Raw genomic sequence first — 112,217 nt, 5'->3', positions numbered from 1 at the left:
AGTCGGGGCCACCGATCAACACTCCAGACTGAAACCGGGGAGCACTTGCCCAGGCCCTGTTTCGGTCGCTTTTCAAGGAGCATTGATCATGCGCCTGCCGACTGAATGGATGCCCGCGCTGCTTGTTTCGCTGGGCGTGGCCGCGACGGCTGCCAACGCCCAGGACATGGTGCTTCGCGACCTGGAATCCAAGAACCCCAAAAAGCTGTCGAAGCAGGAGGCAACCGAGCTGCTCACCGGCGCCAAGATGAGCCGCGTGAGTGGCCGCGGCAACGTGCACTACTGGAGCAACGACGCGGACGGCAGCTTCGTCGTTTCTTCCGACAACCGGGGCGCAGGCGCCGTGGGCGCTGCGGGCCGACCATCGACGGCTCCCGGCAAATGGCACATCTCGGATGACGGGCGCTATTGCGTGCTGATCGATTGGAAGGGCGTGCCGACCGAGGAGTGGTGCCGCTTTATCCTGCAGACCACCGATGGCTACTACGGGGTGCGCTCGGATACGGTGGGCACCGAACGCGTCTACAAGCTCGAGATCAAGAAATAGCGCGCTGCGCCGCCCTCGCCTCTAGCCCGCGCCGTGGCACTTCTTGTATTTCTTGCCGCTGCCGCAAGGGCACGGGTCGTTGCGCCCGGGCGTGGCTTCCTTGCGGATGGTTTCGACGCGTGGGCCCATGCTTTTCCACAACTGCCGCAGGTCGTAGACGGCCCAGACGGCGCTGCCGAAGTCATCGAGCCGCTGCTGGCTCAGGCTGGGCGGGCCGTCCTCGCTGAACATCGACACCGTGGGCTTGCCCTTGTCGTCCTCGGTCAGGGTGACGATGGCGTCGAGCGCGTCGTCGAGCATGCCGGCGGCCTCCTTGTCGCGCGGCGCGGCCCAGTCGTCGGGCCAGTTCTCGACCGCGTACATGAAGCCGAGCGCCCACACCTGCGCAAACGACGGAATCGCCTCGCCTGCGGTTTCGGCCTGCTCTTCGGGCGGCAGCGAGGCGATGGCGCCGCGCACGTCGAGCACCTCGGGCTGGTAGCAGCGCTCGTCGTCGAGCGTTTCGACCGGCGCGTCGAGCCCCTGCTCGATCTCGGCCCAGCGGCGCTTCCAGTGCCAGACAAATTCCATGTATTTGGCCGGCTTGAACGCGTCCCCGAGCAGCACCGGCCAGTATTCGTCGGGCGGCACCGGGCGGCGCGAGCAGATCAGCGCGGCCATGAAGCCCTCGCAGAACTCCCACTGGGGGATTTCGTCGTCGCTCTCGCGCATAAGGTCGAGCTCGCGGTCGAGCACGTCGAAGTCGTCGGGGCCGAGCGGCGTGGCGCCGGGAGCAGCAGCGGGGGCGGAGGATTCAGGGCTTGTCGTCATGGCGGCGCAAAAATGGGGCCTCTATGATGCAGCACGCCCAGGGAGACTGATCATTTCCAACCCCACACCCCCCTTGTTTCCGACCCGCTACACCGCCTTTGCGCTCTGCGTCTTCGGCCTCCTGGCCAGCCTGGCGACGGTGCTGCTGTGGCCGTGGCTGTGGCGCGGCTGGATCGGCCTGGCGACTTTCGCCGTGCTCACCGGCACCGGCATCCACGATGTGCGGCAGACACGCCACGCGATCCTTCGCAACTACCCGGTCATCGGCCACCTGCGCTTCCTGCTGGAGTACGTGCGGCCCGAAATCCGCCAGTACTTCATCGAAAGCGACGCCGAGGCGGCGCCGTTCTCGCGCGCGCAACGCTCGCTGGTGTACCAGCGCAGCAAGGGCGAGCCCGACAATCGGCCGTTCGGCACGCAACTCAACGTCGGCCTGCACGGTTACGAATGGATCAACCATTCGATGCAACCGACCAAACTGGCGAGCCACGATTTCCGCATCGTCATCGGCGCGGATTGCGCGCAGCCCTACAGCGCCAGCGTGTTCAACATTTCGGCCATGAGCTTCGGCGCGCTCTCGGCCAACGCCATCCTGGCGTTGAACCAGGGCGCGAAGATGGGCGGCTTCGCGCACGACACCGGTGAAGGCTCGATCTCGCGCCATCACCGCATGCACGGTGGCGACCTGATCTGGGAAATCGGCTCGGGCTACTTCGGCTGCCGCAACGAAGACGGCAGCTTCAGCGAGGAGCGCTTTGCCAAGGCGGCCAGCGAGCCACAGGTGAAGATGATCGAGATCAAGCTCAGCCAGGGCGCCAAGCCGGGCCACGGCGGCGTGCTGCCGGGCCCCAAGGTCACGGCCGAGATCGCGGCGGCGCGCGGCGTGCCGATGGGGGTCGACTGCATCTCGCCGGCTTCGCACAGCGCGTTTTCGACGCCGCTTGAAATGATGGCCTTCATCGCACGGCTGCGCCAGCTGTCGGGCGGCAAGCCGGTCGGCTTCAAGTTCTGCCTCGGCCACCCGTGGGAATGGTTCGCCATCGTCAAGGCCATGCTCGAGAGCGGCGTGACGCCCGACTTCATCGTGGTCGACGGCGCCGAAGGCGGCACCGGCGCGGCGCCGGTGGAGTTCTCCGACCATGTCGGCTCGCCGCTGCAGGAAGGGCTTTCGCTGGTGCACAACACGCTGATCGGCGTGGGCCTGCGCGAGCGCATCAAGCTCGGCGCGGCCGGCAAGGTGATTTCAGCCTTCGACCTGGCGCGGCTGATGGCGCTGGGCGCCGATTGGTGCAACGCCGCACGCGGCTTCATGATGGCGCTGGGCTGCATCCAGGCCCAGGCGTGCCACACCGGCCATTGCCCGACCGGCGTGACCACGCAGGATCCGAAGCGCCAGCAGGCGCTGGTGGTCGTCACCAAGGCCGACCGCGTGCGCAACTTCCATCGCAGCACGCTGCATGCACTGCAGGAGCTGGTGCAGGCGGCGGGCCTGGCCCACCCGCAGCAGATCACCGCGCAGCACATCGTGCGCCGCATTTCCGACACCGACGTGCGCCTGCTCTCGCGCCTGATCATGCACATTCCGCCGCGCGCACTGCTGGGGCCGCTGGACACGCTGCCCAGCGTGTTCCGGCTGCACTGGCCGATTGCCACGGCGCGCAGCTTCCAGCCGGTGGCTTTTGACGATTGAACCCGACCCGATGAACCCCCTGCGCAACCGCGCGACCCGTATTCAGTCCCGCAAAGGCAGCGCCTCGGCGCCCGCGCCGCTCGATGCGCTGGCGGCACTGCCGCAGCCCGATGGCTACGCAGCCTTCCTTCAGACCACGCTGCCGCAGCAGCAACGCGCCGTGGCGCGCCATGCCTTCGGCGGCCGGCGCGTCTGGCTCAAGAAGGCCGGCCCGCGCCACGGCAAGCTGCGCTACCACCTGCTGGCCGCGATTGCGGGCACGCTGCGCCTCGACGTGCTCACGCCGGTGCCCAACCCGGGCGGCGAAGCGGCCGTCGCGATCGAGGCGCGCCGGCTGCGCGCGCTCGGTGCGCTGGGCCTGCGCGTGCCGACCGTGCTGGCGCAGCAGGCCGACGGACTGCTGATTTCCGATCTCGGCGAAGGCGGGCAGGCGCCGGTGGTGCTGAACGAGCGGCTCGACCATGCGGCCGCAGCCGGCCCCCAGGCACTGCTGACGGTGTGGCGCGAAGGGCTCGACGCGATCGCGCTGGTGCATGCGCACGGCACCTACCTGAGCCAGGCCTTTGCGCGCAACCTGATGCACTGCCCGGACGGCACCATCGGCTACATCGATTTCGAGGACGACCCCGGCGACACGCTGGCACTGCCCGAGTGCCAGGTGCGCGACTGGCTCAGCTACCTGCACTCGACGGCCGCGCTGGTGCACGCCGCCTCGCCGCATGCAGCCGGCGCCCACTGGCACGCTGTGCTGGCCGACGCCAGCGACGCCGTGCGCGAGCGCCTCGGGCATGCCGCGCGCCGCATGCGCTGGCTGCGCCACCTCCCGGCCAGCCGGCGCTGGGGCCGCGACACGCAACGCGTGCGGGCCGTGGCGCTGCTGCTGGCGCGCTGGTACGCAACGGGCTACGACCCGGCCACGCGACCCGCGCCCCTCACCAGGAAATAGCAGCGCTGCTAGGACACTTCGACGCCGAGCGCCGCCAGCCGTTTGCGCAGCACCAGCACCGCGCGATCCTTGCTGCGCAGCGGTGCGCGGTGCGCCACCGCCAGGTCGATGAAGATCTGGTCGTCGGGGTCTTTGCACACCACGCTGGCGCGTGGCGCCGGCTCGACCTGCTGCGACTGCCGGTCGAAGTCGGCCAACACGGCTTCGGGCGTGCGCCCGTAGTGCGCGAGCCGCGGCGCGATCTGCGGATAGCCCAGCACGCGTGCCAACTCGTCACGCATCGCCGCGGTGGCCAGCCAGCGCAGTTCGCCGGCATCGAGCGCGGCCTGCAGCGGCACGCAGGCCGGATCGCCAAACACCAGCAGGTCGAGCGCGATGTTGGTGTCGATGACGATGCAAGAGGTCATTCGGTTTTGCGGTTGGAGGACGGGATTCCTGGTGCGGACGTGTCTGTCAGGGGCGCGTGCCGTGGGCACGGCGCGATCACCGCTGCATTTTCAGCGGCGCGTTGGGGCGCGTGGGGCGAACGGCAGCTTGGGGCCCGAAGCAGACGGCTGGGCACCTTCAGTTCTGATCCGCGTTCGCCACTTTGTGAACTCGCTGGGAAAGCCTAGCTGGAGGATGAAACATGCAGACTTGGTCGTGAATTTCGTAGCGACAGATGAAATTGCCATCCGCTGCGACGGCACTGTAGATACTGAGCACGCCATCCAGTCCGTCTTGCAGCGTATTGCGCTGCTCCACCAAGTTCAGCGTGCTGCCGGGAGGCAAATCAACGAGTTCGTGGTGGGGCTTAAACATTGCTGCGTTGTGTAGTCGGGAACGTCTGGTTGTGGCCGAATTCTGTCCGATGCTCAAATCTCTCGTAGCTGTTCAGCAAACACAACAAAATTGCTGCAGCCCTCGGTGGACTCGACTCCCCAAGGTCGCGTGGTCGCCGCACGGACCACCAAGCGACTTTCCGAATCAAGCCACTCCGACTCAACTTCGCAAGCGATCACGCCAGGCGCGGGAAGCGACTCGACGTTGATCGCAGTCGCGCTCACGACGGGCTCCTTCTCCACAAAGCGGTGTCTCTGCCCCATTGCGTCGATCAAGAGGCATTCCACGAAGGTGGGATACCCGCCGTCGTCAACCACTCGGGAGATTTCAATGGCGATGGCTTTCATGGGGCGTCATTTATTCGTGCTGGAGGTGATAGTCGAAGGACCGGTTGTGGCCGATGACAGTCATATCAATGGTAGCTCTCGCTCACCTTCGGCATCCCCGGATCACGCCGATGGCGTGCTCTGCGCAGCGAAATCAAGGAGGAGCCGAAGGCGGGGGACATTCGCGGAGCAGAGTACGCCGTCGGCGTGATCCCGCCCCGGACTATCGAACCCGCAGGCCCCATCTCACGCCGGGGGTTTGGCCCGTGCCGACCCCGCCACCATGTCGAAGCGGAACAGCCGGCACTCGATCGGGCCGTTCCACATCGGCACGCGGCGCGACTCTTTCAGGCGCATGCGCTGCGGCAGCTTGAGGTCGGGGGTGAGCACCCAGGCCGTCCAGCCGGCGTAGTTTTTCTTCCAGTGGGTGGCGAGCTGCGAAAAGAACTCGCCGCCGTCTTCGGTGGCGGCCTGCTCGCGGGCGCCGATGCGGGCCACGCCGCCGACTTCGATGCGCTCGCCGTACGGTGGGTTCAGCACGATCACGCCGCCACCATCGGTGCCGTCCGGCGGCATGCGCTGCAGCGCGTCGCCGCCGCGGAATTCGATTGCTTCGGCGACGCCGGCGCGTTCGGCGTTGCGCTCGGCAAAGTCGACCATGCGGTGCGAGACATCGCTGCCAAAAACAGCCACGGCGCCCGTGCTGCCTGCGGAGCTTGCCTGGTTCTTGATGGCAGACCAGACATGCGGCTGAAACGGCAGCAGCTTCTCGAAGCCGAAGTGGCGCAGCGCACCGGCCGGAATGCCGCGCGCAATTTGCGCGGCTTCGATCGCGATGGTGCCGCTGCCGCAGCAGGGGTCGTAGAGCGGCTGCGCCGACACTTCGCCGGTCTCGGGGTTCCACCAGCCGCTGGCGGCCAGCATGGCGGCGGCCAGCGTTTCCTTCAGCGGCGCGTCGCCGGTGTCCTGGCGCCAGCCACGCTTGAAGAGCGGCTCGCCCGAGGTGTCGATGTAGAGCGTGCAGTGGTCGGTGGTGAGGTGGGCGAACACGCGCACATCGGGCCACTGGGTTTCGATGCTCGGGCGCACGCCGCCGGCCTTGGCCCGAAAGCGGTCGGCAATCGCGTCCTTCACGCGCAGCGTGGCGAAGTTCAGGCTCTGCAGCGGGCTGTGCTGCGCGGTGGTCTCGATCTTGAAGGTCTGCTTCGGCGTGAACCAGATCTCCCAGGCCACGCCGCTCGCGATGGCGTAGAGGTCGTTCTCGCTGCGGTAGGGCGCGTGGGCCAGCTCGATCAGCACGCGCTGTGCGAGGCGGCTGTGCAGGTTGAGCTGCAGCGCCTCGCGCCAGTCGGCCTGCACGCGCACGCCGCCGCGCATGGCGACCAGATCCTGGCCGACGCGGCCGGTGAGTGCGTGCACTTCCTGCGCCAGAAAGTCCTCGACGCCGGCGGCGCAAGGCAGAAATAGAGAGAGATCGTTCACCGGGCCATTGTCGCCGCCCTGCGGCGGTCGCCGGGCTCCTCTATAGTGGGCCTCGCTCATGAGCCTCAAGCCCGCGGCCGACACCGCCACCGCCCCTTCCGCCGCGCGCTTCGCTGTTCAGTGCGAGGTGTTGCGCCTGAGTGCGCAGCCCAGCGGGCCGGTGCTGCTGGTGCAGTTTCTGCTGGACTGCGGTGTGGCCGCGTTGTTTGCCTGGCAGTACTCGGTGCCGCACGCGCTCGCATGGATCGCGCTGATCGCCGCTTCGACCGCCTGGCGCGGTTTCTTTCCGCAGCAGCTGCCGGATCCGCTGACCGCGGACAACCTGCCCGCCGCGCTGCGGCTGCACACGCTGCGCATTGCGGTGCACGAGGGCGTGCACGGCCTGGCGGGCGTGCTGCTGTTCAACCCGGCCGAGCCGGTGGCGCAACTGCTGCTCGCGGCCGTGATCATGGCGATGACGCTCTCGTCGGCGTTCTCGGTGTCGTACCACACGCCCGCGATGCAGCTGGCCATTGCGCTGCTGCTGTTGCCGCTCATCGTGATGGGCGTGCTGTTCGGCGCGCCCGTGATGATGATGGCGGCGCTGCTCGGCGTCGGCCTGCTTGCGATGGTCTGGAAGCTGGTGTCCGAACGCTCGCGCCAGCTCGAAGAGAACATCGGCCTGCGCCACAACGAGAGCGCACTGCGCGAGCAGGCGCTGGCCGGCCTGCACGCATCGCAACAGGCGCAGGCCGAGCGGCTGCGCTTTTTTTCAGCCGCCAATCACGACCTGCGCCAGCCGGTGATGGCGATCGGACTGCAGGCCGAGGTGCTGCGCCAGCAACTCGATGGCGGCGCGCCGACCGTGCTGGTGCAGCAAACCGTGGCCGCGCTCTCGCAGGCGCAACAGGCGCTGGAGGGGCTGACCAACCAGTTGCTCGAAATCGGTCGCATCGAAGCGGCCGCCGATCCGCTGCATCCCACGCCCGTGGCGCTGGCGCCACTGCTGCAGAGCTTCGCGCGCCAGTCGAGCCGCGTGCGGGTGCGCTGCCCGGCCGATGCGCTGGCCTGGACGGATGCCGTGGCGCTGCGCCGCATCCTAGGCAACCTGGTCGACAACGCGCTCAAGTTCGCGCCGCAAGGCCGCGTGCTGCTGGCGGTGCGACGGCGCCGCGCTGGCGCGGCCTGGCGCGTGGAAGTGCGCGACGGCGGCATCGGCATCGCGCCCGAGGCGCAGCAACGCGTGTTCGGCGACTTCGAGCAGGTTGGCAATGTCGAGCGCAACCTGCGGCGCGGACATGGGCTGGGGCTCGCGATCGTGCGCCGGCTGGCCGATCGCCTGGGGTTCGTCATCACGCTGCGCTCGGTGCCGGGCCGCGGCGCCGTGTTCGGCTTCGAGCTCGAAGCCGCGCCGGCCGACCTGGTGCTGCCCGAGGCGATCCGCGAGGCCGTGCCCGTGCCGGCCGACCCGCAACCGCTGCGCCCCGGCATCGCGGTGCTGGTGGTGGAAGACAACACGGTGGTGGCCGACAGCATCGCCGCCCTGCTGCGCCACTGGCAGGCCGAGCCGCGCATCTACACGAGCGCAGCCGAGGCGCTGGCACTGGCCGACCTGCCCGCTATCGACGTGGCGCTCTGCGACATCCGCCTGCCCGGCGAACTCGACGGCGTGGCGCTGGCCGAACTGTTGCATGAACAGCGCCCCGACCTGACGATCGCACTGGTGTCCGCCGACATCGAGCCGGTCACCCAGCGGCTCGCGCAGCAGCGCGGCTGGCATGCGCTGCGCAAACCGGTGCGGGCAGCCGATCTGCGGGCCGTGCTCGCGGCGGCAGGTCAAGGTTTGCTGCGCCCCTGACCTTCGTCGGGGCCCTTGAGCGCCCTTCGTGGGGTGCCGCGGAACCGGCTTCGCCGGGCCGCTGGCGCCGCCCCCGGCAGGGGGTTGGCGAAGCGACACGAAGTGCGCGCAGCCTGGGGGCGAGCCTTTACAGCGCTTTGCGCAAGTTCGCCGGCGCGATGCGCAGCGCCTCGCGGTACTTGGCGACCGTGCGGCGGGCGCATTCGATCCCCTGCTCCTTGAGCATGTCGGAGATCTGGCTGTCGGACAGCGGCTTCTTGATGTTCTCGGAGGTCACGAACTGCTTGATCAGCGCGCGCACCGCGGTGCTCGAGGCGTTGCCGCCGGTCTCGGTGCCGAGCGCGGAGCCGAAGAAATACTTGAGTTCGACCGTGCCGTAGGGCGTGGCCATGTACTTCGCCGTGGTCACGCGGCTGATGGTGGACTCGTGCAGGCCCAGCTCGTCGGCGATCTCGCGCAGCACCAGCGGCCGCATGGCGAGTTCGCCGTGCACGAAGAAGTTCTTCTGCCGCTCGACGATGGCGTTGCTCACGCGCAGGATGGTGTCGAAGCGCTGCTGGATGTTCTTGATGAACCAGCGCGCCTCCTGCAGCCGCTGCGACAGCGCCTGGCTGCCCTCGCCCTTGTGCGCCTTGAGCGCACCGGCGTAGATGTCGTGCACGCGCAGGCGCGGCATCACGTCGGGGTTGAGCATGACGCGGAATTTGAGGCTGGCGCCGCGGCCGGTGCGCGTGACGATCACGTCGGGCACCACCACGTTGCGCTCGACATCGACGAAACGGCGGCCCGGCTTGGGCTCGAGCCGCGCGATCAGCTGCATCGCGCCGCGCACCAGCTCTTCGCTGCTGCGCGTGAGCGTGGCCAGGCGCTTGAAGTCGCGCCGTGCGAGCAGTTCCATCGGCAGCTTGCAGATCGCGATCGCGACCTTGCGCACCTGGCGTTCGTCCTCGCTCTCGTCGGGGCGCGCCAGCGCCTTTACCTGGATTGCGAGGCATTCGCCGAGATCGCGTGCGCCGACGCCGACCGGCTCCAGGCTCTGTAGCAGGCCCAGCGCCATCTGGAAGTGATGCACCAGGTCGTCGAACTGGTCGTTGTCGTCGCCGGCCAGGCCGGAGGCGAGCGCAGGCAGCGAATCTTCGAGGTAGCCGTCGTCGTTGAGCGATTCGATCAGGAAGCGCAGCGCCGCGCGGTCGGTGTCGTTCAGCCGCAGGCTCAGGGCCTGTCGGTGCAGGAACGACTGCAGCGATTCCTGGCTGCGCGCCAGTTCGGTCGCATCGGCGCGCTCGTCGTTGCCGAGGTTGTTGGCGCGGGCCGGCGCATCGCCGCCCCACTCGCTGTCGTCCGGCACCATGTCGACCGTGCCGTCGCCGCCCCAGTCGGGCTCGCTGTCGGCGAGGCTTTCGGTGGGTGCGTCGGCGGCTGCGGCTTCGGAGTCGCTGGAGGTCGACGTGCCCGTTCCGTCGGCGCTTCCGGCGATGGAACCAACGGCGAATTCATCGTCGCGCGGCGCCGGGGCATCGGCCGTATCGAGCCCGAATTCCTCCCGGGCGGCCTCTTCCGCCGTGCGTTCCAGAAATGGGTTGTCGTCGAGCATCTGCTCGACCTCCTGGCTCAGTTCGAGCGTGGAGAGCTGCAGCAGGCGGATCGACTGCTGCAGTTGGGGCGTCAGCGCCAGATGCTGCGAGACGCGCAGCGACAGGCCTTGCTTCATTGCCGGAGGCCCTACATCCGGAAGTGTTCGCCCAGGTACACGCGCCGTACCTCGGCGTTGTCGACGATCTCCGAGGGCGTGCCTTGTGCCAGCACTTGCCCGTCGCTGATGATGAAAGCGTGGTCGCAGATGCCCAGCGTTTCGCGCACGTTGTGGTCGGTGATCAGCACGCCGATGCCACGCTCTTTCAGGAAGCTGATGATCCGCTGGATCTCGATCACCGCGATCGGGTCGATCCCGGCGAAGGGTTCGTCCAGCAGGATGAAGCGGGGTTGCGTGGCCAGCGCCCGTGCAATTTCGACGCGGCGGCGCTCGCCGCCCGACAGCGAGAGTGCGGGCGAATCGCGCAGATGTTCGACGCGCAGGTCGGTCAGCAGCTCGGTCAGCCGCTCCTCGGTGCGGGCCTTGGTGAGGGGCGCCGGCTTGCCGCTGGCGTCGGGCTCGAACTGCAGCTCGAGCACTGCGCGCACGTTCTGCTCCACGGTGAGCTTGCGGAAGATCGAGGCCTCCTGCGGCAGGTAGCTCAGGCCCATGCGGGCGCGGCGGTGGATCGGCATGTGCGCGATCGGCTCGCCGTCGATGGTGATCTCGCCGGCGTCGGCGCGCACCAGGCCCACGATCATGTAGAACGAGGTGGTCTTGCCGGCGCCGTTGGGGCCCAGCAAGCCGACCACTTCGCCCTTCTGCACGTCGAGCGACACGTTCTTGACCACCGTGCGGCTGCCGTAAGTCTTCTGCAACCCGCGCGCTTCGAGCCGGCTGCCGGTCGTGGCCAGCGGCACGGCCGTGGCGCGGCTGTTGCCGCCTTCTAGCGAGGGCTCGCCGCTGCGGTCGATCGTCGCCGTAAGGTCGCTCACTTGCGCGGTTCCCCGTCGAGCGTGGTGGACGGACGCAGGCCGGTGCCCGGCGCCGGGGTCGGCGCGGGCGCCACCGCCTTGCCGCCCGGGGTGCCCGGAGGGGCGGTGCGCGGCGTCAGCACGGCGCGTACGCGGTTGCCCTGCTGGCCGGCTGCCACGGCGGTCTCCGGCGGCAGGGTCGAGCCGTTCACGGTGAAGGTGTCGTTGCTCTGGTCGTACACGATCAGCGGGCCGCTGCTCTCGTCGTTGACCTTGGCGCCGAGCAGCCGGCGCATCACGGCATGGCCGATGAACTTGACGTTGTCGGCGCGGCTGTCGTATTCGATGCGGTCGGATTCGCCCTCGATCCACTCGTCGCCACCCGGCACGTCGCGGCGCTGCTTGTAATAGGCGAGCTTGCCCGGCGCGGCCGTGACCACGCCGTACTGGTAGCCCTCGGGATCCTGGCGCACGTCGATGCGCGCGCCGCGAATGATGATGGTGCCCTTGGTCACCACCACCGCGCCGGTGAACACGCTGGTTTGTTTCAGGTCGTCGTAACGCATCGCGTCCGACTCGATGTTCATCGGTTTGGTGCGGTCTGCCTTTTCGGCGTAGGCGGCCGGGACGGCCGACAGCGCCAACAGGCACAGGGCCGCCAGACGGAAGAGATGAAGGGGGGAGTTGGATGTAGGGCGCGAGGTCATAAAGGCACGAAACTTGCTGCGCCATTGTATGCGGCCGGCTGACGCGGCCTTGACGAAAAAGCCCGCCGAAGCGGGCTTGTGTTCACTTTAGGTTGACTTTTAAGTCAGCCTTTTCGTGCTTCCGAAATCAGGTAGTCGGTGATCTGCAGGGCGCGGTCGAGGTTGCCGGCCAGTTCGCCGTCCACGTACCAGCGGCCGGCCACGCCCAGCGCGGGGACGCCGCCGACCTGGTAGTCGTTTTGCAGTTGCGTCGCACGCTTGACCTTGCCGGACACCGAGAACGACTTGAACAGTTCGGCAAACTTCTTGGCGTCCAGCCCCGGCTGCTTTTCGGACCAGGCCAGGATGGCGGCATCGCCGAACAGCGGCTGGCGCTGCGAATGGATGGCCTGGAACAGCTTGAGCTGGTGCTCGTCGACCTTGCCCATTGCCTCGAGCGTGTAGTACAGGCGCTGCTTGGTTTCGACGTCGTTGCCGACAAAAGCGACCGGAACGCGCTTGAAGACGACCTGCGCCGGCAGCGTCTTGATCCAGGTTTCGAGACGCGGCTCGAAGGCGGCGCAATGCGGGCAGTTGTACGAGAAGAACTCGACCACCTCGATCTTGCCGGCCGGCGAATCAACCGGCGCGGGCTTGCCGAGTTGGACGAAATCCTTGCCGGCCGTGAACATGCGCGCCTGGGCGTGCGAGGGGCTGGCGAGGGGCAGCAGCCCGAGCGAAGTGGCTGCCAGCGAAAAATCACGACGTTTCATTTAAAAGTTCTCCTGTGCGGCTGACAGAGCCCGTCGCGCGGCCCGAAGTTCCGCGCGCGCTCGGGCTGGGGTGTTTGGATCTCAGCGTTGAACCCGCACGAGCGCGGTTTCGAGACCGCCGCTGTCGAGCCGGTCTTTCAGCCGATCGGCATCGTCTTTCTTGTTGTACGGGCCGGCCCGCACCCGGTAGACCGTGCGACCGGCCTGCTCGCGCTCGGTGACCTTGGCCTCGACGCCCATCAGCGAGAGCTTGGCGCGCTGCGCCTCCGCGTCTTCGGTCGTGCGAAACGCGCCGGCCTGCACGAAGTACATGAACGGATCGGGCGTGCTGGGCGCATTGGGGGTGGCGGCAGCGGTCGTCGTCGGTGGCGGGTTGCTGCCGGCACGGGCGCGGGCCAGGTCGCCCAGCGGGTCAGCCGAGGGCGGTACGGCATTGGCCTCAGCCGGCACCGGCGCAGTGCGCGGGCGCGCAGGGCTGGTGATGGTGGTGGTGCCGGGCTTGGTGGTCGGCGCCACCACCACCGGCACCGGGCCGGTCGGTGGCGTCGGCGGGCTGACGGTGACAGGGGCCGGGGCTGGCGCCGGCTTGGGGGCGGCGGCCTTGCCGGCCAGCGGTGCGTTCGGGTCCCAGTCGCGGTTCTTGCGGGCTTCGGCTTCGTCCTGCTCGGCGCCGCCGCGCTGCGTCTTGGTCATGAATGGGATCGGCACCTTGGTCACGTAAACCGCGATGCCGAGCGCAACCCCGAGCCCGAGCACGAGGCCGACGATCAGGCCGATGACGATGTTGCCGCGTTGTCTTGTCTTCATAGGATCACATTTTCTGCGGCGCGCTGACGCCAAGTACCGCCAAGCCATTGTGCAGCACCTGCGCACAGGCGGCGACCAGCGCCAGACGCGCTTTTTTGACGATTTCGTCGTCGACCAACACCCGCTCGGCGTCGTAGTAGCTGTGCAGGTTGGCGGCCAGTTCGCGCAGGTAGAAGGTCACGTCGTGCGGCGCGAAGTCGCGCGCCGCGGCGGTCAGCGCCTCGGGGTATTTGGCAAGCTGCAGCATCAGCGTCTGCGCCTGCGGCACCTGCAGCGGCGAAAGGTCGGCACCCTGCAACGAGGCGATGTCGCCGCCCCAGTCGCGCAGCATCTTCTGGATGCGCGCGTGGGCGTACTGCACGTAGTAGACCGGGTTGTCGTTGTTCTGCGAGAGCGCGAGGTCGATGTCGAAGGTGTATTCGGTGTCGGGCTTGCGCGAGAGCAGGAAGAAGCGCACCGCGTCGGTGCTGGTCCACTCGATCAGGTCGCGCAGGGTGACATAGCTGCCGGCGCGCTTGGAGATCTTGACCTCTTCGCCGCCGCGCATCACGCGCACCATGGTGTGCAGCACGTAGGCGGGATAGTCGGCGGGGATGCCCTCGCCGACCGCCTGCAGCCCGGCGCGCACCCGCGCGATGGTGCCGTGGTGGTCGGTGCCCTGGATGTTGACCACCTTGTGGAAGCCGCGCTCCCACTTGGCGATGTGGTACGCCACGTCAGGCACGAAGTAGGTGTACGTGCCGTCGCCCTTTTTCATGACGCGGTCCTTGTCGTCGCCGTAGTCGGTCGACTTGAGCCACAACGCGCCGTCCTGCTCGTAGGTCTTGCCGGCCGCAACCAGCTTGCCGACCGCAGCCTCGACCTTGCCGCTGGTGTAGAGGCTGGACTCGAGGTAGTAGTGGTCGAAGCGGACGCGGAAGGCCTTCAGGTCCAGATCCTGCTCGCGCCGCAGGTAGGCCACGGCGAACTCGCGGATCGAGTCGATGTCGTCGATGTCGCCGCTGGCGGTGTATTCGCGGTCGTCCGATTTGACAGTTTTCTTCGCCAGGAAATCGGCCGCGATGTCGGCGATGTACTCGCCGTTGTAGAAAGCCTTGCTGGCCGGGTTGTCCGGGTCGGTCGGCCAGCAGGCGTCGCCGGGCTTGAAGCCCTTGGCGCGCAATTGGGTGCTGTTGGCCAGCGTCTGGATCTGCACGCCGGCATCGTTGTAATAGAACTCGCGCCAGACCTGGTCGCCCTGGGTGGCCAGCAGGTTGCAGATGGCGTCGCCGAGCGCGGCCTGGCGGCCATGGCCCACGTGCAGCGGGCCGGTCGGGTTGGCCGAGACGAACTCGACCAGCACGCGCTCCTGGTTCGCCGGCTGCTGGCCGAAGGCTGCGCCGCCGGCCAGCACCTCGCGCACCACCTGCTGCTTGGCGGCTGTCTTGAGCCGGATGTTCAGGAAGCCAGGCCCGGCGATCTCGACCGCCTCGACCCACTGGCCGAACGCCGGCGTGGCAAGCAGCGCGGCACTCAGTTGTTCGGCCAGTTCGCGCGGCTTGCGCTGCAGCGGCTTGGCGAACTGCATCGCCGCGGTGCTGGCGAAGTCGCCGTGCGCCGCCACCTTGGGCGACTCGAAGGCGGCTTTGGCGCCAGCGCCGGGCAGGAGGGATTCGAGCGTGCTCGCGAGGGCCGCGAGCAGCTCTTGTTTGACCAATAGCATTTGTGAATTTTACCGGGGGCCCGCAGCGACCGGCCGCAGGCCGTCATCCGGGCGCGCGTCTCGACCGTTAGCATCAGTGGCCCTCCGGGGCACGACTGTCACCATCCCGTCCAAACCAGAGGAAATACACCATGAAAAAGCTCCTGTCCCTGATCGCGCTCGGCGCCGCACTGTCCTTCAACGCCAGCGCGCAAACCACCGCACCGGCCGCCGCCGCCCCCGCCGCCGCCAAGCCCGCCGCCGCTGCACCGGCCGAGAAAGCACCGACCAAGCAGCAATCGAAGATGGGTACCTGCAACAAGGACGCCGGCGACAAGAAGGGCGACGACCGCAAGGCCTTCATGAAGGAATGCCTGTCCGCCCCCAAGGTGACGCAGCAGGACAAGATGAAGACCTGCAACGCCGATGCCAAGACCAAGGCGCTGAAGGGTGATCCGCGCAAGGCCTTCATGAAGGAATGCCTCAGCAACAAGCCGGCGTGAATAGGCTCGCCCCCAGGCTGCGCGCACTGCGTGTCGCTTCGCCCTCCCCCTGACCGGGGGCAACACCAGCGGACCGGCAAAGCCGGTTCCGCGGTGTTTCCGGAATAGAGAAGGCCCCGCCACGCGGGGCCTTCTCTATTTCAGGACGCCGAACAGGTTGTTGAAGTCGTCGGTCCAGGGTTGCAGCCCCTCGATCGGCGTCACCGCGACGCTGGCGCGCCGGATCGATTCGCGCGCCAGGCTCTGCGGATTACGCGCCACCAGCACCCAGTCGGTACGGCGCAGCGCGTCGTTGTGCGCGGCCTCGTCGTGCACCAGCACCGCATGCAGGCCCTGCGCCTGGGCAATCTTCTCGACCACGGGGGCCAGCGCCAGAAAACGGTTGGTCACATGGAACGCGATCACGCCGTCGGGCTTCATATGGCGCAGGTAGGCGGTCATCGCCTCGGCCGTGATCAGGTGGATCGGCACCGAATCGCCCGAAAACGCATCGACCGCGAGCACGTCGAAGGCCTGGGGCTCCTCCCGCTCCAGCGCCAGGCGGGCGTCGCCCAGCACGCGCTCGATCTTCGCGGCGCTGTCGTCCAGGAAGCTGAACTCGCTGTCGGCCAGCGCGAAAACCTGCGGGTTGATCTCGTAGACGCGGTAGAGGTCGCCGGCCCGGCCATAGACCGCCAGCGTGCCGGCACCGAGGCCGATCAGGCCGACGCGGCGCGGCCCTTGCGGCGCCTCGGCCAGCGCAAGGCCTATTCCCGAACTCGCGCCGTAGTAGCTGGTCGGCTCGCGCCGCCGCGCCGGCGCCAGGAACTGCTCGCCGTGCTTGACCGAGCCGTGGTACATCTGGCGCACGTTCTGGGCCGGATCGTCGTGCCGCGTATCGAGCGTGATCAGCGTGCCGTAGAAGTTGCGCGTCATCTCGCGTGCGTCGGTGGTGTCGCTGCGCACCTGTAGCGCCAGGAACACCGCGCAGCAGGCGGCCAGCGCCATGCCGCCGGCCAGGCCGAAGCGCCGCCCGCGCAACACCGCAGCACCGGCCAGCGCGCTCAGCACCAGCCCCACGCCGAGTTCGTAGTACGCCGGCAGCACATGCGGTGCGACCAGCCCGACCGTAACGCCGCCGATCGCGCCGCCGAGCGACAGCATCAGGTAGAAGCGCGTGAGATACCGGGGCGCCGGCCGCATGCGTGACATTTCGCCGTGAAAGAACATGCACAGCACGAACAGGCCGACCACATAGATCGGCAGTGCGGTCTTGACGTCGGAGCCGATGCTGTCCTGCAGCCCGAAGGCGCAAAGCACCAGCATGGCCGCCGTGGCCGGCAGGAAGAACGCGCGCCGGTACCAGCGGTCGCTTTCGAAGCAGAGCACGAAGGTCAGCAGGTAGACCGACAGCGGCAGCACCCAGAGAAAGGGGATCGCCGCCACGTTCTGCGTGATGTGGTTGGTGATGGCCAGCAGCAGCCAGGAGCCCAGCGCGGGCAGGCCCAGCCACAGCAGGTAGTCGGACGAGCCGGGCGGTTTCGCGGCGGCCGCCGCGTCGGGCTGCAGGGTGGCAACCGCCGGTGCCACCGCCCCCTGGCGCGCCGCATACAGCGTGGTGCCGATGCACAGCAGCACGAAGGCCGCATAGGCCCACGACCAGCCCTGCGCCTGGCGCAGCAGCGGGCTGTGCGGCTCGATCAGCACCGGATAGCTCAGCAGCGAGGCGAGCGACGCAAGGTTCGACAGCGAAAAGTATCGGTACACCTGCGCGCCGAACGGCGTGCGCGCGAGCCAGGACTGCACCAGCGGCCCGGTGGTCGACAGCAGGAAGTACGGCAGGCCGATGGTGCCGAGCAGCAGACCGAGGATCCACAGCGTGGGGTCTTCGGAGCCGGCCGGCTTCCAGCGCGCATGCGTCACGATCGGCAGGAAGGCCAGGCTCACCAGCAGCAGAGACACGTGCAGCCGCGCCTGCATCCTGACGCTGAGCCGTCGCGTGACCGCGTCGGAGTACGCATAGCCGGCCAGCAGCACGACCTGGAAGAACACCATGCAGATCGACCAGACCGCGGCCGAGCCGCCGAACCAGGGCAGGATCTGCTTGGCGATCAGCGGTTGAACCAGGAACAGCAGGAACGCGCTGGTGAAGATGGTGCCGGCAAACAGGAGCTTGACGTAGCCGGCTTTCATGCCGGTGCTACTTGCCGAAGCCGCGCGCGAGAAACACCGCGACCAGCGGGATCACCACGATCAGGTGCGCCTGAATCATCACCAGCTTGCGCGTCTTGCGGATGTCGGCCTCGGCCGGCAAGCTGCCATTGGCGCGCAGCGCCTTGCGCCAGCGGAAGTAGGTGAGGGTCGGAAAAATCGAGATCACCCCGATGATGATGAAGAGCGTGAGCTTGATGTGCAGCAGCGGATTCGTCCAGTACCAGGCCGTGCCCTTGACGCCCCACCAGGTGCGTGCCACGCCGGTGGCGAGCACCGTGACGGCGGCGATGCCGTAGATCATGTCGATGCGGGCAAGCCGCTCGACCACCGCGGCGTTGAGCCACTGCACGCGGCACAGCGCGGCTTCGCTGGAGATGAACACCACCATCGTCAGGATGGCGAGCAGATGCAGGTAGGCAAGGATGGCTTCGAGCGTCATGCCGCGATTGTGCCGCCCCAGAACTCCGGCAGCGCATATTGCTGCTTCAGAAAGTCGAGCCAGAGGCGAACACGCAACGGCAGGTGCTTGCGCTGAGGGAACACTGCGTACACACCGTTCGGCGGCGCCGCGAACGCGTCGAGCAGGGGCACCAGCAGGCCGGCGTCGATCTCGGCCTCGACCTCCCAGGTGCTGCGCCAGGCGATGCCGTGGCCTGCCAGGCACCAGTCATGCAGCACCTGGCCGTCTGTGCAGTCGAGGGGGCCGGTGGGCTTGAGATGGATGACCTGGCCGTCGCCCTCGGCACCGTCTTCAGCCGGAACGCGGAACGCCCAGCCGCGCGTTTGCGAGGCGTCGCTCGACAGCGTGAGGCAGCTGAAGCGCGCCAGGTCGGCCGGGTTGCGTGGCTCGCCGTGGCGGCGCACGAAATCCGGCGTGGCGACGCAGCGGCGCCGGTTGTCGGCCAGGCGCACGCTCACCAGCGACGAGTCGGGCAGGTCGCCGACGCGCACTGCGCAGTCGTAACCCTCGCCGGCCACGTCGATCACGCGATCGCTCAGGTTCAGCGAGATACGCACCTCCGGATGCAGTGCATGGAAGCGCGGCACCAGCGGCGCCACGTGGCGGCGGCCGAAGCCGGCCGGCGCCGTCACGCGCAGGTGCCCGCTGGCCTTGACGCCGCCGGCACTGACGCTGGCCTCGGCATTGGCGAACTCGACCAGCAGGCGCTGGCAGTCTTCGAGAAACGCGCTGCCCTCGTGCGTGAGCGTGATGCGGCGCGTGGTGCGCACCAGCAGCTTGACGCCGAGCCGCTCCTCCAGCGCGTCGATGCGCCGCCCCATGATGGCCGGCGCCACGCCTTCGGCCTTGGCCGCGGCCGTCAGGCTGCCGCGGGTTGCGACCGAGACGAAGGATTCGAGTTGGGTGAGGCGGTCCATCGCCCCGGATTATGCGAAGCCCGCAACTCAGCTGCCCACGGCGATGCGGTTCTGCTTCAGCGCAGCGATTTCCTGGTCTCCATAGCCCACCTCCTTCAGCAACGCATCGCTGTGCTCGCCCAGCAGCGGCGGCTGCAGCCGGACGCCGGGGCGCTCGCCGCCGAGCGTGAAGGGCATCAGCGGCACCTTCGAGGTGCTGCCGTCGTTCATGCGGATCGGCGCGAGGCCGCCGCTCGCGTTCAGGTGCGGGTCCTCGAACAAGTCCTGCGGCCGGGTGATGGGCGCGAACGGCAGCTCGTTCTTTTCGAACACGGCGCTGAGTTCGCTCGCGCTGCGGTCGGCCAGGTGCGAGCGCAGGATCGGCATCATCCAGTCGCGCGCCAGCACGCGGTCGTTGTTGGTTTTCAGGCGCGGGTCGGCCAGCATCTCCTCGAGACCGAGGGCATTGCAGAAGATGAGCCACTGCTTGTCGCTGACGGCCGCCAGAAAGATCTGCTCGCCGTCTTTCACCGTGAACACGTCGTAGATGCCCCAGGCCGAGATGCGGCTCGGCATCGGGTCGGCCGCGTGGCCCGTGGCGGCGAACTGCATCATGTGCTGCGCCACCAGGAAGATGTTGTTTTCGAACAGCGCCGATTGAACTTCGCAACCCGCGCCGGTCTGCTCGCGCTGGCGCAGCGCGGCCATCGCGCCGATGGCGCCGAACATGCCGCCCATGATGTCGTTGACGCTGGTGCCCGCGCGCAGCGGGTCGCCGGCGCGGCCGGTCATGTAGGCCAGGCCACCCATCATCTGCACCACTTCGTCGAGTGCGGTGCGGTGGTCGTAGGGGCCGGGCAGAAAGCCCTTGTGGCTCACGTAGACGAGGCGCGGGTTGAGCTTCTTGAGGCTGTCGTAGTCGAGGCCCAGCTTCTTCATGGTGCCGGGCTTGAAGTTCTCGCTCACGATGTCGGCGGTGGCGATCAGGCGCAGTGCCGCCTCGACGCCTTCGGGCTGCTTGAGGTCGAGCGCGATGCTTTTCTTGTTGCGGTTGAAGGTCGGAAAGAACCCTGCGCCCGAGCCGAGCAGGCGTCGCGTGCTGTCGCCGTCGATCGGCTCGACCTTGATGACTTCGGCGCCGAGGTCGCCCAGCAGCATGCCGCAGGTCGGGCCCATCACCATGTGGGTGAATTCGACGACGCGGATTCCCGCGTAGGGCAATGGCGCGGACGACTCAGACATGGGCAACTCCCTGTTGAACAAAACCTTTTGGCAAGCCCGCCTCGGGCGTCATGCCGTAGACCGGCTCGCCGGGGAGGCCAGCCATGAGCGGCGCACGAGCCGCGATGAGCCGGGCCAGATCGATGCCGGTGCGCACGCCCATGGCCTCGAACATGAAGACCAGGTCTTCGGTGACCACGTTGCCCGACGCGCCGGGCGCGTAGGGACAGCCGCCGAGGCCACCGAGCGACGCGTCGAAAGTGCGCACGCCTTCTTCATACGCGGCGAGGCAGTTGGCAAGGCCGAGCCCGCGCGTGTTGTGCATGTGGGCGGCGCCCGCATGGTTGCCCAGCTCGGCACGCAGCCGCTTGAAGAGGCGGCGCACCTGGGCCGGATTGGCATAGCCGACCGTGTCCGACAGGCCGGACTCGTCGGCGCCAGCTTCGATGCACTGCGCGGCGAGGCGGATGACTTCGTCCTCCGGCACATCGCCTTGCAAGGTGCAGCCGAAGGCGGTGGAGATGCCGGCTTCGAGCTTGACGTGCGGAGCGATCTGCCGGCGCAGATCGGAGATGGCGCGCACCTCTTCGACCATTTCTTCGCGCGTCTTGCGCACGTTGGCGAGCGAATGCGCCGCGCTGGCCGACACCGGCATCGTGAGCTTGTGGACGCCCGCGGCGAGCGCTGCCTCGGCGCCGCGCCGGTTGGGCACCAGCGCCATCACGGTGAGGCCCGGCAGCGTGATCGCATGGCGCACCACCTCGGCCGCGTCGGCCATCTGCGGCAGCAACCGCGCCGGCACGAACGAAGCAACCTCGATCTCGCGCAGGCCGGCCGCATACAGCGCGTCGATCCAGCGCAGTTTGTCGGCGGTGGGCATGGTGGCCTTGACCGACTGCAGGCCGTCGCGCGGGCCGACCTCGCTGATGAGCACATCGGGGGATGGCATGAATTTGTCTCCTGCCGGATTGGCTTGACACTGCTGACTTGACAGTTCTATTAGATAGAACTAGATTCTGTTTAATAGAATTAAACCGGCAAACCGCCGCACTGTCAAGGAGACGCCATGCCCCGCAAAGCCCAGACCGAATCCGTGTCGGATCTCAATGCCGCACCTGGCGGGGCCGCGGCGGTGGATCGCGCGCTGAGCCTGCTGGCGGCATTCCAGCCCGGCGACGAGGCGCTGTCGCTGGCCGACTTCGCGGCGCGCACCCAGCTCTACAAGAGCACCGTGCTGCGGCTGCTGGCGTCGCTGGAGCACGCCGCGCTGGTCCGCCGGCTCGACGACGGCCGCTACGGCCTGGGCCCGGAGATCGCCCGGCTGCACAGCCTCTACACCGCCGCGTTCTCGCTCGACCAGATCGTGCCACCGGTGCTGCGCGAACTGGTCGCCGCCACCGGCGAGAGCGCGGCGTACCACGTGAAGCAGGGCCACGGTACGGAGGCGGTGCGGGTGTGCCTGTACCGCGTCGACTCGCCGCATCCGATTCGCGACCACATCAAGGCCGGCGACGTGCTGCCGCTTGCGCGCGGCACCGGCGGGCGCGTGCTGACCGTGTTCGACCCCGACGCGCCGGCACCCGCCGGCAAGGACAAGGCGCTCTACGCCAAGATCCGCCGGGACGGCTACTACAGCGAGATCGGCGACCGCCTGGCCGACGTGGCCGGCATCTCGGCGCCGGTGCGCGACGCACGCGGTGCGCTCACTGCGGCAGTCACCCTCACCATGCCTGCCCACCGCTACAACAAGGCCTGCATCGCGCCGGTGCTGGCTGCCGCAAAGCAGCTCAGTGGCCGCGCCTGACGGCTTATTACATGCATTCATGTCACGAATAACGGCATTTTTGAGGGATTAATCTTTGTCCCGGTATCCAATAAAGTAAGGGCATGGGCTTTGCAGCCCCCATCTTTTTTCCATTCCAGAGGTTTCCAATGACCGACCGCACCACTGTCCACGGCCTCCAGGTCGCGACCGAACTCCACCAATTCATCGAACGGCAAGTGCTGCCCGCCACCGGCGTGGACAGCGCGACCTTCTGGAAAGGCTTCGACGCGATCGTGACCGAGCTCGCGCCGAAGAACATCGCGCTGCTGGCCGAGCGCGATCGCCTGCAAACCGAAATGGATGCCTGGCACAAGGCCAACCCCGGCCCGATCGCCGACATGCCGGCGTACCGCGCGTTCCTCGAAAAAATCGGCTATCTGCTGCCGCAACCCAAGGGCACCCAGGCCACGACCACCAACGTCGACGCAGAGCTTGCGCAGCAGGCCGGCCCGCAGCTGGTGGTGCCGATCCTGAACGCGCGCTACGCGCTCAACGCGGCCAACGCACGCTGGGGCTCGCTGTACGACGCGCTCTATGGCACCGATGCCATTGCCGAAACCGATGGCGCCGACAAGGGCAAGGGCTACAACCCGGTGCGCGGCGCCAAGGTCATCGCGTTCGCGCGCGACGTGCTGGACCAGGCCGCACCGCTGGCCAACGGCTCGCACAAGATGGCAACCGGCTACAGCGTGAAAGACGGCCAGTTGCACATCGCGCTGCAGAGCAGCAGCACGACACTGGCCAACCCTTCGCAGTTCGCCGGCCACCAGGGCGACGCGGCAGCGCCGTCGTCGGTGCTGCTCAGGCACAACGGCATCCACCTCGACATCCAGATCGATCGCAGCACCGCCATCGGCAAGACCGACGCGGCCGGCGTGAGCGACGTGGTAATGGAAGCTGCGCTGTCGACCATCCTCGACCTCGAAGACTCGGTGGCCGTGGTCGACGCGGCCGACAAGGTGGTGGCATACAGCAACTGGCTCGGCATCATGCAGGGCACGCTGACCGAAGAAGTCGCCAAGGGCGGCAAGACCTTCACGCGCGGCCTCAATGCCGACCGCGAATACACCGGCGCCGATGGCAAGCCGCTCAAGCTGCACGGCCGCTCGCTGATGTTCCTGCGCAATGTGGGGCACCTGATGACCAACCCGGCCATCCTGTATGGCGCGGCCAAGGAGATCCCGGAAGGCATCCTCGACGCCGTGGTCACGACCACCATCGCCACCATCGACCTGAAGCGCAAGGGCAACTCGCGCACCGGCAGCATCTACATCGTCAAGCCGAAGATGCACGGCCCGGCCGAAGTCGCGTTCGCCTCGGAGCTGTTCGGCCGCGTCGAGCAGTTGCTCGGCCTGCCGGCCAACACCGTGAAGCTCGGCATCATGGACGAAGAGCGCCGCACCAGCGTCAACCTCAAGGCCTGCATCGCCGAAGCGGCCGCGCGGGTGGCTTTCATCAACACCGGCTTCCTGGACCGCACCGGCGACGAGATGCACACCGCCATGCAGGGCGGCCCGATGATCCGCAAGGGCGACATGAAGACCAGCGCCTGGATCGCCGCCTACGAGAAGAACAACGTGCTCGTCGGCCTCGGCTGCGGCCTGCGCGGCAAGGCGCAGATCGGCAAGGGCATGTGGGCCATGCCCGACCTGATGGCCGACATGCTGAAGATCAAGATCGGGCACCCCAAGGCCGGCGCCAACACCGCCTGGGTGCCCTCGCCCACCGCCGCGACGCTGCACGCGTTGCACTACCACCAGGTCAGCGTGGCGGATGTGCAGAAGGAACTGGAAAAGACCGACGCCGACGGCGAACGCGACAACATCCTCAATGCGCTGCTGCAGGTGCCTGTGTCGCCGACCACCGACTGGACGGACGCCGAGAAGCAGCAGGAGCTGGACAACAACGTGCAGGGCATCCTCGGCTACGTGGTGCGCTGGATCGACCAGGGCGTGGGCTGCTCCAAGGTGCCGGACATCCACAACGTCGGCCTGATGGAAGACCGCGCGACGCTGCGCATCTCCAGCCAGCACATCACCAACTGGCTGCTGCACGGCGTGGTGACCAAGGCGCAGGTCGACGCGACCTTCGAGCGCATGGCCGCCGTGGTCGACGGCCAGAACGCGGGCGACCCGCTTTACCAGCCGATGGCCGGCCACTTCAAGACCTCGGCCGCCTACATGGCCGCGCAGGATCTGGTGTTCAAGGGCGTCGAGCAGCCCAGCGGCTACACCGAGCCGCTGCTGCACGCGTGGCGGTTGAAGGTGAAGGGCAGCGCCTGAGCGACGGCCGTTAGCCGGGCAGCACCGGATGCCTGCCGCCGAACGTCCCGGCTATGCCGGCATCCCGTTCGGAAAGCGCCGCCGAATCTCTGCGCGGCCTAGCGGACGCTTGCTGGCTGCGTAGACGTTGGCACGCCCGAACAGCGCCACGCCGCCAGGCGCGCCCTGCGGGGTCGCGCTGCCGCGCGTGAGCCAGCATTCGCGCATTGCATCCCATCGTTGCGGCGACCGGTCGCTGGCGGGCGGCAGCAGGTCCAGCCCGAGTTCGAACCAGCCCCCATCGATCTGGTGCCACTGCGTCCAGTCGTCGATCGCAATGCGACGCGGCGCGGGCGCCGGGTTGCGCCGCCCGCGCCATGCCTTGCGCGCCTCGGGCTGCCGCCGGTTGGGCAGCAGGATGCCGGTGAGCGGGTGCACGAACAGCTCCACGTACGAAGCCTCGTGCAGCGGCACACGCCGCGTGCCGCGCCACCATTCGCGCACCATGACCTGGCCATCCACCCACGTCGCCGTGCGGTCGACGAAGTCGTCGACGTGCTGGTAGATGTGCGCCTGCACCGTGTTGCGGCGGTCGATGCCGGCACAGAGTTCGGCGTACACCTTGTCCCATGGCCGATGCACCTGCTGGTGCAGCCAGCGCCTGAGCGGCGCGAGGTTTTCGTTGAGACCCTTGCCGAAGCGATAGCCCTGCGTCATGCCGAGGTGCGAACCGCGATCCCGGCTGTTGCGCCACTGGCGCCCGTCGCCCTGCACGCCGCCGCCGCGGCGCGGCCGCTCGACGATCACCTTGTACATGTCTTCACGCATCGCGGGCCTCCTGCACGAGCCGTTGCAGCGCGACCTTTTGCGCGCGGCGTTCGGCCCGGTGGCTGCGCAGGTGACGGCCCGCGCCCTGGCTGGAGGCGCGCTGCGCCATGGCCGCAACGACCGGGTTGCGCGGCTTGACCACCGGTAGCGAAAAATAGAAACGGGCGAGACGTTTGTCGTCGTCACGCGCCTTGCGTTGAGCACTCATGTGCACACTCCAAAAACAAAAACCCCGGCGAACGTGAATGCGCCGGGGCCTTGCCGGCCGCGGCTGGATGCAATGCACATCCAGCCGGGGCGGTGGTGTGCGGATCAGAGAGCGAACAAGCGATTCATGAAAGGAAAGTAGACCTTGCTGCGGCTGGGAGGTTTCTGGTCACCGGCTGCGGGGTTGCAGTTCTGAAAACGAGCGCGGATTGTGCAAATCCGGCGCGCTGCGCGCAAGCGGAGTGCATCGACGTGTCGCAGCAAGGCGACAGTGCAACGACGCTCAGCGCGGCGCGTTGTCGGCGGTCGCAGGCGGCACCAGCACCGCCACCACGGCATCCGGCAGTGCCGATGCATCGGCAACAAGCCGCGCAGTGAGCCGGAACGCCATGACCATCGCGAGCGTGCCGAAGATCGCCGTGCCCACGGCCGCGCCGGCCAGCACACCCACCGGCCCGTAGTGCGAGCCCCACCAGGCAAAAGGAATCGTGCCCAGCGTGGCGCGAGCCCAGTTGAAACCGGTCGACAGCAGCGGCCGGCCCAGGTTGTTGAAGGCGGCGTTGGCCACGAACAGCGCGCCGGTGAAAAAGAAACCTGCGGCCACCCAGGAGCAGAACGCGTGGATCAGCTCCGCCGCCAGCCCATCGGCCGAGAAGGCGCGCACGATCAGGCCCTGCCCGAGCGCCAGCAGCAGCCAGGCCGCACCGACTGCGATCACCATGAAGCGCAGGCTCTCGCGCAGCCCGTCGCGCACGCGGCCGTAGTGGCGCGCGCCGAGGTTCTGCGCCAGGATCGGCCCGACCGCACCGCTCAGCGCGTAGACCAGGCCGAAGGCCACCGGCGTCAGGCGGTCGATGGTCGCCTGGCCCGCCACGGCCGATGCGCCGAACTGCGCGACCGAATGCGTGACGAAGGCGACGCCGACCGGCGTGGCGAGGTTGCTCAGCACGGCCGGTGCGGCCACGCTCGCGAGCCGGCGCGCATCGGCGCCGAGCGCCGCGCGCTCGAAGCGCCCCAGCAGCTGGTGCCTGGCCATCACGGCGCGCAGGCCGACTGCGGCGAGCGTGCAGCGCGACAGCACCGAGGCGACGGCCGCACCGTCGAGTCCCATGCCGAAGCCGAAGATCAGGATCGGGTCGAGCACCGCCGTGACCACGGCGGCGCCCAGCGTCACAGTCATCGCACGGCCCGCATCGCCGACCGAGCGCAGCAGCGCCGAGCAAGCCATGCCGATGCCCAGCAGCGGCAATGCATGCACGGTGACCGCGAGATAGCGCGCCGCCAGCCGCTCGGTTTCGCCGGTGGCGCCGAGTGCGCGCAGCATGGGGTGCAGGAAGAGTGCGCTGCCGCTGCCGATCAGCGCGGTGATCGCCACCATCAGCACCAGGCTCGACGTGGCGAGCCGCTGTGCGTCGGCGCGGCGCCCGGCACCGATGGCGCGCGACACCGCGGCCGTGATGCCGATGGTCAGCCCGATCGAGATCGAGGTGTGGAAGAAGCCGACCACGCCGGCAAAACCGATCGCCGCAGCGATTTCCTTCTCGCCGAGCCGCGAGATGTAGAACAGGTTGATCAGATCGACCGCGAACACCGCAACCAGCCCGATGGCGGCAGTGCTCGCCATCACGAACACATGGCGCAACAGCGAACCCGTGACAAAACGCGGCACGGGGACCTCAGGGGCGGGGTGGGTCGAATGGCTCATGTGGCTGCGCGCAGCGCCGCATCGGCCTCGGCGCGCAGCCAGCGCACGAAGTCCTGCGCATCGGCGTTCTGCGTGGCCCGGCGCGCGGTCTCGATGTAGTAGCCGCGGCGCGTGCTGGCGCTCTGCCCGAAGGGCGCGACCAGTCGGCCCTGCTGCAGGAACTCCTGCAGCAACGGCAGCCGCCCGATCACCACGCCCTGGCCGGCCAGCGCGGCGTTCACGGCGTCGGTGTAGAGCGTGTAGCGCACCGCGTTCTTCATGCGCAGTTCCGGCATGCCCATGATGGTGAGCCACGGCTCCCAATCCAGATCGAGCGCCTGGCCCTGCGGCAGGTCGATGGTCAGCAGCGTGTGGTGCACCAGGTCGGCCGGCTCGCGCAGCGGGTGCGCACCGCCCTCGACCAGTTGCGGCGCGCACAGGGGCACCACCGACTCCTCGAACAGCGCGTCGCCGATGCCGCGGTTGGTGGGCACGAAGCGCACCGCCAGGTCGAGCCGGTTGCGCTCGAGGTCCAGCACGTCGAGGGTAGCGGACACGCGCACGTCAACTTCCGGATGCGCCGCGGTGAAGTGCGCCAGCCGCGGGATCAGCCAGAACGAGGCGAAGCCCGGCGTGCTGGTGATCGCGACCTGGCGCAGGGCGGGCGCGGCGCGCACGTGAGCGGTGGCGTCGCGCAGACGCTCGAGGCTGTCGACCACCGCGCGTTGCAGCACTGCGCCGGCTTCGGTGAGCGCCAGTGCCCGATGCCGGCGCTCGAACAGCGGCACGCCGATGGCCGCCTCGAGCTGCTGGATCTGGCGGCTGACGGCCGACTGCGTCAGGAACAGCTCGGCCGCCGCCTGGGTGAAGCTGAGCGTGCGCGCGGCCGCTTCAAAGCTGCGCAACAGCTCCAGCGGCGGCAACGCGGCCAAGGATTTCGCATTCTCAGGGTGCATGCAACGAGTTCCGAATCAACGTGTGCAAATGGAAGACTCCATCACTATATTCATTCTCATCACGAATGTGAAAGGTTCATCATGACTTCCTCCTCCTTCCTCAGCGCCACCGTCTCCTCGGCCTTCGAGATGGGCCTGACGGCGCGCAGCATCTACCGAGTGGACGATGCGGCCGACGTGCGCATCACCGTCAGGCGCGGCTCGGTGTGGATCACGCTCGACAACGACCCGGTCGACGTGGTTCTGGGCGTGGGCGAGCAGTTCAGCACATCGCAGCACCGGCGCGCATTGGTGTCGGCCCTTGAGCCGTCGTGCATTTCGGTGGCGCCGACCGTCGAGCACACGGTGCGCAAGGCCGCACCGCAGCGCTCGCCGAACTTGCGCCTGAGCCACTTCCAACCCGCGTGATTGCGGCCTGTCACCCGTGCGACGCGGGTTGATACCGGGTTGACCCTGCCCCGGCCGCGTCCAACCATCGATGCCTTCTTTCCCAAGGACACATCGACATGGCAGAGGCTTATATCGTCGCCACGGCCCGCACGGCCGGCGGACGGCGCGGCGGCAAGCTCGCGGGCTGGCACCCGGCCGATCTCGCGGCGCAGGTGATCGACGCGCTAATGGCGCGCAGCGGCATCGACCCGGCGGCGGTGGAGGACGTGATCCTCGGCTGCGTGAGCCAGGTCGGCGAACAGGCCACCAACATTGCGCGCAATGCGGTGCTGGCGTCGGGACTGCCCGAGTCGGTGCCCGGCACCTCGATCGACCGGCAATGCGGCTCGTCGCAGCAGGCCCTGCACTTTGCGGCCCAGGCCGTCATGAGCGGCGCCATGGACGCGGTGATCGCGGCCGGCGTCGAAAGCATGACGCGGGTGCCGATGTTCACGCCCAACGCACTGCCGGCCAAGGCCGGGCTCGGCACCTACATGAGCCCGGCGATGCAGCGGCGCTACCCCGGCGTGGAGTTCAGCCAGTTCACCGGCGCCGAGATGATCGCGAAGAACTACGGCCTCGAAAAAGACGCGCTCGACCGCTACGCCTTCGAGAGCCATCGCCGCGCGATTGCGGCCAGCCGTGCCGGCCTGTTCAACGACGAGATCGTGCCGATCGAGATCCGCCTGGCCGACGGCACCGCGAGCGGTGAGCTGCATACCGTCGACGAAGGCATCCGCTTCGAGGCCACGCTCGAAGGCATCGCGGGCGTCAAGCTCATCGCCGAAGGCGGGCGCTGCACCGCCGCCACGGCCAGCCAGATCTGCGACGGCGCCAGCGGCGTGCTGGTGGTCAACGAGCGGGGCCTGAAGGCGCTGGGCGTGAAGCCGCTGGCTCGCATCCATCACATGAGCGTGATGGGCCATGACCCTGTGATCATGCTGGAGGCGCCGCTGCCGGCCACGCAACGGGCCTTGAAGAAGGCAGGCATGTCGATCGACGACATCGACCTCTACGAAGTCAACGAGGCTTTTGCACCGGTGCCGCTGGCCTGGCTACAGGCACTCGGCGCCGACCCGGCGAAGCTCAACGTGAACGGTGGTGCGATTGCGCTGGGCCATCCCCTCGGCGCCTCGGGCACCAAGCTTATGACCACGCTCATCAGCGCCCTGGGCCAGCGCGGCAAGCGCTACGGCCTGCAAACGATGTGCGAAGGCGGCGGCATGGCCAACGTGACCATCGTGGAGCGCCTCTGATGTCGGCTGTCCTCTACGAAGTCGAAGACGGCATCGCGACCCTCACGCTGAACCTGCCGACCAAGCTCAACCCGATCACCGAGGACCTGCAACTCGCGCTGCGCGATGCGCTGGCCCGCGTGGCCGGCGACCGCAGCGTGCGGGCCGTGGTGCTCACCGGCGCCGGCAAGGCTTTTTGCGCTGGCGCCGATCTGAGTGCAATGCAAACGCCCGCAACCGGCAAGACGCTCGGCGACGAAACGGCTGACTGGATGCAAGGCCTGAGCAATCCACTCATCAGCGCCATGCGCAACCTGCCGGTGCCGGTGGTGTGCGCGGTCAACGGGGCGGCCGCTGGCGCCGGCGTCGGCATTGCGCTCGCGGGCGACGTGGTGCTGGCGGCGCGCAGCGCCTACTTCTATCTCTCGTTCCTGCCCAGGCTCGGACTCGTGCCGGATCTGGGCTGCACCTGGTTCATTCCGCGCCTGGTCGGCCCGGCGCGCGCGCTGGGCATGGCGCTGCTCGACGAACGCGTGAGCGCCGACAAGGCCGCGCAGTGGGGCCTGATCTGGAACTGCGTAGAGGATGACCTGCTGCTACTCGAAGCGCAGAAGACGGCGCAGCGGCTTGCGCGCCTGCCCGCACACGCCGTGCTGGAAGCGCGCCAGGCCTTCGCGGCGAGCGAGCGCCACACGCTCGACGAGCAACTGCATTACGAAAGCGAGCGGCAGCGCGAGATGATCATGAAGCCGAGCTTCGGCGAAGGCGTTGCGGCCTTCCTGCAGAAGCGGCCGCCGGCCTTCGCCGGTCGATAGGGCGGCCATGATCGAACGCACGCTTTTCAGCGCCGACCATGAGGCCTTCCGCGATTCGTTCCGCCGCTTCATGGACAAGGAGATCGCCCCTTTCCACGATGCGTGGGAGGAGCAGGGCTACATCGACCGCGCCGTGTGGAACAAGGCCGGCGAGAACGGCTTTCTCTGCATGGCCATGCCCGAGCAGTACGGCGGCGCCGGCGCCGACCTGCTGTACTCGGTGATCCAGTTCGAGGAACTGTGGGCGCGCGGCTTCACCGGCGTCGGTTTCGGGCTGCACAGCGAGATCGTGGCGCCGTACATCGAGCACTACGGCACCGATGCGCAGAAGGCGCACTACCTGCCCAGGCTCGCGACCGGCGAGATGATTGGCGCGATCGCGATGAGCGAGCCGGCCGCGGGCAGCGACCTGCAGGGCATCAAGACCACGGCCATCCGGCAGGCCGACGGCAGCTACCTGCTGAACGGCAGCAAGACCTTCATCACCAACGGCTGGCATGCCGACCTGGTGATCGTGGTCGCCAAGACCGACCCGAGTGCTGGCGCCAAGGGCACCAGCCTCTTGGTGGTCGAGCGTGGGATGCCGGGCTTCGAGAAAGGCAAGCGCCTGAAGAAGCTGGGCCTGAAGGCGCAGGACACCTCGGAGCTGTTCTTCAACGACGTGCGCGTGCCGGCCGACAACATCCTGGGCGGCGACGCGTGGAAGAACCGCGGCTTCATCTGCCTGATGGAGCAGCTGCCATGGGAGCGCCTGCAGATCGCGATCAGCGCGGTGGCCGCGTCGCAGGCGGCGATCGATACCACGGTGGCCTACGTGAAGGACCGGAAGGTCTTCGGCCAGCCCGTGGGCAACTACCAGAACACGCGCTACAAGCTGGCCGAGCTGCAGACAGAGGTGCAGGTCGCGCAGGTGTTCGTCGACAAGTGCACCGAGCTGCTGATGCAGGACAAGCTCGACACTGCCACCGCCAGCATGGCCAAGTACTGGACCAGCGACCTGCAGTGCAAGGTGATGGACGAGTGCGTGCAGCTGCACGGCGGCTACGGCTACATGTGGGAGTACCCGATCACGCGCGCCTATGCCGACGCCCGCGTGCAGCGCATCTACGGCGGCACCAACGAGATCATGAAGGAAGTGATCACGCGGCAGATGGGATTGCACGGGAGGTAAGGCTCGCCAACCCCCTGCCGGGGGCGCTGCCGACCGACCGGCGGAGCCGGATCGGTGGCAGCCCTCGCCGACGCGATCGGAACGCATCAGAATGCGGCATGCCTACCGCCTCGCCATCGCCCGACCCCAGCCGCTGCCCGCTCTGCGGTGCGGCCAACGTCTGCGCGATGGAGATCGAGCGCGAGACCGGCATGGCGCAGTCGCCCTGCTGGTGCATGTCGGCCAATTTCACAGATGCCCTGCGCGCGCGCGTGCCGGCCGATGCGCGCGGGCTCGCCTGCATTTGCGCGAACTGCGTGGCCGCCGCGGCGGCCGCCGTCCCTACGGAAACCACCCCACCATGACGACCACCCCACCCAACGCGTTCTATGCCCAGTCTGGCGGCGTCACGGCCGTGATCAATGCCTCGGCCTGCGGCGTCATCGAAACGGCGCGGCGCCATGCCGACCGCATCGGCACCGTCTACGCCGGGCGCAACGGCATCCTCGGGGCGCTGGCCGAGGATCTGATCGACACCGCACAGGAATCGGCCGAAGCGATTGCGGCGCTGCGCTCGACGCCCTCCGGCGCGTTCGGCTCCTGCCGCTACAAGCTCAAGTCGCTCGAGAAGAACCGGCGCGAGTACGAACGGCTCATCGAAGTGTTCAGGGCGCACGGCATCGGCTACTTCTTCTACAACGGCGGTGGCGATTCGGCCGACACCTGCTTCAAGGTGAGCCAGCTGTCGCAGTCGCTGGGCTATCCGCTGCAGGCGATCCACGTGCCCAAGACCATCGATAACGATCTGCCGCTGACCGACTGCTGCCCCGGCTTCGGTTCGGTCGCGAAGTACGTGGCGCTGTCCACGCTCGAAGCCTCGCTCGACGTGCGCGCGATGGCGGCCACCTCGACCAAGGTGTTCGTGCTCGAGGTCATGGGGCGGCACGCCGGCTGGATCGCTGCAGCGGGCGGGCTGGCGGAAGCCCACGGCATTCCGGTCGTGATCCTGTTCCCCGAAATCGAGTTCGACCGCGCGAAGTTCCTGGCCCGCGTCGATGCGCTGGTGAAGCAGCACGGCTACTGCAGCGTGGTGGTGTCCGAAGGCTGCCATCACCCGGACGGCACCTTCCTGGCCGAGCAGGGCACGCGCGATGCGTTCGGCCATGCGCAGCTCGGCGGCGCGGCGCCGGTGGTGGCGAACATGGTCAAGGAGGCGCTCGGCCACAAGTTCCACTGGGCCGTGGCCGACTACCTGCAGCGCGCGGCGCGCCATGTCGCGTCGGCTACCGATGTGAAGCAGGCCTACGAACTCGGCGTGCGCGCCGTCGAACTCGCGCTGGAAGGCGCCAATGCCGTGATGCCGACCATCGAGCGGATCGCCGATGTGCCCTACCAGTACCGTATCGGCAGCGCGCCGCTGGCGCAGGTGGCCAATGCCGAGAAGATGATGCCGCGCGACTTCATTTCGCAAGACGGCTTCGGCATCACCGACGCCTGCCGGCGTTATCTGGCGCCGCTGATCGAGGGCGAGGACTACCCGGCCTACCGCAACGGGCTGCCGGTTTATGTGACGCTGCAGAACCGCGCGGTCGCGAAGAAACTGCCTGCGTTCGAAATCGCCTGACGGCTACCAGGCGGCGTTGAAACGCTGCTCCTGGAACTGTTGGCCCATGGGCTCGAAGCCCTGTTGCTGCTGGGCCTGGCTTTGCGACTGCGCGGGCTCCGACCGGGGCGATGGCTCCGTGGCTCCGGCGGGCCGGGCGAGCGCCTGTTGCTGCCGCTCACGCTGCTGCGTGATCACCTGGTGCACGAACTGCAGCTTGCCGACCGCGGCGCGCGGCAGCACGAAAGGGTAGTAGTCGGGCTGGCCCATGCTGCGCGAGAGTTCGTTCAGCACGTTGGTCAGCCGCACCCAGCCATTCAGGAAGTCCAGAAACTTTATCGCATCGGGATGCTCGGGCTGCCACAGGTCGGCCGGCTCGAACAGGTCGCTCGCCAACTCGGCACGGCTGGCGTCGACGCCGAAGCTCATGGCCGTATCGGCCGTGTCGGCCATGTGCAGGTAGTGCGCCCAGGTTTCGGCCCAGTCTTCCCATGGATGCGAGCTCGCATAGCTGGTGACATAGCGCACCCGCCAATCCGGCGGCGGGCCCTGTTCGTAATGCTGGCGCAACGCGCCCGCGTAGTCGAGGCGCTCGTCGCCGAACAGCGCACGAAAGTCGTCGAGCCATGGTGTGGGGCGCACCAGCAAGTCCCAGTAGTAGTGGCCGATCTCGTGGCGAAAATGGCCGACCAGTGTGCGGTAGGGCTCGCGCATTTCGGCGCGGATGCGTTCGCGCACCGCGTCTTCGGCCTCCTCGGCGTTGAGCGTGATCACGCCCTCTTCGTGGCCCGTGAGCACATGCGGGCCGCCCGGCGTGTTGCTCAGGAAGTCGAAGGCCAGCCCGTGCACCGGGTCGGCATGGCGCGTGACCACGGGCAGGCCGAGCGCCAGCAGTTGCGACATCAGGCGCCGCTTCGATTGCTCCAGCTTGCGCCACAGCTCGCCATTGCCCTGGAGCGAGAGATCGGGAATGGTGCGCGTGGCACTGCACGACAGGCAGTAGCGCGGCGCCAGCCCGGCGGTGGTGAAGGTGGCAGCGTCGCCGTCGCGCGGCGCCGGCACCATCCAGTTGCAGCCGGCCGCAGTGATGAAGTTGGCGCAGCGGTGGTACTGCCTGCCGTTGGCGTCGCCGAACACGGTGTAGCTGGCGAACGTCACGTCGGCATCAATGTCGACTTCGGTGCCCGCATCGCCCGGTTGCTGCGGGGCGGCGTCGGGCGACGCCACCGTCGCCAGCGGCACCACGCCGAGGCTTTCGATCACGAAGCCCAGCGGCGTATGGCAGGCCAGGCACTCGCTGTTGCCGAGGAAGACCGGTCGGCCGCACTGGCACTGGTAGGCGCGCGTCACGGTCGGCGCGGTGAGATCCGCCGCCAGTGAGGTGGCGCCAACGTCTGCGGTGCAGGATTCGTTGCGGGTATCCATGTTGTTGTCTTGTTTTCTTGAAATGGAAAGGTCGGCATGCGGACAGCGCTTTGATTGTGACGGCTGCCCAGTGGCGAGCCCGGCCGAGCAAACACCGATATCCTTGTAGGACGGCTCACCCGCGGGTGGCTGCCCGTGCCTCATGACCGACCCCGCCGCCACTCCTCCTGCCTCGCCCCGTGCTGCTCCGGCGCAACTCCATGTGCTGCGCGAGCGCTATGGCGAGCGTTACCGCTGGCTGCTGCTGTTGTCGGTGATGGTCGGCACGATGGCCTCGATCATGTCGTCGACCATCGTCAACGTGGCGATTCCCGACATGAGCCACCATTTCGCGCTCGGCCAGGAGCGCGCGCAATGGGTCAGCTCGGGCTTCATGGTGGCGATGACAGTCTCCATGCTCACCACGCCGTGGTTGCTCGGACGCTACGGCTACCGGCGCACCTATGTCGGCACCATGCTGATCCTGCTGGCCGGTGGCGTGGCCGGCGGGCTGTCCAACAACTTCTCGCTGGTGCTGGTCGCGCGCGTGGCCGAGGGCCTCGCGGCGGGCGTGGTGCAGCCGATTCCGGCCATCATCATCCTGCGCGCCTTCGAGCCGCACGAGCAGGGCCGCGCCAGCGGCATCTTCGGCATGGGCGTGGTGCTGGCGCCGGCCATCGGCCCCAGCATCGGCGGCGTGCTGGTCGACCTGTTCGGCTGGCGCTCGATCTTCTTCATGGTGGTGCCGTTCTGCCTCGCGTCGCTCTGGCTGGCGTACAAGTTCGTGCCGACCACGGCACCGGGCGGCGTTGCCGCGGCGCGCGAAGGCGGGCTCGACTGGCGCGGCCTGCTGCTCGGCACCGTCGGCACGCTGTGCCTGCTGAACGGGCTGGTCGAATTGCGCGGCGACGCGCCGTTGCAGGCCGGGCTGCTGCTCGCCGGCGCGCTGGTTTCGCTGGCCGTGTTCGTGTGGTGGCAAAAGCGGCTGGAGACTGGCGGCGGCACACCGTTGATGAACATGGCGCTGTTCGGCTACCGCCAGTTCGCGATGGGCAGCATCGTGGCCTTCATCTACGGCACCGCGCTGTTCGGCTCCACCTATCTGCTGCCGGTCTACATGCAGGTGGCACTGCACCTGTCGGCCTCCCACGTGGGCACGATTATGCTGCCCGCCGGCATCGTGCTGGCCTTCACTATCGCGGGCGTCGGGCGGCTCGCCGACCGGCAGCCGACCTGGATGCTGGTCAGCACCGGGCTGGCGCTGCTGGCGCTTTCGTTCGCGCTGATGCTGGTGCTGGACCTGAAGAGCCCGATCTGGCTGCTGGTCGCATTCGCCGTCATTGGCCGGATCGGGCTGGGCTTCATCCTGCCCTCGCTCAACCTCGGCGCGATGCGGCCGCTGGCCAGGCCGCTGATTCCGCAAGGTGCCAGTGCCATCAGTTTTGTGCGCATGCTCGGCGGCGCGGCGGGCGTGAGCCTGTGCGCCATCGTGCTGGAATGGCGCCTGGCGGCGCACGGCGACTCGCTCGCCAACCCGCTGACGAGCGCCGCGCGGTTGGCCGCCTTCAACGAGGTTTTTCTGATGCTGGCCGGGCTGTGCGCCATTGCGATCTGCGCAGCCTGGCAATTGCGCCAAGCCGGGAGGACTTCACAGCAACAAGGGTAATCCCTTAGGAAAGTGCCTGAGCCATTCGTTTCCAATTGTTAATACCTGTTAACAAATTCGACGGATTGGGTTCTTTCATGCAACGCAGAAGTTTTGTCGCCTCCACTGCGGTTTTCGCCACGGGCCTTGCGGGGCTGTCGTCTGCGCACGCCGCCGAAACAGGGGTGAACGACAGCGAAATCCTGCTCGGCAGCTCGGCTGTCCTGAGCGGTTCGCTCGGCTCGCAGATCAAGGTGATCCACAACGGCGCCGGGCTGGCCTTCGATGCCGTCAACGAACAAGGCGGCATCGGCGGCCGCAAGATCAAGCTGGTGGCGCTGGACGACGAGTTGAAGCCCGAGAAAGCGGTGGAAAACTACGGCAAGCTGCTGACCGACCATCGCGTGTTCGCGTTCTTCGGCTGCGTCGGTTCGGGCACCACGGCTGCCGCGGCCAAGCTGCTGCAGCAGAGCGGCGCCCCCAGCGTGGGTGGCTACGGCGTGGGCGACAGCGCACGCGAACGCGTTGCGGGTTCGGCCTACTTCGTGCGCGCCAGCAACGAACGCGAAGCACAGGCCCTGGTCGAGCACCTGACGACCGTGAGCGTGAACAAGATCGCGATCGCCCACCTGGACAATCCCGGCGGGCTGGAAGCGGTGAAGCTGATCGAGGCGGCCATGGCCACCCACAAGCTGACGCCGACCGCGGTGGTATCGGTGAAGGCCGATGGCTCGACCGCCGCCGCCGCCGGCAAGACACTCGCCGACAGCCGCCCCCAGGCCGTCCTGATGTACTTGGCCGGCACGGTCAGCGGCGAGGTGATCAAGGCCATGTATGCCGCCGGCAGCAAACCGATGTTCTATGGAATGTCGGTCGTCTCGGGCGAGGTGACGGCCCGGGTGGTGCCGCTGCAGGCGGGCGGGCTGGCCATCTCGCAGGTCACGCCCTACCCCTGGGGCGAAGTGGAAGCCGTCACGCGCGACTACCGCCGGCTGGCGGAACGCGCGCAGGTGCCGGTGGGTTACGGCAGCTTCGAGGGCTACCTGAACGGGCTGGTGATGATCGAGGCGCTCAAGCGCACCGGCCGCGACCTGACGCGCGCGCGCCTGCATGCGACATTGCGCGCGCTCAGGCTGCGCCTGGCCGGCATGGACATCGATTTCTCGACCGGCAGCAACACCGGTTCGCGCTTCATCGAAATGGTGCGCGTCACGCCCGAAGGCCGCTTCGTGCGCTGAGCGGGCCGGGGTGGGTTCGCAGCGGCGGCCGGCGCTCGCGCTTTAATAGCGCCATGTGCCAACTGCTCGGAATGAACTGCAACACGCCCACGGACGTGACCTTCAGCTTTGCCGGCTTCGCCCAGCGCGGCGGCCGCACCGACCATCACGCCGACGGCTGGGGCATCGCCTTCTTCGAAGACCGCGGGCTGCGCCATTTCGTCGACCACCAGCCGGCCTGCGAGTCGCCGGTGGCTGAACTGATCCGGCGCTACCCGATCAAGAGCCGCAATGTCGTCGCCCACATCCGCAAGGCCACGCAGGGCCAGGTCAACCTGCAGAACTGCCACCCGTTCGTGCGCGAGCTGTGGGGCCGCTACTGGGTGTTTGCGCACAACGGCGACCTGAAAGACTTTCGGCCGCGGCTGCATGGCAACTTCCATCCGGTCGGCAACACCGACAGCGAGCATGCCTTCTGCTGGCTCATGCAGGAGCTGGCCAAGTCGCATGCGGGCGTGCCGAGCATCGAGGAGCTGACGCTCACGCTGCGCGAACTGGCGCCGCAGATCGCAAAGCACGGCACCTTCAACTTCATGCTCTCGAACGGCCAGGCGCTCTGGGCCCATGCATCGACGCACCTTTGCTACATCGAACGGCAGCATCCCTTCATGCTGGCGCACCTGGCCGACGAAGATCTCGCCATCGACTTCGCGAAGCACACCACGCCGAACGACCGCGTCGCGATGGTGGTGACCACGCCGCTGACCACCAACGAGACCTGGACGCCGTTTGGCGCGGGCGAACTGAAGGTGTTCGTCAATGGCCGCGTGGTCGGGGCCTGACATGGTGAAGCGACGGTATTTCCTCCTCGGCGGCGCGGCTGCGGCAGGTGCGCTGGCGGTCGGCTGGTCGGTGCTGCCGCCGGATTCGCGCCTGATGCCGGCCACGCCCGCACCGCTGGCGCCGGGCCAGGTCGCGCTCAACGGGTGGGTGCGCATCGGCGCAGACAACACGGTCGCGGTGACGATGACGCAGGCCGAGATGGGCCAGGGCACGCACACCGGCCTGGCAATGCTGCTGGCCGAGGAGATCGATGCCGACTGGTCGCAGATCCGGCTGGCACCCGCCTCGATCGACAAGATCTACAACAACGCGACCGCACTGGTCGACGGGCTGCCCTTCCACCCCGACGACGAAGGCAACGTCAAGCGGGCAGTGGGCTGGCTCGCCGCCAAGGCGGCGCGCAAGATCCCCGGGCTGATCGTCACGGGCGGCTCCACCAGCATCAAGGACCAATGGCTGCCGATGCGCGAGGCCGGCGCGTCGGCGCGCGCCATGCTCATCGCAGCGGCAGCGGACAACTGGAAAGTGCCTGCCGCCGAATGCCGCGCCGAGGCCGGGCGCGTGCTGCACGGCTCGGGCAAGAGCGCGAGCTTCGGCGAGCTGGCGGTGCGCGCCGCGCAGATGCCGTTGCCCGAACGACCGAAGCTCAAGGATCCGGCGCAGTTCAAGCTGGTGGGCCAGCCGGTGCGCCGCTTCGAGAATGCCGGCAAGCTGGACGGCAGTGCCCAATTTGGCATGGACGTGCGCCTGCCCGGCATGCTCTACGCGACCGTCGCGATGTGCCCGGTGATCGGCGGCACGCTGGCAAGCTTCGATGCGCAGGCGGCCATGGCACTGCCCGGCGTTCGCAAGGTGGTGCCGGTCGCGGGCGGCATGGGCGGCGCGCCGGCGGTGGCGGTGATTGCCGACACGCCGTGGCATGCAATGCAGGCGCTGCGCCAGGTCAGGATCGTGTGGAACGAGGGTGCCGCCTCCGGCTTGTCGAGCCGCGTGGACATCGACCGGCTCGCGCAGACGCTCAATTCCGCGCAGGGCAGCACCTACCAGTCGGCCGGCGATGCGGTCGCTGCGCTCCAGGGCGCCGCCAAACGCATCAGCGCCGAATACCGCGCACCCTTTCTCGCGCACGCCACCATGGAGCCGATGAATTGCACCGTGCAGTTCAAGGACGGCGCGGCGACGGTCTGGGTGCCGACGCAGGCGCCCGGCATCGCGCGCATCGGTGCGGCAAGGGCGCTGGGCATCGACAGCGACCGTGTGCAAGTGAACGTGACCAGCCTCGGCGGCGGCTTCGGCCGGCGCGCCGAGGCCGACTTCGTCGCGCAGGCTGCAGCCATCGCGGGCGCGGCTGATGGTGTGCCGGTGCAAACCTTCTGGTCGCGTGAAGAAGACATGCGCCACGACTTCTACCGGCCTGCCTGCGTGGCGCGCTTCGAGGCCGGCTTCGACGCGCAGGGCCAACTGGTGGCCTGGCATGCGCGCTCGGCCGGCCAGGCCATCACGCACCAGCTGGTGGGACGCGTGCTGGGCAGCGCCGGCCTGGGGCCGGACAAGACAACGGCCGAAGGCAGTTTCGACACCGCCTATGCGTTCCCCAACGTGCGCGTGGCGCACGAGGTGGTCGAAAGCCCGGTGCCGGTGGGGTTCTGGCGCTCGGTCGGGCATTCGCACCATGCCTTTTTCACCGAGAGCTTCATCGACGAGGCCGCCGCCGCCGCGGGCAAGGATCCGCTGGCTTTTCGGCTCGCCCTGCTCGCTCACAAGCCCGATCACCAGCGCGTGCTGCAGCGCGTGGCCGCGCTGTCGGGCTGGGCCCAGCCGCTGGCACCGGCGCCCGATGGCGCGAAGAAAGCGCGCGGCCTGGCGCTGCACCGCAGCTTCGGCAGCACGGTGGCGCAGGTGGCCGAGGTGTCGGTCGGGCCGGACAAGGCGATCCGCGTGCACCGCGTGGTGTGCGTGATCGACTGCGGCTTTGCGGTCAACCCGAACCTGGTGCGGCAGCAGATGGAAAGCGGCATCGTGTTCGGCCTGTCTGCCGCACTGCACGGCGAGATCACGATCGAGCAGGGCCGCGTGGTGCAGGGCAACTTCCACGACTACGCGCCGCTGCGCATGCAGGACTGCCCGGCGATCGAAACCGAGATCATCCCGAGCACCGCGCACCCCGAAGGCGTGGGCGAGCCCGGCACGCCACCGATCGCGCCGGCCGTGGCCAACGCGCTGTTCACCCTCACCGGCCAGCGCCTGCGCACGCTGCCCCTCAAACTCGCCTGACAGGATTCTCGTTCATGACCACGCTCAAGATCAACGGCCAGGCCGTCGAGGTGAAGGCCGAGCCCGACACCCCGCTGCTGTGGGTGCTGCGCGGAGAGCTCGGCCTGAACGGCACCAAGTTCGGTTGCGGCATGGCGCTGTGCGGTGCCTGCACCGTGCACCTCGACGGCGAACAGGCGCGCAGCTGCGTCACGCCGGTTTCTGCCGCGGCCGGCAAGGACATCACCACGATCGAAGGACTGGCTGGCCGCGAAGCCGACGCGTTGCGCGCCGCCTGGACGGAGGTCGACGTGGTGCAGTGCGGCTATTGCCAGAGCGGCCAGCTCATGAGCGCCTGCGCGCTGCTGCGCAAAATCCCGAAGCCCAGCGACGCCGAGATCGACCAGGCCATGAGCGGCAACATCTGCCGCTGCGGCACCTACCCGCGCATCCGCGTGGCCATCCACAAGGCAGCGGGCGCCTGATTGGCGCCCCGCTCGGGCGGGTGCTACAACCCTTTTGAACCCAGATCCGCCTCCAGCGCATCGATGAAGCGCCTGGGCACATCGAAGCCGGTCTGGTCGGTGATTTCCTGGAAGCAGGTCGGGCTGGTGACGTTGATCTCGGTGACGTAGTCGCCGATCACGTCGAGGCCGATCAGCAGCAGCCCGCGCGGCGCGAGCGTTCGGCCCACGGCTTCGGCGATCTCGCGGTTGCGGGCCGTGAGCGGCTGCGCCACGCCCTTGCCGCCGGCCGCGAGGTTGCCGCGCACTTCGGTGCCTTGCGGAATGCGCGCCAGCACGAACGGCACCGGCTCGCCCGCGATGATCAGGATGCGCTTGTCGCCGGCCGCGATCTCGGGCACGAAGCGCTGCACCATGATGGTCTCGGCGCCGTCCTTGTTGAGCGTCTCGGTGATCGAGCCGAGGTTCAGCGCGTCTTCGCGCACGCGGAAGATGCCCATGCCGCCCATGCCGTCGAGCGGCTTCAGGATGATGTCCTTGTGCTCGGCATGAAAGGCGCGCACCGCGGCCGGGTCGCGCGTCACCAGCGTCGGGCTGGTGAACTGCTGGAACTCCATCACCGCGAGCTTTTCAGGATGCTCGCGCAACGACGCCGGCTTGTTGAACACCCTGGCGCCTTCGCGCTCGGCCTGGCCGAGCAGGTGCGTCGCATAGATGTATTCGGCGTCGAACGGCGGATCCTTGCGCATCAGGATCGCGTCGAAGCCGTGCAGCGGCGCGCTGCGGCGCGGCGTCTCGGTGAACCAGTCGTCCTTGTGCCCGGTGAGCGTGATGTCGCGCACCGTGGCCGTCACCGGCTGGCCGGTCTGCCAGCCCATGTCGCGCGGCTCGCAGGCCGAGATACTGTGGCCTCGGCGTTGCGCCTCGCGCATCATCGAGAAGGTGGTGTCCTTGTAGACCTTGAATTGCTCGAGCGGGTCGGCAACGAAGAGGATGTTCACGGGGTTGTCTTTCCGGTAGCGGCTTTGGCTTCTTGTCTGATCTTGCACGCAGGCGCGATGTCCTTGCCGGGCGCGGCCTTTCGCCCGAGTTGCTGTACGGCCAGCGCCCCGGCACCGGCCACCACGCCCCAGAAGGCCGAGCCGATGCCGGCCAGCGTCACGCCCGAGAGCGTGACCAGGAAGGTGATGAGCGCGGCTTCGCGGTGCGACTCGTCGCGCACTGCGGCAGCGAGCCCGCCGCCGATGGTGCCGAGCAATGCGAGTCCGGCGATGGCCGCGACCAGCTCCTTGGGAAACGCCGTCAGCAAGCCCGTGACGGCCGCGCCGAACAAGCCGATGACGACATAGATCGCACCGCAGCTCACGGCCGCCGTGTAGCGCCGCGCCGGATCGTCATGCGCCTCGCGACCCATGCAGATCGCCGCCGTGATGGCGCTGAGGTTCAGCGCAAACGCGCCGAACGGCGCGAGCACCAGCGTGGCCAGACCGCTGATCGTGATGAGCTTGCTGACCGGCATGTCGTAGCCTGCCGCGCGGATCGCCGCCACGCCGGGCAGGTTCTGCGAGGCCATGGTCACCACGAACAAGGGCAGCGCCAGGCTCACGGCCGCCTGCCAGGTGAAGACCGGCATCGTGAACACCGGCATCGCCAGATGGAAGTGCACGCCGCCCCAGGCCAGTTCGCCGCGCGCCGCGACGAACGCGATCGCGACCAGCAAGGTGAGCGGCACCGCATAGCGCGGCATGAAGCGCCTGGCCAGCAGGTAGGTGGCCAGCATCAGCAGCACCAGCGGCAGCGCGGTCTGCGCCGCAATGAAGGCCTGCAGGCCGAAGCGCGCGAGCACCCCGGCCAGCAGTGCGGAGGCGATCGCCATCGGAATCCTGTTCATGACGCGCTCGAACCAGCCGGTGGCGCCGGCGATGGTGATCAGCACCGCGCAGACGATGAAGGCGCCGACCGCTTCGCCCATGCTGTAGCCGGCACCCGCGACCGCGAGCACCGCGGCACCTGGCGTGCTCCACGCGATCATCACCGGCTTGCGCCACCACAACGATGGCAGTGCCGAGGCGAGCCCCATGCCGAGGCCCAATGCCCACATCCACGAACTGATGAGTTCCGGGGTGGCACCGAACGACAGTGCAGCCTGGAACACGATGGCCACCGAACTGGTGAAGCCCACGAGCACAGCGACAAAGCCTGCGGTGAAGGCCGACAGGCTCAGATCCTTGAAAAATGGCATCGCGCGATTGTGCCCGCGCGGTCCGAACCACGTTGGCGCCAAGGCACATGTCTTGCACACTCTGCGGCATGACCGAACGCTGGCCTCACCTGCTGCCTCACCACGGACGCTTCGACTACGCCCCGATCACGCAAAGACCCGACTACGTCTGGCCGAACGGCGCGCGACTGGCGGTGTACCTCGGCTTCAACCTCGAACACTTCGCGTTCGGCGACGGGCTCGGTGCGCGCATCGGGCCGCCTTCAGCTGAACCCGATGTGCTCAACCATGGCTGGCGCGAGTACGGCAACCGGGTCGGCGCCTGGCGTTGCCTCGAGCTGTTCGACCAGCTGGGCCTGAAGACCGGTGCCCTGATCAACACCGCGCTCTACGACCACTGCCCTGAGCTGGTCGCGGCCTGCGTGACGCGCGGCGACGAGTTGATCGGCCACGGCCACAGCAATGCCGAGCGGCAGGCCGAATTTGATGAAGCCGGTGAACGCGCGCTGCTGCTTCGCTGCGCCGGACGCATCCAGGCCGCGAGCGGGGCCGCGCCCACCGGCTGGCTGTCGCCCTGGATTTCGGAGAGCCATGCGACGCCCGACCTGCTGGCAGAGACCGGCTACCGCTACACGCTCAACTGGTGCCATGACGACCAGCCGACGCGCATGCGCACGCGCAGCGGGCAGCCGCTGTGGGCCGTGCCTTATCCGCAGGAGCTGAACGACATTCCGATGATCGTGGCGCGCCAGATGGATGCGAAGGACTTCTGCGCCATGGTGCGCGACAACTTCGACGAGATGCGCCAGCAGGCCACGCGCCAGCCGCTCGTGATGGGCCTGGCGCTGCACCCGTACATCGTCGGGCAACCGTACCGCTTGCGGCATCTTCGGCCCGTGCTCGAAGCCTTTGCCGCCGCGCGCGACCGCGGCGAGATCTGGTTCACCACGCCCGGCGAGATCTGCCGCCACATGGAGCGCCTGGCGATCGAACGGCCCGACGCCTTCTAGATCTCGATCTTGGAGCCCAGCTCGACCACCGCGTTGTTCGGCAGCCCCAGGAAGTCCGCCGCACCGCTCGCGTTGTGGTGCATCTGCGCGAACAGCTTCTCGCGCCACGGTGCCATGCCGCTGCCGAGCGTCGGGATCACGACGTCGCGCGACAGGAAGTAGCTGGTCGTCATCGGCTCCAGCTGGCAGCCGCGCATGCGGGCGTTCTCGAGCGCCCGCGGCAGATCGATGTCGTTCTTGAAGCCGTAGTGCACCACCACCTGCCAGCAATGGTGGCCGAGCGGCTCGATCTCGATGCGCTTGTCCATCGGGATCCAGGGCACCTCGTGGTTGCGCACGGTGACGAACATGTTCTGCTCGTGCAGCACCTTGTTGTGCTTGAGGTTGTGCAGCAATGCATTGGGCACATTGCCGGGCTCGGCCGTGAGGAACACGGCGGTGCCGTCGACGCGCGCCGGCGGGCTCACGAACACCGCGTCGAGAAAGCTGCGCAGGTCGATCGCGTCGGCGCGCTGCACTTCGCCCATCAGGCGGCGGCCTTCCTTCCAGGTGATCATCAGCGTGAAAACCGCGCCGCCGATCATCAGCGGGAACCAGCCGCCTTCGAACAGCTTGAGCAGGTTCGACGCGAAGAACATGAAGTCGACCACGAAGAACGCAGCGGTCGCGCCGATGCACAGCGCCAGCGGCAGCTTCCACGCGAAGCGGATCACGAAGAACGTGAGCACGGTGGTGATCAGCATGTCGGTGGTCACGGCGATGCCGTAGGCCGCAGCCAGGCTGCTCGAGGAGCGGAACATCACCACCGCCAGCACGATCGCGACGAACAAGCCCCAGTTGACGAACGGAATGTAGATCTGCCCCGCCGTGCGCACGCTGGTGTGCTCGATGTTGAGCCGCGGCAGGTAGCCGAGCTGGATCACCTGGCGCGTGACGCTGAACGCACCGGTGATCAGCGCCTGCGACGCGATCACCGTGGCGCCCGTGGCCAGGATGACCAGCGGGATCAGCGCCCATTCGGGTGCCATCATGAAGAACGGGTTCTTCACCGCCTCGGGGTTCTCCAGCAGCAGCGCGCCCTGGCCGAAATAGTTGAGCGTGAGGGCCGGCATCACGACCGAGAACCACGCGATGCGGATCGGCCCCTTGCCGAAGTGGCCGAGGTCGGCGTACAGCGCCTCGGCACCGGTCACGCACAGCACCGTGGCGCCGAGCACGATGAAGCTCGTGACCGGGTTGTCCCACATGAACTTGAGCGCGTAGTGCGGACTCAATGCCTTCAGGATTTCGGGGTGGGTGAGGATCTGGTGCACGCCCAGCACCGCGATCACCGCGAACCAGGCCAGCGTGACCGGACCGAAGAAGCGGCCGATGCCGGCGGTGCCGCGTTTCTGCACGACGAAGAGGCAGAACAGCACCACCAGCGTGACCGGGATCACGTAGTGCTTGAACTGTGGCGACACCACCTCCAGGCCCTCGACCGCCGACAGCACCGAGATCGCCGGGGTGATGACGCCGTCGCCGTAGAACAGCGAGGTGCCGAAGATGCCGACGACCAGCAACACCTTGCGCAGCCGGGGCTTGTCGTGCACGGCACGGGAGGCCAGCGCGAGCATGGCCACCAGCCCGCCCTCGCCTTCGTTGTCGGCGCGCAGCACCAGCACCACGTACTTGAGCGAGACGATGACGGTGAGCGTCCAGAAGAACATCGACAGGATGCCGTAGACGTTCTCGATGGTGAACGGCACATGGCCGTGGCCGAACACCTCCTTCACCGCATAGAGCACGCTGGTGCCGATATCGCCGTAGACGACGCCGATGGCCGCGAGGATCAACGCGGCGGAGGAGCTTTTGGGGGCTGACACGAGGTCGCTGGAAGGGGCGGAGCGACGTGTCGCACGGGCGCGGCGGGGCCGCCTGCGGCCGCCGCGCTCAACCCTCCGCCCTTTGATTTCCGTTTGGTGTGGGGCCGCTATTTTGACGCCGCGGCAGGCCGCCGCAAGGGGCGCTGTGGCCCCACGGCGTCACTCGTAGACTTCGGCGTCCGGGTCGGTCGCCTCGAGTTCGTAGCTGGCCGCAGCCATCGCGAGCCGGCCGACCACGCCGTACATGTAGAACCGATTCGGCGCACTCGCGCCTGGCTTGGCGCCCGGCTGCGGTAAGTGCGCACTCTCCGAAAAAGCCAATGGCACGAAGCTCGCGCCAGGCGACACCAGGCTCTCGTCGGGACTGCGCCCGGCATGCACGCGATAGAAGCCGCCGACCACGTAGCGGTCCATCATGTAGACCACGGGCTCGGCCACGCCATCGTGCACGCGCTCGTTGGTGAGCACGCCTTCCTGCACGATCACCGGCTGCAGATCGGCATTGGGGCTCATCATGGCGCGCGTTTTTGCGTCGAGCGCGTCGAGATCCTTCACATCGCGGATCGTCAGCACGCCCATGCCGGCTGCGCCGTTGTCGGGCTTGACGATGACGAACGGCTTCTCGTTGATGCCGTATTCCTTGTATTTGCGCCGCACCTTGGTCAGCACCGTGTCCACATGGCTGGTCAGCACGTCCATGCCCTGGCCGGCGGAAAAGTTGACGTTGTCGGCCTTGGCATACATCGGGTTGATCAGCCAGGGGTCGATGCCCAGCAGCTTGCCGAAGCGCTTGGACAGCTCTTCGTAGCTGTGGAAATGGTTGCTCATGCGCCGCATCGGCCATCCGGCATGCAGCGGCGGCAGCAGGTATTGCTCATGCAGGTCTTCCAGGATGCCCGGAATGCCAGCCGAGAGATCGTTGTTGAGCAGGATAGTGCAGGGGTCGAAGTTCTTCAGGCCCAGGCGCCGCTTGCTGCGCACCACCGGCTCCAGGCACACGGTGGCGCCGTTCGGCAGCTCGATCTTCTTCGGCGACTTGATCGCCGGATCGATCGACCCAACCCGGACGTTGAGCCCTGCCATCTGGAAGATGTGCACCAGTTGTGCGACGTTCGCGAGATAAAACGTGTTTTTGGAGTGGTTTTCCGGGATCACGAGCAAATTGCGCGCTTCCGGGCAGATCTTCTCGATGGCCGCCTGGGCCGCCTGCACGGCCAGCGGCAGCATTTCCTGCGTCAGGTTGTTCCAGCCGCGCGGGAACAAGTTGGTGTCGACCGGCGCCAGCTTGAAGCCGGCATTGCGCACGTCGACCGATGTGTAGAACGGCGGCGTGTGCTCCATCCATTCGAGTCGGAACCAGCGCTCGATGGCCGGCATGGAGTCGAGCACGCGTTGCTCGAGCTCGTTGATCGGGCCGGTCAGGGCGGTGACGAGATGCGGAACCATGCGGCGGCCTTGTTGGACTTGTACTGGAAGCTGGAGCGGGATTGTAGGATTTGGGGCCGCTCACCCAGATGACAAGCTGACTCAGGTGCGTACTTCGCCCTGGCCCAGCACGACGTATTTGAGCGAGGTGAGCCCCTCGATGCCGACCGGGCCGCGCGCATGGAACTTGTCGGTGCTGATGCCGATTTCGGCGCCCAGGCCGAATTCGAAGCCGTCGGCGAAGCGTGTGCTCGCATTCACCATGACGCTGGCCGAATCAACCTCGCGCAGGAAGCGTTGGGCGTTGACATGGTCGCGCGTGATGATCGCATCGGTGTGGTGACTCGAATAGTGATTGATGTGCTCAATGGCCTCGTCCACCCCCGCCACCACCTTGATGCTGATCACCGCGGCCAGGTATTCCTCCGACCAGTCCGACTCGACCGCATCGACTGCCGGCAGCCCGGCGCCGCGCAGGATCGCACCGGCTTCGGCGTCGCAGCGCATTTCGACGCCCTTGGCCGCGAACACCGCGCCGATCTGCGGCAGGAAAGTCGCAGCCACGCTCTTGGCGACCAGCAGGCCTTCGGCCGCATTGCAGGGGCTGTACTTCTGGGTCTTGGCGTTGTCGACGATCTTGAGCGCCATGTCGAGTTCCGCGGTGTCGTCGACGTAAACATGGCAGTTGCCGTCGAGGTGCTTGATCACCGGCACCTTCGCCTCGCGGCTGATGCGCTCGATCAGGCCCTTGCCGCCGCGCGGAATGATCACGTCGACGTACTCCGGCATGGCAATCAGCCGCCCAACGGCCTCGCGGTCGGTGGTCTGCACCAGTTGCACCGCTTCCACCGGCAGGCCGGCTTCGGCCAGTGCATCGGCCACCAGCAGCGCGAGTGCCTTGTTAGATTCGATCGCCTCCGAGCCGCCGCGCAGGATCGCCGCGTTGCCGCTCTTGATCGCGAGGCTGGCCGCCTCGATCGTCACGTTGGGCCGGCTTTCGAAGATCATGCCGAACACGCCGATCGGCACCCGCATCTGGCCCACGCGGATGCCGCTGGGCTGTTGCTTCATGCCGATGATTTCGCCGATCACGTCGGGCATTGCGGCAAGCTGCTCGCAGCCCTCGGCCACGGTGGCCAGCACTTTCGGCGTGAGCTTGAGGCGATCCACCATCGGCGCCGGCAAACCGGCTGCGACGGCGCGCTCTATGTCGCGTGCGTTGGCTTGGCCCAGTTCCGGGCCGGCCTCGCGCAGGCGCCGTGCGAGCGCCTTCAGCGCTTTGACCTTGATGGCAGCATCCGCCCGCGCCATCTGGGCTGCGGCCGCTTTGGCCTGCAAGCCGAGGGCCTGCATGTGCTCATTGACATTGAACGCGTTCATGCGCGCATTTTCCCACTCTCAGGGGCGGCCATGCAGGCGCGGCACAGCATCAGCGCCAGCCGCTGCAGCGCCTGCCAGCCATTGGCCGGCCAGTCCGGCTGCTTCAGGCCCTTGACGATGCCGTCGACCACATGCGCGGAACGCAGCAGGCGCGCGAGCATGCGGTCGTCAAGGCGCGGCAGCACGCGCTCGAAGGCACGCTCCTTGTTGCCCCAGATGCGGTTCTCGCGCAGCGCCATGGGCAATGGCCGGCCGGCCGCCATCGCGTCCTTCACGCGCTTGAGGGCGCGGATGTCTTCGGCCAGCGTGTAGTGCACCAGCACTTCGGCCTCGCCCTCGGCCTGCAGCCCTTCGAGCATGCGCGCCACGCGCTGCGGGTTGCCGGCCAGCACCGCCTCGCCGAGCTTGAACACGTCGTAGCGCGCGACGTTGTGCACCGCGCTTTCGACCTGCTCCCACGTCAGCTCGCCGGCCGGGTGCAGCAGCGCGAGCTTCTGGATCTCCTGGTGTGCGGCGAGCAGGTTGCCCTCGACGCGATCCGCAAAGAACTGCAAGGTGCGCTGGCCTTCTTCCCCAGCCCGCACGCGCTGCCCCTGCAACCCGAGCCGCTGGGCGATCCACTGCGGCAACGCGGCGCGTTCGATCGGATCCACCTGCAGCGTGACGCCATGCGACTCGAGCGCGGTGAACCAGGCGCCGGTGCGCGTCATCTTGTCGAGCCGGGGCAGCAGCACCAGCAGGAGCGTGCTGTCGTTGCCCTCGGCCGCCTGCGCGAGCTGCTGCAGCGCGACACTGCCGTCCTTGCCGGGCTTGCCCGAGGGAATGCGGATCTCGACGATCTGCTTGTCGGCGAACAGGCTCAGCGAGCCGCCGGCCGCCAGCACCGCGCTCCAGTCGAAGTGCGCGCCGGCCACGGTGTACGAACTGCGCTCGGTATAGCCCTGCGTGCGCGCAACGGTGCGGATGGCATCGACCGCTTCCTGCGCCAGCAGCGGCTCGTCGCCGTGCACCGCGTAGAGCGGACGCAAGCCCTTCTGCAGGTGGGCGGCGAGTTGCGCTGCGGCGAGCTGCATGCGTGGGCCGCCCTAAAGCGCCTTGACCGCCGCGAGCTGTCGCATGATCTGCTGGACGATGTCGCCCTGCATGTCGCGGTACAGCAGTTGCTGCTCGCCCTCTTTGGCGAGCGCGTTGGTCTCGTTGTAGGTGATGTCGCGCCGCTGCTGGATCTCGCCGGCACTGATGAGCTCCTTGCCGGCCTGTGTCCGCAGGCGGAAGCGCACCGTCAGCTGCAGTTCGAGCTCGCGCACCTGGCCGGCCGAATTGGTCGACACCACGCGCTGGCCCCGATCCTCGCCCAGCATGTCGAATACCACCTCTGCCGTCTGCACTTCGTTCGCCGGCACCACGATCACGGTGCCCGCCGCCTGCAGGTTGCGCCGCAGGAGATTGACGACGACCGTACCGCCGTTGACTGCGATGCTCTTGAAGGCAAACACCGGCGCCTTACGCAGCTCGAAGCCGCAACCGGCCAGTGTCAGCGCACCAGCCACCAGCAGGGTGCGGCGAGCAAGAAAAGAAGAAGAGTTCATGCGCATCACACCACCACGTTGACAAGCCGGCCCGGCACCACGATCACGCGCTTGGGCACCGCGCCGGGCGCGAACTTGACGAAATCTTCGCTGGCCAGCGCCATCTTTTCGATCTCCTGCTTCGAAGCGCCCGAGGGCACGCGCACGGCGCCGCGCAGCTTGCCGTTGACCTGCAGCATGAGTTCGATCTCGTCCTGCTCGAGGGCCGCGGCGTCGACCAGTGGCCAGGCCGCGTCGAGCAAGGCACCGTGGTCGACGTCGTAGCCAAGCTGCTGCCAGAGCTGGTGCGCGATATGCGGCGTGGCGGGATAGAGGCAGCGCAGCAGGATGCCGAAACCCTCACGCACGGCGGCCGCATCGCCCACGTTGCCGGGCTGGGCCTTGAAGCCCTCGACCGCGTTGAGCAGCTTCATCGCGCCCGACACCACCGTGTTGTATTGCATGCGCTGGTAGTCGTAGTCGATCTGGCGCAGCACCGTGTGCACCTCGTGCCGCAGCGCCTTGGCGCTGGCGCCGAAAACCGGCGCCCCGCCGGCCGGCACCACCATGCTCTTCATGGCGACGCCGAAATTCCACACGCGGCGCAGGAACCGGTAACTGCCTTCGACCGCCGCATCGTTCCACTCGAGCGTGGCCTCGGGCGGCGCGGTGAACATGGTGTAGAGCCGGGCGGTGTCGGCGCCGTACTTCTCGATCAGATCCTGGGGGTCGACGCCGTTGCGCTCGGTCTTGCCCATCTTGCCGACGCCGCCGTATTCGACCGTGCTGCCGTCGGCCAGCGTGCCGCCGGCGATGCGGCCCTGCGCATCGAGCACCGGCGTCACCTCGGCCGGCGGGAAATACTCCTTGCCGCCCTTGTCGCCGCGCCGGTAGTAGATGTGGTTGAGCACCATGCCCTGCGTCAGCAGCTTGCTGAAGGGCTCGTCGACGGTGACCAGGCCGAGGTCGCGCATCACCTTGGTCCAGAAACGGGCGTACAGCAAATGCAGGATTGCATGCTCGATGCCGCCGATGTACTGGTCCATCGCCATCCAGTACTTCGCGCCGCCGTCGACCATCGCATTGGTGCTCTGCGGATCGCAGTAGCGCATGAAGTACCACGACGAATCCACGAAGGTGTCCATGGTGTCGGTCTCGCGCCGCGCGGGCTTGCCGCATACCGGGCAGACCACGCCGGCGTGAAAACCTTCGTGCTTGTTGAGCGGGTTGCCCGAACCGTCGGGCACGCAGTCGGTCGGCAGCACGACCGGCAAGTCCTTCTCGGGCACCGGCACGGCGCCGTGTTCGTCGCAATGGATGATCGGGATCGGCGTGCCCCAGTAGCGCTGGCGGCTCACACCCCAGTCGCGCAGGCGCCAGGTGACCTGCTTGTCGCCCAGGCCCTTGAGTTGCAGCGCATGGGCCACCGCGTTCACGGCTTCCTGGTGGCGCATGCCGCTGAACACATCGGAATTGATGGTCACGCTGCGCCCGGACTCGTCTTTCAGGCCGTACCAGTCCTGCCACTTGTGATAGTCGAAGCGCGGCGCATCGTCGACCAGCACCACCTGGATGATCTCGATGCCGTACTTGTTGGCGAACGCGAAGTCCCGCTCGTCGTGCGCAGGCACGCCCATCACGGCGCCGTCGCCGTAGCCGATCAGCACATAGTTGCCGACCCAGACCGGGATCGGCTCGTCGGTGATCGGGTGCTGCACGAAGAGGCCCGTGGGCACGCCCTTTTTTTCCTGCGTGGCGAGTTCGGCCTCGGTGGTGCCGCCGCTCTTGCACTCTTCGATGAAGGCGGCGACCTTGGGGTTGCTCCGGGCCGCGTGCAGGGCGAGCGGATGCTCGGGCGCGACGGCGCAGAAGGTCACGCCCATGATCGTGTCGGCGCGCGTGGTGAACACGTACATGCGGCCGTCCTGGATCAGGGCGCCGCTGGCGTCCTTGATGTCGTGCGGAAACGCGAAGCGCACACCGCTCGATTTACCGATCCAGTTCTCCTGCATCAGCTTCACGCGCTCGGGCCAGCCCGGCAGCTTGTGCTGGGTGTGGTCGAGCAATTCTTCGGCGTAGTCGCTGATCTTGAGGTAGTAGCCGGGAATCTCGCGCCGCTCGACCGTGGCGCCAGTGCGCCAGCCCTTGCCATCGATCACCTGCTCGTTGGCCAGCACGGTCTGGTCGACCGGATCCCAGTTGACGACCTGGGTCTTGCGGTAGGCGATGCCCTTTTCGAGCATCTTCAGGAACAGCCACTGGTTCCACTTGTAGTAGGCCGGGTCGCAGGTGGCGATCTCGCGGCTCCAGTCGATCGCCAGGCCCATGGCCTGCAGCTGGCCCTTCATGGTGGCGATGTTCTCGTACGTCCACTTGGCCGGCGGCACGCCGTTCTTGAGCGCCGCGTTTTCGGCCGGCAGGCCGAAAGCGTCCCAGCCCATCGGCATCAGCACGTTGTAGCCGCTCATGCGCAGGTAGCGCGTGAGCATGTCGTTGATGGTGTAGTTGCGCACATGGCCCATGTGCAGCCGGCCGCTGGGGTAGGGCAGCATCGAGCAGGCGTAGTACTTCTTCCTGCCCGCGTCTTCGGTCACGCGATAGGCGTCTGCGGCACGCCAGTCGGCCTGGGCGGCCGACTCGACGTCGCTGGGGGTGTAGCTGGGGTTCATGGCGTTCGCAAAGGCCCGCGCCGGGTGGCCGGGGAGGGAGGATTATCGCGGCTGGACGCGCTCCATCGGGTCAGGCTTGGTTTTCGCATGCCATCATGGGAGCTTCCCTCCCCCCGATTGCGGAAGTTTCTGCCGAGCCTGCCCATGTCAACGCTGCCCGACTCCGAAATCCAGGCGCTGATGCGCGCCGAACATGGCGACCCCTTTTCCGTGCTGGGGCCGCACGAGACCGCGGACGGCCTCGAGGTGCGGGTGCTGCTGCCGGGCGCGCAGGCCGTGGCGGTGATGCATGGGGGCTCGGGCTGGCCGCTGGCCATCCTGGAACGCGTGCCGGGCACCGACCTGTTCGCCGGCTTGGTGCCCGAGAAGCCGGCGCGCCTGGGCTACCGGCTGCGCGTCGACTGGGAGCATCACAGTTCCGAGATCGACGACCCCTACCGCTTCCCGCCCGTGCTCGGCGAGATGGACGTCTGGCTGCTGGCCGAGGGCACCCACCTGCGGCCCTTCGAGCAGCTCGGCGCGCACCTGCGCGAAATCGACCATGTGCGGGGCGTGGCCTTCGCAGTCTGGGCACCGAACGCGCGGCGCGTGTCGGTGGTCGGCAATTTCAACAACTGGGACGGCCGGCGTCACATGATGCGGCTGCGGCGCGAATGCGGCGTGTGGGAGATCTTTGCTCCGCACCTGGCGCCGGGTGACCTCTACCAGTTCGAGATCCTCTCGGCGCACGGCGAGGTGTTGCGCAAGTCCGACCCGTTCGGCTTCTCGGCGCAACTGCGGCCCGCCACGGCAAGCGTGGTGCAGCCGCTTCCGGCCATGGCCTCCGTGCCGCCGGACCGGGCGGCCGCCAACAGCCGCCACGCGCCGCTCAGCATCTACGAGGTGCATCTTGGCTCCTGGCGCCGGAAGAACCACGGGCACGACTGGCTCGACTACCGCGAACTGGCCGACACGCTGGTGCCCTATGCGCGCGACATGGGCTTCACCCACATCGAGTTGCTGCCGGTGAGCGAGCACCCGTTCGACGGCTCCTGGGGCTACCAGCCGGTGGGCATGTATGCGCCGACCTCGCGCTTCGGCACGCCGGGCGACTTCCGCCACTTCGTCGAAACCGCGCACGCGGCCGGGCTCGGCGTGATCCTCGACTGGGTGCCGGCCCACTTTCCGACCGACGCGCACGGGCTCGGCCGGTTCGACGGCACTGCGCTGTACGAGTACGCCGACCCGCGCGAGGGCTTCCACAACGACTGGCAGACGCTGATCTTCAACTACGCCCGGGTCGAGGTGCGCAACTACCTGGTCGGCAACGCGCTCTACTGGCTGGAGCGCTATGGCATCGACGGCCTGCGCGTGGACGCCGTTGCCTCGATGCTCTACCGCGACTACAGCCGCGAGCCCGGTGAATGGGTGCCCAATGCGCAGGGCGGGCGCGAGAACCTCGAAGCGATCGACTTCCTGCGCCGCATGAACCGCGTGGTCGGTGTCGAGCGGCCCGGCGCGATGACGATCGCCGAAGAGTCGACCAGCTTCCCCGGCGTGACCAGGCCGCCCGAGGACGGTGGCCTCGGGTTCCACTACAAATGGAACATGGGCTGGATGAACGACACGCTGGCCTACGCCGGCATCGACCCCCTGCACCGCAAGCACCATCACCAGAAGATCACTTTCGGCCTGATGTACGCGCACAGCGAGAACTTCGTGCTTCCGTTCTCCCACGACGAGGTGGTGCACGGCAAGGGCTCGATGATCGGCCGCATGCCCGGCGACGAGTGGCAGAAGTTCGCCGGCCTGCGCAACCTGTACGGCTACATGTGGGCCTATCCCGGCAAGAAGCTGCTGTTCATGGGCGGCGAGTTCGCCCAGGTCGCCGAATGGAATGCCGACCGCAGCCTCGACTGGCACCTGCTGGCCCACGCGCCGCACCAGGGCATGCGCCGCCTGGTACGCGACCTCAACAATGTGTACCGCCATTTCCCGGCGCTGCACGAGCTCGACTGCGAAGGCGCGGGCTTCGAGTGGATCGTGCATGACGACGTGAACCAGTCGGTGTTCGCCTTCATTCGCCGGGCCCGCGACGGATCGTTCGTGGTCGCGGTGTGCAACTTCACGCCGATGGTGCGGCACGGCTACCGGCTCGGCGTACCGGCCGCCGGGGCCTACCGGGAGATCATCAACACCGACAACGACGTCTATGGCGGCAGCGGCGTCGGCAATGGCGTGGTCGCGACCGAAGGTGTCGCCCACCACGGGCAGCCTCAATCGGTGGTCATCAACGTGCCGCCTCTGGGCACCGTGATGTGGATCCTGGCCTGAAGCAACCCATGTCCCTCAGAACCGGCTGGCCCAGCCCCCTGGGCGCCACCCCCGGCCCCGACGGCACCAATTTCGCGCTGGTCGCACCGAACGCCACCGCGGTTGAGTTGTGCCTGTTTGACAGCACCGGCCAAAACGAGCAACAGCGCCTGAAACTGCCCGCCTGCACCGACGGCGTCTGGCACGGCCAGTTGCCGAACGGGCGGCCCGGCCTGGTGTACGGCTTTCGCGTGCACGGCCCCTGGGCGCCGCACGAGGGCCATCGGTACAACCCGGCCAAGCTGGTGCTGGACCCCTATGCGCGCGAGATCGTCGGCCGCTACGACGGCAGCGATATCTTTCAGGGCCATGACCCGAAGCAGCCCGACCGACCCGACCGGCGCGACAACGGCGCGGTGGCGCTCAAGGCCCGCATAGCCGCGCCGCTGCCGCCCGTGGCGCCTTTGCGCACGCGCGTCGACCCGCGCGATCGCGTGCTCTACGAACTGCATGTGCGCGGCCAGACTCGGCTGCATCCCGCGGTGCCGCCCGAACTCCAAGGCAGCTTCGCCGGTCTCGCCGAACCGGCAGTGCTCGATCACCTGCAGAGCCTCGGCGTCACCACGCTGAGCCTGCTGCCGGTACAGCACCGCGCCGACGAAGAGCGGCTGCTGAAGACGGGCCTCTCCAACTACTGGGGCTACACCACCATCGGCTGGTTCGCGCCCGAGGCGCGCTACTGGAGCGGCCGGCCCGGCACCACGCCCGCCGGCGAATTCCGCGCGATGGCCGATGCGATCCATGCGCGCGGCATGGAACTCGTGATCGACGTGGTCTACAACCACAGCGCCGAAACCGACGAGCTCGGCCCCACGCTCTCGATGCGCGGCATCGACAACGCGCTCTACTACCACCTGCGCCCCGACGACCGTGCCCTGTATGAAAACTGGACCGGCTGCGGCAACTGCCTCGACTTCAGCCAGCCGCGCGTGGTGCAGTTGGCGATGGACAGTCTGCGCCACTGGGTCACCGCGCTCGGCGTCGACGGCTTCCGCTTCGACCTGGCAACCGTGCTGGCGCGCCGGCAGGGTGGCGCGTTCGACCCGCGCGCCCCGTTTTTCGCGACGGCGGCACAAGACCCGGTGCTGGCCAATGCGCTCTGGATCGCCGAGCCCTGGGACATCGGCACGGGCGGCTGGCGGGTCGGCGAGTTTCCGCCGGGCTGGCTCGAATGGAACGACCGTTACCGCGACACGCTGCGCGCGTTCTGGCTGCAGCATGGCGGCGTCGACCGCGGCGAATTCGCGCGGCGCTTCACCGCATCGAGCGACCGCTTTCAGCACGATGGCCGGGCGCCGACCGCGAGCGTCAATTTCATCACCGCCCACGACGGCTTCACCTTGCGCGACCTGGTCTCGTACAACGACAAGCACAACGAGGCCAACGGCGAACACAACCGGGACGGCACCAGCCGGAATTTCAGCCGCAACTGCGGCGCAGAGGGCGAGACCTACGACGCTGGCGTGCTGGCCGAGCGCGGCAAGCTGCAGCGCGCGTTGCTGGCCACGCTGCTGCTCTCGCAGGGCACGCCCATGCTGCTGGCCGGCAACGAGATCGGCCAGACCCAGCAGGGCAACAACAACGCCTACTGCCAGGACGGCCCGCTGACCTGGCTCGACTGGATCCGGGCCGATGGCAGCCTCACCGAGTTCGTGCGGCGCGTGCTGGCACTGCGGCGCGAGGCCGAACCCCTGCGCAGCGGGCACTGGTGGCCGGCGACCCCCGTCGCGGGCGATCCGGTGCTGCGCTGGCGCACGCCAGAAGGCCACGACCTCCTCCCCGACGACTGGCAGCGCGGCGACAGCCGGGCGCTCGCGATCCTGTTCGAAGCCCCCGCGCCGGCGCCGGGCTGGCTGGTGCTGGTCAACGCCCAGCCCGAGCCGGTGCGCTTCGCGCTGCCGCCCGGCGGATGGATGCGCCGGCTCGCAAGCGACAGCCCCAATACGGCGCCCTGCCCCCTGGGCGACGAGGCAACCGTGCCGCCGTCGAGCCTGTGGGTCGCAAGAACGTAGCAGCCAACGGGCACGGCCGGTGCTACGCTGATCAACCGTTTCAGAAAAACCACCGACCGGGAGACAACCCATGAACCCACCGACCCCGCAACCCGCGCTGCAGGCGCATCAACTTGTTCGCCGCACCATCGCGCTGGTGCTGGCCGGCGGCCGCGGCTCGCGCCTGAAGCAGCTGACCGACCGCCGCGCCAAGCCGGCCGTGTACTTCGGCGGCAAGTTCCGCATCATCGACTTCGCGCTGTCGAACTGCCTCAACTCGGGCATCCGGCGCATGGCGGTGGTCACCCAGTACAAGTCGCACTCGCTGATGCGGCATCTGCAGCGCGGCTGGAGCTTTCTGCGCGCCGAACTCAACGAGATGGTCGACGTGCTGCCGGCGCAACAGCGCGTCGGCGACGAGCACTGGTACCGCGGCACGGCCGATGCGGTCTACCAGAACCTCGACATCATCCAGACCCGCTCGACCCCGCACGACTACGTCGTGGTGCTGGCCGGCGACCACATCTACAAGATGGACTACTCGATCATGGTCAAGGACCATGCCGAGCGCGGCCTCGGCTGCACGGTCGGCTGCATCGAGGTTCCGCGCATGGAAGCCACCGCCTTCGGCGTGATGGATGTCGATGCCGACCGCCGTGTCACCGCATTCCTCGAGAAGCCGGCCGATCCGCCTTCGATGCCGGGCAAGCCCGACGTGGCGCTGGCCAGCATGGGCATCTACGTGTTCGACTCCGAATACCTCTACCAGCTGCTCGAGGAAGACAGCCTGAACCCCGACTCCGACCACGACTTCGGCAAGGACATCATTCCGCGGGCCGTGGCCGCGGGCCGTGCGCTGGCGCATCCGTTCGGCATGTCCTGCGTCACGCGCGCCTCGCGCGGCGGCGACAGCCCGATCTACTGGCGCGACGTGGGCACGATTGATGCGTTCTGGGCGGCCAACCTCGACCTGGCCTCGATCACCCCCGAGCTCGACATCTATGACACCGACTGGCCCATCTGGACCTACCAGCGCCAACTGCCGCCGGCCAAGTTCGTGTTCGGCCGCGACGGCAAGCCCGGCATCACCTACAACACCATCGTTTCGGGCGGCTGCATCGTGTCGGGTTCCAGCGTGAGCGATTCGGTGCTGTTTTCTGGCGTGCGCGTGCACTCGTTCTGCCAGATCACCCAGGCCGTGCTGCTGCCCGACGTCGAAGTCGGCCGCGGTTGCCGGCTGCACAAGGTGGTGGTCGACCGTGGGTGCGTGCTGCCCGACGAGACCGTGATCGGCGAAGACGCTGCCGCCGATGCGGCCCGCTTCGAGCGCACCGAGGGCGGCGTGGTGTTGGTGACGCGCGACATGCTGAAACGGCTCGCCGCCTGAGTTGCTGCACCTGATGCGAATTCTCCAGGTCAGCGCCGAAATCTTCCCCCTCCTCAAAACCGGCGGCCTGGCCGACATCGCCGGTGCGCTGCCGCAAGCGTTGGCCGCCGCCGGGCAGGACGTGCGCGTGCTGCTGCCGGGCTTTCCGCAGATCGTCGCGGGCGTGGCGGGTCTGGCACCCGTGGCCGAGTTGCGGGCGCCCTGGGGCGAAAGCGCCCGTCTCCTGAAGGGCGGCATCGGCGCGGCCGATGTGCCGGCCTACGTGATCGACGCACCGGGCTTGTACGACCGCCCAGGCAACCCCTACGAAGACGCCAACCGCCAGCCCTACGGCGACAGCCACAAGCGCTTTGCCCTGCTGGGATGGGCCGCGGCCCAGCTGGCGCAGGGGCTCGACCCCGATTGGCAACCAGAACTCGTGCACGCGCACGACTGGCATGCGGGTCTGGCGCCGGCCTACCTGGCCTTTGCCGACTGGCGCGGCCGGCCCCGCGTTCGCAGCGTGTTCACCATCCACAACCTGGCCTACCAGGGCCTGTTCGCGCCCTGGAACTTCACCGAGCTCGGGCTGCCGGGCGAGGCGTTCCAGCTCAACGGGCTCGAATTCCACGGCCAGGTTTCGTTCATGAAGGCCGGCCTCTATTTTTCCGACCGGCTCAGCACGGTGAGCCCGACCTATGCCCGCGAAATCCAGACACCGGAACAGGGCTTCGGCCTCGACGGCCTGCTGCGCGGGCGCAGCGGCGTGCTGACCGGCATCCTCAACGCGGTCGACGACACGGTCTGGAATCCGGCCAGCGACCCGCTTCTCGCGGCCGGCTACGACGTGCGACGCCCCGGCGGCAAGGCCACTTGCAAGGCCGCGCTGCAGCAGGCGCTGGGCCTGGCCGTGGCGCCCGACGCGCCGGTGTTTACTATCGTGAGCCGGCTCACCGAGCAGAAAGGCCTGCCGCTGGTGCTGGACGGACTCGACACGCTGGTGGCCCAGGGCGGCCAGCTCGCGCTGCTCGGCAGCGGCGACGGCTGGATGGAAGACGCGTTCCGCCGGCGTGCTGCCGCCGCACCGGAGTCGGTCAGCGTCACCATCGGATACAACGAACCGCTCGCGCACCAGCTTTTTGCGGGCAGCGACGTGACGCTGGTGCCCTCGCTGTTCGAGCCCTGCGGGCTGACCCAGATGTACGGGCTGCGCTACGGCAGCCTGCCGCTGGTGCACCGCGTCGGCGGCCTGGCCGACACTGTGGTCGACAGCACGCTCGAGGACATGGCCGACGGTGTTGCCACCGGTTTCACTTTTGACGAATTCAGCGATGCCGGCTACCACCGGGCGCTGCGCCGCGCCTTTGCGCTCCATGCCCGGCCGGCCGACTGGCGCCGCGTGCGCGCCACCGGCATGCGGCGTCCGGCCGATTGGGGCACAGCGGCGACGGCCTACATCGAGATGTACCAGCAGGCCCTGCGCTGAAACGCGCCGGCCCCGCTCTTGCTTGCTTGTTTAATTGAAACAGATCCGACCTGGAACTCATCGCATGACGATCGAAGAATTTGCCTATGACCACCCCGACCGCGACGTTGCGGCCTTCAAACGCGCGGTTGCCAACAAGCTGATCTACACGGTCGGCAAGGATCCGGTCGCCGCCAGCCAGGACGACTGGCTGCACGCCACCGCGGCGGCCGTGCGCGACCAGCTGGTGGAGCGCTGGATGACCACCACGCGCGCCAACTACAAGCAGGATCTGAAGCGCGTCTACTACCTCTCGATGGAGTTCCTGATCGGGCGCACCTTCACCAACGCCCTGCTCGCGCTCGAGCTGCAGGACACGGTGAAACAGGCGCTGGCCGACTTCGGCGTCGACATCCAGGCCCTGACCGAGCGCGAGCCCGACGCGGCGCTCGGCAACGGCGGCCTGGGCCGGCTGGCGGCCTGCTTTCTCGATTCGATGGCCACGCTCGGCCTGCCGGGCATGGGCTACGGCATCCGCTACGAATACGGCATGTTTCGCCAGCGCATCGTCGACGGCCAGCAGGTCGAGACACCCGACTACTGGCTCACGCGCGGCAACCCGTGGGAGTTCCAGCGGCCAGAGGTGAATTTCCGGGTGCGCTTCGGCGGCCATGTGCAGAAACGCGAAGGCAAGGGCGAGCCCTACGGTGCCGCCCACTGGGTCGACACGCACGACGTGCTGGCGGTCGCCTACGACACCATCATTCCGGGCTACGGCACCCAGGCCACCAACACGCTGCGCCTCTGGTCGGCGCGGGCCACCGAAGAGATCGACCTGTCGGCCTTCAACCGCGGCAACTACATGGCGGCGGTCGAGAGCAAGAACCACTCCGAAAACGTCTCGCGCGTGCTCTACCCCGACGACTCCACGCCCTCGGGGCGTGAGCTGCGGCTGCACCAGGAGTACTTCTTCTGCAGCGCCAGCATGCAGGATCTGCTGCGCCGCTACCTGCGCACCCATACCAACTTCGACAGCCTGCCCGACAAGGTCAGCATCCACCTGAACGACACGCACCCGGTGCTGGCGGTGCCCGAGCTGATGCGCCTGCTGCTCGACGAGCACAACGTGCCGTGGGATACCGCCTGGGCCCACACGCAGAAGGTGTTCAGCTACACCAACCACACGCTGATGCACGAGGCGCTGGAGACCTGGCCGGTCGAGATGATGGGCCGCATCCTGCCGCGCCATCTGCAGATCATCTACGACCTGAACTCGCGCTTTCTCGGCACCGTGGCGCAGAAGCTGGGCTCCGACCCCGAACTGATGCGCCGGCTCTCGCTGGTCGACGAATCCGGCGAGCGGCGCGTGCGCATGGCGTATGTGGCCGTGCTCGCGAGCCACTCGATCAACGGCGTGTCGGGCCTGCACTCCGAGCTGATGAAGCAGTCGATCTTTGCCGACTTCAACAGGATCTTCCCCGAGCGCTTCAACAACAAGACCAACGGCGTGACGCCGCGGCGCTGGCTGGCGCAAGCCAATCCGCCGCTCGCCAGCCTGCTCGACGCGCGCATTGGTCGCGGCTGGCGGCGCGATCTGAACCAGTTGCAGGCACTCAAGCCGATGGCCGAGCAGCCACCGTTCGCCCGCGCGTTCCGCCATGCGAAGCGCGAGAACAAGCTGCGGCTGGCCAACTGGGTCGAGCAACACATGGGCGTGGTGCTCGACACCGACGCCATGTTCGACGTGCAGGTCAAGCGCATCCACGAGTACAAGCGCCAGTTGCTCAACGTGCTGCACGTCATCACGCGCTACCACCGCATCCTCGACGAGCCCAATGCGCCGCACGTGCCGCGCGTGGTGGTGTTCGCCGGCAAGGCGGCCTCGGCCTACGTGATGGCCAAGCTCGTGATTCGCCTGATCAACGACGTGGCCGCGGTCATCAACAACGACGAGCGCATCGGCAAGCTGCTGAAGGTGGTGTTCCTGCCGAACTACAGCGTGAGCCTGGCCGAGATCATCATGCCGGCCGCGGACCTGAGCGAGCAGATCTCCACCGCCGGCACCGAGGCATCCGGCACCGGCAACATGAAGTTCGCCCTCAACGGCGCGCTCACCATCGGTACGCTGGACGGCGCCAATGTCGAGATGCTGCAGAACGTGGGCGACGAGAACATCTTCATTTTCGGCAACACCACGCCCGAAGTGGCCGAGTTGCGTGCCAACGGCTATCAGCCGCGCGACTACTACGACAAGGACCTGGAACTGCGGCGCGTACTCGACGCGATTCGCGACGGCGAGTTCTCGCACGGCGAGGCCGCCCGCTACCAGCCGATATTCGACACGCTGGTGAACTGGGGCGACCACTATCTGCTGCTGGCCGACTACGCGAGCTACATCGAGACGCAGGAAAAGGTCGATGCGCTGTACCGCGACACGGACGCGTGGACGCGCAAGGCGATCCTCAATGTGGCGGGGATGGGCGCGTTTTCGTCGGACCGGACCATTGCCGAATATGCCCATGAGATCTGGCATACGAAACCGGTGATGCTGGGCTGAGCTTCGGGTTCGGGTTCGGGGTGCGGGAGCGGACGGGCCGCGTCCAGGATCAGGGCGGTGGGGCACGCTGCGCAGCGAAATAAAGGAGGAGGCCGAAGGCCGGGGGACATTCGCGGAGCAGCGTGCCCCGCCGCCCTGATCCGCGCGCAGCGGTCGAACCGACGAGCGACTAACGAGCTGACGGCGGCTCGGTCACGAAGCCGATGCGGCTCAGCCCCGCCTTGTTGGCAATGCCCATGAGCTCGACCACCTTGCCGTAAGGCACGGTCTGGTCGGCGCGCAACTGCACTTCGGTCTCGCGGTTGTCGGTGGCCGCCTGCTTCAGCCGCTCGGCCAGTTGCGTGTTGTCGACCGGCTGGTCGTTCAGATAGACGATGCCCTTGGCGTCCACCACCAGGCTCACGAAACGCGGCACCTCGTTCGGTTGGCCCGCATCGGTCTGCGGCAGGTCGAGCCGGATCGAACTGGCCAGCAACGGCGCGGTGATGATGAAGATCACCAGCAGCACCAGCATCACGTCGACCAGCGGCGTGACGTTGATGTCCGAAAGCGGCCGCTGCCCGCCCGCGCCGGTGGCCCTGCCTCCGCCGCTGGTGCCGCTGCTGCCCAGAGCGCTGCGACCGAAGGCCATGTCAGGTTTGCACGGGCATCGGCCGGGCTGGCGGCAACGGCGCCGCAGCCGCAGGCTCGCCGAACACGCCCAGCAGGTCGTGCGCGAAGCCTTCGAGTTCGGCCTCGATGCGGCCGATCACGCGGCCGAACCAGTTGTAGGCCAGCACCGCTGGAATCGCGACCGCGAGGCCGGCGGCGGTCATCACCAGCGCCTCGCCGACCGGGCCGGCCACCTTGTCGATGGTGAAGGCGCCAGCCTGGGCGATGCCGGTGAGTGCGCGATAGATGCCCCAGACAGTGCCGAGCAAGCCGACAAAAGGCGCCGTGGCACCGACCGTCGCCAGCAGGATCTGGCCGGCCGAAACGCGGCGCAATGCCCCATGCAACGCCTCGCGCAACGCGCGCGTCAGGCGCTGGCTGCGATCGCCAGCGCCGCCCAGGGTGGCATTGCCACGATCAGGCGCCACGTTCTTGAGAGCACCCACCGCAGGCAGGACGAGCGCTGCACGGTCAAACGCCTTGAGCCTTTGTTCGGCCTCGGCCAGCGTCGGCGACTGCCAGAACGCTGCGATGCTGCGCAACACGTTGTGCGTGCCGCCGCGCAGGAGCCAGGCTTTCCAGAGAATGACGACCCAGCTGCCGATCGACATCGCGAGCAGCAGCGCCGCGACGCTTCGGCTGACCGAGTCGCCTTGCGTCAGCAGTTCGAGGACGCTCATCGCAAGCCGGGGTCAGCGCAGTCCGAGCACGTCGAACATGTCGAACAGGCCCGACTTCTGGCCGGCCAGGAAGCGAGCGGCCCGGAGGCTGCCCTGCGCATAGGTCACGCGGCTCGACGACTTGTGGGTGATCTCGATGCGCTCGCCGATGCCGGCGAACAACACGGTGTGGTCGCCCACGATGTCGCCGCCGCGGATGGCGGCAAAGCCGATGGTCGAGGGATCGCGCTCGCCCGTGATGCCTTCGCGGGCGTAGACGGCGCAGTCCTTCAGGTCGCGGCCCAGCGCGTCGGCGATCACCTCGCCCATCTTGAGCGCAGTGCCCGAAGGGGCGTCGACCTTGTGCCGATGGTGCGCCTCGATGATCTCGATGTCGTAGCCGGTCGAGAGCGCCTTGGCCGCCATCTCGAGCAGCTTGAAGGTCACGTTGACGCCCACGCTCATGTTCGGCGCCATCATGATCGCGACATCTTTGGCGATGCCGGCGATCTCGGCTTTCTGCGCGTCGCTGAAGCCGGTGGTGCCGATCACGGCCTGAACGCCGAGTTCGCGGCATGCCGCAAGATGTGCCAGCGTGCCTTCGGGCCGGGTGAAGTCGATCAGCACCTGGGCGTTCTTCAGGCCCTCCCGCAGATCGGCGGTGATCGGCACGCCGGTGTTGGATCCGAGAAATGCGCCGGCGTCAGTGCCGAGCGCCGGGCTGCCGGCCACATCGAGCGCGCCAGCCAATTCGCAATCGTCGGCGGCGCGCACGGCTTCGATCAGCATGCGGCCCATGCGGCCGGACGCGCCGGCGATCGCGATGCGGCGCATGTCAGCGTGCCGTCGATTCGAGTGGCGGGTAGCTCGGCGGCAGCGGCGCTAGCTGGGCGGCCGAACTGTCGGCCTTGGCAGGCTCGACGGGCTTGATCTTCTTCAGTTGCTCTTCGGAGACCTGCAGTTCGGGCACCTTGCCGCTCTTCTTGCGGGTATCGAGTTGCGCGACGAATTCTTCTTCGCTCGGCATCGGGTCGCCCTCGAAGCGCTCCAGCAGCTCACCGTTGAAGTACAGCGTCAGGTGGCGCTGCTGCGGTTCGACGCCCTGGCGCCGGATGGTGAACACGTAGTCCCAGCGATTCGCATGGAACACGTCGGTCAGCAGCGAGGTACCGAGGATCTCACGCACCTGCTGGCGCGACATGCCGGGCTTGAGTGCGTCGACCTGCTGCTTGGACACGAAATTGCCCTGCACCACTTCCACCTTGTAGGGCGTGACGGAGGCCAGCGCACCGCGGGTGCTGTCGGTGAAGCTGCTGCAGGCGCCCAGGCACAGGCACACCGCCAGCGCGGCAGCCAGCGAGCCGGATCGGCGTTGGGGAATCACAGGCATGGGGAGAAAGAGGGTAGCGATATGATCGACCCATTGTAGCGGCTGGCCCCCGGTGAACCTGACCCGCGCGGCCGGCGGAGAAACCACCATGGCCAATATCGAAGAACTCAAGAACACCGGCCTGAAGGCCACCTTGCCGCGCCTGAAGATCCTCGAGATTTTCCAGACCGGCGGCCTGCGGCACATGACGGCCGAAGACGTGTTCCGCGTGCTGCTGAACGAGCATTCGGACATCGGGCTGGCCACGGTCTATCGTGTGCTGACGCAGTTCGAGCAGGCCGGCATTCTGGAGCGCAGCCACTTCGAAAGCGGCAAGGCGGTCTACGAGCTCAACGAAGGCAAGCACCACGATCACCTGGTCTGCACCTCGTGCGGCAAGGTCGAGGAGTTCTACGACGCCGAAATCGAGCGGCGCCAGCAGATGATCGCCAAGGACAAGGGCTGGATCCTGCAGGATCACGCGATGTCGCTCTACGGGCTCTGCGGCGACTGCGCCGGCCGACGCTGATCAGTCTTCGCGGTTGCTTTCCATGGCCTTGTGGTGGCGGGCCACGAAGTCGGCATAGGTGTCGATGCCGCGCAACTGCAGGATCGAGTTGCGCACCGCCGCCTCCACCAGCACGGCGATGTTGCGGCCGGCGACCACCTGGATGATGACCTTGCGCACCGGAATGCCGAGCACGTCCTGGGTCAGCGGCTCGGACGGCATGCGCTCGTAGTCGCGCTCGAAACTGTCGCGCCGCACCAGGTGCACGATGAGCTTGAGGCGCATTTTCCGGCGCACCGCCGTCTCGCCGAAGATCGCGCGAATGTCGAGCAAGCCGATGCCGCGCACTTCCAGGAGGTTCTGCAACAGATCGGGGCAACGGCCCTCGATGGTGTTCTGGTTGATGCGGAACAGGTCGACCGCATCGTCGGCCACCAGGCCGTTGCCGCGCGAGATGAGTTCGAGGCCCAGTTCGCTCTTGCCGAGCCCCGACTCGCCCGTGATCATCACGCCCATGCCCAGGATGTCCATGAACACCCCGTGCATCGAGGTGCGCTCGGCAAAGTGCTTGGACAGGTAGGCGCGCAGCAGGTCGATCACATGGGCCGACGACTCGCGCGTGGCGAACAGCGGCAACTGGGCGCGCTCGCAGATGACGAGCAGTTCGTCGGGTGCCGGCTGGCCATCGGCCAGTACCAGCATCGGCGGCTCGAGCGTGACGATGCGGGCGATACGCCGCGCGCAGTCTTCGGGCGTGCCGCGGGTCAGGTAGGCGACTTCACGCGCGCCGAGGATCTGGACGCGGTAGGGATGGATGTAGTTGAGATACCCGACCAGGTCGGCGGCCGACTGGGCCCGGCTGATCACGTCGGGCTCGAACTGGCGCTCCGAAGCGCCGAGGCCGGCCAGCCACTCCCATCGCAGCGACCCGCGAAACTCCTCGAACATCGCGTCCGCGCTGATGACCGTCGGCTTCATCTCTTGCCCTTGGAAACAAAACCTGCGTTATGCCAGAAACACCGCGGAACCGGCTCTGCCGGCCCGCTGGTGTTGCCCCCGGCAGGGGGTTGGCGAAGCGACACGAAGTGCGCGCAGCCTGGGGGCGAGCAACAAGTTCAGGCGACCTGCGCCGACTGCCAGCCAGCGATGAGGGCGTGCAGGGCGCCCGCGTCGTTGCTCGACTTGATCTGCTCGCGCAGGCCGGCGTCGCTCAACAGTTCGGCGATCTCGGAGAGGATTTCGAGGTGCTTCTGCGTGGCCGCTTCGGGCACCAGCAGAAAAATCAGCAACACGACCGGCTGCTCGTCGGGCGCATCGAAGCCGATCGGGTCAGCCAGCTGGAACACGGCGGCCATCGGCGCCTTGAGGCCCTTGATGCGTCCGTGCGGTATCGCGACGCCATGACCCAACCCGGTCGAGCCGAGGCGCTCGCGCGCAAACAGGCTGTCGGTAATCAAGGCGCGGCCGAGGCCGTGAAGGTTTTCGAACAGCAAGCCGGCTTCTTCGAAGGCACGTTTCTTGCTGGTAGCGTCGACGCTCACGAGGACTTGAGCGGGCGGCAGGATGGACGCGAGGCGATTCATGTTGGGTGGGGCGGGGGCGATTATGCACCCGCCCGGCAAAAAGCAAAGGGCCGCCCGAAGGCGGCCCGCAAGAGTATTTGCCCTGAGCCTGCTTTACATCACACGCTTGGGCGCTTCGTGATGGTGGTCTTGCAGGCGATCCTTGTGGCGCACCACCTGGCGATCCAGCTTGTCGACCAGCTCGTCGACCGCGGCATACAGATCAGCATGACTTGACTCGGCGAACATGTCATTGCCCTTGACATGAATGTTGCACTCGGCCCGTTGCCGGCGCTCCTTCTCCTTCTGCTTCTCGACCGTGAGGATCACCTTCACATCGACCACCTGGTCGAAATGCCGCGTGATCCGGTCGAGCTTGCTTGTGACGTAGCTACGCAGTGCGGGAGTGACGTCGAGATGATGACCGCTGATCGTCAAATTCATGAATGACCTCCTGGAATTGACGGTTGGTGAAATGACCCGGCTTCGGAATGAAGACGGGCCGGCGAAAACGGCTGGGGAGAGAGGGGAAAGAGGGTGTGAGGGAGCGCAAGATGGGGGGTCGGATTCACTATGCCCCCGGTGTCATCGAATTGCAATCCCCGGGCTGCCTCGGAGATGTAACGCCCCGCGCTTCCAGGGGGCACAGCCTGGGGGCAAGCGCTATCGCCAGGCGGCGCGAAGGCGATTGCGAAGGTCAATCGCAGCGGCCGGCGGCGGCACGAAAGCGGGGCGCTCGGGCGGCGGCGGCCAGGTGACGTGTTCGAAGCGCGCCGCGTCGGCCGCGTCGATGAAACGGGTGCGGCCGGCGTACACATGCCGGTCGCCACGCGCGGCCTGCTGGGTCACGTAGAAGCGCTGCGGCACGATCAGGTGCAGGTGGTCGCGGGCGCGCGTCATCGCCACGTAAAGCAGGCGCCGCTCTTCTTCCAGCTCGGCCGCACCCTGCGCCACGTCGGCCGGCAGGCAGCCGTCGACCACATTCAGCACATGCACCGAGCGCCATTCCTGGCCCTTGGCCGAATGAATGGTCGAAAGGATCAGGTAGTCCTCATCGAGCAGCGGCGGCCCGGCACGGTCGCTGGTGGCCGAGGGCGGATCGAGCGTCAGTTCGGTCAGGAAGGTCTCGCGCGAGGCGTAGCCCGATGCCAGCCGGGCCAGCTGCTCGAGATCGCCGCGGCGCAGGCCGGCATCGTCGTGCAGCCGCTCGAGGTGGGGCAGATACCACTTCAGCGCCAGCTCGATGTCGGCCGGCCAGGGCAACCCGGAAGCGCGCAATTCGCCGTAGATGCCGGCAAAACGCTGCCATTCGACCAATGCCGCGCCCGGCGGCACGAAGTCGCGCACCACCGCTGCCGGGTCGGCGGCCACATCCATCGCGTCCAGCAGGCGTGACGAGGTCGCCGGGCCGATGCCGGGAACCAGCTGCGTGACGCGAAAACCCGCCATGCGCCCGCGCGGGTTCTGGACGAAGCGCAGCACCGCGAGCAGATCCTTCACATGGGCCGCCTCGAGGAACTTGAGGCCACCGTACTTGACGAACGGGATGTTGCGCCGCGCCAGCTCGAGCTCGAGCGCGGCGCTGTGGCTCGAAGTGCGAAACAGCACCGCCTGCGACTTGAGCGCCAGACCGCCTTCGCGGTGCGCCAGGATGCGGTCGCACACCCATTGCGCCTGCTGCGCATCGTCGGGCACCAGCACCAGTTGCGGCCGTCCGGCCGAAGGCTTGTCGGTCCAGAGCGTCTTGGCATGGCGCTCGGCGGACTGGGCGATCACCGCGTTCGACACATCGAGGATCGGCTGGGTCGAACGGTAGTTGCGCTCGAGGGTGACGACGCGCGCCGCTTGCGCGAACTGCGTCGGAAAATCGAGGATATTGCGCACCGTGGCGCCGCGGAAGGAATAGATCGACTGCGCGTCGTCGCCCACCACGGTGACGCCGCGGCCATCGGGCTTGAGCGCGATCAGGATCGCGGCCTGCAGCCTGTTGGTGTCCTGGTACTCGTCGACCAGCACGTGGTCGAAGCGCGCGCCGACCTGCGCCGCCAGCGCCGGCTCGGCCATCATCTCGGCCCAGCACAGCAGCAGGTCGTCGTAGTCGAGCAGGTTCTGCTGCTGCTTGGCCTCGACGTAGGCGCCGAACAGGCGCTTGAGCTCGGCGGCCCATTCGGCGCACCACGGAAAGGTGTGCTTGAGCACGGCTTCGAGCGGTTCGCGCGTATTCACGCAGCGCGAGTAGATCGCCAGGCAGGTGCCCTTGTGCGGAAAGCGCCGCGTGCCGGACGACAGCCCGATCTCGTGCCGCACCAGGCCCATGAGGTCTTCGGCATCGCCGCGGTCGTGGATCGTGAAGTTCTGGTCGAGCCCGATCTGCAGCGCGTACTCGCGCAGCAGCCGTGCACCAACGCCATGGAAGGTGCCGGCCCAGGGCAATGCGGGCGGGGCTTCGGAACGCAGCCCCAGCACCCGCGCCACCACCTGCCCGGCGCGCCGCTCCATTTCCTGCGCGGCACGGCGCGAAAAGGTCAGCAGCAGGATCCGCTGCGGATCGGCGCCCTGTGCCACCAGGTGCGCCACGCGGTGCGCCAGCGTGCTGGTCTTGCCGGAGCCGGCGCCGGCGATCACCAGCAGGGGTTCGGCCGCCGCATGCGTCACCGCCGCGCGCTGTTCGTCGTTCAGCGTCGCCAGCACCGCGGCCAGACGCTGGGCCGGCGTTTCGGCAAGGCTGGTTGGGGCTTCGGCAAGGCGCGGCATGGAAAGGGGACTGTACATCCATCCAGCAGCATGTGGCGCGCGCAGCTTGGCGGGCGGGCAATCGCTCGGATAATTCCGGATGCTCAATATTTTCACGCTCGCCAACGGCCGCCTCGTCCAGGAAGAGATCGAGTCGCTCGAAGAGCTCTCCAGGTTCCAGCCGATCTGGGTCGATCTCGAATCGCCCTCGCTGGAAGAAAAGCGCTGGATCAAGCAGTACTACGGCCTGTCCATTCCCGAAGACGCGATGGACGAGGACATCGAGGAGTCGGCGCGCTTCTACGAGGAAGACAACGGCGAACTGCACATTCGCAGCGACTTCTTGATCGATGACGACGAAGACCCGCGTTCGGTGCGCGTGGCCTTCATCCTGAACCAGCACAACACCGACCTGCGCAGCCGCGGCGTGCTGTTCTCCATCCACGACGAGGACGTGCCGGTGTTCCGCCTGCTGCGCATGCGCGCTCGCCGCGCCCCGGGCCTGATCGAGGACGCGAAGGAAGTGCTGCTCAAGCTGTTCGACGCCGACGCCGAGTACTCGGCCGACACGCTGGAGAACATCTACGACGAACTCGAAAAGGCGGGCAAGAAGGTGCTGTCGGGCAACGTGAGCGACGAGCTGGCCGGCGAGGTGCTGGGCGCCATCGCGCGCGAGGAAGACTTGAACGGCCGGATTCGCCGCAACGTGATGGACACGCGCCGCGCGGTGAGCTTCATGATGCGCAGCAAGATGCTCAATGCCGAGCAGTTCGAAGAGGCGCGCCAGATCCTGCGCGACATCGAGTCGCTCGACAACCACACGGCGTTCCTGTTCGACAAGATCAACTTCCTGATGGATGCGACCGTCGGTTTCATCAACATCAACCAGAACAAGACCATCAAGATCTTCTCGGTGGCCAGCGTGGCGCTGCTGCCGCCCACGCTGATCGCGAGCGTCTACGGCATGAACTTCGACCTCATGCCGGAACTCAAGTGGACGCTGGGCTATCCGTACGCCATCGCGCTGATGGTGGCGAGCGCCGTCGGCCCGATGCTCTACTTTCGCCGCAAGGGGTGGCTTTCCTGAGGCCGCCCCCGGCCACGATCAACCCGCCATGAGCGACCACAGCCGAGTGGGACTCAGCGGCATCTGCAGCAACGGCGCTTTTGCGGCGAAGCCGTTGCGCGCCAGCGCATCGGCCACCGCGTTGATCACTGCGGGCGTGGCGCCGATGGTGCCGAGTTCGCCGACACCCTTCACGCCCAGCGGGTTGTTCAGGCACGGCGTCGACTGGTCCATTTCGGTCTTGAAGTCGGGCGAGCTGCCGGCCACTGGCATCGCATAGTCCATGAAGCTGCCGGTCACGGGCTGGCCGGTCTCGGGGTCGTAGACGATCTGTTCGAGCAGCGCCTGGCCGATGCCCTGCACCGCGCCGCCGTCGAGCTGGCCGCGCACGATCATCGGATTGACCACGCGCCCGACATCGTTGACCGATGCGTACGCCACCACCTCGACGTCGCCGGTCTGCGCATCGACCTCGACCTCGCTGATGTGGCAGCCGTTCGGCCAGCTCGGGCCGGCCACCGCGCTGGTCGAGTCGATGAAGATGCGGTGCTCGGGCTGGCGACCGGCGAGTTCGAACAGGTCGATCTTCAGGTCGGTGCCGGCCACTGTGAAGGCGCCCTCGGCGTAGGTCACGTCGGCCGGCGCGGCTTCGAACTCGGTGGCCGCCAGGCCGCGCGCGTGCTCGATGGTGCGCTCGGCACCGATGCGCATGGCCGAGCCGCCGGTGAACAGCGAGCGCGATCCGGCGCTGCCGAAGCCGTCGCCGCGGTCGGTGTCGCCCAGCACCACGCGCACCTTGTCGAGCGGCACGCCGAAAGCATCGACCACCAGTTGCGCGAGCGAGGTCGCGATGCCCTGCCCCATCGCGTTGACGGCCGAGAACACCTCGATCACGCCGTCGGCCAGCACCGATACCGTGACGCGTTCCTCGAACACGTTGCCGCCGGTCCATTCGAGAAAGGTCGCGATGCCGAGGCCGCGCAGCTTGCCGCGCTGCACCGACCCGGCGGCACGGGCGGCGAAGCCGTCGAAGTCGGCCAATGCGAGCCCCTGGTTCATCACCGACTCGAACTGGCCGCTGTCGTACACCTGCCCCATCGGGTTCTTGTACGGCATCTGGTCGGGCCGGATGAAGTTGCGGCGGCGCAGCGCGATGCGGTCGATGCCGGTCTGGCGCGCGGCCTCGTCCATGAGCCGCTCCATCGTGTAGATCGCTTCGGGTCGGCCGGCGCCGCGGTAGGCGCCGGTGGGTGCGGTGTTGGTCATCACCGCCTTGAAATGGAAGTCGATGGTCTGGATGTCGTAGACGCTGGTCTGCACCCAGGGCCCGATCAGAAGCTGGATCGCGACGCCGGTGCCGGTGCCGTAGGCGCCCACGTTGGCCTGCGAACGCAGCCGCAGCGCCAGGATCTTGCCGTCGGCGGCGAGCGCCATCTCGGCCTGCACATGCACGTCACGGCCGTGCGTGGTCGAAACGAACTCCTCGCTGCGGTCGGCGATCCACTTCACCGGGCGCTTGAGCGTGCGCGCCGCGAACGCGACCACCGCGTCCTCGGGGTACATGCCAGTCTTCATGCCGAAGCCACCGCCCACGTCGGCAACGCGCACGCGGATCTGGTCGCGCGGAATGTTGAGCACCGCATCGCACAGCGTGTCGCGCACGCCCGAAGGCATCTGCGTGCTCATGTGGAGCGTGGTGCGGCCGCTGGCGCGGTCGTAGTCGGCCAGCACCGAGCGCGGCTCCAGCGTGACGGCGGCCAGGCGCTGGTTGACGATGTCGAGCTTGACGGTGTGCGCCGCCTTGGCGAACGCGGCTTCGGTCGCCTCGGCGCTGCCATGCCTTGCCTCGCACGAAATGTTGTCGGGCGCCGCATCGCACAGCGCAGGCGCACCGGGCGCCATCGCCTGCGCGGGATCGATCACGGCAGCCAGCGCCTCGTAGTCGACGAACACGGCCTCGGCCGCGTCGCGCGCCTGCTGGAGCGTGTCGGCCAGCACCGCGACCACCGGCTCGCCGACGAAGCGCACGCGCTCGTGCGCGAGCGCGCGGCGATCGGCGGTGGCAGCCGGCGAGCCATCGGCCCGCTTGAAGCCTGCAGTACCCGGCAGCGGCCGAACGCCGGCCGCGACCAGGTCGGCACCGGTGACAACCTGCAGCACGCCCGGCATGGCGAGCGCGGCGGCGGTATCGACCGAGAGGATGCGCGCATGCGGATAGGGCGAGCGCACGAAGAAGAGCTGGGCCTGGCCCTCGATGCGCAGGTCGTCGGTGTAGCGGCCCTGGCCGGCCAGCAGCGCGTCGTCTTCGATACGGCGCACAGCCTGGCCGCTGCCGAAGCGGCCGGCCGGCGCGGCCGGGGTGGGAGAAACAACAGTGTTCACGGAGTCACCTCGTCAAGCGATGGCCCGAACGGCCAGCCGCTGCACTTTGCCAGAAACGCCACAGCCATGCCCGCGCAGGCCGCTCACGACCGCGGCAGCATCGGCAGCAGCGCCGTGATCAGCGCGCGCGCCTGCAGGCCGGCCACCTGCGCGAGGTAGGCCGGAAAGTCCACATGCGCCTGGTCGTCCGCGCGGTCCGAGACGTTGCGCACGGCGGCGAACGGCACGCCGTGGTCGTGGCACACCTGCGCGACGGCGGCTGCTTCCATTTCGACGGCGAGCGCATCCGGCAAGGCCGCGCGCAACACATGCGCCTCGTCGGCGCGCGACACGAAGCGGTCGCCGCTGATCAGCAAGCCTTGATGGATACGGGGGGCCTGGAGCCCGAAGCGGGCCCGGGTTTCAGCGTCGAAAAGACCAGCAGCGCCCGCTGGATGAGCGCGTGCAGCCATCGAGAGCATCGCGACAAGCTCCGCGTCTGCCGCAAAGCGGGTGCACCCATAGAGCGGCACCTCATGGCGCGGGAACAGCGGCGAGGCATCCATGTCGTGCTGCAGGAACTCGGTGCCGATCACCGTATCGCCCACGCGCACGTCCGGATGCAGCCCGCCGGCCACGCCGGTGAACACGATGCGCCGCGCGCCGAAGCGCCCGATCAGCGCCGCCGCCGTGGTGGCCGCGGCGACCTTGCCGATGCGCGACAGCGCGAACACCACCGGCCGGCCGTGCCAGCGCCCGACATGAAAGTCGCGCCCCGCATAGCGCTCAACCCGCAGCCCATCGAGCTGCGCAGCCAGGCCCTCCTGCTCTTCGGGAAGCGCGCTGAGAACTGCAGTGGTCATCCGATCCCGGCTTCCACCAGGAACACCGCGGAACCGGCTTTGCCGGGCCGCTGGTGTTGCCCCCGGCAGGGGGGTGGGCGAAGCGACACGAAGTGCGCGCAGCCTGGGGGGTTACTTGATATCCACGCCATAGAAGGTGTGGCGGCCGAAGGGGCTCAACTTGAAGTCCACCACCTCCTTGCGCACCGGCTTCAGCTGCACGGCGTGCGCGATGGTGAACCACGGCGCCTGCTCCTTGAAGATCACCTGGGCCTTCCTGTAGAGCGCGTCGCGGTCGGCCTGCTTCGGCACGTTCTTGGCCTTCAGCACCAGCTCCTCATACGGCTGGTAGCAGAACTTGGCCACGTTCGAGCCGCTGGCCGACTGGGCCGACGCACAGCCGAGCAGCGTGTACATGAAGTTGTCCGGATCGCCGTTGTCGCCAGTCCAGCCCAGCATGCCCATCTGGTGCTCCCCGGCCTGCATGCGCTTGCGGTATTCGCCCCATTCGAAGGTCTTGATCTCGGCCTTGACGCCGATCTTGGCGAGGTCGGCCTGCATCAGTTCAGCGATGCGCTTGGCATTCGGGTTGTAGGGGCGCTGCACCGGCATCGCCCACAGGTCGGTGGTGAAGCCGTTGCCCAGGCCCGCGGCGGCCAGCAGCTTCTTCGCGCCTTCGGGGTCGTACGGGTCGTCCTTGATCGCGTCGTTGTACGACCACATCGTCGGCGGAATCGGGTTCTTGGCCGCGATGCCGGCGGTGAGGTAGACGCCGTCGATGATGGCCTTTTTGTTGATCGCCATGTTGATGGCCTTGCGCACGCGCACGTCGTCGAAAGGCTTCTTCTGCGTGTTGTAGGCGAGGTAGCCGACGTTGAGGCCGGGCTGCTCGAGCACTTGCACGTTCGGATCCTTGCGGATCGCATCGAGGTCGGCCGGGTTCGGGTACGGCATCACGTGGCACTCGCCCTTTTGCAGCTTGGCCCAGCGCACCGAGGCATCGGGCGTGATCGAGAAGATCAGGTCATCGATCTTGGCCTTGCCGCCCCAGTACTGCGGGAAGGCCTTGAAGCGGATGACCGCGTCCTTCTGGTACTGCACCAGGTAGAACGGGCCGGTGCCGATCGGATCCTGGTCGACCTTCTCGGGCGTGCCGGCCTTGAGCATGGCGATCGCGTACTCCTTCGACTGGATGCCGGCGTACTGCATGGCGAGGTTCGACAGGAACGGCGCCTCGGCCTTGTTGAGCACGATCTTCACGGTGTGGTCGTCGATGCGGTCGACGGTCTTCAGCAGCTTGGGCATGCCCATGTCGTTGAAGTACGAATGGTTCGGGCTCGTGACCTTGAAGAACGGGTCGTTCTCCTTCCACTGCCGCTCGAGCATGAAGATGAAGTCGTCGGCATTGAAGTCGCGCGTGGGCTTGAAGCTCTTGCTCGTGGTGTGCCACTTCACGCCCTTGCGCAGCTTGAAGGTGTATTCGGTGCCGTCGGGCGAGATCGTCCAGCTTTCGGCCAGGCCCGGCACGACCTTGGTGCCGCCGCGCTCGAACTCGACGATGGTGTTGTAGACCTGCGTGGTCACGTCGAACGACGTGCCGGTGGTGTTGACCGCCGGGTAGAAGTTCTCGGGGCTGCCTTCGGAGCAGTACACCAGGGTCTTGGACGCGGCAGCGCCGCAGGCCAGGGCCATGGCGGTGGGGATCAACGCGGCGGCAAGGCGGAATGTGCGCATGGAAATACTCCTTCTGTGAAAGTGGTTCAACCCGGCAAGAATTTCTCGGCATGGTGGCAGGCCACCTTGCGCGCGTCCAGCATACGCAGCACCGGCCGCTCGCTGCGGCAAAGCTCGGTGGCATGCGCGCAGCGCGTGTTGAACACGCAGCCGGTGGGTGGATTCAGCGGCGAGGGCAGCTCGCCCTGCAGCACGATGCGCTCGGTCGCAAGGCCCGGCGTCGACGCCAGCAGGGCCTGGGTGTACGGGTGCAGCGGGCGCGCAAAGATGTGCGTCTTCGGCCCCTGCTCGACCGCATGGCCGAGGTACATCACGAGCACGTCGTGCGCAATGTGCCGCACCACGCCGAGGTCGTGCGAGATGAAGAGGTAGGCCAGCCCGAGCTCCGCCTGCAGGTCGGCCAGCAGGTTCAGCACCTGGGCCTGGATCGACACGTCGAGCGCCGACACCGGCTCGTCGGCCACCAGCAGCCGCGGCGACAGCATCAGCGCGCGTGCGATCGCGATGCGCTGGCGCTGCCCGCCCGAGAACATGTGCGGATAGCGGTTGGCATGCTCGGGCCGCAGGCCGACGCGCGCAAGCATCTCGCGGGCCTTCGCGGCGCGTTCGGTGGCGCCCATGGTCGTGTTGATGGCCAGCGGGTCTTCGAGCACGGCCGAGATCTTCTTGCGCGGATTGAGCGAGCCGTAGGGGTTCTGGAACACCAGCTGCACCGCCTGGCGCAGCTCGCGCCTGCGCTCGGCCGGGGTGTGGACTGCATCGACGCCCACCAGCGTGAGGCTGCCGGCCGTGGGCTTCTCGATCAGCGTGACCATGCGCGCCAGCGTCGACTTGCCGCAGCCCGATTCGCCCACCACGGCCAGCGTGCGGCCGCGCGCGAGCTGGAACGACACCTCGCCGACGGCCTGCAGATGCGCCGGCGCGCGGAACATGCCGCGCCGGATGTCGTAGACCTTGCGCAGGCCGACGGCCTCGGCAACGAGTTCTGCCGTCATGGCAGCACCTCTGCAGGTTGCGGACCGTCGCGCGCGATCAGCACCGCGCGGTTCGGGTCGCCGAGCGCATAGTGGCAGCGCACCTCGCCGCCTTCGCCTGCGGCGATCGGCTGGAGCTCGGGGCGCACGGCGCGCGAGTGGGCAGTGGCATACGTGCAGCGCGGCGCGAACAGGCAGCCGGCAGGCCGGTCATGCACGCCGGGTACCACCCCGGCGATGGTGGCAAGCCGGCCCTCGGGTGCAGCGCGTTCGGGCAGTGCCGCGAGCAGCGCCTCGGTATAGGGATGCTGCGGCGCGGCGAACAGGCGGTCGACACGCTGCTGCTCGACGACCTGCCCGGCATACATCACGGCCACGCGCTGGGCCATGTCGGCCACCACGCCCATGTTGTGCGTGATCAGCACCAGCGCCATGCCGCGCTCCTTCTGCAGGTTGCGCAGCAGGTCGAGGATCTGGGCCTGGATCGTGACGTCGAGCGCCGTGGTCGGCTCGTCGGCGATCAAGAGGCGCGGGTTGCAGGCAATGGCCATCGCAATCATCACGCGCTGGTTCATGCCGCCCGACAGCTGGTGCGGATAGGCGCCGATGCGAGAGGCAGCAGCCGGAATGCCGACCTGTTCGAGCAGCTCGATCGCACGCTTGTTCGCTGCGCGCTTGTCGAGCTTCAGGTGCAGGCGCAGCGTTTCGACGATCTGGAAGCCGATGGTGAAACAGGGGTTGAGGCTGGTGGTCGGCTCCTGGAAGATCATCGCGACGTCCTTGCCGACCAGGTTGCGGCGTGCGCGGTCGCTGATGCCGAGCAGGTCGTGGCCGGCAAAGCGCAAGTGCTGTGCACGCACGCGGCCGGGGTGGCCGATCAGTCCCATGAGCGCCATCATCGTGACGCTCTTGCCGGAGCCGGATTCGCCGACGATGCCGAGCACCTCGCCCTCGTCGACGCGCAGGCTGACGCCTTCGACGGCATGCATGATCCCGCCCTGCGTGGGGAACTCCACATGGAGGTCACGGATGTCAAGAAGGCTCATCTCTTCAACTTCGGATCAAGCGCGTCGCGCAAGCCGTCGCCCAGCAGGTTGAAGGCCAGCACGGCCATGAGGATCGCAAGGCCCGGAAAGGTGACGACCCACCAGGCGCGCAGCACGAACTCGCGCGCGTCGGCCAGCATCGTGCCCCATTCGGGCGATGGCGGCTGGGCGCCGAGGCCCAGAAAACCGAGCGCCGCGGCATCGAGGATGGCGGTCGATACGCCGAGCGAGGCCTGCACGATCAGCGGTGCCGCGCAGTTGGGCAGCACCTCGTGGAACATCAGCCGCAGCAGGCCGGCGCCGCTGATGCGCGCAGCGGTCACGTAGTCGCGCGAGACCTCGGTGATGACCGCAGCGCGCGTGATGCGCACATAGTGCGGCAGCACCACGATGGCAACTGCGAGCATCGCGTTGATGAGCCCCGGCCCGAGGATCGCGACGATCACGATCGCGAGCAGCAGGCTCGGCAAGGTGAGCACGATGTCCATGAGCCGCATGATCGCGATCTCGAGCACGCCGCGGAAGAAACCTGCAATGAGGCCGAGCGCGATGCCCACCACCACCGAGATCGCGACCACCGCGATGCCGATCGAGAGCGACAGCCGCGCACCGTACATGAGGCGCGAAAGAATGTCGCGGCCGATCGCGTCGGTACCGAGCAGGAACTGGGCGGAGCCGCCCTCCTGCCAGGCCGGTGGCCGCAGGAACGCCGTACTGTCGGTTTCGTTCGGCGCATGGGGTGCGATCCAGGGCGCGAACACCGCCACCACCAACAGCAGCGCGATCACGACCAACCCGGCAACCGCCCCCTTGTTGGCGGAAAACGACGTCCAGAACTCGCGCCATGGGCCGGGCGGGGCGCCCGCCGCCATTGCGACAGCTGTTTCAGCCACGCGCACTCCTTCCGGGAACACCGCAGAACCGGCTTTGCCGGGCTGCTGGTGTTGCCCCCTGCAAGGGGGTTGGCGAAGCGACACGAAGTGCGCGAAGACTGGGGGTCATCGTCTAATACGGGGGTTGATGACGCCGTAGGCCACGTCGACCAGCAGGTTGACCAGCATCACGATCGCGCCGAGCAGCAGCATGCCGCCCTGCAGCACCGGATAGTCGCGCCGCCCGATCGCTTCGATCAGCCATTTGCCGACACCGGGCCAGGAGAAGATGGTTTCGGTGAGGATGGCGCCCGTGAACAGCACGCCGACCTGCAGCCCGATCACGGTGACCACCGGGATCAGCGCGTTGCGCAGCGCATGCAGCGCCACCACGCGAAAGCGCGACAAACCCTTGGCGCGCGCGGTGCGGATGTAGTCTTCGCCCAGCACTTCGAGCATGGCCGAGCGCGTCATGCGCGCGATCACCGCCAGCGGGTTGGTGCCCAGCACAATGGTCGGCAGGATGAGGTGCTGCGCCGCCGACCAGAACGCACCGGGCTCGTCGGCCTTGAGCGAATCGATCAGCAGGAAGCCGGTGGTGGGCTCGATGTAGTACTGCACCGCGATGCGGCCCGACACCGGCGTCCAGCCCAGCTGCACCGAAAAGAACAGGATCAGCAGCAGCCCCCACCAGAAGATCGGCATCGAATAGCCGGTCAGCGAGGTCGCCATCACGCCGTGGTCGAAGATCGAGTTGCGCTTCACCGCGGCCAGCATGCCGGCCGGAATGCCGAGCACCAGCGCAAACAGGATGGCGCACACGGCCAACTCCACGGTGGCCGGAAACAGCGCGAGAAACTCGCTCATCACCGGCTCCTGCGTGATGACCGACTTGCCGAGGTCGCCCTGCAGCACCCGCCCGATGTAGATGCCGTACTGCACCAGCAAGGGTTGGTCGAAGCCGTAGGCCTTGAGCAGCTCGGCATGGCGCACCGGATCGATGCCGCGCTCGCCGGCCATCGTCTCGATCGGGTCGCCCGGCACCAGCCGGATCAGGAAGAAGGCCAGCAGCGTCATGCCGAGAAAGGTCGGCACGAGCAGGCTCAGGCGCGTGAGGAGGAAGCGAAGCATCAGCGCAGCGCCGGGCCGCCCCAGGCAAGGCAGCGCCACCTGGAGGGGCAGCGAAGACACGAAGGTGGGAGCGCGGTGGCCATCATGGCAGGACTATGCAAGTCCAATGCCGGCCTGCGCCCCCGGCCGAACCCTTATTGAAGGGTGCTACTTCTTGTCGCGCAGTTCGCGGCGCAGGATCTTGCCGACCGGCGTCTTCGGCATTTCGGTGCGGAACTCCACCACCTTGGGCTGCTTGTAGCCGGTGAGGTTGGTGCGGCAGAACTCGCGTACCTGCTGCTCGGTGAGCGCAGGGTTCTTCTTCACGATCACGAGCTTCACGGCTTCGCCGGTCTTCTCGTCGGGCACACCGACCACGGCGCACTCCATGACGCCTTCGAGCGTGGCCACCACATCCTCGACTTCGTTGGGGTACACGTTGAAGCCGCTGACCAGCACCATGTCTTTCTTGCGGTCGACGATCTTGAAGTACCCGCGCTCGTCGACGGTGCCGATGTCGCCGGTCTTGAAGTAGCCGTCGGCCGTCATGCTCTTGGCCGTTTCGTCGGGCCGCTGCCAGTAGCCTGCCATCACCTGCGGGCCCTTGATCGCGATCTCGCCGCGTTCGCCGGCCGGCACTTCATGACCGTCGTCGTCCAGCAGCTTGAGCCAGGTGCCCGGCAGGGGCAGGCCGATGGTGCCCGTATAGGCCTTGCTGGTGGTCGGGTTGCAGGTGGCCGACGGCGAAGTTTCGGAAAGCCCGTAGCCCTCGCAGATCGGACAGCCGGTTTTCTCGAGCCAGAGCTTGGCCACCGCACCCTGCACCGCCATGCCGCCGCCCACGGAGACCTTGAGGTTGCTCCAGTTCACGGTGCCGAAGTCGGGATGGTTCGCGAGTCCGTTGAACAGCGTGTTGACCGCAGGGAAGCTATGGAAGGTGTGCTTCGACAGCTCCTTCAGCACCGCGGGGATGTCGCGCGGATTCGGGATCAGGATGTTTTTGCCGCCCGTGCGCATGCCCAGCATCATGTTCACGGTGAACGCGTAGATGTGATACAGCGGCAGCGCGCAAACGCTGGTCGGCTGCTCGCCGGCCGGCACGGTCTTCATGGCCGGGTCATTCCAGGCTTCGGACTGCAGCACGTTGGCGATCACGTTGCGGTGCAGCAGCACCGCGCCCTTGCTCACGCCGGTGGTGCCGCCGGTGTACTGCAGCACGGCGACGTCGTCGGGGCCGATGACGGGCTTGTCGAGCTTGCGCGCGCTGCCTTTTTCGACCGCATCGTTGAAGCGGACGGCTCCTGGCAGATCGAACTGTGGCACCGCCTTCTTGACGTTGCGCACCACGTAGTTGACCAGCGCACCCTTGAGAAAGCCGAGCTGGTCGCCCACCGCGCCCAGCACGATGTGCTTGACTGGCGTGGCCTGCAGGCATTGCTGCAGCGTGTTGGCGAAGTTCTCCATGATGATGATCGCCTTGGCGCCCGAGTCCTTGAGCTGGTGCTCGAGTTCGCGCGGCGTGTAGAGCGGGTTCACGTTGACCACCACCAGCCCGGCACGCAACACCGCGGCCACCGAGATCGGGTACTGCGGTGTGTTCGGCATCATCAGCGCGACGCGGTCGCCTTTCACGAGGCCGAGGTTCTGTAGATAGGCCGCGAGCGCGGCACTGGCCTTGTCGGTCTGCGCGAAGCTCAGATCCTTGCCCATGAAGCTGTAGGCCACGCGGTCGCCGTACTTGCTGAAACTCTCTTCCATCAGCGCGACCAGCGACGTGTACTGCGACGCGTCGATGTCGGCGGGCACACCTTCGGGATAGCTGCGGAGCCAGGGGCGATCTGTCATGTTCTTCGTCTCCATCTGTGAAAAATGCCTGCGGCGCCCAACGGGCACGCGCAGGCAGCGGGGCCGGCTACTCGATCGCCTTGCCCATGTCCTCGACCACCTTCTTGGCGTCGCCGAACACCATCATGGTCTTGTCCATGTAGAACAGTTCGTTGTCCAGGCCGGCGTAGCCTGCCGCCATGCTGCGCTTGTTCACGATCACGGTCTTGGCCTTGTAGGCCTCCAGGATCGGCATGCCGTAGATGGCGCTGCCCTTGGTCAGCGCCGCCGGATTCACCACGTCGTTGGCGCCCAGGATGATGGCCACGTCGGCCTGCGCGAACTCGCCGTTGATGTCTTCCATCTCGAACACCTGGTCGTAGGGCACCTCGGCCTCGGCCAGCAGCACGTTCATGTGACCCGGCATGCGCCCGGCCACCGGGTGGATCGCGTACTTCACGATCACGCCCTTGTGCGTGAGCTTCTCGGCCAGTTCGTTCACCGCGTGCTGGGCGCGCGCCACCGCCAGGCCGTAGCCGGGCACGATGATCACGGTCTCGGCGTTGCTCAGCATGTAGGCCGCGTCGTCGGCGCTGCCGCTCTTGACCGGCCGCTGCTCGCCGGAACCGGCGGCCGCGGTGGTCGCCTCGCCGCCGAAGCCGCCCAGGATCACGTTGAAGAACGAGCGGTTCATCGCCTTGCACATGATGTAGGAGAGGATCGCGCCCGAGCTGCCCACCAGCGAGCCGGCGATGATCAGCATCGCGTTGTTCAGGCTGAAGCCGATGCCCGCCGCCGCCCAGCCCGAATAGCTGTTGAGCATCGACACCACCACCGGCATGTCGGCGCCGCCGATCGGGATGATGATCAGCACGCCCATCACGAACGACAACGCGAGCATCGCGAAGAACGCGGTCCAGCTCTCGGTCGCGACGAACACCAGCCCGAGGCCGATGGTCAGCAGCCCGAGCACCAGGTTGAGCATGTGCTGGCCCTTGAACTGCACGGGCGCGCCCTGGAACAGGCGGAACTTGTACTTGCCCGAGAGCTTGCCGAACGCGATGACCGAACCGCTGAAGGTGATGGCGCCGATGGCCGCACCGAGGAACAGCTCGAGCCGGTTGCCGTAGGGGATTGGCTCGCGCACGAAGCCTTCGACCAGCATCGAGCCCGCCGTCGAGGTGGCGCCGAGCACGGCCGCCACGGGCGCCGGCACGATCCCGAAGGCCCAGGGTTCGGCCACCGCCGCGACCCCGATGAACACCGCCGCCAGGCCGATCATGCTGTGCATGAACGCGACCAGCTCGGGCATCTTGGTCATCTCGACGCGCTTGGCCATGATCGAGCCCGCGGTGCCGCCGACCAGCAGGCCGAACAGCACCCAGCCCATGCCGAGCGCCTTGCCGCCCGACAGCTGCACGATCAGCGCGGCCGTGGTCGCCACGGCGATGGCCATGCCGATCATGCCGAACAGGTTGCCGCGGATCGAGGTGGTTGGATGCGACAGGCCCTTCAAGGCCTGGATGAAGCAAACCGACGCCACCAGATACAGCAGCGTGACAACGTTCATGCTCATGGGGCGGCTCCTTCAGCCTTGGGAGCGACCTTCTTTTCCTTCTTCCTGAACATCTCGAGCATGCGCCGCGTGACGAGGAAACCGCCGAATACGTTGACCGCTGCGAGCGCCACGGCCAGCACGCCCATGGTCTTGCCGAGCGTGGTTTCGGTCAGGGCGGCGGCGAGCATGGCGCCGACGATCACGATCGCCGAGATCGCGTTGGTCACCGCCATCAGCGGCGTGTGCAGTGCGGGGGTGACGGTCCAGACCACGTGGTAGCCGACGTAGATGGCCAGCACGAAGATGATCAGGTTGATGACGGTGTGGGAAACGGGATCCATGGCTTACTTCCTTGTGATTTGGCCGTCTTGCGTCATGCGGCACGCGGCCACGATGTCGTCCTCAAGATCGATCTTCAGGCCGCTCTCCTTCGTGACGATCAGCTTCAGGAAGTCGAGCACGTTGCGCGCATACAGCGCCGACGCGTCGGCCGCTACCAGCGCCGCGAGATTGGTCTCGCCCACGATGGTCACGCCGTGCTTGACCACCGTCTTGTCGGCTTCCGACAGCGGACAGTTGCCCCCGATGCCGTCGGCGCCCTTGCCGGCTGCGATGTCGACGATCACCGAGCCCGGCTTCATCGACTTGACCATGTCTTCAGTGATGAGCGTCGGTGCCGCGCGCCCCGGAATCAGGGCCGTGCTGATGACGATGTCGGCCAGCGCGACGCGCTTGGCGACTTCGACCTGCTGGCGCGCGAGCCAGCTGGCCGGCATCGGCTTGGCATAGCCGCCGACGCCCACGGCGGCTTCTTTTTCTTCATCGGTGTCGTAGGAGACCTCGATGAACTTGCCGCCGAGCGACTCGATCTGCTCCTTCACGCTCGGGCGCACGTCCGATGCCTCGATCACCGCGCCCAGGCGCTTTGCCGTGGCGATGGCCTGCAGGCCGGCCACGCCGACGCCCAGGATCACCACGCGCGCCGCCTTCACGGTGCCGGCGGCGGTCATCAGCATCGGGAAGAAGCGCTGGTATTTGTCGGCCGCCATCATCACGGCCTTGTAGCCGGCGATGTTGGCCTGCGATGAGAGGACGTCCATGCTCTGGGCGCGCGTGGTGCGCGGCGCGGCTTCGAGTGCAAAGCTGGTGAGTCCGGCCGTGGCCAGGCGCTGCAGTCCGGCCGCATCGAAGGGGTTGAGCATGCCGACGACCACGGTGCCCGGTTTCATGCGGGCGGCCTCGGCCTCGTCGGGGGTTCGCACCTTGAGCACGATATCGGCCGCGAAAGCCCCGTCGATGTCGGTGATCTCCGCGCCGGCTGCCTGGTACGCCGCGTCGGTGACGCTGGCGGCAACGCCGGCGCCCGCCTGCACACGCACCGTGTGGCCCTGCGCCACGAGTTTCTTGGCCGTCTCGGGCGTAAGCGCCACTCGGGTTTCGCCAGCCGTCGTCTCGGCGGGCACGCCTATCAGCATAGATATCTCCTCAGGGCGGGAGCGGCGTCGGGGCCGCATTGAAATTTGCGCCGAGCTTACCCGAAGACGTCCAGCGCGCACTGTCCCATTCGCTCAACGGCAATTTCAGGTTGCAACACCCGCCGAATCTACCTGAGCCGCTATCAACTTCGTAGCAAATAGCCGTAATCGCAGCGGCCCGCCATGACGCCCCTTCCAGGAAAGTAAATACCTTCCGTCGGTACTCGATGCGCAACTTCGTGCAGTAGTTGACAGTTGATGCCCGCCGCACGCTGGCTTGCAGGCACCCACCCGACCTAGACTCACGGGCACTAAAAAAAGTCAGGGGAATGGAATGCGAATCGCAGCGCTTGATGACGAACCGTACCAGCTCGAGCTGATCGAGCACACGATGGAAGGCATTGGCCACGAATGCCACTGCTACACCGAAGGGAAGACGTTGCTGCGCGACCTGCGCCAGCAAAGCTTCGATCTGCTCGTTCTTGACTGGAACCTTCCCGACGTTTCCGGGCCTGCGGTGGTTCAGTGGATCCGCCAGGATCTTGCGAGCAGCATCCCCATCCTGTTCGTGACGGCGCGCCGAGAAGAGGCCGACATGATCGAAGGCCTGGCGGCCGGCGCCGACGACTTCATGGTCAAACCGATCCGCGTGGGCGAACTCCAGGCCCGGGTACGCGCCCTGCTGCGCCGCGCCTATCCGCGCCAGCACGAGGCGGAGGTCTCGTTCGGGCCCTACCACTTCATGCAGCGTGCGCGCGCGCTCCAGGTCAACGGCGTGCCGATCGAGCTCAAGCACCGCGAGTACGAACTTGCGCTGTTCCTGTTCCAGAACATGGGGCGGCTGCTGTCGCGCGAACACCTGCGCGAAGCGGTGTGGGGCGCCGCGCCCGACGCGCCCTCGCGCTCGCTCGACACCCACATTTCAAGACTGCGCACCAAGCTCGACCTGCGGCCGGCCAACGGCTTTCTGCTGTCGGCGGTCTACGGCCTGGGCTACCGGCTCGAAGCCATGGACGGCGAGTCGTTCGCCCCCTCTTCCCCGCCTGCTCTCAGCGCCGAAGCATGACCACGCGCCGTGGCGCAATGCCATGGCGCCACGACCGGGATCGACAGCGTGGAGAATGCCGCTTGCACGGTGACACCGGCGATGCGCGACGACGACAAGGAACGACAAGAATGAAGCGAACGACGATCAAGCTGCTGTTCGGCCTGACGCTGCTGGCCGGCTGGCTCGGCAGTGCCACGGCCCAGGACGTGGAGGCCAGCGACATGGTGCGCGGCGGCCTGCAGGTGATCCAGCTCGTCGACCAGGCCAAGACCGGCGAGCTATGGGATGGCGCTGCGCCGGCCGCCAGGAAGCGCGTGGCCCGCGCCGACTTCATGGCCCAGATCTCGAAGCTGCGCGGCCCGCTCGGCGCGCCGCTGCAGCGCACCTGGGTTGCCATCAACCGCCAGGTGGTGGCCGACAGCGATGCCGACCTGGCGGGCCAGTATGTGAGCGTGGAGTATGAAACCCGCTTCACCAACACGGCGGCGAATCGGGCCTCGATGCGCGAGCTGGTCAGTTTTCACATGGACCGCGACGGGATCTGGCGCTTCAGCGGCTACGTCCTTCGCTAGCAGCCATGCACAAGCCCGAAGGCGCGCCCGCCGCCCTGCGCTGGAAGCCGAACGTCACGGTCGCGGCAGTGATCGAGCAGGACGGGCGCTTCCTGCTGGTCGAGGAGCACACCGCCGGCGGCCTCAAGCTCAACACGCCGGCCGGCCACCTGGATCCGGGCGAATCTCCCGCCGAGGGCTGCGCGCGCGAGGCGCTCGAAGAAACCGCCCATCACTTCACGCCCACTACGCTGGTCGGCATCTACATGGCACGGTTCCAGAAGCAGGCGGACGATGAGGACGTGACGTACCTGCGCTTTGCATTTGCCGGCGAACTCGGCATGTTCGAGGCCGGCCGCGAACTCGACACCGGCATCGTGCGCACGTTGTGGCTCACCGCCGACGAAATCCGCGCCAGCACCGAGCGGCATCGCAGCCCCTTGCTGCTGCAATGCATCGAAGACTACCTGGCCGGCCGGCGCTACCCGCTCGACCTGATCCACACCGATCCGTCGGTGGTCAATCCGGCTTGATGCCGGCCTTCGCGACGATGTCTTTCCACACCTTCTGCTGCGCGGTGATGAACGCGGCGAACTGCTCCGGTGTGTCGCCAACCCCCACGGCCGAGTCGTGCGCAAAGCGTTCGGTGACCGGGCCGGTGCGCAGTGCCTTGAGGCTTTCTTCCTGCAGCCGCTTCACCACCGGCGCGGGCGTGCCGGCCGGCGCGAGCAGGCCGTACCACTGCGAGGTTTCGAAGCCCTTGTAGCCGCTCTCGGCGATGGTCGGCACGTCCGGCAGCGCCGCGATGCACTGTGCCGAACCAACCGCCAGCGCGCGCAGCTTGCCGCTCTTGATGAAGGCCGACACGCTCGGCAACCCGTTCATCGCCACCTGCACGCGGCCGGCCAGCAGGTCGGTCATCTGCGGGCCGCTGCCGCGGTAGGGAATGTGGGTCATGAAAAATCCGGCCGTGAGCTTGAGGTATTCCATGCTCAGGTGGCCCGAGCTGCCGTTGCCGGCCGAGGAGTAGTTGACCTTGCCCGGATTGGCCTTGGCATAGGCGATGAACTCCTTGAAAGTCTTCGCCGGCACGTCCGGGTGCACCACGAGCACATTGGGCACCTTGGCCAGCAGCGTGACCGGGATGAAGTCCTTGTTCACGTCGTAGGGCTGGCTCGGCAGCATGTACGGGTTGACCGCCAGCGTGCCGACGTGGCCGAGGATCAGCGTGTAGCCGTCGGCGCCGGCCTTGGCCACCTCCTGCATCGCGATGACGCCGGCACCGCCGGGCTTGTTCTCGACGAACACGCTCTGGCCGAGCTGCTTGGTCAACTCGCCCGCCACGGAACGCGCGACCACCTCGCTGGAACCACCGGGCGCAAACGGCACCACCAGCCGGATCGGTTTCTGTGGCCAGGCGCCCTGCGCGTGCAGGGCGCTCGCGCCCCCGGTGGCGAGCAGTGCCAGCGACTGGCAAACGCGGCGGCGTTGGAACGAGAAAGGCGAACGCGTCGTCATGGGGTTGTCTCCGTGCATCAAGGCGGCCATTGTCCGAGCCCGCACCCGGCGTCGCGCGCCGCGCGCCCCCGTGATTTCCCGCATGCCGGCACCGCTTTGCGCGGACGGGGACAATCGCCCGGTCATGAAAAAGCAGCGCATCGTGGTGGGTCTGAGTGGCGGGGTCGACTCCGCGGTCACGGCGCACCTGCTGAAACAGCAGGGCCACGAGGTGATCGGCATCTTCATGAAGAACTGGGAAGACGACGACGACAGCGAGTACTGCTCGTCGAACATCGACTTCATCGACGCGGCCAGCGTGGCCGATGTGCTGGGCATCGAGATCGAGCATGTCAACTTCGCGGCCGACTACCGGGATCGCGTGTTCGCCGAGTTCCTGCGCGAGTACCAGGCCGGCCGCACGCCGAACCCAGACGTGCTGTGCAATGCCGAGATCAAGTTCAAGGCCTTCCTCGACCATGCGATGCGGCTCGGCGCCGAGAAGATCGCCACGGGCCACTATGCACGCGTGCGTTTCAACGAAGCCACGCAGCAGCACGAGCTGCTCAAGGGCCTCGATCCCGCCAAGGATCAAAGCTACTTCCTGCACCGGCTGAACCAGGCGCAGCTGTCGAAGACGCTGTTCCCGGTCGGCGAACTGCACAAGACCGAGGTGCGCCGCATCGCGGACGAAATCGGCCTGCCCAACGCGAAGAAGAAGGACTCCACCGGCATCTGCTTCATCGGCGAGCGGCCTTTCCGCGACTTCCTCAACCGCTACATCAGCAAGGCGCCGGGCCCGATCAAGGACGCACGCGGCCGCACCGTCGGCGAGCACCAGGGCCTGAGCTTCTACACGCTGGGCCAGCGCCAGGGCCTCGGCATCGGCGGCGTGAAAGAAAAGGGCGCGCAGCGCGGTGGCGGCGACCACTCGCCCTGGTTCGTGGCACGCAAGGACGTCGAGAAGAACACCTTGTGGGTGGTGCAGGGGCACGACCACCCGTGGCTGCTGTCGCATGCGCTCGAGGCCGACGACACGAGCTGGGTCGCCGGCGCGGCGCCGGCACCGGGCCACTACGGCGCCAAGTCGCGTTATCGGCAGGCCGATGCGGGCTGCGCGCTGGGCGCGGGCGACGAAGGTCGCATCCGCCTCGACTTCCCCGCGGCGCAGTGGGCCGTGACGCCGGGCCAGTCGGCCGTGGTGTACGACGGCGAAGTCTGCCTCGGCGGCGGTGTGATCGTCGGCGCCCTGGGCTAGCCGGGCAGCGCGGCCGTAGCGACCTCGTCGCGGATGCCGGCCAGAAGCTCATAGGAGCGCAGCCGTGCCGCGTGGTCGAACACCTGCGAGGTGACCATCAGCTCGTCGGCCCCGGTGCGCGCGATGAAGGCCTGCATGCCGGCCCGCACGGTCTCGACCGAGCCGACCGCCGAGCATGACAGCACCGAATCGAGCAACGCGTTCTCGGCTGGGCCGACCGTGCCGCGGTAGTTCTTGACCGGCGGCGGCAGGCGTCCCGGCCGTCCGCTGCGCAGGTTGACGAAGGCCTGTTGCCAGGAACTGGCGCGGAAGTTCGCCTCTTCGTCTGTGTCGGCCGCGAACACATTGAAGCCCAGCATCACATACGGCTTCTGCAACTGCGCCGATGGCTTGAAGGTTTCGCGGTAGATGCGGATCGCCTGCATCAGCTGCTGCGGTGCGAAGTGCGAGGCAAAGGCGTAGGGCAGGCCAAGATGCGCCGCGAGCTGCGCGCCGAAAGTGCTGGAGCCGAGGATCCACACCGGCACCTCCAGCCCACGGCCCGGCACGGCCATCACCGGCTGGCGCGGCGCCTTCGACATGTAGTCCATCAGCTCGACCACGTCCTGCGGGAACTGGTCCGCATCGGACTCGAGGTTGCGGCGCAACGCATGCGCGGTGCGCTGGTCCGAACCCGGCGCGCGGCCCAGGCCAAGGTCGATGCGCCCTGGATACAGCGACTCCAGCGTGCCGAACTGCTCGGCGATGACCAGGGGTGAATGGTTCGGCAGCATCACGCCGCCTGCGCCGATACGGATCGTCTGGGTGCCGGCGCCAATGTGGGCCAGCAGCACCGCGGTCGCTGCGCTCGCAATGCCCGGCATGCCGTGGTGCTCGGCAAGCCAGTAGCGCCGGTAGCCGAGCTTCTCGCCATGTTGCGCGAGCGACAACGAGTTGCGGAACGACTGCGAAGCGTCGCCGCCTTCGCAGATGGGGGACAGATCGAGAATGGAAAGCGGAGTGGTCATCGAGCGGGCGCCGGCATCAGATACAGGGTGCGTATCTTGGGCCGAAGCCGCTGCCTGCAAGGCAGCAGGGCCATTGCTGGCCGCGCGCGCCGCCCGGCCCGCGGCCCGCAGCGCTTGCTTCAGAACGGAATGTCGTCGTCCATGTCGTCGAAGCCGGAGGACGACTTCGCGGGCGCCTGGCGCGGCGCAGGGGCCGGTGCGCGCGGTGCGGCGGCCGGCGCACGCGGAGCGTAGCCGCCACCGCCGCCGCCACCACCGCCTTGCGAGTAACCGCCGTCATCGTCACCGCCGCCCGACGGGCCGCCCGCGCCCTGGCGGCTGCCGAGCATCTGCATCTGGTCGGCGCGGATCTCGGTGGTGAATTTTTCGATGCCGTCCTTGTCGGTCCACTTGCGCGTGCGCAGGCTGCCTTCGACGTACACCTGCGAGCCCTTGCGCAGGTACTGGCCGGCGATTTCGGCCAGGCGGCCGTTGAACACGATGCGGTGCCACTCGGTGGCTTCGCGCATCTCGCCGCTTTGCTTGTCTTTCCACTTGTCTGTGGTGGCGACGGTCACGTTCGCGACCTGGTCGCCGCTCGGGAATGTCCGCATTTCCGGGTCGCGCCCGAGGTTGCCGACGACGATGACCTTGTTGACCGATGCCATATGCACTGCCCCTGATGAATGAGTGAGAGAGGAGGAGGAAACCGGAGATTGTGCCCGGAAACGCCGGGCGACTTATCATGCTCGGTTGCCCAGAACGGACTGCCCCGTGAATTCCCCCTCCGACGACGCCTACCTCGGCGCACTGCTCGCGCAGCAGCGCATCAGCATCCGTGGCGCGCGCACGCACAACCTCAAGAACATCGATCTCGACATTCCGCGCAACAAGCTGGTGGTGATCACCGGCCTGTCGGGCTCGGGCAAGTCGAGCCTGGCGTTCGACACGCTGTACGCCGAGGGTCAGCGCCGCTATGTCGAGAGCCTGTCGGCCTATGCCCGGCAGTTCCTGCAGCTGATGGACAAGCCCGATGTCGACGTGATCGAGGGCCTGAGCCCTGCGATCAGCATCGAGCAGAAGGCCACCAGCCACAACCCGCGCTCGACCGTCGGCACCGTCACCGAGATCCACGACTACCTGCGCCTGCTCTATGCGCGCGCCGGCACGCCCTACTGCCCCGACCACCATCTGCCACTGCAGGCGCAGACCGTCTCGCAGATGGTCGATGCGACGCTGGGCATTCCCGACGAGCCGCGCCTGATGATTTTGGCGCCCGTCGCCCGCGAGAAAAAGGGCGAGTTCGTCGAACTGTTCGCCGAGATGCAGGCGCAGGGCTACGTGCGCTTTCGCGTCGATGGCCAGACCTACGAATACAACGACCTGCCCAAGCTCAAGAAGACCGAGAAGCACGACATCGACGTGGTGATCGACCGGCTGCGCGCGCGGCCCGACATGCAGCAGCGGCTGGCCGAGAGCTTCGAGGCCGCGCTGCGGCTGGCCGATGGCCGGGCGATCGCGCTCGAACTGGGCCAGGAGGGCGCGGCGGACAAGGAGCATCTCTACAACGCCAAGTTCGCCTGCCCGATCTGCCACTACTCGCTGGCCGAGCTGGAGCCGCGCCTGTTCTCGTTCAACTCGCCGGTGGGCGCCTGCCCGAGCTGCGACGGGCTGGGTCACCGCGAGGTCTTCGATCCTTCGCGCGTGGTTGCGTTTCCGTCGCTCTCGCTGGCGAGCGGCGCGATCAAGGGCTGGGACCGGCGCAACGGCTACTACTTCAGCATGCTGGAGAGCGTGGCGAAGCACTACGGCGTCGACATCGACCGCCCGTTCGAGGAGTTGCCAGAGGCCGTGCGCAACGCAGTGCTCACAGGCTCGGGCGAAGAAGAGATCAAGTTCAACTACGTGATGGAGAGCGGCCAGCAGGCCGGCAAGAAGCTCACGCGCAAGCACCCGTTCGAAGGGATCATCCCGAACATGACGCGGCGCTACCGCGAAACCGATTCGGTCGCGGTGCGCGAAGAGCTGGCCCGCTACCGCAACATGCAGCCCTGCCCGGATTGCGGCGGCACGCGGCTACGGCGCGAGGCGCGCAACGTGTTCCTGGTCGACGAGACCGGCGACGGCGAGCCGCAGCGCATGAGCATCTACGAGGTCAGCCATGCCACGCTGCGCGAGAGCCTCGGCTACTTCCAGACCTTGAAGCTGCGCGGCTCGAAGGCCGAGATCGCCGACAAGATCGTGCGCGAGATCGGCCTGCGGCTGAAGTTCCTGAACGACGTCGGCCTCAACTACCTGAGCCTGGACCGCAGTGCCGAGACGCTCTCGGGCGGCGAGGCGCAGCGCATCCGCCTGGCATCGCAGATCGGCTCCGGCCTCACGGGCGTGATGTACGTGCTCGACGAGCCCAGCATCGGCCTGCACCAGCGCGACAACGACCGGCTGATCGGCACGCTCAAGCACCTGCGCGACATCGGCAACAGCGTGCTCGTGGTCGAGCACGACGAGGACATGATCCACGCCGCCGACCACGTGATCGACATGGGCCCGGGCGCCGGCGTGCATGGCGGCCGCGTGATGGCACAGGGCACCTACGAGCAGGTGCGCGACAACCCCGCCTCGCTCACCGGCCAGTACCTGCTGGGCACCAAGAAGATCGCTCTGCCGAAGCACCGCACGCCCTGGCTGCCGGTGTTGCGCAAGAGTGCCGAAGAGAAGAAGGCGGCCGCGATCAAGCCCAAGTTTCCACCGAGCCCGGCCGCGCTGAAGCGGCAGGCACGCGAAGCAGCGCACCTCGCCTCGCAAAGCGACCTGCAGGAAATCCGCGTGGTCGGCGCGACCGGCAACAACCTGAAGAACGTGAGCGTGGCCTTCCCGGTCGGCCTGCTGACCTGCGTGACCGGCGTCTCGGGCTCGGGCAAGTCGACCCTGGTGAACGACACGCTCTACACCGCGGTGGCACGCACGCTGTACCGCGCGCACGAGGAGCCGGCCGCGCACGAGTCGGTCGAGGGCATCGAGTACTTCGACAAGGTCATCAACGTCGACCAGAGTCCGATCGGCCGCACGCCGCGCAGCAACCCCGCCACCTACACGGGCCTGTTCACGCCGATCCGCGAACTCATGGCCGAGACCAACACCGCGCGCGAGCGCGGCTACGGGCCGGGCCGCTTCAGCTTCAACGTGGCCGGTGGCCGCTGCGAGGCCTGCCAGGGCGACGGCGTGGTCAAGGTCGAGATGCACTTCCTGCCCGACGTGTACGTGCCCTGCGAGGTGTGCCACGGCCAGCGCTACAACCGCGAAACGCTCGAGGTGCAATACAAGGGCCGCAACATCGCGCAGATCCTCGACATGACGGTCGAGGTGGCGCACGAGTTCCTGAAAGCCGTGCCGACCATCGAGCGCAAGCTGCACACGCTGCTGGACGTGGGCCTCTCCTACATCAAGCTGGGCCAGTCGGCCACCACGCTGTCGGGTGGCGAGGCGCAGCGCGTGAAGCTCGCGCTGGAGCTCAGCAAGCGCGACACCGGCCGCACGCTGTACATCCTCGACGAGCCGACCACCGGCCTGCACTTCGCCGACATCGAGCTGCTGCTCAGGGTATTGCACCAGTTGCGCGACGCGGGCAACACCATCGTGGTGATCGAGCACAACCTCGACGTCATCAAGACCGCCGACTGGCTGATCGACATGGGGCCCGAGGGCGGCGCCGGCGGCGGCATGGTGGTGGGCGAAGGCACGCCGGAAGACATCGCGGCGAACGAGGCGAGCCACACCGGGCGCTATCTCAAGCGCCTTCTGTAGCGCATCGGCTCAGGGTACGTTGATCGCCACCGCACCGTTGGCGCTGAACCAGGCCACGCCGTTGCCGATCATGGCCCGTCCGTTGGAGACGAACATGTCATGCGGCAGCGCCTCCTTCAGCGCGTTGAGGCAGGCCCGCGTAAAGACCTGATCCCAGGCGGCGTCCAGTTGCTCGGCCGATGCGATCTCGCGCCCCTTGCCACCCTGGTTGACGTGCAACGGAAAGTCGACGAAACGTGCAGCCCCGGCACGGTCGCCCGCCAGCACCGCGCGATGGAAGCCCTGCACACGCGCTTCGAACTCCTCGTCGGTTTCCTTGGTGACCTGCTCATAGCGACGGCCGCCCGCCGGCCGGTTGGCGGTGTTCCCGAGCGTCACGTCGAGGCGCTTGCCCCCTTGCGTCCAGGCGCCCGTGAGGCCGATGCTGTTGCTGAAGTCGAGCGGTTTCCCGCCCCCGGTGCCGTTGCTCACCAGTTCCAGCGTGAAGGTGCCGCCGCCCGCTTCGCGCAACGTAAGCCGCCCACCCTGGAAGCTGCCCGTGAGCGGGATGTCCTTCAGGAACTTGCCGTGGAAGTAGTGCCCGGCCAGGCGGCCTTCCGCGCCCTTGGGCACCACCAGCGTCATGCCGATCAGGCTGCTGCCGAGCACGCCCTCGTACAGGGCTTCGGTCCGGCCGGCGGCCGGGGCCTGCGCCCAGCCGCTGACAGCCCAGACGGGCGCCGCCACCGCGAGCACGAGGCGCATGCACATCCGTCGGCGTGTGGGGAGCGGCAGCTTGGATTTCATGACGCGATTCTCGCGGCTGGCGCGGCACCATGACCTGCGACGTTATCGACCGTGTGCAGGCATTGCACGAAAGTGAAGCCACGTTCAAAAACCAAGCAACCCCTGAAAGGAACCCGCCATGAACGGCTTCGACATCCTCCCCCTCGGCGTTTCGCTGCTGATCGGCATTGCCGCTTTCGGCTCCTGCATCGGCATCGGTATCGTCGGTTCGAAGTTTCTGGAGGGCACGGCGCGCCAGCCGGAGCTGGTCGACACGCTGCAGACCAAGTTCTTCCTGGTGGCGGGCGTGACCGACGGCGCCTTCATCATCGCCACCGGCATCGGGCTCTGGTTCGCGACGTCCAACCCCTTCAAGGGCTGAGCCGCGCACAGTGCATCAGCGCAGTACGCGCAACATGCCTTCCTGGGCGGTCGACGCCACCAGCCGGCCGTCTCGCGCGAACACGCTGCCGCGGCAGAAGCCGCGCGCACCGCCGGCGCTTGGCGAATCGATCGTGTAGAGCAGCCAGTCGTCGAAGCGGAACTCGCGGTGGAACCACATGGCGTGGTCCAGGCTGGCCGCACGCAGTTGCCCGGTCATGAAGGTGAGGCCATGCGGTACCAGCGCGGCACGCAACAGGCCGTGATCGGACGCATAGGCCAGCAGCGCGCGGTGCACCGACGGATCGTCGGGCAGCGGCGAGACGGCACGCATCCAGATCGCGCTGCCGCCTTCGCGCGGTGCCGGCGCCAGCAGGTCGTCGTCCTCGACGCGGCGAAATTCGATGCCGTGCGGCTCGGTGCCCTTGACCTGCCAGCGCGCGGGCAGCCGGTCGCCCAGTGCCACGCGCCGCTCGAGTTCGCTCGGCAGGCCTTCGGGGCCACGCGTTTCGGGCATCGCCGACTGGTGCTCGACGCCTTCATCGGCGGTCTGGAACGAGGCCGCCATCTCGAAGATGATGCGGCCACGCTGGCGCGCCAGCACATGCCGGGTGGTGAAACTGCGCCCGTCGCGCACGCGGTCCACGGTGTAGTCGATCGGCGCATGCTCGCCGGGCAAGAGGAAGTAGGCGTGCATCGAATGCATCGGCCGATCGGGCTCGACCGTGCGGCTCGCGGCCATCACGGCCTGGCCGAGCACCTGGCCGCCGAACACCGCGGGTGTGCCGATGTCCTCGCTCTCGCCGCGAAAGCGGTCTTCGCCCACGGCTTCAAGACGCATCAGCGCCACAAGGTCTTCGACGAGGCAGGCAGCGGTGGGGGCGTCGGTCATCGGGAGCGGCGAACAGTTTCGGGAGGCTCCGACCTTAGCAAGAGCGGCGCCAGGGCATTGTCGCGCGCCGGTCTCTGCCGCATGGCCGCATCGGCCGTTTGGCGCGCAGACAGGCCGCAAAAAACCCGGAGAATGCCGCTGGCCGGAGACATCCCCGGCAGACCCCTACGGAGCTCGACCTTGATCCTTAAAACGTCCCTGAATTTCCTGGCTGTCGCAGCCGCCGTCGCCCTGGCGGCCGCCGGCTGCTCGTCGACATCGAAGAACGCGGCAGCGCCCGCGGCCCCCGCACCGGCTGCTGCCGCACCGGTCGCGCCACCGCCGCCGCCCGCCGTGGAAGGCCTCGATTACCGCCAGCTCAGCGGCCTGCTGGACGACGGCAACGAGAAGCGCGTCAAGCCCGAGATCGTCGGCAAGACGACGACGTTGACGCTTGCCAAGGCCGCGGGCCGCGGCGTGCCGCCGGGGCTGTACACGGTGGACGCCGGCGACCCCATCTACTTCCGTTGCCGCTCGGTGGGCCCTGGGTTCACAGGCGGCACAGTCACGACGAAGATCCGCGACTACCGCTTCGCGCCCAAGGAGAAGCAGAAGATCGTCGACCTCGAGCGCTGCGCGGTGGCGGCCGTCGAGCCGGCACGTCCGGCCGCTGCGCCGGCGCCTGCACCGCAGGCTGCGGCGCCCGCGCCTTCGACCATCGGCGCCGGCAAGCCCGGCATGGACGCGCGCGGCAACGTGGTCGATTCATCGAAGGTGGAAGCAGGCAGCGGCCGCACCGTGAAGGGCCTGAACGACTTCGAGGGCGAGATCACCGGCAACCCGGCCGCCAACAGCAAGTTCGCGAGGCTGCAGATCGGCATGTCGGCACGGCAGGTGCAGGACATCGCAGGCCCACCGACCGACCAGGGCGCCTACATCACCGGCAAGGCCTGGATCCCGTTCTATTTCGGTGCCGACCGCCACCGCTTCGAGATGACCTACAAGGGCCAGGGCCGCCTGATTTTCGCGGGTGGCGGCATGGGTGATTTCAGCAGCGGCAACCTGATCTGGATCATCCACAACCCGAACGAGGCGGGTTACCGCTGACCTTCGGCGGCGCAGGCCGCATCGCCCGGTTCCCAGCGGATCGTGAGGACGCAGGCCGGCGCGATGCCGAAGGCGCGGTGGTACAGGCCCGGGCCCCAGATCGCGAAATCGCCGGGCTCGCGCAGCACGCGTTTAATTGTGTTGGCCGGCGCGAAAGACGCCGTGGGCGAGAACTCGATGCGGAACTCGCTGTCCGGTGCGCCGCCGACCAGCATCGAGATCGTGCGGCCGGTGCTGACCGGCTTGGCCTCGCCGGCCGGATTCCCCGCCGGATGCATGAACCATTTGACGCACAGGCCGCGGGCATCGAGCGCCGGCGGCATGTGGCGCAGGTGCGCCCCGGTCGATCGGCACCAGTCACTGAAGCCGATGAACCAGCCGGTGCCGTTGGTATCGACCGTGCCGGCGTTGCCGAATTCGATGTCCATCACGCGCCCTCGGGTCTCAATCGATAGCCCGATGTTGCCACGCGGTTGCAAGGACTATGCTGTGCCCGCTACAACAACGAGGAACGGACATGGGCGCGCAGTGGAAAGCAAAAGGCAAGGAACTGGCGGCCAATGCCAGGGGCAAGCTGTTCGGAAGACTGGCCAAGGACATCATGATCGCGGCCCGCAGCGGGGCCGACCCGGCCTCGAATTCGCGTCTGCGGCTGGTCGTGGAGCAAGCCCGCAAGGTCTCCATGCCCAAGGAGACGCTGGAGCGCGCGATCAAGAAGGGTGCCGGGCTCACCGGTGATGCGGTTCATTTCGAGCATGTGATCTACGAAGGCTTTGCGCCGCACCGCGTGCCGGTGATGGTCGAATGCCTGACCGACAACGTGAACCGCACGGCGCCCGAAATGCGGGTGCTGTTTCGCAAGGGCCACCTGGGCACGTCAGGCTCGGTGGCCTGGGATTTCGACCATCTGGGCATGATCGAAGCCGAGCCGACATCGGCCAACGCCGACCCCGAACTGGCCGCCATCGAAGCGGGCGCCCAGGACTTCGAGCCCGGCGAGGAAGGCGGCCCCACGGTGTTTCTGACCGATCCGCACGACCTCGACCTGGTGAGCCGCGCACTGCCGACGCAGGGCTTCCACGTCGTCTCCGCGAAGCTTGGCTACAAGGCCAAGAACCCGGTCGACCCGGCGAGCCTCAGCGCCGAGCATCTGGAAGAGGTCGAAGCCTTCCTGGCGGCCATCGATGCGAACGACGACGTGCAGAACGTGTTTGCGGGCCTGGCAGGTTGAGTGCATCCACCGCTGACGGGGCCGGCGTGGCGCCGCTGGCCGACCTCGCCGCCCGTATCGGCGCGGCACTGCGCGAACGCGGCCAGACCGTGGCGGTGGCAGAGTCTTCGGCCGGCGGCCTGGTGTCGGCCGCGCTGCTCGCGGTGCCTGGCGCATCGAGCTTTTTCCTCGGCGGTGCGGTCGTGTACTCGCGGCGGGCCGGCAAGGCACTGCTCGGACTGACGGCCGCCGACGTGGCCGGGATGCGCGGGGAAACCGAACCCTTTGCCAGGCTCATCGCGGGCCGGATCCGCGACACCCATCGTGCCACCTGGGGCCTCGGCGAGACGGGCGCGGCCGGCCCTTCGGGCAGCCCCTATGGCGACGCACCGGGCCACCTGTGCATCGCCGTCGTCGGTGCCGTCACCGCAAGCCGGACGATCGAAACCGGCGACACGAACCGCGCCCTGAACATGAACCTGTTCGCCCGGCAGTTGCTCTCGCTGTTCGACGAAGCGCTGCGGGCACAAGATTCGCCGCAATGAGCAGGCGCCGGGCGACAATAATCCGTCACCCACCGCACAAAGGCCCTCATGCCGTCCATCACGCTTCGCTTTCTGGCCAATCCCAACACCGTCAACTTCGGCGGCAAGGTGCATGGCGGCACCGTCATGAAGTGGATCGACGAGGCCGGCTATGCCTGCGCGACCAGTTGGGCCAAGCGCTATTGCGTGACGGCCTTCATCGGCAGCATCCGCTTTCACCACCCCATCATGATCGGCGACCTGGTCGAAGTGGAGGCACGGCTCGCCTACACCGGCAACACCAGCATGAACATCTCGGTCGAGGTGCGCAGCGGCGACATGAAGGGCGGCGAAATGGCCAAGACCACCGAGTGCCTGATCGTGTTCGTGTCGGTGGACTCGCACGGCCGGCCGATGCCGGTGGAGGCGTTTTCGCCCGGCACGCCGGGCGAAATGGCGCTGGCGGAGCGGGCCAAGACCCATCTCGAGGCAGCCCGCGCGGCCGGAGCCTGACCGGGGCTCAGGGCACCACTGTTCCGCTCACCTCGCCCAGGCCGATCCGCACCGCGCCTTCGCGCTCGCAGTAGCCACGCAGGGTGAGCGTGTCGCCGTCTTCCAGGAAGGTGCGGCGTTCGCCGTTGGGCAGCGTGATCGGCTGCTTGCCACCCAGCGTGAGTTCCAGCAGCGAGCCGGCCTGATCGGGTTCGGGCCCCGATAGCGTGCCTGACCCCAGCAGGTCGCCAGGCTGCAGGTTGCAGCCATTCACCGTGTGGTGCGTGACCAGTTGCGCCGCGGTCCAGTAGGTGGCCTCGGCGGCCCCGCCGCGCGTGAGGCGCCTCGGCGCAGCGCCGGCGCTGCGCATCTTCGCGGTCTGCAGCCACACCTCGAGCGTGATGGCGAGCCCGCCGGCCTCGCGGTTGGCCACGCTGTCGAGGTAGGGCAGTGGCTGCGGGTCGCCAGCGGGCCGCTCGAACGCGGCGGCGCGGAACGGCGCCAGCGCCTCCATCGTCACGATCCACGGCGATAGGGTGCTGGCGAAATTCTTCGACAGGAACGGGCCGAGCGGTTGGTATTCCCAGGCCTGCACGTCGCGCGCCGACCAGTCGTTGAGGAGGGTCACGCCGAACAGGTGCTGCTCCGCCTCGCCGATGGTGATCGGCTCGCCGAGCGCATTGCCCTGGCCGATGAAGAAGCCGAGTTCGAGTTCGTAGTCGAGCCGCTTCGACGGGCCGAAGCCGGGCACTTCGGCATCCGGCGCTCGGGTCTGCCCCTGCGGGCGCCGGAAGCGCTGGCCGCTCACGCCGATCGACGAGGCGCGGCCGTGGTAGCCGATCGGCACCCACTTGTAGTTGGGCATCAAGGGCTGGTCGGGCCGGAACAGCTTGCCGACCGTGGTGGCGTGGTGGATGCCGGTGTAGAAGTCGGTGTAGTCGGCGATGCGGCAGGGGATCGTCATCTCGACCGCTGCCTGCGCATACAGCGCGAGCTCCCAGCCCGACTGCTTCGGGCTGCCTTCGCGCAGGCCCGCGGACAGCGCGGCGCGCAGCTCGGCACGCTCGGCGAGCGACGCGCCCATGAGCCGGTTCATGTCGGCATGGTCGACCAGCTTCGCGGCCGCCAGGTCCAGCACCCGGTCGCCGATCGCGACGCCGATGCGGAAAGGCTCGTCGGTGCCCGCCGGCCTGAAGCGGCCGAACGGCAGGTTCTGGAGCGGGAAGTCGCAGCCCGCTTCGTTGGCCGAGGGTACCCAGCTGCGCAGCGTCGGATCGTGGGTTTCGTTGAGCAGGTTCATGGCTTGTATTGGTCTTGCAGGCCGGCCCAGCAGTCGGCGTAATCGTGGTCGAGTGCCGGGCTTTGCAGCGCCCAGGCGGTAGGGATGAAACGGTAGCGGCTCTCGAACATGAAGGCCAGCGTGTTGTCGAGCTTCTGCGGCTTCAGGTCGGCCTGGCTGGCCTTGGTGAAAGCCTCTTCATCGGGGCCGTGCGGAACCATGCAGTTGTGCAGCGAGGCGCCGCCGGGCTTGAAGCCACCCGGCTTGGCGTCGTACTCGCCGTACACCAGCCCCATGAACTCGCTCATGAGGTTGCGGTGGTACCAGGGCGGACGGAAGGTGTCTTCCATCACCAGCCAGCGCGGCGGGAAGATCACGAAGTCGCAGTTGGCGGTGCCGGGCGTGTCGCTCGGCGAGGTGAGCACGGTGAAGATCGACGGATCCGGGTGGTCGAAGCTGATCGAGCCGATGGTCATGAAGTTCGCGGTGTCGTATTTCACCGGCGCGAGGTTGCCGTGCCACGCCACCACGTTGAACGGCGACTGCCGGGTCGGCGCGCGCCAGAAGCGGCCGCCGGCCTTCTTGACGAGTTCGTAGCCGCCCTCTTCCTGTTCGAACGCGGCCACCGGTGCGAGGAAGTCGCGCGCGTTGGCCAGGCCGTTGGAGCCGATCGGGCCGAGCTCGGGCAGGCGGAAATGCGCGCCGTAGTTTTCGCAGACGTAGCCGCGCGAAATGCCGTCGAGCAGGCCGACCTTGAACACCACGCCGCGCGGCACCAGCGCGATCTCGCCCGGCTTGACCTCGAGCACGCCCATCTCGGTCGTGAGCACGATGCGGCCCTGCTGCGGCACCAGCAGCATTTCACCGTCGGCGTTGACGAAGGCGCGGCGCACCATCGAGCGGCCCGCGAGGTACACCAGCGCGCCGATTCCGGTTTGCGCTTCGCAGTCGCCATTGGCCGCGAGCGTGTGCATGCCGTCGACGAAGTCTGCATCGGCTGCGCCCTCCAGCGGCACCGGCTGCCAGCGCATCGGCTCGGGCGGCAACGCGATGCTGCGGTCGCCGCCGGTTTGCCAGCGCGTTTGAGCATACGGCTGGTAGCGCCCCGACACCACCGAAGGCTGGCGCCGGTACAGCCACGAGCGCCGGTTCTCGTGGCGCGGCGCGGTGAAGGCGGTGCCAGAGATCAGTTCGGGGTACAGGTCGAGCGGTGCGCGCTGCGGACTGTTGCGGCCCTGCGGCAACGCGCCGGGCACCGCTTCGCTCGCATATTCATTGCCAAAGCCGCTCTGGCAGGGGATGGTCATCTGGAATGTCTCCACGAAAACAGAGCTGGATGGTAATGCGTTCATCTGCTATTGTCTAATGCATTCTTTTTAGACGAACATCAAAACACCATGGCATCCGGCATCGAACGCGGGCAGCGCGGCATCCAGAGCATCGAAGTCGGGGGCGAGTTGCTGCGTGCGCTGGTGCACACCGGCCGGCCGATGCCGCTGAAGGATCTGGCACGCGACGCCGGCATGACGGCGGCCAAGGCGCACCCCTACATGGTGAGCTTCGGCCGGCTCGGGCTGATCGAGCAGGACGACGCGACCGGCCACTACGCGCTCGGGCCGCTGGCGCTGCAGCTGGGGCTGATCGGCCTGCAGCAGGCCAACCCGATCCAGATCGCGACGCCGCTGATCGATGCGCTGGCCCGGCAGATCGGCCACACGGTGGCGCTGGCGGTATGGGGCGATCGCGGCGCCACCATCGTGCGCATTGCGGAGTCGGCCGCGCCGGTGCATGTGAGCCTGCGGCACGGCACGGTGTTTTCGTTGGCCAGCACAGCGTCGGGCCGGCTGTTCGGCGCCTACCTCGACCCGCTGGAGGTGAAGCGCCTGCTGGCGCAGGAGCGCGAGCACGGCGCGCCGTCCTGGAAGGATTTCGAGGTGCTGCTGCGCGAGGTGCGTGCGCACGGCATCAGCCGCTCCGAGGGCGAGATCGTGCCGGGCGTGAGCGCCATGGCGGCGCCGGTGTTCGACCACACCGGGCGGATCGTGCTGGCCATTGCCGCGATCGGGCCTGCCGGGATCTTCGACACGGCGTGGGACGGTGCGCTGGCCGAGGCGCTCAGGGCCTGCGGCGACGCGGTGTCGCAGCGGCTTGGCGCGGCGCGGCGCTAAGCCCTCAGCCCTTGCGGCCGCCCACGAAGAGCAGCGCGCCGCCCACCACGATCGCCGCGACGCCGGCCCACACCGGCAGGTTGACCGTCTCCTTCTCCTTCACCGACAGCTCGATCGGGCCGATCTTGGCCTGATGCGTTTCCTTGGTGAAGCTGAAGCTTCCGAGCGCCAGCGCGGCGATGCCGGCGACGATCAGCACGATGCCGACAAGGCGGGTTGCGTTCATGAGATGTTCTCCGGAGTTCAAGCCGGCATCATGAACCCAACATCCTTCGGATAGTTGTACGTGGTGCCGTTGACCACCAGGCTGCCGCCGAAATTCTTGAGATTCGGCAGGATGCCGGGCATGTCGGCATCGGGTACGCCGAACCACTTGGCGAGCGTCGCGCCGTACTGGTCGACCGAGGTGGTCGGAATCAGCCGACCCTGGCCCACGTGGCCCTCGTAGCCTGCCGAGGTCGACGTGTTGTCGATGCTCACCACCTGCGGCGAGCCGTAGATTGCCTTGCCCTTGACCGCGCCGCCGACCACGAAATGGTGGTTGCCCCAGCCGTGGTCGGAACCGTCGCCGTTGGACGCCAGCGTGCGGCCGAAGTCGGAAGCAGTGAAGGCAGTGACCTTGTCGCCCATGCCTTCGAGTGCCATCTGCCTGTGGAACGCGGCCATCGCATCGCTGAGCTGCTTCATCAGGCCGGGTTGGTTGGCGATCAGGTTGTCGTGCAGGTCGAAGCCGCCCATCGACACGAAGAAGACCTGGCGTTTGCTGCCGAGCGTGCCGCGGCCGCGGATCAGCCGGGCCACCATTGCGAGCTGGTTGCCGAGACCGGTGGTCGGGAAGGTGCCGGCCGGGTAGGCCGACTGGATCGCGGTGGTGACCGAGCCCTCGGCGTCGACGGCACGTTTGGTCACCTTGTTGTATTCGTTTTCGAGCTTGTGGCCACGGGCCTGCTGCGTGAGCAGCTGCATCGCACTCTTGACGGTGGACGAGCCAAAGAGGCTGGCGCTGCTTGCGCTGCTCACGCTGCTGATGCGCACCGCGCCGCCGGTGCTGACCTGGTACTGCAGCGCACTGTCGCCCGAGAGGAACACGGCATTGCCCGACACCGACATGCAGGTGAACAGCGAGTTGCTGTTCTGGTTCAGCACGAGGTCGCCGATGTTGCCGCCCCACCCGATGGTCGAGCCTTCGGGCGAGGACGACTGCCAGGTCGACTGCTGGTCGTTGTGCGAGAACAGCTTGGGCGGCTGCGGGTAGAGCTTCTTGTTGCTGTTGTTGTAGAGCGCGCGGCTCAGCGGCACCACCAGCGGGCCGACGTTGAGCTGCACCGCGACATTGCCCTCGGTGTTGAACAGCCCGGCCAGTTGCGTCATTTGCGGATGCAGTGCGTACTGCCGGCCGCCGGCCAGCGGCACGGTCGGGCTCAGCAGCGTGGCGGCGAGCGCCGCATCCTTCGCGATGGCCACGCCGCCGGAGGCCTGGGGCACGCGGATGGTGCTGTACTTGTTGTAGCTGTCGTCGTCGTAGGTGATGACGGTGTTCGCGTAGTCGTTGCCGCCGAACAGGAACACGCAGACCAGCGCCTTGTAATCGGTGGCGGACTGGGCCGCGGCCTCGCTCATCGCCGACAGGTTGAGTGCGAACGGCATCGCGGTGCCCGCCAACGCGAGCGCGCTCGAGCGCTGCAGGAAGGCGCGGCGGCTGTGGCCCTTGGGATCGATCAGATGCATGGGGCGCCCTATTTCTGGATCAGGTATTCGGGGGAAGCCATCACCATCAGCACCGCCGCATAGATGCGGTTGAGTTTGACGGCGTCGGTGCTGGCGGCGGTGACAGCCGGCGCGGCGAGCGCGTCGGTGATCGTCTTTTGCGTCGCGGCCGACAGCTGGTTGGCGCTCATCATCAGGGCGAGCCGGCGCACCAGCGCGCCCGCATCGGTGACCAGCGTCTTCTCGATCGCGTAGCTGGCAACCACGTCCTTGCTGTCGTAGCCGTTGACCAGCACGCTCTGCAGGTGATTGAGGTAGCCGCCCACGCTGGTCTCGTTGACCAGCTGGAACTCGGGCGCCGATTTGCCTTCGCTCGCCAGCACGGTCGATGGCGGCACATAGCCGGGCCGGAAGAAGTTGAACACCGAGGGCGAGCGCAGCGGACTCTGGCCGAGCCGGCTCGCGGCATCCGAGGTGTTGCCGATCTTCCAGGTGTCCTTGGTCGATGCGATGCCGAAAGTGCGGCCCCATTGCACCAGGCGCAGCATTGGCTCGCGCAAGCGGCCGAAGTCGGGGCTGGCGAGTCCGTCCGGGCTGCGCGCCTCGTTGTCGAGCAGCACGGCGGCGAGCACGCTTTTCATGTCGCCGCGCACACCGGCGCCGTTGTCGGAAAAAATCGCCGAGACGCGCGACACATAGCCCGCGCTCGGGTTGCTGGTCACGAGCCGCTGGATCAGTTGCTTGCCGATGAACGGCCCGACGTTGGGGTGATTGAACAGCGTGTCGAGCGCGGTCTTGAGTGCCGCCGTGCCCTCGGTGTTGGCCGCCACGGTGGCGCCGAGAAACTTGGCTTCCAGCAGGGAGTGGCGCGAGGCGGTCAGCACCATCGGCCGCTGCGTCCACTGGTTGCTTTCGATCGTGTATGTCTGGCCCGGCACGGGAAAGGCGGTGCGCTCGGCGGTCTTGATGTCGACGTCGTAGCCGGTGAACACGCGGGCCAGGTTGGTGACGTCGTCCTGGGTGTAGCTGTCGAGCGGTGTGCCGTCGGCCGCCTTTTTGACAGTGCCGTCGTCATTGAGCTGGTAGAGGCCCAGCGTCATGAGCTGCATCACTTCACGCGCGTAGTTCTCGTCGGGCTGGCGGCCCTGCGCGTTTTCCTTCTGGTTGCCGCGCGTGTTGAGGTAGTAGCCCATCGCGGGGTTCAGCGTCACGTCTTCCAGCAGCTTGCGGAAGTTGCCGGTGACGCCGGCCACCAGCATGTCCCAGTACTGGGCCATCATGTGGTCGGGCCAGCTGGAGCCGATGTCGTTGGCCGAGACCACGAAGATCTCGGTGAAGGCCAGCGCCATGCGCTTGCGAAATCCGTCCGGCGCCGTCATGAGCTGGTTCCAGATCATGTCGTCGGTGTAGACGGTGTTGTAGGGCTTGCTGCTGAGCCATTCCCAGCCGGTCTGGGTCTTCGCCAGGTCGACCTGCTCGCCGAGCCACGGTAGGTAGCCCTTGGTGCGCACGGCGGCGATGTCGGCCTCGTTGGCCGAGAACTGCGCCTGCAGCAGGAAGCGCGCGGCCTCGTCGTCGGTCTTGGCCGTGGTGTAGAGGTAGCCCTGCGCGGTCGGCGTGGTGCCGAGAGGGGTCAGCGACCCGGCACTGGTGGCGCCGGTCGTTGTTGCACCGAGGCCGAAAAACGCGCCCCCGCCACCGCCTCCTCCGCCACCCCCGCCGCCGCAGGCAGCCAGCGCGGTCGACGCAGCCAGCGCGGCGGCCAGCGTAAGAGGGGGATTCCGGCCCGCCGACGTGGCATCGGCTTCAGGCAGCGCGCGCACTGCCCCCAACGCTGGCACAGCAGCGCTTTCTTGTTCTTCAACCATCGGGTTCTCGCTCCTCGGCGCTCCGGCGCCCACAACCACAAGGCAAATGCCATGCCCGGCTGGGGCCAGACGCTAAGGCCTGAAAAGAACGCCCTCGAGACAACTAGTGTAATTAACTGTGACTTTTTACGTCACATTGATACAACTCGGGCTTGTGTTTGACAGGAAATGTCGCTCAGGAACGTGCGGCCTGAAGCATGTCGCGCGTGCCGAGGGCCACCCGCCGGGCGGCTTCGGCGAAGTCGTCACCCGACGAGGCGTAGCAGATCGCGCGCGATGAATTGACGACGATCGGCGCATCGCTGCGCCACCCGGCGCGCACCGTGGCGACCGCGTCGCCGCCCTGCGCGCCGACGCCCGGGATCAGCAGCGGCACGTTGGGTGCGAGCGCCCGCACCCGTTCGATCTCGGCCGGGTAGGTGGCGCCGACCACCAGCCCAAGTTGGCCGTTCAGGTTCCACGGGCCCTGCGCCAGCCGCGCAACGTGCTCATACAAAAAAGGTTCTCCTTCCAGCCCTGCCAAGCGCTGCCCCTGCAGATCGGCGCCGCCCGGATTACTGGTTCGGCACAACAGGAAAGCGCCCTTGCCGGCATGCCGCAGGTAGGGTTCCACCGAATCGAAGCCCATGAACGGCGACAGCGTGACCGCATCGGCACCGTAGCGCTCGAAGGCCTCGATCGCGTACTGCTCGGCGGTCGAGCCGATGTCGCCGCGCTTGGCGTCCAGGATCACCGGCACGTGCGGCGCGTTGCGGCGCAGGTGCTCCATGAGCTGTTCGAGCTGGCCCTCGGCGCGGTGCGCAGCGAAGTAGGCAATCTGCGGCTTGAAGGCGATGGCGAGGTCGGCCGTGGCATCGACGATGCGCGCACAGAAGTCGTAGATGCGGCTGGCGTCGCCCTTGAGCCCGGCCGGGAAACGGCTCGGTTCCGGATCGAGGCCGACGCAGAGCATGGAAGCGTTCTGCTGCTCGGCGGCGCGCAGCTTGAAGAGGAAGGTCATGGGGCCGGATTTTAGGTTCCGGCCCGCGGTGTCAGCCGAGCTGCGCGGCGGCCAGACAGAGGTCGGCCCAGGCCCGCGCCTTGTCGGCAGGGTTGCGCAGCAGATAAGCCGGGTGGTAGGTGGCCACCACCTGCACCCCGGGCAGCGCCGCGATTTCGGTGGCCCGGCCGCGCAGCTTGCCGAGCGGCTCGGCCCGCTGCAGCAGGCTTTGCGCCGCGAGCGGACCCAGCGCGAGCACCAGTCGCGGCGCCACGGCGGCGCTGTGTGCCGCGAAGCTCTCGTCGAACGGGCGCAGGCCGGTGTTCGATGCGACCGCGCCACGGTGCGTGCGCATCAGGTGCACCGGCACGGCGCCGCTGTGCAGTTGCAGCGCGCGCAGCATGTTGTCGAGCAGCCGGCCGGCGTCGCCCGCGAACGGCTCGCCATGGCGGCCGTCGGATTCGGGCGGCATGTCGGCCACGATCAGCCAGCCGCCCTGCGCCGCGCTGCCACCGTAGAGGCGCTGCGGCGGCTCTACCAGCACGACGGCATCGCCGGCGGCGGGCGCCGGGCGCACCACGGGTGCTGCTGCGACCACCGCCGGACGCGCCACGGTCGGCCGCACGGTGGTTTCGGGCCGCACCGGGGCTTCGGCCTGCACATCAGATCGGGCTGGGGCAGCCGCCGGCTCTGCGGCAACAGCCGTCTTTTCGACGGCAACCGGCGCCACCGGCTCGGCCGGCCACCAAACCTTGACGCCCATCTCATCGAGCATCGCGCGTTGCCGCGCGTCGAGCGCCAGGGTGCTCATTTCAGCGCACCCCAGGCGCTCGTCGATTCATTGAGGCGCAGGCTCATGACGATCGCGTCCTCGCGCCGGCTGTCGTGCGCCGGGTAATAGCCCTTGCGCAAGCCGACGCGGCGAAAGCCCTGGCGTTCGTAGACCTCGAGCGCGCGCGCATTGCTGGCCCGCACTTCCAGCCAGAGCCACTGCGCGCCCTGCGCGCGCGACCAGCCACACAGCGCTTCAAGCAACAGCGGCGCCCAGCCCTGACGCTGGAACGCGGGCGCCACGGTGAGGTTGAGAAGGTGCACTTCATCGACGCCCTTCATGGCGACGAAATAGCCGATCAGGGTTTCATCGCCGCCGCGCGCCGCCGGGCCGCCCACCAGCAGCTGGCAGTGGTAGCCGGCGTGCAGCGAATCGATGAAGTTGGCGCGCGTCCAAGGGTGGCTGTAGGCGGTCTGCTCGACTGCGCACACCGGCACCAGCCGCTCGATGGTGAGGGGCTCCAGGCGGGCTTCCAGCGGTTGCAGAACGGCGCTCATGTCGAGGGGGCCACCGAGGCGTGGGCAGCGGATTCGCGGCGAATGCGCAGGCGTTCCTCGGTGGTCTGCGCCACTTTATCGCGAACATAGAGCGGCCAGGCTTCGGCCGGCGTCACGGTGCGGCCGGCCGCGATCAGGCCGGGTGCCAGGCGCAGCAGCGCAGCAGCCGTGGGCAGCACCGCGTGGCGCGCCGGGCCGGACGGCAAGCGCTCGCCGTAGGCCTGGAACGCATTGCCGGCCATCACCCAGCCAGCGGGCACCTCCACCTCTTCGGGTGCCAGCAGCCGCGGCGCGCTGTCTGCCGGCGCATCGGCGTCGAAGTCATAGCCGGCCACATAGACCTGGTCCATGCGCGCGTCGAGCAAGGCCAGCACGCGCCGCGCGCCGAAGCGCTCGCGCGCCTCTTCGGCCACGGCCTGCAGCGTATCGATCGGCAGCAGGGGCACGCCCGCGCCGAACCCGAGACCCTGGGCCACCGAGCAGGCCGTGCGAAGCCCGGTGAAGGAACCCGGACCGCGACCGAATGCGATGGCGTCGAGCTGCTGCAGCGTGAGGCCGGCATCGGCCAGCAGTTGCAGCACGAGCGGAATGAGCGTGGTGGAGGACTGCGCACCGCCCGCGCCGCTGTGCGTCCACAGCGCGTCGCCGTGCTGAACCGCCACCGACAGGTGCTCGGTGCTGGTGTCGAAGGCCAGCAACTTATGCATCGAATCCGCCTGCAACGCCCGCCACTCGGGCGGCAGGCACCGTCTTTTCAGGCGCGACCGGGCGCACGCGCTGCACGCCGAACAGGATGCCCGCCGTCACCAGCAGCAGCCCGGCCAGCAGGCTCCAGTGCAGGGGCTCGCCCAGAAAGATCACGGCGCCAAAGGCCGACAGCCCCGGCACCAGCGCGGTGATCATGGTGGAGCGCACCGGGCCGAAGTACTGGATCATCCGGGTGAAGGTGATGCCCGAGATCACCACCGAGCCGACACCCTGGAACGCCATCTGGAACGCCACCTCGCCCCACGGTGCGGTGCCGATATGGCTGGTGAGCCAGCCGGCCGCCGCCAGCACGGCATAGACCGGCACGAAGCTCAGGAACGCGAACAGCGTGATCGCGATGGTGGCACGCACTGCGTCGAGCCCATGGCGCCGCACCACCACGCTGTAGCAGGCCCAGCAGAAGGCGGCGCTCATGAACAGCAGGTCGCCCTTCCAGATCTCGCCACCCTCGAAGGCGTGCAGCAGGCTGCGCCCGCCGACCACCAGGTCGCCGGCGACGATCAGCGCGAGCCCGGCCGCCCGCTTGGGCGTGATGCGGTCGTGCAGCACCACGGCCGCGAGCAGCGTGGTCCAGAGCGGCAGGCTGCCGGGCATCAGCACAGACGCATGCGCGGCCGGGGCATAGAAGAAGCCGGTGTACGCGAGCAGCGCATAGCCGAGGCCGCCGGTTGCGCCGGCCAGCGCCGTCACGCGCAAGCCGAGCGGCGACAGGCCGAACAGCGATCCGACAGGGGGCCCGCCCGTCCCGCCGGCTTGGGCGCGCCGCGCCTGCATCACCAGCCAGGCGCCCCACGGCGCCAGCACCAGGCTGGCGCCGGACATGCGTGCGAAGGCAAGGTCGAGCGGCGTCAGCGAGCGCCCGGCCGAAGCGCGCGCGATCACGATGAAGGCCGTCCAGACCAGCACCGTGACGACGGCGGCGCCGATGCCGATGGCACGCGGCGAGAAGCGGGGGGCAACGGGCATCGAGGGATTATCGAGCGCTCAGGCCACATCGTCGGCGCACACCACATGAGCCCCGGTCCTGCGCAAGGCTGTCAGCGGCTTCGGCGGCGCCGATGCCGCCACCAGCAGCGTGACCGACGCGCCGAGCGGCTGGATGACGCAGGCCGACGCCGCGCCGATCTTCTCGGACGACGCCAACACCACGGTTTCGGCAGCCGCGGCCATCAGGGCGCGCTTGATGTGCGCCTCTTCGAGGTCGGCCGTGGTCAGGCCGGCTTCGGCCTGTACGCCGGTCACGCCCATGAAGAAGGTGTCGGCGCGGATGCGCGCAATGGCCTCCATGGCCGCCGCGCCCACGGCCACCACCGAATGCTTGAACAGCCGGCCGCCTATCAGCACCACCTCGACGCCGGCATGGCCTACGAGTTCGAGCGCGACCGAGGGGCTGTGCGTGACCACCGTGGCGCGCAGCGCGGCCGGCAGGTGCCGGGCCATCTGCACGGCCGTGGTGCCGCCGTCGATGAAAACGACCTGCCCCGGCCGCACCATGCGCGCCGCCGCGCGGCCGATCGCGAGCTTGTCGCCGGTGGCCAGCTGCTGGCGACCGGCGAAGTCGGCCTCGGCCGGTGCCAGCGGCAGCGCCCCGCCGTGCACGCGCTGCAGCAGCCCTTCGGCCGACAGCTCGCGCAGATCGCGCCGGATCGTGTCTTCCGAGAGGCCGAGCGCTTCGCTGAGGGTCTTGGCGACCACCTGTCCGTCGCGCTGCAAGGTGGTGAGGATGTGTTGTTTGCGTTGACGGGTCAGCATGGCCCGATGGTAGCGGTGCGATGCGCTGTTTGCACGTTTTATCTTGATATTGCACGAATATGCACGTACGATCCTCACTCATGAACTTGCACGAACGCGTCCGGGTGCACGAAGTCACCCTCCTGTCCGACAGCTGGTATGTGCTGAAGAAGACCGCCTTCGACTGGCGCCGCAACGACGGCAGGTGGCAGCGCATGGAGCGCGAAACCTACGACCGCGGCAATGGCGCCACCTTGCTGCCATACGACCTGGCGCGCCGCACCGTGCTGCTGACGCGGCAGTTCCGCTACCCGGCCTTCGTCAACGGCGGCGCCGGGATGCTGATCGAGGCCGCGGCCGGGCTGCTCGACGATGCGGCGCCCGAAGCGCGCATCCGTGCCGAGGTCGAGGAAGAGCTCGGTTATCGGCTCGGCAGCGTCCAGAAGGTCTTCGAGTGCTTCATGAGCCCGGGCTCGGTGACGGAGAAGCTGCACTTCTTCATCGCTCCCTACGACGCTTCGATGCGCCTGCACGATGGCGGCGGCCTGGCCGACGAGGGCGAGGACATCGAGGTGCTCGAACCGACGATCGACGAGGCGCTCGCGATGGTGGCGGACGGCCGCATCGCCGATGCC

General features: G+C 67.7%; 103 protein-coding genes (1 of these 103 only partly in view). 38 read left to right on the top strand and 65 right to left on the bottom strand.

Going from position 1 to position 112,217, the window contains the following annotated elements; all coding sequences use genetic code 11:
* The first annotated feature begins 88 nt into the window (after window positions 1-88).
* On the top strand, window positions 89-547 hold the full coding sequence (locus tag QTI05_RS11475) for a DUF995 domain-containing protein (protein ID WP_286624508.1): 459 nt from the start codon (window positions 89-91) through the stop codon (window positions 545-547).
* A gap of 21 nt (window positions 548-568) precedes the next feature.
* On the opposite strand, the gene QTI05_RS11470 is transcribed toward QTI05_RS11475, so the two are convergent.
* On the bottom strand, window positions 569-1,357 hold the full coding sequence (locus QTI05_RS11470) for a UPF0149 family protein (RefSeq protein WP_286624506.1): 789 nt from the start codon (window positions 1,355-1,357) through the stop codon (window positions 569-571).
* A gap of 73 nt (window positions 1,358-1,430) precedes the next feature.
* On the opposite strand from QTI05_RS11470, the gene QTI05_RS11465 reads away from it, so the two are divergent.
* On the top strand, window positions 1,431-3,047 hold the full coding sequence (locus QTI05_RS11465) for an FMN-binding glutamate synthase family protein (protein WP_286624504.1): 1,617 nt from the start codon (window positions 1,431-1,433) through the stop codon (window positions 3,045-3,047).
* A gap of 10 nt (window positions 3,048-3,057) precedes the next feature.
* Window positions 3,058-3,993 (top strand): BUD32 family EKC/KEOPS complex subunit, encoded by a 936-nt coding sequence (locus QTI05_RS11460; protein ID WP_286539953.1) that lies wholly within the window; start codon window positions 3,058-3,060, stop codon window positions 3,991-3,993.
* A gap of 8 nt (window positions 3,994-4,001) precedes the next feature.
* Here the strand turns inward: QTI05_RS11460 and QTI05_RS11455 are convergent, their stop codons facing one another.
* The 4 genes from QTI05_RS11455 to QTI05_RS11440 form a co-directional block, all read right to left on the bottom strand.
* Complete coding sequence (locus QTI05_RS11455) at window positions 4,002-4,400, bottom strand: putative toxin-antitoxin system toxin component, PIN family (protein ID WP_286624503.1); 399 nt, start codon at window positions 4,398-4,400, stop codon at window positions 4,002-4,004.
* A 157-nt stretch (window positions 4,401-4,557) separates the two neighbouring features.
* Window positions 4,558-4,794, bottom strand: coding sequence for a hypothetical protein (locus QTI05_RS11450; RefSeq protein ID WP_286624501.1), 237 nt, complete (start codon window positions 4,792-4,794; stop codon window positions 4,558-4,560).
* Between the two features lie 53 nt (window positions 4,795-4,847).
* Window positions 4,848-5,162, bottom strand: coding sequence for a hypothetical protein (locus tag QTI05_RS11445; protein ID WP_286624500.1), 315 nt, complete (start codon window positions 5,160-5,162; stop codon window positions 4,848-4,850).
* A gap of 225 nt (window positions 5,163-5,387) precedes the next feature.
* Window positions 5,388-6,623 (bottom strand): THUMP domain-containing class I SAM-dependent RNA methyltransferase, encoded by a 1,236-nt coding sequence (locus QTI05_RS11440; protein WP_286624499.1) that lies wholly within the window; start codon window positions 6,621-6,623, stop codon window positions 5,388-5,390.
* A gap of 58 nt (window positions 6,624-6,681) precedes the next feature.
* On the opposite strand from QTI05_RS11440, the gene QTI05_RS11435 reads away from it, so the two are divergent.
* A complete protein-coding gene (locus tag QTI05_RS11435; RefSeq protein ID WP_286624497.1) occupies window positions 6,682-8,460 on the top strand; it encodes an ATP-binding response regulator in 1,779 nt (592 codons plus the stop codon).
* A gap of 127 nt (window positions 8,461-8,587) precedes the next feature.
* On the opposite strand, the gene rpoN is transcribed toward QTI05_RS11435, so the two are convergent.
* The 6 genes from rpoN to argS all read right to left on the bottom strand — a co-directional run bounded on the left by rpoN (window position 8,588) and on the right by argS (window position 14,975).
* On the bottom strand, window positions 8,588-10,171 hold the full coding sequence (rpoN, locus tag QTI05_RS11430) for an RNA polymerase factor sigma-54 (protein WP_286624496.1): 1,584 nt from the start codon (window positions 10,169-10,171) through the stop codon (window positions 8,588-8,590).
* An 11-nt stretch (window positions 10,172-10,182) separates the two neighbouring features.
* Complete coding sequence (gene lptB / locus QTI05_RS11425) at window positions 10,183-10,953, bottom strand: LPS export ABC transporter ATP-binding protein (RefSeq protein WP_286624669.1); 771 nt, start codon at window positions 10,951-10,953, stop codon at window positions 10,183-10,185.
* A gap of 71 nt (window positions 10,954-11,024) precedes the next feature.
* Window positions 11,025-11,714: a lipopolysaccharide transport periplasmic protein LptA gene (gene lptA, locus QTI05_RS11420; protein WP_286539969.1), complete on the bottom strand. Its 690-nt coding sequence runs from the start codon at window positions 11,712-11,714 to the stop codon at window positions 11,025-11,027.
* Window positions 11,715-11,818: 104 nt separating this feature from the next.
* Complete coding sequence (locus QTI05_RS11415) at window positions 11,819-12,466, bottom strand: thiol:disulfide interchange protein DsbA/DsbL (protein WP_286539972.1); 648 nt, start codon at window positions 12,464-12,466, stop codon at window positions 11,819-11,821.
* 81 nt (window positions 12,467-12,547) lie between these two features.
* Window positions 12,548-13,273 (bottom strand): SPOR domain-containing protein, encoded by a 726-nt coding sequence (locus QTI05_RS11410; RefSeq protein ID WP_286624495.1) that lies wholly within the window; start codon window positions 13,271-13,273, stop codon window positions 12,548-12,550.
* Between the two features lie 4 nt (window positions 13,274-13,277).
* A complete protein-coding gene (argS, locus tag QTI05_RS11405; RefSeq protein WP_286624494.1) occupies window positions 13,278-14,975 on the bottom strand; it encodes an arginine--tRNA ligase in 1,698 nt (565 codons plus the stop codon).
* Between the two features lie 131 nt (window positions 14,976-15,106).
* On the opposite strand from argS, the gene QTI05_RS11400 reads away from it, so the two are divergent.
* Window positions 15,107-15,457 carry a PsiF family protein gene (locus QTI05_RS11400; RefSeq protein ID WP_286624493.1) on the top strand — a complete coding sequence of 117 codons (351 nt, stop codon included), beginning with the start codon at window positions 15,107-15,109 and terminating at the stop codon, window positions 15,455-15,457.
* Window positions 15,458-15,592: 135 nt separating this feature from the next.
* Here the strand turns inward: QTI05_RS11400 and QTI05_RS11395 are convergent, their stop codons facing one another.
* The 5 genes from QTI05_RS11395 to QTI05_RS11375 are packed head-to-tail and all read right to left on the bottom strand — an operon-like array spanning window position 15,593 to window position 21,176.
* Window positions 15,593-17,629, bottom strand: coding sequence for a spermidine synthase (locus QTI05_RS11395; RefSeq protein WP_286624491.1), 2,037 nt, complete (start codon window positions 17,627-17,629; stop codon window positions 15,593-15,595).
* A 7-nt stretch (window positions 17,630-17,636) separates the two neighbouring features.
* Window positions 17,637-18,089: a DUF2214 family protein gene (locus tag QTI05_RS11390; protein ID WP_286539983.1), complete on the bottom strand. Its 453-nt coding sequence runs from the start codon at window positions 18,087-18,089 to the stop codon at window positions 17,637-17,639.
* Complete coding sequence (locus QTI05_RS11385) at window positions 18,086-19,027, bottom strand: LysR family transcriptional regulator (protein ID WP_286624488.1); 942 nt, start codon at window positions 19,025-19,027, stop codon at window positions 18,086-18,088. The genes QTI05_RS11390 and QTI05_RS11385 overlap by 4 nt, the downstream gene beginning before the upstream one ends.
* Before the next feature lie 27 nt (window positions 19,028-19,054).
* Complete coding sequence (locus tag QTI05_RS11380; RefSeq protein WP_286624486.1) at window positions 19,055-20,248, bottom strand: CaiB/BaiF CoA transferase family protein; 1,194 nt, start codon at window positions 20,246-20,248, stop codon at window positions 19,055-19,057.
* Entirely contained in the window at window positions 20,241-21,176 is a 936-nt protein-coding gene (locus QTI05_RS11375; protein ID WP_286624484.1) for a hydroxymethylglutaryl-CoA lyase, read from the bottom strand. Before QTI05_RS11375 ends, QTI05_RS11380 begins: the two co-directional genes overlap by 8 nt.
* Window positions 21,177-21,293: 117 nt before the next feature.
* On the opposite strand from QTI05_RS11375, the gene QTI05_RS11370 reads away from it, so the two are divergent.
* Together QTI05_RS11370 and QTI05_RS11365 are read left to right on the top strand one after the other, a co-directional pair.
* Window positions 21,294-22,031, top strand: a complete 738-nt coding sequence (locus tag QTI05_RS11370) for an IclR family transcriptional regulator (protein ID WP_286624482.1) — start codon at window positions 21,294-21,296, stop codon at window positions 22,029-22,031.
* A gap of 128 nt (window positions 22,032-22,159) precedes the next feature.
* Window positions 22,160-24,334: a malate synthase G gene (locus tag QTI05_RS11365; RefSeq protein WP_286624480.1), complete on the top strand. Its 2,175-nt coding sequence runs from the start codon at window positions 22,160-22,162 to the stop codon at window positions 24,332-24,334.
* Window positions 24,335-24,385: 51 nt separating this feature from the next.
* Here QTI05_RS11365 and QTI05_RS11360 read toward each other — a convergent pair whose 3' ends face one another.
* The 4 genes from QTI05_RS11360 to QTI05_RS11345 form a co-directional block, all read right to left on the bottom strand.
* Window positions 24,386-25,141 (bottom strand): hypothetical protein, encoded by a 756-nt coding sequence (locus tag QTI05_RS11360; RefSeq protein WP_286624479.1) that lies wholly within the window; start codon window positions 25,139-25,141, stop codon window positions 24,386-24,388.
* Window positions 25,134-25,349 (bottom strand): hypothetical protein, encoded by a 216-nt coding sequence (locus tag QTI05_RS11355; RefSeq protein ID WP_286624477.1) that lies wholly within the window; start codon window positions 25,347-25,349, stop codon window positions 25,134-25,136. Before QTI05_RS11355 ends, QTI05_RS11360 begins: the two co-directional genes overlap by 8 nt.
* A gap of 282 nt (window positions 25,350-25,631) precedes the next feature.
* Window positions 25,632-27,017, bottom strand: a complete 1,386-nt coding sequence (locus QTI05_RS11350) for an MATE family efflux transporter (RefSeq protein ID WP_286624476.1) — start codon at window positions 27,015-27,017, stop codon at window positions 25,632-25,634.
* A gap of 32 nt (window positions 27,018-27,049) precedes the next feature.
* On the bottom strand, window positions 27,050-27,988 hold the full coding sequence (locus QTI05_RS11345; RefSeq protein WP_286624474.1) for a LysR substrate-binding domain-containing protein: 939 nt from the start codon (window positions 27,986-27,988) through the stop codon (window positions 27,050-27,052).
* Window positions 27,989-28,069: 81 nt separating this feature from the next.
* Here QTI05_RS11345 and QTI05_RS11340 point away from each other — a divergent pair, with 81 nt between their 5' ends.
* The 6 genes from QTI05_RS11340 (at window position 28,070) to QTI05_RS11315 (ending at window position 33,241) form a co-directional block, all read left to right on the top strand.
* Complete coding sequence (locus tag QTI05_RS11340) at window positions 28,070-28,396, top strand: DUF2917 domain-containing protein (RefSeq protein WP_286624472.1); 327 nt, start codon at window positions 28,070-28,072, stop codon at window positions 28,394-28,396.
* Window positions 28,397-28,494: 98 nt separating this feature from the next.
* The gene (locus QTI05_RS11335) at window positions 28,495-29,673 is read left to right on the top strand and encodes an acetyl-CoA C-acetyltransferase (RefSeq protein ID WP_286624470.1); all 1,179 of its coding nucleotides are present in this window, start codon (window positions 28,495-28,497) and stop codon (window positions 29,671-29,673) included.
* Complete coding sequence (locus QTI05_RS11330; protein WP_286624468.1) at window positions 29,673-30,467, top strand: enoyl-CoA hydratase-related protein; 795 nt, start codon at window positions 29,673-29,675, stop codon at window positions 30,465-30,467. Before QTI05_RS11335 ends, QTI05_RS11330 begins: the two co-directional genes overlap by 1 nt.
* A gap of 7 nt (window positions 30,468-30,474) precedes the next feature.
* Entirely contained in the window at window positions 30,475-31,638 is a 1,164-nt protein-coding gene (locus tag QTI05_RS11325; protein WP_286624466.1) for an acyl-CoA dehydrogenase family protein, read from the top strand.
* Between the two features lie 98 nt (window positions 31,639-31,736).
* A complete protein-coding gene (locus QTI05_RS11320) occupies window positions 31,737-31,982 on the top strand; it encodes a cysteine-rich CWC family protein (protein ID WP_286624464.1) in 246 nt (81 codons plus the stop codon).
* Window positions 31,979-33,241: a 6-phosphofructokinase gene (locus QTI05_RS11315; RefSeq protein WP_286540009.1), complete on the top strand. Its 1,263-nt coding sequence runs from the start codon at window positions 31,979-31,981 to the stop codon at window positions 33,239-33,241. Before QTI05_RS11320 ends, QTI05_RS11315 begins: the two co-directional genes overlap by 4 nt.
* Before the next feature lie 3 nt (window positions 33,242-33,244).
* Here the strand turns inward: QTI05_RS11315 and QTI05_RS11310 are convergent, their stop codons facing one another.
* Window positions 33,245-34,645 carry a zinc-binding metallopeptidase family protein gene (locus tag QTI05_RS11310; RefSeq protein ID WP_286624463.1) on the bottom strand — a complete coding sequence of 467 codons (1,401 nt, stop codon included), beginning with the start codon at window positions 34,643-34,645 and terminating at the stop codon, window positions 33,245-33,247.
* 142 nt (window positions 34,646-34,787) lie between these two features.
* Here QTI05_RS11310 and QTI05_RS11305 point away from each other — a divergent pair, with 142 nt between their 5' ends.
* The 5 genes from QTI05_RS11305 to QTI05_RS11285 all read left to right on the top strand — a co-directional run bounded on the left by QTI05_RS11305 (window position 34,788) and on the right by QTI05_RS11285 (window position 41,067).
* Window positions 34,788-36,290: an MFS transporter gene (locus QTI05_RS11305; protein ID WP_286624461.1), complete on the top strand. Its 1,503-nt coding sequence runs from the start codon at window positions 34,788-34,790 to the stop codon at window positions 36,288-36,290.
* A 77-nt stretch (window positions 36,291-36,367) separates the two neighbouring features.
* Window positions 36,368-37,507: an ABC transporter substrate-binding protein gene (locus tag QTI05_RS11300; RefSeq protein ID WP_286540013.1), complete on the top strand. Its 1,140-nt coding sequence runs from the start codon at window positions 36,368-36,370 to the stop codon at window positions 37,505-37,507.
* A 53-nt stretch (window positions 37,508-37,560) separates the two neighbouring features.
* Complete coding sequence (locus QTI05_RS11295; protein ID WP_286540014.1) at window positions 37,561-38,328, top strand: class II glutamine amidotransferase; 768 nt, start codon at window positions 37,561-37,563, stop codon at window positions 38,326-38,328.
* A 1-nt stretch (window position 38,329) separates the two neighbouring features.
* Entirely contained in the window at window positions 38,330-40,603 is a 2,274-nt protein-coding gene (locus QTI05_RS11290; protein ID WP_286624459.1) for a xanthine dehydrogenase family protein molybdopterin-binding subunit, read from the top strand.
* 14 nt (window positions 40,604-40,617) lie between these two features.
* Window positions 40,618-41,067, top strand: coding sequence for a (2Fe-2S)-binding protein (locus QTI05_RS11285; RefSeq protein ID WP_286540016.1), 450 nt, complete (start codon window positions 40,618-40,620; stop codon window positions 41,065-41,067).
* 23 nt (window positions 41,068-41,090) lie between these two features.
* On the opposite strand, the gene gshB is transcribed toward QTI05_RS11285, so the two are convergent.
* A complete protein-coding gene (gshB, locus tag QTI05_RS11280; protein ID WP_286540017.1) occupies window positions 41,091-42,047 on the bottom strand; it encodes a glutathione synthase in 957 nt (318 codons plus the stop codon).
* Window positions 42,044-43,288 carry a benzoate/H(+) symporter BenE family transporter gene (locus QTI05_RS11275; RefSeq protein WP_286624457.1) on the bottom strand — a complete coding sequence of 415 codons (1,245 nt, stop codon included), beginning with the start codon at window positions 43,286-43,288 and terminating at the stop codon, window positions 42,044-42,046. The genes gshB and QTI05_RS11275 overlap by 4 nt, the downstream gene beginning before the upstream one ends.
* 68 nt (window positions 43,289-43,356) lie before the next feature.
* On the opposite strand from QTI05_RS11275, the gene QTI05_RS11270 reads away from it, so the two are divergent.
* Window positions 43,357-44,277: a polysaccharide deacetylase family protein gene (locus QTI05_RS11270; RefSeq protein ID WP_286624456.1), complete on the top strand. Its 921-nt coding sequence runs from the start codon at window positions 43,357-43,359 to the stop codon at window positions 44,275-44,277.
* Here QTI05_RS11270 and QTI05_RS11265 read toward each other — a convergent pair.
* From QTI05_RS11265 to leuS, 6 genes are all read right to left on the bottom strand, one after another.
* Window positions 44,274-46,142 carry a potassium transporter Kup gene (locus QTI05_RS11265; protein WP_286540023.1) on the bottom strand — a complete coding sequence of 623 codons (1,869 nt, stop codon included), beginning with the start codon at window positions 46,140-46,142 and terminating at the stop codon, window positions 44,274-44,276. The two genes, QTI05_RS11270 and QTI05_RS11265, sit on opposite strands and share 4 nt — an antisense overlap.
* Before the next feature lie 159 nt (window positions 46,143-46,301).
* Window positions 46,302-47,588 (bottom strand): glutamate--cysteine ligase, encoded by a 1,287-nt coding sequence (gshA, locus tag QTI05_RS11260; RefSeq protein ID WP_286540026.1) that lies wholly within the window; start codon window positions 47,586-47,588, stop codon window positions 46,302-46,304.
* An 81-nt stretch (window positions 47,589-47,669) separates the two neighbouring features.
* Window positions 47,670-48,947: a glutamate-5-semialdehyde dehydrogenase gene (locus QTI05_RS11255; protein ID WP_286624455.1), complete on the bottom strand. Its 1,278-nt coding sequence runs from the start codon at window positions 48,945-48,947 to the stop codon at window positions 47,670-47,672.
* Window positions 48,944-50,020 (bottom strand): DNA polymerase III subunit delta, encoded by a 1,077-nt coding sequence (gene holA / locus QTI05_RS11250; protein WP_286624454.1) that lies wholly within the window; start codon window positions 50,018-50,020, stop codon window positions 48,944-48,946. Before holA ends, QTI05_RS11255 begins: the two co-directional genes overlap by 4 nt.
* Window positions 50,021-50,032: 12 nt before the next feature.
* On the bottom strand, window positions 50,033-50,536 hold the full coding sequence (locus QTI05_RS11245) for an LPS-assembly lipoprotein LptE (RefSeq protein ID WP_286624453.1): 504 nt from the start codon (window positions 50,534-50,536) through the stop codon (window positions 50,033-50,035).
* 5 nt (window positions 50,537-50,541) lie between these two features.
* On the bottom strand, window positions 50,542-53,184 hold the full coding sequence (gene leuS, locus QTI05_RS11240) for a leucine--tRNA ligase (RefSeq protein WP_286624451.1): 2,643 nt from the start codon (window positions 53,182-53,184) through the stop codon (window positions 50,542-50,544).
* Window positions 53,185-53,328: 144 nt separating this feature from the next.
* Here leuS and glgB point away from each other — a divergent pair, with 144 nt between their 5' ends.
* The 5 genes from glgB (at window position 53,329) to QTI05_RS11215 (ending at window position 62,915) form a co-directional block, all read left to right on the top strand.
* A complete protein-coding gene (gene glgB, locus QTI05_RS11235) occupies window positions 53,329-55,497 on the top strand; it encodes a 1,4-alpha-glucan branching protein GlgB (RefSeq protein WP_286540032.1) in 2,169 nt (722 codons plus the stop codon).
* 8 nt (window positions 55,498-55,505) lie between these two features.
* Window positions 55,506-57,548: a glycogen debranching protein GlgX gene (gene glgX, locus QTI05_RS11230; protein ID WP_286624450.1), complete on the top strand. Its 2,043-nt coding sequence runs from the start codon at window positions 55,506-55,508 to the stop codon at window positions 57,546-57,548.
* A 70-nt stretch (window positions 57,549-57,618) separates the two neighbouring features.
* A complete protein-coding gene (gene glgC, locus QTI05_RS11225) occupies window positions 57,619-58,914 on the top strand; it encodes a glucose-1-phosphate adenylyltransferase (RefSeq protein WP_286624449.1) in 1,296 nt (431 codons plus the stop codon).
* A 13-nt stretch (window positions 58,915-58,927) separates the two neighbouring features.
* Window positions 58,928-60,379, top strand: coding sequence for a glycogen synthase GlgA (gene glgA / locus QTI05_RS11220; protein WP_286624448.1), 1,452 nt, complete (start codon window positions 58,928-58,930; stop codon window positions 60,377-60,379).
* A gap of 64 nt (window positions 60,380-60,443) precedes the next feature.
* A complete protein-coding gene (locus tag QTI05_RS11215; RefSeq protein ID WP_286624447.1) occupies window positions 60,444-62,915 on the top strand; it encodes a glycogen/starch/alpha-glucan phosphorylase in 2,472 nt (823 codons plus the stop codon).
* A gap of 169 nt (window positions 62,916-63,084) precedes the next feature.
* Here the strand turns inward: QTI05_RS11215 and QTI05_RS11210 are convergent, their stop codons facing one another.
* Genes QTI05_RS11210 through QTI05_RS11195 form a run of 4 tightly spaced genes read right to left on the bottom strand, consistent with a single transcriptional unit; the run spans window position 63,085 to window position 65,615 of the window.
* Complete coding sequence (locus QTI05_RS11210) at window positions 63,085-63,546, bottom strand: ExbD/TolR family protein (RefSeq protein ID WP_286540040.1); 462 nt, start codon at window positions 63,544-63,546, stop codon at window positions 63,085-63,087.
* 1 nt (window position 63,547) lies between these two features.
* The gene (locus QTI05_RS11205) at window positions 63,548-64,246 is read right to left on the bottom strand and encodes a MotA/TolQ/ExbB proton channel family protein (RefSeq protein WP_286540041.1); all 699 of its coding nucleotides are present in this window, start codon (window positions 64,244-64,246) and stop codon (window positions 63,548-63,550) included.
* Between the two features lie 12 nt (window positions 64,247-64,258).
* Window positions 64,259-65,059, bottom strand: coding sequence for a 4-hydroxy-tetrahydrodipicolinate reductase (gene dapB, locus QTI05_RS11200; RefSeq protein ID WP_286624446.1), 801 nt, complete (start codon window positions 65,057-65,059; stop codon window positions 64,259-64,261).
* A gap of 1 nt (window position 65,060) precedes the next feature.
* A complete protein-coding gene (locus QTI05_RS11195; protein WP_286540044.1) occupies window positions 65,061-65,615 on the bottom strand; it encodes an outer membrane protein assembly factor BamE in 555 nt (184 codons plus the stop codon).
* Between the two features lie 88 nt (window positions 65,616-65,703).
* On the opposite strand from QTI05_RS11195, the gene fur reads away from it, so the two are divergent.
* Window positions 65,704-66,123, top strand: a complete 420-nt coding sequence (gene fur, locus QTI05_RS11190) for a ferric iron uptake transcriptional regulator (RefSeq protein WP_286540045.1) — start codon at window positions 65,704-65,706, stop codon at window positions 66,121-66,123.
* Here the strand turns inward: fur and hprK are convergent, their stop codons facing one another.
* The 4 genes from hprK to QTI05_RS11170 form a co-directional block, all read right to left on the bottom strand.
* Window positions 66,124-67,080, bottom strand: coding sequence for an HPr(Ser) kinase/phosphatase (hprK, locus tag QTI05_RS11185; RefSeq protein WP_286540046.1), 957 nt, complete (start codon window positions 67,078-67,080; stop codon window positions 66,124-66,126).
* Between the two features lie 137 nt (window positions 67,081-67,217).
* Entirely contained in the window at window positions 67,218-67,685 is a 468-nt protein-coding gene (locus tag QTI05_RS11180) for a PTS sugar transporter subunit IIA (RefSeq protein ID WP_286540047.1), read from the bottom strand.
* A gap of 93 nt (window positions 67,686-67,778) precedes the next feature.
* Window positions 67,779-68,108 (bottom strand): ribosome hibernation-promoting factor, HPF/YfiA family, encoded by a 330-nt coding sequence (hpf, locus tag QTI05_RS11175; protein WP_093109940.1) that lies wholly within the window; start codon window positions 68,106-68,108, stop codon window positions 67,779-67,781.
* Window positions 68,109-68,327: 219 nt separating this feature from the next.
* On the bottom strand, window positions 68,328-70,436 hold the full coding sequence (locus QTI05_RS11170; protein WP_286657807.1) for an ATP-dependent helicase: 2,109 nt from the start codon (window positions 70,434-70,436) through the stop codon (window positions 68,328-68,330).
* Window positions 70,437-70,497: 61 nt separating this feature from the next.
* On the opposite strand from QTI05_RS11170, the gene corA reads away from it, so the two are divergent.
* The gene (gene corA / locus QTI05_RS11165) at window positions 70,498-71,484 is read left to right on the top strand and encodes a magnesium/cobalt transporter CorA (protein WP_286540049.1); all 987 of its coding nucleotides are present in this window, start codon (window positions 70,498-70,500) and stop codon (window positions 71,482-71,484) included.
* 18 nt (window positions 71,485-71,502) lie between these two features.
* On the opposite strand, the gene QTI05_RS11160 is transcribed toward corA, so the two are convergent.
* The 11 genes from QTI05_RS11160 to QTI05_RS11110 form a co-directional block, all read right to left on the bottom strand.
* The gene (locus QTI05_RS11160) at window positions 71,503-73,845 is read right to left on the bottom strand and encodes a xanthine dehydrogenase family protein molybdopterin-binding subunit (protein WP_286624443.1); all 2,343 of its coding nucleotides are present in this window, start codon (window positions 73,843-73,845) and stop codon (window positions 71,503-71,505) included.
* 83 nt (window positions 73,846-73,928) lie between these two features.
* Window positions 73,929-74,687 (bottom strand): 5'-methylthioadenosine/adenosylhomocysteine nucleosidase, encoded by a 759-nt coding sequence (locus tag QTI05_RS11155; RefSeq protein ID WP_286540051.1) that lies wholly within the window; start codon window positions 74,685-74,687, stop codon window positions 73,929-73,931.
* Window positions 74,688-74,798: 111 nt separating this feature from the next.
* On the bottom strand, window positions 74,799-76,400 hold the full coding sequence (locus QTI05_RS11150) for an ABC transporter substrate-binding protein (protein ID WP_286540052.1): 1,602 nt from the start codon (window positions 76,398-76,400) through the stop codon (window positions 74,799-74,801).
* A gap of 26 nt (window positions 76,401-76,426) precedes the next feature.
* Window positions 76,427-77,395, bottom strand: coding sequence for a dipeptide ABC transporter ATP-binding protein (locus QTI05_RS11145; RefSeq protein ID WP_286624442.1), 969 nt, complete (start codon window positions 77,393-77,395; stop codon window positions 76,427-76,429).
* The gene (locus tag QTI05_RS11140) at window positions 77,392-78,420 is read right to left on the bottom strand and encodes an ABC transporter ATP-binding protein (protein ID WP_286624440.1); all 1,029 of its coding nucleotides are present in this window, start codon (window positions 78,418-78,420) and stop codon (window positions 77,392-77,394) included. The genes QTI05_RS11145 and QTI05_RS11140 overlap by 4 nt, the downstream gene beginning before the upstream one ends.
* Window positions 78,417-79,292, bottom strand: a complete 876-nt coding sequence (locus tag QTI05_RS11135) for an ABC transporter permease subunit (protein ID WP_286624667.1) — start codon at window positions 79,290-79,292, stop codon at window positions 78,417-78,419. Before QTI05_RS11135 ends, QTI05_RS11140 begins: the two co-directional genes overlap by 4 nt.
* Before the next feature lie 126 nt (window positions 79,293-79,418).
* Window positions 79,419-80,423 (bottom strand): ABC transporter permease subunit, encoded by a 1,005-nt coding sequence (locus QTI05_RS11130; protein WP_286624666.1) that lies wholly within the window; start codon window positions 80,421-80,423, stop codon window positions 79,419-79,421.
* 147 nt (window positions 80,424-80,570) lie between these two features.
* The gene (locus tag QTI05_RS11125; protein WP_286624438.1) at window positions 80,571-82,247 is read right to left on the bottom strand and encodes a long-chain-fatty-acid--CoA ligase; all 1,677 of its coding nucleotides are present in this window, start codon (window positions 82,245-82,247) and stop codon (window positions 80,571-80,573) included.
* Window positions 82,248-82,314: 67 nt separating this feature from the next.
* The gene (locus QTI05_RS11120) at window positions 82,315-83,802 is read right to left on the bottom strand and encodes an NAD(P)(+) transhydrogenase (Re/Si-specific) subunit beta (RefSeq protein ID WP_286624436.1); all 1,488 of its coding nucleotides are present in this window, start codon (window positions 83,800-83,802) and stop codon (window positions 82,315-82,317) included.
* Window positions 83,799-84,125: an NAD(P) transhydrogenase subunit alpha part 2 gene (locus tag QTI05_RS11115; protein ID WP_286540059.1), complete on the bottom strand. Its 327-nt coding sequence runs from the start codon at window positions 84,123-84,125 to the stop codon at window positions 83,799-83,801. The genes QTI05_RS11120 and QTI05_RS11115 overlap by 4 nt, the downstream gene beginning before the upstream one ends.
* A 3-nt stretch (window positions 84,126-84,128) precedes the next feature.
* Window positions 84,129-85,259 carry a Re/Si-specific NAD(P)(+) transhydrogenase subunit alpha gene (locus tag QTI05_RS11110; RefSeq protein WP_286624434.1) on the bottom strand — a complete coding sequence of 377 codons (1,131 nt, stop codon included), beginning with the start codon at window positions 85,257-85,259 and terminating at the stop codon, window positions 84,129-84,131.
* 334 nt (window positions 85,260-85,593) lie between these two features.
* Between QTI05_RS11110 and QTI05_RS11105 the strand changes: the two genes are divergently transcribed.
* The 3 genes from QTI05_RS11105 to QTI05_RS11095 all read left to right on the top strand — a co-directional run bounded on the left by QTI05_RS11105 (window position 85,594) and on the right by QTI05_RS11095 (window position 87,391).
* Window positions 85,594-86,325, top strand: coding sequence for a response regulator transcription factor (locus QTI05_RS11105; RefSeq protein WP_286624433.1), 732 nt, complete (start codon window positions 85,594-85,596; stop codon window positions 86,323-86,325).
* Window positions 86,326-86,435: 110 nt separating this feature from the next.
* Window positions 86,436-86,879 carry a DUF4019 domain-containing protein gene (locus QTI05_RS11100; protein WP_286540064.1) on the top strand — a complete coding sequence of 148 codons (444 nt, stop codon included), beginning with the start codon at window positions 86,436-86,438 and terminating at the stop codon, window positions 86,877-86,879.
* 5 nt (window positions 86,880-86,884) lie between these two features.
* Complete coding sequence (locus tag QTI05_RS11095) at window positions 86,885-87,391, top strand: NUDIX hydrolase (RefSeq protein WP_286540065.1); 507 nt, start codon at window positions 86,885-86,887, stop codon at window positions 87,389-87,391.
* On the opposite strand, the gene QTI05_RS11090 is transcribed toward QTI05_RS11095, so the two are convergent.
* Window positions 87,378-88,376: a Bug family tripartite tricarboxylate transporter substrate binding protein gene (locus QTI05_RS11090; RefSeq protein ID WP_286624431.1), complete on the bottom strand. Its 999-nt coding sequence runs from the start codon at window positions 88,374-88,376 to the stop codon at window positions 87,378-87,380. The two genes, QTI05_RS11095 and QTI05_RS11090, sit on opposite strands and share 14 nt — an antisense overlap.
* A 124-nt stretch (window positions 88,377-88,500) precedes the next feature.
* On the opposite strand from QTI05_RS11090, the gene mnmA reads away from it, so the two are divergent.
* Entirely contained in the window at window positions 88,501-89,613 is a 1,113-nt protein-coding gene (mnmA, locus tag QTI05_RS11085) for a tRNA 2-thiouridine(34) synthase MnmA (RefSeq protein WP_286540067.1), read from the top strand.
* On the opposite strand, the gene QTI05_RS11080 is transcribed toward mnmA, so the two are convergent.
* Both QTI05_RS11080 and ssb read right to left on the bottom strand, forming a co-directional pair.
* Complete coding sequence (locus QTI05_RS11080) at window positions 89,610-90,620, bottom strand: LLM class flavin-dependent oxidoreductase (protein WP_286624430.1); 1,011 nt, start codon at window positions 90,618-90,620, stop codon at window positions 89,610-89,612. The two genes, mnmA and QTI05_RS11080, sit on opposite strands and share 4 nt — an antisense overlap.
* 119 nt (window positions 90,621-90,739) lie before the next feature.
* Window positions 90,740-91,267: a single-stranded DNA-binding protein gene (gene ssb, locus QTI05_RS11075; protein WP_286624428.1), complete on the bottom strand. Its 528-nt coding sequence runs from the start codon at window positions 91,265-91,267 to the stop codon at window positions 90,740-90,742.
* Window positions 91,268-91,373: 106 nt separating this feature from the next.
* Between ssb and uvrA the strand changes: the two genes are divergently transcribed.
* Window positions 91,374-94,403 carry an excinuclease ABC subunit UvrA gene (uvrA, locus tag QTI05_RS11070; protein ID WP_286540073.1) on the top strand — a complete coding sequence of 1,010 codons (3,030 nt, stop codon included), beginning with the start codon at window positions 91,374-91,376 and terminating at the stop codon, window positions 94,401-94,403.
* A 9-nt stretch (window positions 94,404-94,412) separates the two neighbouring features.
* On the opposite strand, the gene QTI05_RS11065 is transcribed toward uvrA, so the two are convergent.
* Complete coding sequence (locus QTI05_RS11065; RefSeq protein ID WP_286540074.1) at window positions 94,413-95,189, bottom strand: hypothetical protein; 777 nt, start codon at window positions 95,187-95,189, stop codon at window positions 94,413-94,415.
* Window positions 95,190-95,307: 118 nt separating this feature from the next.
* Between QTI05_RS11065 and atpE the strand changes: the two genes are divergently transcribed.
* Window positions 95,308-95,550: a F0F1 ATP synthase subunit C gene (atpE, locus tag QTI05_RS11060; RefSeq protein WP_286540075.1), complete on the top strand. Its 243-nt coding sequence runs from the start codon at window positions 95,308-95,310 to the stop codon at window positions 95,548-95,550.
* 15 nt (window positions 95,551-95,565) lie between these two features.
* Here the strand turns inward: atpE and QTI05_RS11055 are convergent, their stop codons facing one another.
* The gene (locus QTI05_RS11055; RefSeq protein WP_286624426.1) at window positions 95,566-96,441 is read right to left on the bottom strand and encodes an acyl-CoA thioesterase; all 876 of its coding nucleotides are present in this window, start codon (window positions 96,439-96,441) and stop codon (window positions 95,566-95,568) included.
* A 180-nt stretch (window positions 96,442-96,621) separates the two neighbouring features.
* Between QTI05_RS11055 and QTI05_RS11050 the strand changes: the two genes are divergently transcribed.
* Window positions 96,622-97,527 carry a hypothetical protein gene (locus tag QTI05_RS11050; RefSeq protein ID WP_286624424.1) on the top strand — a complete coding sequence of 302 codons (906 nt, stop codon included), beginning with the start codon at window positions 96,622-96,624 and terminating at the stop codon, window positions 97,525-97,527.
* On the opposite strand, the gene QTI05_RS11045 is transcribed toward QTI05_RS11050, so the two are convergent.
* Window positions 97,518-97,955, bottom strand: coding sequence for a hypothetical protein (locus tag QTI05_RS11045; protein ID WP_286624423.1), 438 nt, complete (start codon window positions 97,953-97,955; stop codon window positions 97,518-97,520). The two genes, QTI05_RS11050 and QTI05_RS11045, sit on opposite strands and share 10 nt — an antisense overlap.
* Window positions 97,956-98,044: 89 nt before the next feature.
* On the opposite strand from QTI05_RS11045, the gene QTI05_RS11040 reads away from it, so the two are divergent.
* From QTI05_RS11040 to QTI05_RS11030, 3 genes are read left to right on the top strand one after another with little or no spacing between them, the layout of a single operon-like run.
* Window positions 98,045-98,758, top strand: coding sequence for a YebC/PmpR family DNA-binding transcriptional regulator (locus QTI05_RS11040; protein WP_286540079.1), 714 nt, complete (start codon window positions 98,045-98,047; stop codon window positions 98,756-98,758).
* The gene (locus QTI05_RS11035; protein ID WP_286624421.1) at window positions 98,755-99,282 is read left to right on the top strand and encodes a CinA family protein; all 528 of its coding nucleotides are present in this window, start codon (window positions 98,755-98,757) and stop codon (window positions 99,280-99,282) included. Before QTI05_RS11040 ends, QTI05_RS11035 begins: the two co-directional genes overlap by 4 nt.
* 48 nt (window positions 99,283-99,330) lie before the next feature.
* Window positions 99,331-99,774, top strand: a complete 444-nt coding sequence (locus QTI05_RS11030) for an acyl-CoA thioesterase (RefSeq protein ID WP_286540081.1) — start codon at window positions 99,331-99,333, stop codon at window positions 99,772-99,774.
* 7 nt (window positions 99,775-99,781) lie between these two features.
* Here the strand turns inward: QTI05_RS11030 and fahA are convergent, their stop codons facing one another.
* Complete coding sequence (gene fahA, locus QTI05_RS11025; protein WP_286624419.1) at window positions 99,782-101,053, bottom strand: fumarylacetoacetase; 1,272 nt, start codon at window positions 101,051-101,053, stop codon at window positions 99,782-99,784.
* On the bottom strand, window positions 101,050-102,339 hold the full coding sequence (gene hmgA, locus QTI05_RS11020; protein WP_286624417.1) for a homogentisate 1,2-dioxygenase: 1,290 nt from the start codon (window positions 102,337-102,339) through the stop codon (window positions 101,050-101,052). Before hmgA ends, fahA begins: the two co-directional genes overlap by 4 nt.
* A 90-nt stretch (window positions 102,340-102,429) precedes the next feature.
* Between hmgA and QTI05_RS11015 the strand changes: the two genes are divergently transcribed.
* Window positions 102,430-103,200 (top strand): IclR family transcriptional regulator, encoded by a 771-nt coding sequence (locus QTI05_RS11015; RefSeq protein WP_286540086.1) that lies wholly within the window; start codon window positions 102,430-102,432, stop codon window positions 103,198-103,200.
* Window positions 103,201-103,204: 4 nt separating this feature from the next.
* On the opposite strand, the gene QTI05_RS11010 is transcribed toward QTI05_RS11015, so the two are convergent.
* From QTI05_RS11010 to QTI05_RS10970, 9 genes are all read right to left on the bottom strand, one after another.
* The gene (locus tag QTI05_RS11010; RefSeq protein WP_286540087.1) at window positions 103,205-103,426 is read right to left on the bottom strand and encodes a hypothetical protein; all 222 of its coding nucleotides are present in this window, start codon (window positions 103,424-103,426) and stop codon (window positions 103,205-103,207) included.
* Between the two features lie 17 nt (window positions 103,427-103,443).
* A complete protein-coding gene (locus tag QTI05_RS11005; protein WP_286624415.1) occupies window positions 103,444-104,928 on the bottom strand; it encodes a DUF1501 domain-containing protein in 1,485 nt (494 codons plus the stop codon).
* A gap of 8 nt (window positions 104,929-104,936) precedes the next feature.
* The gene (locus QTI05_RS11000; protein WP_286624413.1) at window positions 104,937-106,775 is read right to left on the bottom strand and encodes a DUF1800 domain-containing protein; all 1,839 of its coding nucleotides are present in this window, start codon (window positions 106,773-106,775) and stop codon (window positions 104,937-104,939) included.
* 175 nt (window positions 106,776-106,950) lie between these two features.
* The gene (gene pyrF, locus QTI05_RS10995; protein WP_286624411.1) at window positions 106,951-107,775 is read right to left on the bottom strand and encodes an orotidine-5'-phosphate decarboxylase; all 825 of its coding nucleotides are present in this window, start codon (window positions 107,773-107,775) and stop codon (window positions 106,951-106,953) included.
* 31 nt (window positions 107,776-107,806) lie between these two features.
* The gene (locus QTI05_RS10990; protein WP_286540096.1) at window positions 107,807-108,565 is read right to left on the bottom strand and encodes a uracil-DNA glycosylase; all 759 of its coding nucleotides are present in this window, start codon (window positions 108,563-108,565) and stop codon (window positions 107,807-107,809) included.
* A complete protein-coding gene (rimI, locus tag QTI05_RS10985) occupies window positions 108,562-109,083 on the bottom strand; it encodes a ribosomal protein S18-alanine N-acetyltransferase (protein ID WP_286540098.1) in 522 nt (173 codons plus the stop codon). The genes QTI05_RS10990 and rimI overlap by 4 nt, the downstream gene beginning before the upstream one ends.
* Entirely contained in the window at window positions 109,080-109,790 is a 711-nt protein-coding gene (gene tsaB / locus QTI05_RS10980; protein WP_286624408.1) for a tRNA (adenosine(37)-N6)-threonylcarbamoyltransferase complex dimerization subunit type 1 TsaB, read from the bottom strand. The genes rimI and tsaB overlap by 4 nt, the downstream gene beginning before the upstream one ends.
* Window positions 109,783-110,817, bottom strand: coding sequence for a DMT family transporter (locus QTI05_RS10975; protein WP_286624406.1), 1,035 nt, complete (start codon window positions 110,815-110,817; stop codon window positions 109,783-109,785). Before QTI05_RS10975 ends, tsaB begins: the two co-directional genes overlap by 8 nt.
* 18 nt (window positions 110,818-110,835) lie before the next feature.
* Window positions 110,836-111,603, bottom strand: a complete 768-nt coding sequence (locus QTI05_RS10970) for a DeoR/GlpR family DNA-binding transcription regulator (RefSeq protein ID WP_286540104.1) — start codon at window positions 111,601-111,603, stop codon at window positions 110,836-110,838.
* Between the two features lie 80 nt (window positions 111,604-111,683).
* Here QTI05_RS10970 and QTI05_RS10965 point away from each other — a divergent pair, with 80 nt between their 5' ends.
* Window positions 111,684-112,217: the 5' portion of an NUDIX hydrolase gene (locus QTI05_RS10965; RefSeq protein WP_286624405.1), read on the top strand. 48 nt of this gene lie beyond the right edge of the window; only the first 534 of its 582 coding nucleotides appear in the window; the start codon lies at window positions 111,684-111,686; its stop codon lies off the right edge, out of view.

It is taken from the genome of Variovorax fucosicus (assembly GCF_030316825.1).
In the GTDB taxonomy this organism is placed as follows: Bacteria; Pseudomonadota; Gammaproteobacteria; order Burkholderiales; family Burkholderiaceae_C; genus Variovorax; species Variovorax fucosicus.
The sequence above is the reverse complement of the archived record's forward strand: the minus strand, read 5'-3'. Positions and strand labels throughout refer to the sequence as shown.

Excerpts from the sequence above, each read along its gene's own strand:
- QTI05_RS11155 (WP_286540051.1), bottom strand. The coding sequence starts at position 74,687 with ATGACCACTGCAGTTCTCAGCGCGCTTCCCGAAGAGCAGGAGGGCCTG.
- QTI05_RS11330 (WP_286624468.1), top strand. The coding sequence starts at position 29,673 with ATGTCGGCTGTCCTCTACGAAGTCGAAGACGGCATCGCGACCCTCACG.
- ssb (WP_286624428.1), bottom strand. The coding sequence starts at position 91,267 with ATGGCATCGGTCAACAAGGTCATCGTCGTCGGCAACCTCGGGCGCGAC.
- gshA (WP_286540026.1), bottom strand. The coding sequence starts at position 47,588 with ATGGTTCCGCATCTCGTCACCGCCCTGACCGGCCCGATCAACGAGCTC.
- argS (WP_286624494.1), bottom strand. The coding sequence starts at position 14,975 with ATGCTATTGGTCAAACAAGAGCTGCTCGCGGCCCTCGCGAGCACGCTC.
- QTI05_RS11400 (WP_286624493.1), top strand. The coding sequence starts at position 15,107 with ATGAAAAAGCTCCTGTCCCTGATCGCGCTCGGCGCCGCACTGTCCTTC.
- QTI05_RS11365 (WP_286624480.1), top strand. The coding sequence starts at position 22,160 with ATGACCGACCGCACCACTGTCCACGGCCTCCAGGTCGCGACCGAACTC.
- rpoN (WP_286624496.1), bottom strand. The coding sequence starts at position 10,171 with ATGAAGCAAGGCCTGTCGCTGCGCGTCTCGCAGCATCTGGCGCTGACG.
- hprK (WP_286540046.1), bottom strand. The coding sequence starts at position 67,080 with ATGAAGCCGACGGTCATCAGCGCGGACGCGATGTTCGAGGAGTTTCGC.
- lptA (WP_286539969.1), bottom strand. The coding sequence starts at position 11,714 with ATGACCTCGCGCCCTACATCCAACTCCCCCCTTCATCTCTTCCGTCTG.
- corA (WP_286540049.1), top strand. The coding sequence starts at position 70,498 with ATGCTCAATATTTTCACGCTCGCCAACGGCCGCCTCGTCCAGGAAGAG.
- QTI05_RS10970 (WP_286540104.1), bottom strand. The coding sequence starts at position 111,603 with ATGCTGACCCGTCAACGCAAACAACACATCCTCACCACCTTGCAGCGC.
- dapB (WP_286624446.1), bottom strand. The coding sequence starts at position 65,059 with ATGCGCCGCATCGCGATCGCCGGCGCGTCCGGCCGCATGGGCCGCATG.
- QTI05_RS11455 (WP_286624503.1), bottom strand. The coding sequence starts at position 4,400 with ATGACCTCTTGCATCGTCATCGACACCAACATCGCGCTCGACCTGCTG.
- QTI05_RS11130 (WP_286624666.1), bottom strand. The coding sequence starts at position 80,423 with ATGCTTCGCTTCCTCCTCACGCGCCTGAGCCTGCTCGTGCCGACCTTT.
- leuS (WP_286624451.1), bottom strand. The coding sequence starts at position 53,184 with ATGAACCCCAGCTACACCCCCAGCGACGTCGAGTCGGCCGCCCAGGCC.
- QTI05_RS11320 (WP_286624464.1), top strand. The coding sequence starts at position 31,737 with ATGCCTACCGCCTCGCCATCGCCCGACCCCAGCCGCTGCCCGCTCTGC.
- QTI05_RS11205 (WP_286540041.1), bottom strand. The coding sequence starts at position 64,246 with ATGAGCGTCCTCGAACTGCTGACGCAAGGCGACTCGGTCAGCCGAAGC.
- QTI05_RS11295 (WP_286540014.1), top strand. The coding sequence starts at position 37,561 with ATGTGCCAACTGCTCGGAATGAACTGCAACACGCCCACGGACGTGACC.
- glgC (WP_286624449.1), top strand. The coding sequence starts at position 57,619 with ATGAACCCACCGACCCCGCAACCCGCGCTGCAGGCGCATCAACTTGTT.
- QTI05_RS11115 (WP_286540059.1), bottom strand. The coding sequence starts at position 84,125 with ATGGATCCCGTTTCCCACACCGTCATCAACCTGATCATCTTCGTGCTG.
- QTI05_RS11385 (WP_286624488.1), bottom strand. The coding sequence starts at position 19,027 with ATGGACCGCCTCACCCAACTCGAATCCTTCGTCTCGGTCGCAACCCGC.
- atpE (WP_286540075.1), top strand. The coding sequence starts at position 95,308 with ATGAACGGCTTCGACATCCTCCCCCTCGGCGTTTCGCTGCTGATCGGC.
- glgB (WP_286540032.1), top strand. The coding sequence starts at position 53,329 with ATGTCAACGCTGCCCGACTCCGAAATCCAGGCGCTGATGCGCGCCGAA.
- QTI05_RS11100 (WP_286540064.1), top strand. The coding sequence starts at position 86,436 with ATGAAGCGAACGACGATCAAGCTGCTGTTCGGCCTGACGCTGCTGGCC.
- QTI05_RS11055 (WP_286624426.1), bottom strand. The coding sequence starts at position 96,441 with ATGACCGACGCCCCCACCGCTGCCTGCCTCGTCGAAGACCTTGTGGCG.
- QTI05_RS11315 (WP_286540009.1), top strand. The coding sequence starts at position 31,979 with ATGACGACCACCCCACCCAACGCGTTCTATGCCCAGTCTGGCGGCGTC.
- QTI05_RS11390 (WP_286539983.1), bottom strand. The coding sequence starts at position 18,089 with ATGACGCTCGAAGCCATCCTTGCCTACCTGCATCTGCTCGCCATCCTG.
- QTI05_RS11445 (WP_286624500.1), bottom strand. The coding sequence starts at position 5,162 with ATGAAAGCCATCGCCATTGAAATCTCCCGAGTGGTTGACGACGGCGGG.
- QTI05_RS11410 (WP_286624495.1), bottom strand. The coding sequence starts at position 13,273 with ATGAAGACAAGACAACGCGGCAACATCGTCATCGGCCTGATCGTCGGC.
- tsaB (WP_286624408.1), bottom strand. The coding sequence starts at position 109,790 with ATGCATAAGTTGCTGGCCTTCGACACCAGCACCGAGCACCTGTCGGTG.
- QTI05_RS11005 (WP_286624415.1), bottom strand. The coding sequence starts at position 104,928 with ATGCATCTGATCGATCCCAAGGGCCACAGCCGCCGCGCCTTCCTGCAG.
- QTI05_RS11110 (WP_286624434.1), bottom strand. The coding sequence starts at position 85,259 with ATGCTGATAGGCGTGCCCGCCGAGACGACGGCTGGCGAAACCCGAGTG.
- QTI05_RS11065 (WP_286540074.1), bottom strand. The coding sequence starts at position 95,189 with ATGAAATCCAAGCTGCCGCTCCCCACACGCCGACGGATGTGCATGCGC.
- QTI05_RS10975 (WP_286624406.1), bottom strand. The coding sequence starts at position 110,817 with ATGCCCGTTGCCCCCCGCTTCTCGCCGCGTGCCATCGGCATCGGCGCC.
- QTI05_RS11435 (WP_286624497.1), top strand. The coding sequence starts at position 6,682 with ATGAGCCTCAAGCCCGCGGCCGACACCGCCACCGCCCCTTCCGCCGCG.
- pyrF (WP_286624411.1), bottom strand. The coding sequence starts at position 107,775 with ATGACCTTCCTCTTCAAGCTGCGCGCCGCCGAGCAGCAGAACGCTTCC.
- QTI05_RS11380 (WP_286624486.1), bottom strand. The coding sequence starts at position 20,248 with ATGTCTGAGTCGTCCGCGCCATTGCCCTACGCGGGAATCCGCGTCGTC.
- QTI05_RS11105 (WP_286624433.1), top strand. The coding sequence starts at position 85,594 with ATGCGAATCGCAGCGCTTGATGACGAACCGTACCAGCTCGAGCTGATC.
- QTI05_RS10990 (WP_286540096.1), bottom strand. The coding sequence starts at position 108,565 with ATGAGCACCCTGGCGCTCGACGCGCGGCAACGCGCGATGCTCGATGAG.
- QTI05_RS11395 (WP_286624491.1), bottom strand. The coding sequence starts at position 17,629 with ATGAAAGCCGGCTACGTCAAGCTCCTGTTTGCCGGCACCATCTTCACC.
- QTI05_RS11090 (WP_286624431.1), bottom strand. The coding sequence starts at position 88,376 with ATGACGACGCGTTCGCCTTTCTCGTTCCAACGCCGCCGCGTTTGCCAG.
- QTI05_RS11470 (WP_286624506.1), bottom strand. The coding sequence starts at position 1,357 with ATGACGACAAGCCCTGAATCCTCCGCCCCCGCTGCTGCTCCCGGCGCC.
- QTI05_RS11255 (WP_286624455.1), bottom strand. The coding sequence starts at position 48,947 with ATGAACGCGTTCAATGTCAATGAGCACATGCAGGCCCTCGGCTTGCAG.
- QTI05_RS11140 (WP_286624440.1), bottom strand. The coding sequence starts at position 78,420 with ATGAGCCTTCTTGACATCCGTGACCTCCATGTGGAGTTCCCCACGCAG.
- rimI (WP_286540098.1), bottom strand. The coding sequence starts at position 109,083 with ATGAGCGCCGTTCTGCAACCGCTGGAAGCCCGCCTGGAGCCCCTCACC.
- QTI05_RS11270 (WP_286624456.1), top strand. The coding sequence starts at position 43,357 with ATGACCGAACGCTGGCCTCACCTGCTGCCTCACCACGGACGCTTCGAC.
- QTI05_RS11170 (WP_286657807.1), bottom strand. The coding sequence starts at position 70,436 with ATGTACAGTCCCCTTTCCATGCCGCGCCTTGCCGAAGCCCCAACCAGC.
- QTI05_RS11360 (WP_286624479.1), bottom strand. The coding sequence starts at position 25,141 with ATGCGTGAAGACATGTACAAGGTGATCGTCGAGCGGCCGCGCCGCGGC.
- hpf (WP_093109940.1), bottom strand. The coding sequence starts at position 68,108 with ATGAATTTGACGATCAGCGGTCATCATCTCGACGTCACTCCCGCACTG.
- QTI05_RS11345 (WP_286624474.1), bottom strand. The coding sequence starts at position 27,988 with ATGCACCCTGAGAATGCGAAATCCTTGGCCGCGTTGCCGCCGCTGGAG.
- QTI05_RS11145 (WP_286624442.1), bottom strand. The coding sequence starts at position 77,395 with ATGACGGCAGAACTCGTTGCCGAGGCCGTCGGCCTGCGCAAGGTCTAC.
- QTI05_RS11275 (WP_286624457.1), bottom strand. The coding sequence starts at position 43,288 with ATGCCATTTTTCAAGGATCTGAGCCTGTCGGCCTTCACCGCAGGCTTT.
- QTI05_RS11015 (WP_286540086.1), top strand. The coding sequence starts at position 102,430 with ATGGCATCCGGCATCGAACGCGGGCAGCGCGGCATCCAGAGCATCGAA.
- QTI05_RS11460 (WP_286539953.1), top strand. The coding sequence starts at position 3,058 with ATGAACCCCCTGCGCAACCGCGCGACCCGTATTCAGTCCCGCAAAGGC.
- fahA (WP_286624419.1), bottom strand. The coding sequence starts at position 101,053 with ATGAACCTGCTCAACGAAACCCACGATCCGACGCTGCGCAGCTGGGTA.
- QTI05_RS11180 (WP_286540047.1), bottom strand. The coding sequence starts at position 67,685 with ATGAATCGCCTCGCGTCCATCCTGCCGCCCGCTCAAGTCCTCGTGAGC.
- QTI05_RS11305 (WP_286624461.1), top strand. The coding sequence starts at position 34,788 with ATGACCGACCCCGCCGCCACTCCTCCTGCCTCGCCCCGTGCTGCTCCG.
- QTI05_RS11080 (WP_286624430.1), bottom strand. The coding sequence starts at position 90,620 with ATGACCACTCCGCTTTCCATTCTCGATCTGTCCCCCATCTGCGAAGGC.
- QTI05_RS11415 (WP_286539972.1), bottom strand. The coding sequence starts at position 12,466 with ATGAAACGTCGTGATTTTTCGCTGGCAGCCACTTCGCTCGGGCTGCTG.
- QTI05_RS11215 (WP_286624447.1), top strand. The coding sequence starts at position 60,444 with ATGACGATCGAAGAATTTGCCTATGACCACCCCGACCGCGACGTTGCG.
- QTI05_RS11300 (WP_286540013.1), top strand. The coding sequence starts at position 36,368 with ATGCAACGCAGAAGTTTTGTCGCCTCCACTGCGGTTTTCGCCACGGGC.
- QTI05_RS11475 (WP_286624508.1), top strand. The coding sequence starts at position 89 with ATGCGCCTGCCGACTGAATGGATGCCCGCGCTGCTTGTTTCGCTGGGC.
- QTI05_RS11210 (WP_286540040.1), bottom strand. The coding sequence starts at position 63,546 with ATGGCCTTCGGTCGCAGCGCTCTGGGCAGCAGCGGCACCAGCGGCGGA.
- QTI05_RS11120 (WP_286624436.1), bottom strand. The coding sequence starts at position 83,802 with ATGAGCATGAACGTTGTCACGCTGCTGTATCTGGTGGCGTCGGTTTGC.
- glgX (WP_286624450.1), top strand. The coding sequence starts at position 55,506 with ATGTCCCTCAGAACCGGCTGGCCCAGCCCCCTGGGCGCCACCCCCGGC.
- QTI05_RS11010 (WP_286540087.1), bottom strand. The coding sequence starts at position 103,426 with ATGAACGCAACCCGCCTTGTCGGCATCGTGCTGATCGTCGCCGGCATC.
- QTI05_RS11000 (WP_286624413.1), bottom strand. The coding sequence starts at position 106,775 with ATGGTTGAAGAACAAGAAAGCGCTGCTGTGCCAGCGTTGGGGGCAGTG.
- fur (WP_286540045.1), top strand. The coding sequence starts at position 65,704 with ATGGCCAATATCGAAGAACTCAAGAACACCGGCCTGAAGGCCACCTTG.
- QTI05_RS11340 (WP_286624472.1), top strand. The coding sequence starts at position 28,070 with ATGACTTCCTCCTCCTTCCTCAGCGCCACCGTCTCCTCGGCCTTCGAG.
- QTI05_RS11125 (WP_286624438.1), bottom strand. The coding sequence starts at position 82,247 with ATGACAGATCGCCCCTGGCTCCGCAGCTATCCCGAAGGTGTGCCCGCC.
- QTI05_RS11045 (WP_286624423.1), bottom strand. The coding sequence starts at position 97,955 with ATGGACATCGAATTCGGCAACGCCGGCACGGTCGATACCAACGGCACC.
- QTI05_RS11285 (WP_286540016.1), top strand. The coding sequence starts at position 40,618 with ATGACCACGCTCAAGATCAACGGCCAGGCCGTCGAGGTGAAGGCCGAG.
- mnmA (WP_286540067.1), top strand. The coding sequence starts at position 88,501 with ATGAAAAAGCAGCGCATCGTGGTGGGTCTGAGTGGCGGGGTCGACTCC.
- QTI05_RS11150 (WP_286540052.1), bottom strand. The coding sequence starts at position 76,400 with ATGCGCACATTCCGCCTTGCCGCCGCGTTGATCCCCACCGCCATGGCC.
- glgA (WP_286624448.1), top strand. The coding sequence starts at position 58,928 with ATGCGAATTCTCCAGGTCAGCGCCGAAATCTTCCCCCTCCTCAAAACC.
- QTI05_RS11245 (WP_286624453.1), bottom strand. The coding sequence starts at position 50,536 with ATGAACTCTTCTTCTTTTCTTGCTCGCCGCACCCTGCTGGTGGCTGGT.
- QTI05_RS11095 (WP_286540065.1), top strand. The coding sequence starts at position 86,885 with ATGCACAAGCCCGAAGGCGCGCCCGCCGCCCTGCGCTGGAAGCCGAAC.
- QTI05_RS11375 (WP_286624484.1), bottom strand. The coding sequence starts at position 21,176 with ATGCCATCCCCCGATGTGCTCATCAGCGAGGTCGGCCCGCGCGACGGC.
- hmgA (WP_286624417.1), bottom strand. The coding sequence starts at position 102,339 with ATGACCATCCCCTGCCAGAGCGGCTTTGGCAATGAATATGCGAGCGAA.
- QTI05_RS11335 (WP_286624470.1), top strand. The coding sequence starts at position 28,495 with ATGGCAGAGGCTTATATCGTCGCCACGGCCCGCACGGCCGGCGGACGG.
- QTI05_RS11355 (WP_286624477.1), bottom strand. The coding sequence starts at position 25,349 with ATGAGTGCTCAACGCAAGGCGCGTGACGACGACAAACGTCTCGCCCGT.
- QTI05_RS11450 (WP_286624501.1), bottom strand. The coding sequence starts at position 4,794 with ATGTTTAAGCCCCACCACGAACTCGTTGATTTGCCTCCCGGCAGCACG.
- QTI05_RS11325 (WP_286624466.1), top strand. The coding sequence starts at position 30,475 with ATGATCGAACGCACGCTTTTCAGCGCCGACCATGAGGCCTTCCGCGAT.
- QTI05_RS11195 (WP_286540044.1), bottom strand. The coding sequence starts at position 65,615 with ATGCCTGTGATTCCCCAACGCCGATCCGGCTCGCTGGCTGCCGCGCTG.
- QTI05_RS11310 (WP_286624463.1), bottom strand. The coding sequence starts at position 34,645 with ATGGATACCCGCAACGAATCCTGCACCGCAGACGTTGGCGCCACCTCA.
- QTI05_RS11040 (WP_286540079.1), top strand. The coding sequence starts at position 98,045 with ATGGGCGCGCAGTGGAAAGCAAAAGGCAAGGAACTGGCGGCCAATGCC.
- QTI05_RS11135 (WP_286624667.1), bottom strand. The coding sequence starts at position 79,292 with ATGGCGGCGGGCGCCCCGCCCGGCCCATGGCGCGAGTTCTGGACGTCG.
- QTI05_RS11030 (WP_286540081.1), top strand. The coding sequence starts at position 99,331 with ATGCCGTCCATCACGCTTCGCTTTCTGGCCAATCCCAACACCGTCAAC.
- QTI05_RS11290 (WP_286624459.1), top strand. The coding sequence starts at position 38,330 with ATGGTGAAGCGACGGTATTTCCTCCTCGGCGGCGCGGCTGCGGCAGGT.
- holA (WP_286624454.1), bottom strand. The coding sequence starts at position 50,020 with ATGCAGCTCGCCGCAGCGCAACTCGCCGCCCACCTGCAGAAGGGCTTG.
- QTI05_RS11370 (WP_286624482.1), top strand. The coding sequence starts at position 21,294 with ATGCCCCGCAAAGCCCAGACCGAATCCGTGTCGGATCTCAATGCCGCA.